Here is a 115343-nt window from a genome sequence, read left to right on the forward strand (position 1 = left end):
CTGGGGAAAGGACTCATATCGACTTATTCTTTATCGGGTTCAAATTTTACAAAATCTGACCAAATTAACGCAAGTCTAGGCGTCTTCCGCCCGACGAGATAGCCCCCCCTCTGAGGCTATCTCGCTCACATAATCAATGAATATTCACGCCATCGGCGCTATTGGCACTGCGTATTCCCTGTACGATGGTTAATTGCCCCATTCGCAATCAGCAATTTTTGCATGTCAATATGCCCACGTTCACACGCATAACTCAACGCACTTTGATTAAATGACCCCACCCGATTATCTTTTGCCGTCGTCACGGCATTTAAATCAACCTGCTGATCAATAAAATATTTCACGATGTCAATACGGTTATTACTGGCTGCAATCATGACAAGTGTCTCCCCATCATCTTCATAGGATGAGTCCTGAATGTCGAATGTCCCCTCTAACGCCTTTTGAAGCTTTTTAACCACATTCACATTTTTACCTAACGAGGCTGACTTAAGGGCATTATAGACATCCCCATTATCCGTCGCCCAAAGGTTCGCTTTTTGTGCTATCAGGTAGTCCACCATGTCCTCATAACCGATAAAAGCCGCCCAACCCAGTGCCGTTTGCCCTAAGCTTGCATTGTCTTTCACTTCTATATCTTGCCCTTACTCAACCAGCATTTTGACTACATCCAAATCCCCTTGTTTGACCGCATCAAACCATTTTGCATCAGGCCCTTCTGAAGGCGCTTCATAAAAAATACGATGAGGTAACTTGTTTTTGTTCGCAATATCGACCATCTCCACATAATCCAAACGAAACTGTTGATAACCGTCTGGATTTTTCTCATTCACTATTTTGGCATGACTCACTGATGCTAATAATACCAACGATAATGCCAACCCAAGTGTTTTAAAACGCATCATTAGCTCCTGATAATCTCTTAACCTAAATTGAATTGGGAGTTTACCCAACACCTCACCAAAGGGGTAGCCTAAAAATGTGAGATTTCATCCATGACGTCCAGTGCGGGTTCACGCACGCCCACATTCAACGATTTTTCAGCTATATATCACTCATACGAAATTAACTAATCAACTAATCAACTTAATATCAATGAGTTAAGTTGGACTTGTGACACACCTTGTCATTTACGCTTATTTTTACCGCGAAAAAAAGCCAAATAGCCGGACATAACCTGTCCAGTGAGGTTGTTATTGTGGTGCTCTCTTTTTCAAACAAGGGAATAACACCGATGGCAACTTACCGGTTAGATACCGATTTAGCGTTTTTACGTGAGTGCAGTCACGAAGAGTTAGGCTTGCTCGTGTCTGTATTGACACATGACAGTAAAGACGGACAAAAGCGTTGGACTGAAACCTTAACCCGTTCGCCTGAATATCAACGCTACCATCCAGAGCACCCGCAATACTGGATGTCGATTGCGGCAGAGTTGCAAGCCTTTGGCGCCAACAGCTTAAGGAGCCTTGTGCGAGGTAACAAAGGCGTGTTGTACCGTGAAATCTTACAGGATGTCTGTGACCACCTTGATGTCAATTATCCGAAGGCCGGAACTACCGAAACGTTGGAATTAAATTTGTTATTGAAAGTGTTAGAAAAAAGCTTAAATACGCTGACGACAGAAGAGTTGCAAGCCTTCTCCCGTGAGTTGCAACTTAACCTCACCAACCCGACACCCCAACTGATTTTGATTGCTGTTCAAGCCGCTATCCGTACCTCCGGCATTGCCGCACTGGAAGTGGCCACTCTCTCAGCCATTGGTGTAATTAATCCGTTAGGCGGGGTTGTCCCCCTCGGTACACTCTTTGCCACACACCGAGCACTTTCCTTGATTGCGGGTCCAATTGGTCTTGCCGTGAGCGCTGCATGGCTTGTCGCTGACTTAGCTGACCCCGCTTATCGTGTCACCGTTCCCGCCTGCATCATTGTGGCGTATTTACGACAAAAAGCTTTATCGCAATAAGGCTCACCACTCCCATTCTATCCGCTTGCCGGAGCTATTTTAATAAGGACAACATCATGTCGACATCTGTGTCTCGCCATGACCGGCTTGCGTCTCGGCTGGCGTTTATTATCAGTCAATTATTTCGAGGAGAAACCGTTTATTTGGCTGAGCTCTCAGAGGAACTCAATGTCTCAACTCGTACCCTACGGCGTGACTTTAATGAGCGCCTTCAATATCTGGACTTGGAGTATCACCAAGGTGGCTATCGACTGGCTGCATCACAGCGCCCCTTTCGTACGGATAAGGACATACTGCGCTTTGCTGCCATTACGCATATCACCTCACTGTTTCCGGCTTTAGACAGGAAGCTGCTGACCGTCTTACTCGACCCAACAATTGATTCACCGTTCATTGTCTACCATACGCCGCCAGAGCAGCGTCCTTCGCTGTTCGGGGGATTTTATGCCCTCACGCAAGCCATTGTAAAACGGCGTTTACTGCAATTTGCCCACCAAGGAAAAAACATCACAAACGTTGCCCCGTATAAGTTGATTTATTACCACGGCCATTGGTATCTCGCCGCCGATATTGCGCAGCACATTCATGTCTTTGATGTGATGGCGCTGCAGGATGTCATCATGACCGCACGGGGCTTTCGTTATCGTGAAACACTCAACCAGCAGTTATGTGAAGAGGCCTTTATTCAAGCCTTACCCCATTACCAATATATCCAATCACTCTTTAAATTATAAGGCATTTAGATGAAAACCCTTTTTTATACCGTTTGCATCAGCAGCGCATTCTTGCTGGGATGTGATAATGCAACGTCAACCCCGTCTAAAATCGTTTCCCAAGACATTTTGCGTGTTCAAGGATTGATTTATGACGATGACCGCAGTGTCACACTCAGCGGTGTGCTCAACCACCGTAAAGATTGTGTCTCGCCGACATGGGAGACCTTAACGGATGAACAAGAAAGACCCTTAGTGGTCTATCAATGTCAGTTAGCGGAAGGGGCATTGCACACCGCCATTAACCACGATTTAAATCGCGGGTACCTAACAGTCATAGACAACATGACTACGTTAATACCCCGTATTGCCAATGCGAAGTCCCCTAAAACAGAGTCAACCCTTGCAGAGCAGAGAGCCACGCAGGTTTTGCAGGTCATCACTACACTTTCTCAACATGACTGGTCACTGCTCCGGGGCAATGTTGAACAACCCTATGTGATGATGACCCCCATTGAATTTAACGCGAGTTATACCCCGTCAGAACACGCTGTAAAACAGCTCAACGCGTGGAATGCATTAACCGGATCCTTGAACAACCAAGCCCCTGATATCAGCCTGTATTTATTACCGTGGTTAAACCAAACGGAGAATGTTGAAGCCACTCTCAAGAAAAAGGTCTCCGAACTTCAGCAGCACAAGGCCAATGCGCTAACGCTATTTAAACACCGCCAAAATGAAGGAATTAAAATCACGGAGCAATACATCACAGACCTCAAACACGCACACCAAAATGCGCAAGATTGGTCCATCACCCAAGTTTTTATTTGGAGCCTTGCTAACCCCGAAAAGCCTATGTTAATCCATGTCCGGTATCGCCTCGAGAGTCAACAAGGTCGGGAAGATTTTACCCCCATGATGGAAAAAACATTGGGCCGTTCTGCGCGAACGCAGGCAATCGCATGGGCCTACCAAGGTAAACTTGAAACACCTCACGTTATCAACGGGATAGCGAAAGCATTATTTTTCTACCAAACACAATCCTTTCAAAAACCCGACTTCACCCAATATCAATACTGAATGTTCACTCACTATTCGGCGTTCACGAACAGTGAACGCACTGACTGAAGGTTAATCTATGTCCATTTTTAAACGTATCGCAACCTCTGTGAGCGTCGTGGCACTGGTGTCTATCACCTACTACGCCCAGAAAAACGTGAGTGAACAACTCGCACTAGAAGGAGAGTATTCTGACGCTGAAATTCAAGCGGCTCGACTTGGGGCAACACTGGCTTGCACCGCCTTATTGGGCAGCGCAATGGAAAAAATGCTTAACAGGCTATTTAGCAGCAATTAAAACTCAACAATTTCAAGAAAATAAAAATATACCGGCAGGCCAACAGGCCTGCCTTTTTTATTTCGTGATATCCACAAAAGGGCTTTACGATGACACAAGTTCCAATCACCGCAACACACGTTCCCAACCACCAACGCACGAGTTTCTGGCAAACTCACTTTGGCACAGTGAAAGGCTTCGCCACATTTGAAGTCGTGATTTTCACACTCATGGGCCAGTTTTGTTATGAATACACCGGCGGCTATTGGGAATACTGCACCTTACCCAACGGTGGCGCATTTATTTATCCTGATTTAGACCAAGAAGAATTAACGCTTTTTAATATGCACAATGGCAATGAAGGGAGACTCAGCCCTGAAGCGGCAGGTATCGCTGTCTGTTTGATGCTGTATAGCCAATGGTCATTTAGAACGGAAAGTGAGCGACTCGTCGAGCATTTCTATCAGCTTCGTGATTACGCCATACAGCACCCTGAAAGTTCAGCTATTTTCCATCTTATCGATTAGTACCCCTTTCTTCTTGCTCCATCCTTTCAGCTTTATCTCTCTTAATTTATTGTCAAGGAAATTCATGATAACTCGTTTAGCCTCTCGCTTTGGTGCGGCAAATAGTATCCGCCGCGACCGCCCGTTAACCATCGAAGAATTATTCCGTACGGTACCAAGTGTGTTCTCTGAAGAAAAACATGGTTCCAGAAGTGAGCGTTACACTTACATACCAACCATTACTTTATTGGATAGCTTACAAAAAGAAGGCTTCTACCCGTTCTTTGCTTGTCAGACTCGTGTGCGTGATGCGAGTCGTCGAGAGCACACCAAGCATATGTTAAGACTCCGACGCCATGACCAAATCACGGGTAGTCAAGTGCCTGAAATTATCTTACTTAACAGCCATGACGGCTCAAGCAGCTACCAGATGTTACCAGGTCTATTTAGAGCGGTATGCCAAAATGGTTTAGTCTGCGGAGATACCTTTGGTGAAGTGCGTGTACCACATAAAGGTGATGTTGTAGGCAAAGTAATTGAAGGGGCATATGAGGTCCTAGATACGTTTGATGCTATCGCTGAAAAGCGAGAACAAATGCAGTCCCTACGATTACCGCCACCAGCACAACAAGCCTTAGCCCATGCAGCTCTCACGTATCGTTATGGTGAAGCACATCAACCTATCACGGAGGAACAAATATTACAGCCTCGCCGTTGGGAGGACAAGAAAGATGACTTATGGACAGTGTATCAACGTCTGCAAGAGAATTTAATCAAGGGGGGATTATCGGGCCGAAATACCAAAGGTAAACGCACTCGTACACGTTCGGTGAATGGTATTGATGGCGATATTAAACTTAATAAAGCCTTGTGGGTACTGACAGAACAAATGCACACCCATTTCTCTGGACGAGAAAGACTGTAAAGCACGACAGTATCAATAGCTTGCGAAAATCATCACCTAATCCAGGCTTTGTCATCCGGGCAAAGCCTTCCTTCTGTCGTACTTAATGCTAACGCAATCACCTTCCTGACTCAATATGACTAGAGGATAAGAAAATAAAGTATGAAAATTAAGGTATTAAATGATGGCACTTATGCACAACTGATTGATCACTCTTTCCCTATTATTGTTGATTGCGCGTCAATAAATGAAAATAAACGAGCCTTTGTGAAAAGTCGAGAATTTGGGTTTGACAGCGATGCGTTCTTTGAATTCTTAAGTTGTGAATATGAGACTGTGAGCGAATAAAGACAATCAATGCACCTTTAACATTAAGTGAACATCATGAAATTATCAGAACGGCAAATAAAAACATTGGGCAATGTGAAACTCAATTACGGCCCACTTTGCAATAAATAAAAGGACAATCAACTCCCTGGCGAAAAAAGGCTTGATTCAATGGCACACATCAAACCGTTGGGTCTTAACTGAATTGGGTATTGAGGAATTAAGCAACAATCACGCAGTCGATCATCATTAAACAGACCTTATTAGGATATCCTGATCCATACGAGAAAAATTAATATGAATGTGACCCACTTAAAATATATACTTAAAGAGGATTAAATTTGTAATTCTCACTTCAGTCATAACCATAAAAACGCCCCCTATTTCTGGCCTCAAAACATCTCATTGGTGCTCGACAAAACCCACTAGACGGACTGAGGGCACAAAAGAGGGTATAAAATAAATCAAATCAGATTAATGATCTTAAATACAGAAAGTTATAATGAAAAGTCGATTCCGAGTCCGGCACCACTATTTAAAGAACCCGCTTAATTGCGGGTTTTTGCTTATCTAAACATTGATAATTCATCTCTCCCCCTCATCCTAGCTATCTAAACAATCCCGTATTTCTCTAATCATCCCATTGTCTCGAAAAATCCTAGCTGAAAACCTGCATAAAATATGGCTTTAACGTATAATCCAATCTCTTGGGCCTTTGCTCACTTCACACAGTGTCAACGTCATCATAAATACTATTTAGCCCCTTGTACTTTGATGGGATTTTGAAACTAAATTGATCGGGTGGGATATGCTGGATTTTCTAAAAAACTATGACAACCTAACTGTCAGTGAAAAAAAAGTATTAAAATATCTTACTGATAATATCGCGGATATTCCCTATTTAAATATTAATGAATTAGTTGCTAAAACCTTTGTGTCTAAAACGGTGATAATTAATTTATCCCAAAAATTAGGATTTAGTGGATTTAAAGAACTTAAATTCCAGATTAATAACCATATATTATCTCAAAATAAAGCAGAGAAAAAAAATCCTGCTTCTTATAAAAAACAGTTAGAAAATAATATCCATAAAACTTTTACACTGATTAATGAAGAGCAAATTCATGATTGTGCAAAAACCTTACGCCATTCACGCAATATCTTTATTGTTGCGCGAGGAACGAGTAAAGCTGTTGGCTACTACCTAGAGCACCTACTCTTCTCTCTTGGTTTACATTGCTTTTTTATCAATGATTACAATCTATCTGACTCTTTTACACGCCTAGTCAACAAGGATGACACCGTCATTTTCATCTCCCTTTCGGGGGGTACTAAAAAGATCATTGAAACTGCAAAAATCGTGCAACTCAAAGATGCCAATATTATTAGCATGACCGCATTCCATACCAATGAACTCACCGCCTACTCCACCAATAGCTTATTTTGTTTTGCTGATAGTTATGATACTAAGCGCGATGATTCAAAATCGAGAACGGGATTTTTTATCCTTGTCGACCTATTGATTAATGAACTGGAAAATATGTTGTTAAGTTCGAATTAAAACCACCTTTTTATTTTTTATTAAAATTAAATTCTATTTAACGATATTACTTTATTAATATCTACCTGTTCTTTTTCTCGTTATTTACCCAATCAAAATGACCTAGGTCATAAATAGTGACCTGAGATAATATTTAAAACCGCAATATCATTTCTTTTAAAAAACCCAGTGCTAGTATTCCCCTAATTTCAATATTCTTCGTCATAAGGAAAAAATATGGCTAAAAGAAAGTTTGGTGAGTCAATCCAACGCTTTGGTAGGACCCTACTCCTACCCATTGGCGTGTTGGCTCCAATAGGTATGATACTGGGGATCAGTGGTGCATTAGTTCAAACCTATATGATTGCGCGATTCCCATTCCTCGGCAATGAAACTGTTAACGCATTATTAATCAGTATCCGCTCTATTGCTGGCGTCATCTTCGATAATATTCCATTGCTATTCGCAATGGGTGTCGCTTATGGGATGAGCCAACGCGATAAAGGAATTGCCGTCTTTGCCTCCGTTGTCGGCTATCTCTCCTTGATTATCACTATGAACATCTGGCTGGTGCTCACAGGTAAACTCGCTGACCCAGCTATCATGGGACAAGTTGGGCAAATCAAGGTTCTCGGGATACAAACCCTGAATATCAGTGCTGCGGGGGGGATTATCACAGGCTTAATCGCCGCATGGGCAACAGATAAATACTATAATCTTGAACTCCCAACAGCCTTTGCTTTCTTCTCTGGTAAAAAATCCGTCTCCATCATCATGATCGGGTTGATGATCATGGTGGGCGCAACCTTACCATTTATCTGGGAAGTACTCGTTCAAGGCTTAATGAAACTCTCGGCTGTGTTCCTCAGCCCTGTAGGACCATTCTTTACTGCGGGTGGCGAACGACTGTTTATTCCATTTGGCTTACACCACGTTTGGAACGTGCTATTTAGATTTACAGAAGCCGGTGGTACTTATGTTATTGATGGACAAACATTTGTTGGCGTTGTTCCTGCACTGACTGAAGTCCTGTTTAAGCAAGGTCCTGACAGTGAATACTGGGCGATGATGCCAAGCCTGACGCGCTTTATGGCACAACAGCAAATGCTGGTGACGCTGTTCCTGTTCCCTGCCATTGCGTTAGCCATTTATAAAACGTCTAAGAAAGAGAACCGCGCTGAAGTTAAATCGATGCTGGTAACCATGGTATTGACCGCCATGCTCGGTAACGTGACGGAACCTCTCGAATTTACCTTCGTGTTTATCGCACCGCTGCTGTATTTAATTTACGCCATCATAGTGGGAATTGGGGCGGTGCTGCTCTCCTTCGCCGGTGTCGCCATTGGTTATATTCGAGGCACGGTATTTGACTTCACTATTTTCGGATTACTGTACGAACATACCAACTGGATATTCTTAGTGATTATTGGTGGCTGTTTAGCCGTCGCAACGTACTTTATTTTCTACTGGGCGATAGTGAAATTTGATATCAAAACACCAGGTCGTGAAGAATCTAGTAACTTGAAAAATACTTTAATTAAAGAAAAACGTTATGGGGAAATTGCTGAAATTCTGATTCAAGCCTTAGGTGGTAAACAAAATATTCGTAACGTTGATAACTGCATTACCCGTATGCGTATTGATGTTGGTGAAGTTAACCAGATCGATAAAGAGTTAATGTTGGAATCAGGATGTACCGCATTCTTCTTTCCATCGGCAAACCACGTCCACGTCGTTTATGGACCGAAAGTTGAATTTGTTCGCAACGCTGTTGATGAAGCAATGAAGAAATAAAAAGGATATATGATGAGAGCCTTATATGATTCTAAAAGTAAAACTATCGATGACCGTGGCATAAAAGCGCTGCTATCGAATGAAGCCAAATACAATACTTGGTTGATGTTTGAATCCATGTTAGCTCAAGCGCAAGCTGAACTGGGGTTCATTCCCCAGTCAGCTGCCGACGAAATTAAAGAAAAGGCAGTCATTGAGAATATTGATTTTGAAGAAATGAACCGTATTTATCAAAAAATCGGTCATGGATTCGTGCCTTTCTTAAAAGTGTTAGTGAACGCCTGTTCTGAGGAAAGTGGAAAATATATCCATTATGGGATTACCACTCAGAATATTCAGCAAAGTTCACAGCTGTACATGATGAAGACGGTGCATAATAAATTTATGCTGCTGTTAGGTGAGATCATCGAAAACTTATCAGGGCTGGCAGAAAAAACCAAACACATGGTCATGGCGGGTAGAACTCACGGACGCCATGCAATTCCAATTACTTATGGGTATAAAGTGTCTGTATGGATCAGCGATTTTATTGATTGCTACCAACGCATGCGTGAATGTGAAAAACGCGTATTTACCATCATGATGGGGGGCGCGGTTGGAGCCTTTAACTCAATGCCGGGCATTGGTTTAGAAGTGCAAAAACGGGTAGCTGAGTTAACCGGTATGCATGCAATGGAGGTTCCATCCAGAAACCTAAGTACCCATAAATTAGAATACATGGCGAACTTAGCCCTGATGGCGAATATCTGCCATAAAATTGGTGAAGAAGTTTATAGCACAACACTTGAAGAAATTGCTGAAGTCTCTGAAGGGTTTACCAAAGGCACGGTTGGCAGCAGCACCATGCCACACAAAATTAACCCTAAATTAGCCAAAGGGATCATTGCTAACTCCCAAAAATTATACTCTTTACCGAGTGTTGGGATGTATTCCGCCGTCAGACCGTATGAAGGTGATAGCAGCTCATACATGCTCTTTGACGGGCTAATTGAAGAAGCTTTAGAGCTGACAACTGAAATTCTATTACGAACCGAGGAGCTATCAAGAACCCTCGTTCCTCACGAAGATAGAATGTTGCATAACGTACTCAGAAATAAAGGGCTCGATAATACTGAATACGTAATGATGAAAATGGCGGAAAAACTCGGCAAAGATAAAGCCCACTCACTACTCTATGAAGAGGCAATTAAGACTGCCGCTGACGGTGAGGACTTCTATACCAATTTAATCAAAAACGAAACAATTACCGCAGCTTTTAGTAATGATGAAATCAAAGCAATGCTCGACCCTCGTTCTTATATTGGTTTGTCTGTTGAGATTGCAGAAAAAGAAGCGAAGCGTGGTTTAGCAACGGTGAAAGAAATTAACCAACTGTATAAATAAATGCGATTCTACTAATAAATAGAGTACCCTATTTAAAATTATGGGGTGCTCTTTTTTAATTGGCAATAAATCAGCAATTTCCTCTTCAATAAAATTATCAATAGTTTTTTATTTCTTTATTTTTCATCAAAAAATTAACACCTAAGTAAAATACACTATCTATTCCATTTAAATTTGTTACATAATCTAATGCTATTGTTATCACTTCTATTCTATTCTCAATAAATCTATTCAAAAATTAATAATTATATTTAAAAACAATAAACCCTTTAATTTTACTCATTTAATTATCATGCTATTTGTTCTAAACCCGTGCTATTAGCCTGTTTTATATGTGATTAACCAGTCAATAAATCTACTTTTTAGATGAAAAGGAAGTTTTTGAGATGCCGTTCAAACATTTATTTTTATAAAACACACATCATCGCTGCGATTCTATTTTTTGATTCTTAATTATCGTTATTAATTTATTTATAACAAAGGTATCAGAATGAACAAAGCACATGTGTCAATACCATATACTCATCATAAAAATAAAGTTTCCGTAAATAAAAAGCTTTTTCAGCTTTCAGTTATTACTTCTGCACTGCTATTTTCCGGTTATACCCTCGCATATTCAGAAGCGGGACAAATTGGTGACAAACAGAGTTGGGAAAGCCAAGAATATAAAAATGACTGGGGACTGGCGGCAATGAATGCCTCCAGTGCTTATGCTCTTGGTTATCATGGGCAAGGCGCTAAAATTGGTGTAATGGATTCTGGTGCACTGTTAACTCATGAGGAACTCAGCGGTTCCCGCTTCCATGCAGTAAAAGCCAAAGGTGAATATGGCTCAACAGGCATGCGCTATCCACAGGAAATGGGAGGAAACTATGAAAAAGATCAACCATTTGATGTCGATGGTAATTGGATAAAAGGCGTCAATGATACCCACGGAACCCATGTTACTGGTACTGTTGGGGCAAATCGTGATGGAAATGGTATGCACGGTGTTGCTTGGGGTTCTGATGTCTATGTCGGTAATACTGGCGCAACAGATAGCAATAACTATGGTCCTTATCAAGACTATCAATATTTCTATACTGGCTGGAAAGCAATGGTCGATGACGGTGCTCAGGTGATTAATAACAGCTGGGGTACCAATACACGGATTATAAATACAGTAAAAACAACCGGCCCTGACGGAGGTAATACCACCGTTCATTTACCCGCTGATACCACTCAGCAAACTGAATACGAATATTTCTATTTCAAAAAAGTGTATGGCGACAAACCTTCTTTTGTCGATGCAGCCTATGATGCGGTGAAAGGCACCAATGTGGTTCAAGTCTTTACCACCGGTAACCGTGATTTTGCTAACCCATACTATCGTCCTCTCTACCCTTACTTTAATCCACAAGCTGAAAAACATTGGATTGCAGTTGCAGGCATGAAACAAAATGCGGCTAAAACTGGCTATGAACTAGAAGGTATGTTCAACGAAGCGGGCAATGCAAAATGGTGGACTGTCGTTGCACCAAGCCGTGCTATCTACTCGACTGTTGTTGATGAAGAGGGTAATCCGGGTTGGGATACCTTTAGCGGAACATCTATGGCAGCCCCACATGTTACCGGCGCTATGGGTGTGTTGATGTCTCGTTATCAATCCATGAATGCCCTGCAAGTTCGCGATGTGATGTTTACCACTGCCAATCGTTACAATCCTGACGGCTCTCTGTATAAAAATTGGACTTCCGCAGATGGCGTACCCGATGAGCGCTACGGCTGGGGTACACCAGATTTAGAAAAAGGCATGTACGGTCCGGGTCAATTCCTAGGTAAATTCGAATATAACTTAGATTCCACCCCACTTGATGTTTGGACTAACGATATCTCCCAAGCAGCGCTCGATCAGCGTGAAGTCGAGGATCTTGCATGGCTAACCGACTATAAAAATAACGGTATCGATGCGGGAGGAAATTACGAATTAGGTGATAACTTCGTTGTTAACGATGGTAATCCAGACCCTGCGTCCCACATTGTCGATATCAATGATGCTAAAAAATGGCGTCAAGAGTATTACCAAAAACGTGCCGAAGCTATTCAAGCCAAAATCGATGCGGGTTTATATGACGGTGCATTAGTGAAAAAAGGTCAAGGCGCTTTGGTCATGACTGGCGACAACACTTATCGTGGCGGTACTACCGTTGAACAAGGCACGTTGTATGGCTTCACTGAATCTTTCGGTACTGCGGATGTGAATGTGAACGGCGGTGCAATCAGTGTGATCGACCGTTATAACGACACGTTCACTCAAAAAGGTCAGCTGACTTCTAATCAAAGTCATAAAGCCAACATCAATATCAATGATAAAGGCACCTATTTGGTCGCTGTGGGTCACAATGCGAATGTCGGTAATCTTACTTTAAATCAAGGTGCTCAACTCGATGTCGCCGCAAGTGATGTCGGCCAATTAAAAGATGTTTATCTGAATGGCAATACCGTTCAAGGTACGGTGAATGCAGATAATCTAGTGGATAGCCGTGCAAAAGCTAAAGCTTTAGCAGCAACGCCAAATAATGCGATATCGGATGATTACGCATTATTCCAAAAAGATGTTTCTGTAAAAAATAATACGATTACAGGCTCAATTAGCAAAAAAGGCGATACAACTTTAGCGACCTTTGCAAACAATGAAAATGGTCGTGCTATTGCAAATACATTAGACAGTAATGCAAAAGGCCAGCTGTTTGATGCTGTATTACCAATGAGCGCAAATGACCTGAGCAGCACCTATCAATCATTGGGCAACGACATGCTACTAAATGCGAACACAGCGAGTGTGGTGAACGTATTAGGCTTAACCCGTACCGTGAAAGATCAGGCTATTGGTGTCGGTCATGGTCGCTATGCTAACCTCGAAAACAGTAATGCTCGTATGTGGATGACTGGTGTAGGTCAATGGGGCAATCTGGACTACGGTTATAGCAATATGGACGTGGATTTCTACGCCGGCTTAGTCGGTGCAGAAATTGATGTCACTGAAAATACCAAAGCAGGTCTGTTCTTCGGGGCTGGTTCAACCCATTATAAAGCTCACGAATACGGAAAAATTGACAGTAATGACCTCCATGTCGGTCTGTATGGTGTTTCCAACATCAAAGATGTAGCCGCAGTAAACTATGGTATTACTCACACTAACCAAGATCGTGATGCTAAACGCACATTATGGGTCGGACAAACTTCAGGTTATAACTCCACCAGCTATGATGCAAAAATCACTCAGTTCTTCTTGGAAGGCGCTTATACCCAGTTGAATAATGATAAATACTCTATTGAACCGTATGCTGGATTTAACTGGCTACATGTTTCAACAGACAGTATCAATGAGCAAGTGGGCAATATGCAGTTCAGTACTAAAACTGACAATCAAGATATCCAAGTGGGTACCATTGGTTTACGTGGTGGTTATCCATTCACCGCAGGCAGCATCAACATGGCTCTGAAAGGCGATGTCTCTGCAAGCCACCTGTTTGGTGATAACCGTCCGGAAGCTCAACTGTATTTATCTAATTCCGGTGAAGCGACTTTACGTGGTGGAAAACTGGATAACCTATTCGGTGTAGGCTTAGGTGTTGATGCTCAGTTGAATAAATCAACTACCTTCGGAGTTTCTTACCAAGGTCAGTACAATAGTGATGTGAGTTCAAGTGGTATTAATGCAACACTGAAAGTGAATTTCTAATACAGTAACAAGTAAAGCGTATAAACGCCCTCTTCAAATGAGCAGAGGGCGTTTATATTCAAAGATTAAATAGCTAATAATAATAGAGTTCAATTTTTGAGGAGCCATCAAGATAAACAGGTGAACTCAGGTTCAAATTTTTTATATCTGTAATATACGTTTGTATAATAATTTTTGCTGTTAAGCTCGTAAAGGGTTGGGGAAAGTTTTTGCTTCTATCCGTTGAATAGCCAAAATAATAATCCCCACTAAATATACTCCCTCCAGTAATATCGTTTTCATAAGCCATTATCCAGGATATACCTTGTTTTGGCGCTTGTTTAGTATAGTAACGAGCGCTAACTTTAATACCGTCTAACAACATTTCTGAAGTTGGCATGACCATAAGATAACCACCAATTTTTTTACCTCCAGATATCCCTAAACCAGCGACATCTGGCTCATTAATATTAGATAGTCCGAAGGGTAAATTTTTACCTAAACCAGCAATAGTAACTGAGGGAGCAACTCTTGCTGCACCACTGGTATTTGTCGTTCCTTCTTTAATATCAATTAATGAATTTGGTCTATTACTCTGTGCTTTTATAGCAACATTTGTTGCTCCATCGCATTGAACCGAAAATATAATAGACTTTGCTGGGAGAACTGTTGGACCGCTTGAAGACAACTGATTTACTGTCATAACTCCATAATCAATCACTCCACCACTAGATATCATTGGTGTGCATGATGCAGAACTAAATGTAGATACTACAGAAAATGAATCAGATACTTTTTTATGAAAATCAAAACGAATATCATCAGCCTTGGGTGAATCATCTGGCTGAATAGACTCACCAATATGAATAAAAGGTTTTACAGTAAAAATTAAATCAATTTTTTTCCTTTAACCAATGCAGTGGGTTGAACTACATCATTTGGTTCTAATTGAGTCCCGCTATGACGTACATTATTTCTAATAATATCGGTAGAAATAGTTTCACCATCAACAATGAGACGCTCTAAATTCACTTCCAAATGACTTTTTTGCCCAAATAAAAAACCAGATTTAATTCCCTTTAAACCATTAATCGTCAAAATAGGCTCAATATCTTCAGAACAAATTAACCGCATTATCCCTGTTTTTTGGGGAAGTTCGCTTTCACCTGAAGATTGATATTTAATCAAACTTCTCGCTATACGCCCATAATCTATTACTTTCTGCTCAACAGTTAATTGGCACTGAGTGGGGTCCAGATCATCAGCCAGACCGGCGACAGGCCATGTAACTACACTTAGTATGATAAAAAATAAATACCCTAAACTATGATTAAAAATCAACATATCTAATTCATTCTCTCGCTAATACATTGTCCATCCACTGTCTCAAAAAGCACATCAACTTCTGGGTCATCGGGGAGTTTTAACGTTAATGAGCATTTAGCATTATCAGAAATTACTACATGTAGAACCATATTAGGTATTGCATCATTCAAGAATATTTCCCCAGTTTTTGTCGATAATGTCAGAAAATTTCCAGCTTCATCATTAATGATCGAATCTATCGGTAACGCCTTACCATGAATACTCGTTTTAATTAAAACTCTCCGGGCATTGATAACTGTGAATATTTCGGATACGACTGAGCCTTTTGCTGGAGTTACTGATTTATATGCATTGGCTATATCACTTTGTCGAGATAAAGATCGAGTATCAACTTTAATACTATTTTGATTGTATGCATTAAGACTAGGTATTACTGCATAACCATTTCCATTAGTCCAAGTTGGTCCCGAATTTGAATCAATACGAATAAACCGCCTGTCACTGACTTTAGCTATGCCAAAAGTATCTTTAACTTCATAAGGAGATAATATTAACCCTTCATCAACCCATACCGCACTACCTGACAATGATGCTCCCCAGTTAGTTTGACTATTATTATCTCGACGGACATTTCCACCAATTTGAGTATAAGGAGTCACTGTATTGAAATGACTGGAAATAGCCTGATAGTTTGAATTATCATTATGCTCATAGCTTATGCTCCAGTTTCTATCCTGACTTGCATAATTATTATACCTAACACCTGAATTATTATTACTAGAATGATTCAACCATGTTGATATATTTGCTCGTTCTAAAGGAATAGACAAACGAAAATAAAAAGCATCTTCAGATTTATTATTTATCGTATAATTTTTTTGAACTGTAGCACTAAATATATAATTATCAAAAAATGCTTTACTCCAAGTAAGACTAAAATAGTCTTGATATTGATCGTTAGATATATATGACCTTCCCATCGATGAACCTAAAGAACCTATGGAAGAATTAGACCAATTTAAATCCATACCAACCTGTTTTTGTTTATTTGAAAAATAGCCATCACTAGTTTCATATCTAACGCTATCACTTAAATACTCATACTTTTCACTTTGAATTAATGAACTGAATCCAATTGATAAACTATCAGACAGAGGATAACTCAATACTCCAAAAATCAAACCTCCCGTATTATCATTAGGGAAGTTGCGATTAAGTGGTCCGCAGCTCCCGATATGACGCCCCAAACCGTCCTTTATCGACGTCCTGTGGCTCAATTTTCCAATTTTCAGCCCAAAATCGTCTCTTCGTGGCTGATTTTGGCCCTGTTTCAGGCCAATTTCCTCATTTCAGGTAGATCTCGCCTGTGCCCGTATCAATTGGTCAACTCGAACCAGGTTCGCCAGGGTGAATAACATCGCCAGTTGACTGTCATTTTTAGCCAGCCCCTTGTACCTGGCTTTGACGAAACCAAACTGACATTTTACTATCCGAAATGGATGCTCAACCTTCGCTCGGATACTCGCTTTCAGGTATTCGTAACGGATGGCCAGCTTGTTCTTGCGCGGGTGTTGCTTCAATGCATTCACTTTGCCGGGACGCTTGGCGATAAGCCAGTCTGCGCTGACATCGCTGAGCTCATCGCGCTTTTCGGCCCCCTGATAACCAGCATCGGCTGAGATAAATTCCTCATCGCCATGCAGTAACTTGCCAACCTGATTGAGGTCGTGCTCGTTAGCCGCCGTGGTCACCAGACTGTGGGTCAGGCCACTTTTGGCGTCCACGCCAATGTGCGCTTTCATGCCGAAGTACCACTGGTTACCTTTCTTGGTCTGGTGCATGTCTTCATCACGGCTGTTGTGTTTGTTTTTGGTAGAGCTGGGGGCTTGAATGATGGTGGCATCCACCAAGGTGCCCTGGGTCATTAGAACGCCACACTCTGCTAGCCAGTGATTAACGGTACTGAAGATTTTGCGGGCCAGTTCATGCTGCTCCAGCAAATGCCGGAAATTCATGATGGTAGTGCGGTCTGGAATGGCTTTATCCAGTGACAGGCGAGCAAATTGGCGCATGGAGGCGATTTCATAGAGGGCATCTTCCATGGCCTCATCGCTCAGGTTGTACCATTGCTGCATGCAGTGAATACGCAGCATGGTTTCCAGCGGATAGGGCCTGCGACCATTACCGGCCTTGGGATACACAGGCTCGATAACGCCAAGTAATTTGTCCCAGGGAAGCAAGTCATCCATTCTGCCAAGGAAAACTTCTTTGCGGGTCTGGCGGCGTTTACTGGAAAACTCACTGTCGGCAAAAGTCAGTTGCTGGCTCATCCGGTTACTCATTCTGGGTTCAGGTTACAACACGATGATCTCACATCTCGGACTTATTCGCACCTTCCTTAGCATGATCATATGAAAAGCTATTATTAATACTTACAAAAATATTGTTTTCAAATAAAAAAGATAATTCCAACCCCATATTATAATAATATGACGAATTAATTAATCCATATTTCAAACCTAAATTTGGCAATAAACCAAAACCTTTTGAAAAAGATATAACCATTGGTTTTTTTTGTGAATTACTCTCATTGTAACGCCCAAAACCAAAAGTATAATCAGTATCACCATCTAGGGTATAACGCAAGAAGGTTGTGGCAGGAACAATAAAGTCCTGCTGGCTACCATTCACGCCTTTTAAATAAACGTGCAAATCGCTTAAGTTATTTAACAGTGTCAGTTTTGATAATTCAAATGGACCTTCAGAAACTGCTGTGTTATAGATTAACTGTCCTGATTGATATATTTCGACCATTGATGATTCTGACGCAATCCCTCTAACAATTGCTTTATCTCCAAATCGATTATTTTGTAATGAACTTTCAGGGTATATTTGAAAACCAATAATCTTAGACCCACTCAAAACTGTATTCCGTAAATTCACCTGACCAATTTGTATATTTTTACTCAATTTCTCAATAGTTGTTTGAGCATACAAAGATTGATGATTTATTTTTGTTTTTTCTAAATGATTCAAAGTTTGAAAACTACGAAAAATCCAATTATTAGCATTAAACCCAATCTCGCTGTTAATGAAGTACATATCATCATTTGAACGATTAGAGTCCCCCATATATTGAGAGGAATAATTTATTAACCCCCCAAAACCACCATATTTATAATCATAAACATCATTTTTCCTCATATCAATTGCACTCTCTGGTACAATAATATGAATTTCATTTTTGGAAGGTTTCAAAAGAATATCACTACGTTTCCATAGTGATGGTAAATTCAAACACTTTGAGACTTCTTTTATTGAGGGATAAATGATACCTATATCTTTCAAATTTTCTTTTGTTAGACAGGGTCTTCCTTCATTATTTATCGTTATATTTATCTCTTTTTTATACTGATTATTAACATATATCTTTACGTACTGTTCCCCAGCCATAAATGAAGCTGACACAGATAATTTTTTAGCTACTGAGGAATCAATACCAATTGATTTAAGCATCTCGTCATCAAAATCAATTGCATCACTCGAATATACAGACTTTGATACCAATAAAATCAATATTGTAGTTAGAACATAAACTTTCATTCTGAGTTTCATTCTTTTTATAATTAGAAGATATCTAAATACTAAAGTCAATTTTCATTTATTTTACAGGTGCATCATAAGCTTCACTTGTGGAAAAGCCCCATATTGTTGCAGGGTGAAAACGTATAGATACATTATTTAATTCACTATCTAATTTTGAAAAATTACTTGGTATTTCTAATGTAAAAGATTGATTAGGTAAAATATAGCTTTTAGGTAGCATTATCATTTGCCCCGTAGGTATAATACTAGCATTAAGAGAAGTAAATCGCACAACATAGGGTGATGGATTAATTACCACAATAGATTTACCATTAATACTCCATTTTAGTTCTTTCCACGGAGAATCATTTTTTTTCAATCCTATCGGACGAATAATTACAGGTATATTTTGTTTAAACGTAACATTAATTTCTTTTTCTAAAACTTTATTTTTAGGTGGAACACCTTCAAAACTAGCTCTCTTTAATCTCTCTGTTTTTATTGGTGTTTTGCTTGTTAGTAAAAAACGAACTGTTTGAGTGTCATTACCATCAACACGTGTAACTGGTGGAAAAACAGTAATTAAATCTTCAGTATCTTCAACAGTATTTTCAATTTTTGTCACTAATAAATTAGGGAAGTCATCAGAATTTTTATATCAATAACGCCTTCACCATCACTTCCCTCAATAATAACAATTGTATCTTGTGGAACCATACCGGCACTTAAACTCAAAGGAGAAAACATCATAAAAAATATTATTAAAATTGTTTTTTTTTCATATTTTATACCCTGTAAAAATTAGAGCGATTTAATTAACACTAACCGCTCAAATTAAATTAAATTAAATTAAATTAATTTAAATTAAAAATAATATAACTCAATCGTTGAAGAACCATCTAAGTTGATTGGTGAACTTAAATCCAATTTACTTTTGTCCGTAATATATGCTTGAACGAGTAAGGTTCCTGTCAATCTTGTGAATGCCGTAGGCGATTTTGCGTCATCTCCTGCTGAATAAGCATAATATGCAACATCTTTACTAAATAATGAATGCCCATTATTTGAGCCATAGCTCGCTGATTCTTTTACCCATTTAGCATCAGATGGCATCTCATAACTATAGTACTTATAGGTAGCTTCCTGATCATCTAAGCTTACTGATACTGGCGGCAATGTTAGCGTATAACCACCAATATTTTTTCCTTTTGACTGTCCCAGCCCTGCAGCCGTTGGACTTCCATAGCCAGAGTTTCCTATAGGCATATCTTTATTTAATCCTGCATTTTTAACATCTGAATTAACCACTCCAGTCCCTGCTATATTTTCAACACCAGCATCAGTTACTGTTCCTGGTCTATTACTATACGCTCTTAAAGCAACATTCATCGGACCACTACAATTAATTGAAAATGCCACTGTTTTTACTGGAAGAATTGTAGGTCCAGTTTCAGCTAGCGTATCTTGCTTAATAAAACCATAATCCACTACACCTCCACCACTCGATGCAGGTGTACAAGAGTTAGCACTAATAGTTCCTATAACCGAAATATCAACTGAGTCTGCGGAAAATGCAGAAAATGATGTAACAGCAAAAGCTGTAGTTAATAATAATTTTTTCATTCATCTATCTCTATATAATTAGATAAAAAATACGATTGGAAATTTAAATATTCACAACACGCCATAACAATAAAAATATTATTTAAATATAATATTTAACTATTGATACTCTATATAAATAACGCCAGTTTTTTTATATTCTCCTGGTGTTAATTTATCAACTGAATCTACAACAGCCCATAACCTAGTATTCTCAATACGACCTTTATTTATTAACCAGTTTTTTTTAGTATCAGAGTAATAGTTATCATCAAATATCATTTTTATATTCAAACCACCTAAATCCATATATTGAGGGGTTACAGTTAATTTGACGGAAGCATTTTCATTACATTCACCAGATAAGTTTGTAGAATCATATTTATCTTCAGCTGAATGTTGATCTACCGTACCAAGATCTAATTCATCATCAGTGAGCCAAAAGTTACATACAGTTTCCACTTCAATAGGAGGTAAAGGTGGTAAAGCCGAAGGTACGGGATCCCAGACTCCATCACCATCACACCTTGCACCGACATAAAGAGTGGGTACTGAACCTGCCGAAAATGCATAAACATCAATGTCTTTAGATAGAATCTTATATACCCCACTAGGCCCATCTACCTCATAGATAAATCCTGGTTCCGATGGATTTCCTCCTGGTGATGGTAAAAATACCGTAACAACTTCATTTTCTTTTTTGCTAATCCGAATATTCCGAGTAAATGTATAGCTACTATATATTGATAAATACATAGCTCCGTCCGTGTAATCTACCCAGTGTGATGCCCCATTTTTCAGCACTGTCCAGTTAATCCAACACTGATCATTTTTATCACTCGTCCAACTCAAAACAGGGTCACCTTTTAAAAAAACTTTTTGAACTTTTCTTTGACCAACGTCACCTTGAGCTAATAATATTTTCCCTTCAGGGTCCCACCAAAAACTACCACCAACTAGCGAAGGGGCAGCATAATCCCCAACCTTTGTTTTATTCGCAAACATCCCCCAGCCATCTTGGCTTTCAGTCCAGCACCTTGCTGGTTGGATCTGTAATAAAAAAACAAACCAAAACAAAATTATTTTTATTTTAAAATTCATATTTACCACGTTTGATTTGTTAAAAAATCTGGATAATTAATCTATTATGTATATTCATTACGTTTACTCATAATTAAGGGTATAAGTCATTAGTGCTGTAAAATCCCCAGGTACTAATTTTCTATTAACTAAGGCATTACGCTCACCTTGTACATACGCTTTAAAACGAATAACCATATCTCCATCCACTAATGGCACTATATAGCTAGCCTTTCCATCAATGAGAATAGAATTTCCATTCAAATACTCCAATCCTATTGCAGCACCTTTAGCTTCACTACTTGGTGTAAATTTCAATAATCCCTCATCATTAACAGTACCTGAAAATGAGGCAGAAATTGTTTTACCTAATGATGTATCACAATCTTTTAATTCAAAGGTAATAACTGTCCCTGATGTACGAGTGAAGCGATATAAGGATTTAGTGGGTATCACCCCCATATCATAATATGGATCTATTGTTCCAGGTTCTATCGTACAAGGAAGCGCTATCAGCGTACCCTCATAATAAATATCAGTAGATGAATCAGCTATTACAGATGATGATAATTGGCTAAAAAAAAATAAAATTATAATTTCAACATGCTTATTTTTCTTAATTTTCATTTCTAATTCCCTATGGGTAACGAATTTCAATAGTACCCATTGCTGTAAACGGCTTTTCGAATAAATCTACTGATAAATCTCGAACAGGTACGGCTGATAATGGAATTTTTTTCACACCACCACTCGACATTACTATTGGAATATTGTCATCATTCGGAGGAATAACATGCCCTTCATAATAAAGACGAATACCTAACCCAGAGAGACTAGTCTGCACCGCATTATTATCAAATGATGCAGCATTCATTCCTTTGTAAGCAATAAATAAGGCAACATTATTACCAAGTTCATTACTACAATTAATATTTAATATAAAATCTTTTAAATAGTTTGAACCATCAATCCGTGTAATACCAACTTCACCGAAATTAATTTGAATTGGATCATTTTCCCCTGATATATCACAAGGAGGATTCCCAATTAAGTTACCTTTGAATGTTACTAGTGTTGATGATTTTACTGAGAGCACTAATAAGATATTGATTAAAAAAACAATAAACACCCTATAAATTAACTTTTCAAAAATGAATTCTCTCATTACTCGTATTCCACGGTCAGTAATGCTGTAGCATCAAATTCACCCTCATTTAAACCACCAGATGAGTTAGTGATAGGAACAACTGTTAATAATGGTTTATTTTCATAATCAAATATAACCCAATCATTGATTGATAAATCTTGCCCATTTCTTTTAATTTTAAGCCCTAAATTAGGCTCACTTGTCTTTAGTAATTTAGAATTAAATTTTGCACCTGAATTATTCTCAAAACGCAATTTCAATTTTGTATTACTCTCAGCACCATCACATTTCAATGTGTAAGGAATAGTTTGCTCATAATTTAAGCCATCTATATTTTTAATAATCATATCGCCAAAATTAACTTCTATTTCTTTATTATCATTAACATCACATGTTTTTAATTCTATACGAACTTGTACGGAAAAACCTAAGTTAGTAGATTTAGACCAGCTAATACTTGAAAAAATAAACCCGTTAGAATAAAAACAATCCGAATAGAAAATAATATATTTTTGCTTAGTTTCCCCCTTTCCATTTCAACCCCTTTATTCATAAATCATCTGGAAAGAAATCACAGCAGAATATGCATTAGGTAATAATTTAGCAGCCGTACGCACTGGAGAAACATAATAAGTTAACGTAGTTTGACCTGGCGGTAATACAATAGGATTACTGGCTAAATTTAACGGTAATAATGCTCCATCCATACCTGTAATTGCTAAACCAAGACCTTCTGCACCAATAGCTTTTGCAAAATCAGGCATCCAAGATATTGTTGGTGCAATAAAACGAATTTTCACAGCCGGTTGGCTAAGACTCCATGCACTCATCCCTGTTCGTGAATTATTTAATACTGTATTTACCTCAATGCAATCTTGAAGCTCAATTTGAAATGCGGTCGGGCGCCCTATATCTCCGACCTTTTTTAAATTCGCTGTTTCAATATTTCCAAGATCAATGGATTGATATTCCGACGTCATTGCTAAGCGGCAAGGACTTTCTGTCAATGAACCTGAAACATACAAATTTCCATTGGTACCATCTACTTGCCAATTATCAATAGGATGATATAAATGACTGCTATTATTTTCAGCTTGACAGTTTAATGCATATAACGAGCAATATACCAGCAACGTTAAAAACGTATAGAGCTTAAAAAATTTGTATGTCATCGTCTATCCTTTAATAATTCAGTACTGAAAAAACAGTTATGCCAATTAAAATTTATTTTCACTGATTACTTGGCAATGAGTACTTTGGCACTGAAATGTCAGCGTTGGGCGTCCACCATAATCATTGATATAACTTAATACTGGATGAGCACCTAATATTCCAGCACTTATGCCCAAATCCTTCTCTCCAAAAGGAGGTATCATAATAGGTGTAAATTCTTGCTTACTTTGATTATCTAAAGCTTTTACACTCTCGGCTGCATTAATTAATGTGACATAATAAGGAGTTGGGTTTTTGACTATCATTTTTCCTCCTTGCTTCGTCATTGTTAATTTCTCTTGCCATGGCACTCCCATTTTTTCCGGAATAATACCTTTTGGGCGATAAAATAATTTAACTCTCGTCTGCAAAGCAATTTGTAATGTATTCGGCTTACCACTTTTAGGTGGGATCTCACGCAAATTAAAGTAGAAAAATGATTCTCGATCTTGAGGTAACCTATTAATATCATTTAATGATTCAATTTTAACTTGGCTTGCAGATGCTGGCTCAATACGTTGTACTGGAGGTAATACTACTAATGGTGACGTAATTTTTTTTCCGTTTTCATCATCAATCCATGCTTGAGCTAAATACGGTAGCTGTTTATTATTATTAGAAATATTAAGTGATATTGATTTTTGATCGCCATTAAAAATTACTCGTGTACGGTCTAATGAAATAGCAGCTTGAGCAATATGGCTCACTAGTATTGTTCCAATCACACTAATCGCTCTCAAGATTAAAACTTTTTCTTTCTTTAATTTCATTTTTTATTTTCCCCTCAATAACTGAACAGATCATCTCAATTATTTTTATATACTTAGTAATTACTAAAAATTTAATTTGAAGTAACTGAGTCAGCCATTTTTTTATATACTGGCATACACTGCATTAATAAAAATGAACTTTCATTATCAATTTTAGAGGGAAATGTAATATCACAGTGCTCATCATCTCCCCATAAAATATTCATAACTGAATTAGGTTCAATTCCACTAATGTATGCATTACCATTATCACTAACGAGTCCCATATTTTGCCCTTTAATATTTGTGATCTGAGCACCAAAAGGAGGATAACTACCATCAGGTAAACGTAATGCAGTCATCATTTTCAATCCAGAAATAACACCAAATTCACGATATCCAACAGCCCCCTCAGTGAGGGTCAATTGAACAACTGACTGTGGTACATCGACATCATCTGGTAGCTTATTTAAATCAACTTGAGCTTTATTACGATAGTAGCTATTCATATCTCCAATAACAGCCTTGCCAAATATATTACTTGTTATTGGAGCTCCAAATCCTTTAATTGGTATATTGGCAACTCCATCTGTATCTACCAGTAAACGAGTTCCCCCCGCAATTCCCATACGGTGAATCCCTCCACCTTGAGCGGTTAATGTTAATCCTCCCGTAGCGGATAGGCCCAAAGATGTATATTGATTATTAGCATGGCTTCCATTTACTGATAATCTAGCCATATCACCTTGATATGACATATACCCCGAACTATTTAATCCTTTACGACTTGAACCAATACCTAATTGGTAAGTCGCCCTCTCATTTATTCGGTCATAGTAGGTCATTCGATTAACAGTGTCATATTGGCTACTGTTTAATGAATATCCAATATTAGCACCACTACTAAGTGGAAATGAAGTTGATAAATAAATACTATCTTCATTTACACCTTTATATATATTTCGATTCAACGATAAATTCACACCCACATTTCTAAATGAACCAAAGTCAAAATATTTTGATAATGTTAAGCTATAGTAATTATTATCAGATCTATCCCAATAAGTTTGATGGTTATAGTTCAAAAATAGACTCAAGCCCAGATCATTAATATTTTTATTCAATGAAATTGTATATAACTCCTTACTTCCTCCAGACCGCTCCCCGGTTTGTTGGGATTGTAAAAAGTCGCTCATGCTCATGAACTCTCGCTCAGAAAATCGATATCCAGCAAATTGAACTTGGCTATCAATAGATTCAAATCGTTTTGCATAACTCACACGATAAGAACCACCACTCATCATTTTCTCTCCAGGCAATTGAGAAAAAGAGTTTGTTACATCAAAAGATAATGCACCGAATGCTAATAAGTCTCGCCCAATACCAACTGAAACAGCATGATAATTTAAACTATTAATCAGCCCACCAAAAAGAGACCAACCGTTATTTATCCCCCAGGAAAATTCCCCTGAGATAAATCCATCACCATCTTTACCATTTTCATAACTCTTTGGCTGGCCTAATGCTAATTTATATTGAAACTGCCCAGCCCGTGTTAAATAGGGTAAATTCGCAGTATCAAGCTGATATTCCTGTACAGTCCCATCTTGTTCTTCGACTCTAACATCCAATGTTCCACTAATTGAATCACTTAAGTTTTGAATTCGGAATGGCCCAGGAGCAACCTGCTCTGAATAAATAACACGCCCTTGTTGGCTAATAATGACGGTCGCATTAGATTGAGCAACCCCGGTAACTTCGGGAGCATACCCACGTAAACTAGGCGGTAACATATTCAAATCAGAATGTAAGCTAGCTCCAAGAAAACGAAATGAATCAAACATATTAGAAGCAAGATAGTCCTCCCCTAAAATCAGTTTTGCACCGATAGAAGGTAAAGCTCGATATGCATAAAAACGACTCCATGAAAAATCTCTATCCTCAGATTGAGTAGCGCTGGTTGAATGATTTAAACGCCCTTGCCAATCAGCCCGAAAACGCCACGCACCTAAATTAGCACCAACAACACCATTTCCATTGAGGTTATAAGAATCTCCATTGCCTTTATGGGACCGATAAGCATTACTATTTAATGTGTAATCCAAAATTATGGCTGCTATACCATTATCCCAACGAGAAGGAGGATCCCAGTTAGGTGCTGTATACTCTAAATATGCCTGTGGAATACTGACATATAAGGTTGATGTTGCTAAATCACCTCTAACCTGCACACCAGGTATACTATCGATATTCAAGCATTCTCCATCATGCCACCATGTTATTTTTTTCTTGGTCGCGTCAGTGAATCCTATTTGACTTGTCATTTCAGGTGATAGACATGCTACACTGCCATTAGGGTCACTTTCTGGTATATAAAACGGTACTTTTATTTCAGCTAATGTATCTTCATTGACTTTTAACGCCATAGTATATGTATTTGGCATGACATAACCTGCGCGTGAAAAGTGCTCTAAGTTGATATTTTTTTTGTCTTCAACATCTAATGCATCCGTATTAAATTCAATCGACTCAGATCGAGTTGATGCAAATGTCACCTGTATACAACAGCCCAATACCAAAGCAACAGACAGCGGTAATCGCACAAGGCGAAAATACTGAGCCTTTCGTAATGACATAAAAAATATCCCTAATGAATACTTAAAATTAAAAAGGTCACTCATTTAGATGGCGTTATAATTTTTAGTAATAATCCACTTTAAAACGAATAAAACTCTGATAATGCCCGGATCTTAGCGGTTGAAAGTTCGATGTTAAACGCAACGTATAAGATAAACGCATACTAGGTGGAATAATGTTTTTTTCTGATAATGATTCACCTGGTATAACTTGCTGCTGTCTGGCATCTTGCATAAATAAACCAACACCACGAGCCTCTCCAAAAACTTGAAATAATCCATTATCTTCGGCTCCTTCAAACGTCATTTTTAAAGCGTGCCATGTTTTTGTTGGATCGCTATGTTTGACTAAATCACAATTCACCAATTGAATTTCAAAATCTTTCACCGGACCAACTCCCTCTTGGCGAATAGTTCCAATCGGAAGTACTCCCATATCAATAATTTGATCCCGTGAATCCATAGAAATAGTACAGGCAGCATCTGTAATCTCACCCACCATAGTTACCCTGCCTGCACCATATTCAATCGCGTGAACCGAAAAAACGATAAAAGTATTTATGAAAAGAATTACACTACAAATTAATTTTGTAAAATTTCTCATTTCATTTCTCTTAATATATTTCACGCGATTAATGTAATTATGGATATTGCATAGTGAAGTTAGCAATAGCAGTAAATTCACCTGGTTTAATAACCGTTTTATCGCCTTGTAAATAAGCAGAGAATAGTAATGTATTATCACCATTTTGTAATGAAACTACACCAGCACCCTCTGAACCATCAATTTTAACTGGCAAACCATTAATACCAGTTATAACAACACCCGCACCAGAAGCTGTACCTTGAATAGCTAATGCATTATCTAAACTTGTATTTGGCCCTCCAGTAAATGTGGCCTCCGCACTTTTTTTAGTTGTTATATCGCAATCAACTAATTCAATTTTGAATGGAACTGGGCGAGAAGTCCCACCAGCCGATAATTGAGCTGAAGCGATTTGACCTAAATTAACACTTTGGTCTGTAGACTCAGGTGCAATACCACATGGAGCATCAATAATCGAACCAAAAAATGTCACTGTACCTTGACCAGCATTCACTGTAGCAGACATTGCAGATGAACTCATTGCACCGGAAATTAATACTGTTAAAATAATTTTTTTCATAATTAGCCTCTGTAATAAAAAATTGTAAATTTAAAAATAGATATAATAATAACAAAATATGACATATAGCCATTTATACCCGCTAATTAAAGCAGGTATTATCTTATAAAAATAAAATCATAAAAATTAAATCAAGAGATGTTTAAATCATCCCCAAAGATTAGATTGATTATATCGGTCAACCGCCTCTAATTGTTTCTTGACTTCTTTAGACTCATTAGCAGAAGCAAATACATTATGATATTGCACACATAACATTTTCTCCTTCTCTAATATACGTAAAAAAACTTGGTTGAAGAAATTAGAAAGAGAAACATCAAGAGCATTTAAAATAATAATTAGTGTATCAATAGTGAGATTACAAACACCACATTCATAACGAGATACTTGCTGTTGTGATAAATCAATTAAATCAGCTAACTCTCTTCCTGACATTGAACGCTCTCGGCGCAATTTGCTAATTTCTTGACCTACAGCCTCTGTAAAAATAGTCTTTGAATTACTATAACCTCTTTCTGACATATTCGATAAATTCATTCCGACTGTCATGCTCCATACAAAAAAACAAAGAACTAAACTCAAAAATAATTAGTTGAGACATAGCATCTAGCAAAGTTATCCTATAGAACAACCATCATAAGTAAAATTACTTAAATTCATGCTGATAGAATCAATAAATTTAAATTGATTCCATGCATTTAAAATACATCTTATTTAATAAAATATTAAATTTAGTATAAATCATAAAATTACAATAATGGATAAATCTATTCATACTATTGCTTCAATGTTTATTAATTTACTAGAGCATAATTTTAAAATCAAATTCTATAAGCGGAAGGATATATGATATACAGAATAATTAACAACAGATATGAGTACCGCGAGTATTGATAAATTGTGTAGATTAGCCAATTTAAATCAATCCATACTATAAAACTCCCAATCATAGCAAAATAAAAAACTAAAAATAATCATATTTAGAGTAAAGAATGAATTAAAAAGCTGCTTTTTACATAAATTCATAATTCAAGATAGTGTGAAAAACATCAATGCAAAAGAACTCAAAGAATAAATCTAACACACTGAATATAAAGTATTTTTATTGAATAAGATTACGTAATGAAATTTTACAATGCTATAAATATTAAGCATTTTAACTTAATCATAAAGTTAAATACTCTTGAGGTATCAACTGTAACTGAAATCGATATAAAAAATAATATGTCTTAATCTTGAAAAATAATGACAACACACAGAAATTGAAACCCAAAAATCCTTCTATTTCCTTCAATGACACCTTATCGAAATGATATTTATTATCAAATAAATCACTAAGTCAAACTTAATTTTCACATCCTGTAAAATACATATCAATAAAAATGCATACCATTTAAATTTCCAATAAAAAGCAGCCAAAAATTAAATTAATACGTGAAACTAAATTAGCGATGAATAATAAGTCATTTAAAATGACTAATTAACACGAAAAAGATATATTTACGTTAAAAATATTAATGAAAGAAACTACCATTATCTTCTGCTATTTTTTATAAAAACATAATAATGATTAATTTTTTGCAAATTATAATCTAGTTGAACAAATAGACTTCACTTTAATAATTCCGCCCCATCATTATTATCCACATTATTTATATGGTAAATTATCATTTTAATTTATAAATAAAAATAAAAAAGCAGATACATTATATTTGCATCTACTTTTTTATTTATGAAATTCATTTCATCTGATGGATTATTGAATAAGTTAATCTGGAAAATTTGGCCCAATCAAATCAATACGATCAGTACAAATAGAGTCCACGCCCCAATCTAATAACAATTTCGCTCGTGCGAGGTCATTCACCGTATACACGAGAATATGCAGTCCTGCGGCTTTTAACTGACGAACTCTATCTTCATCTAATAACAAATAATCTAAATGGATAGAGACACAGCCTAAACGTGTTGTCAGTTCACGCCAATCCTCTCGCCACTCCTCCAGCAATAAACCGCGTGGCAATTCAGGTGCTGCGGCTTGAGCAGCTTCAAGAGACTCAATGGAAAATGAAGAGAGTAACGGTGCTGTTTGACCTTGCCATAACTGACGAGCCGCCAGAGCAACCACGGTGCCAGTCTGGGTTTCTAAACCCGTAGTTGGTTTGATTTCAATGTTCGCCATCATGCCATGCTGTTGGCAACGCTCAGCAACTTGCGATAATAATGGCAGAGGCTCGTGAGCAAACTGTGGGCTATACCAGCTACCTGCATCAATTTTAACTAATTGTTCCCAATCAAACTCTCCCGCAATTCCAGCTCCGCTACTGGTGCGCTCAAGAGTGTCGTCATGGAGTAAAAAAATTTGGCCATCACGAGATAATTTGGCATCAAATTCAATCATGGTATGCCCGAAGCTCGCTCCCACATCAATGGCGGCAAGCGTATTTTCCGGTGCTAATTTTCCACCGCCTCGGTGGGCGACAATTTTTGGATAAGGCCAATGACTCATAAACGGTGTCCATATTGAGTATCAAAAAAATGCTGATGGGCTTGCGGAATATCAAGCCACAGCGTAGTACCGACTTGCGGTCGCTGTTCATGACCAAGACGAACAATCACTTTTTGTCCGCCCCATTGACCATGCACTAAGTTATCAGCACCAAGCATCTCCAGCGTTTCTACAATCAATGGAATACCCCCTTTAGACGCAGTGCTAAGCTGTAAATGTTCAGGTCGAATTCCTAACGTTAACCCATGCCCTACCCACTGTAAATATGACTTACCCAGCGGAAGAGATATTCCACCCACTAGCTCAAAACGAGTCCCATCAGAATTCAAAGTACCTTCCAATAAATTCATTGCAGGAGAGCCAATAAAGCTGGCAACAAAGCGACTCGCAGGACGCTCATAGACCTCCACTGGAGAACCAATTTGCTCGGCAATACCTTTGTTCATCACCATCACGCGCTGTGCAAGTGTCATGGCTTCAACTTGGTCATGAGTCACATACAAACTGGTGGTTTTTAAACGGCGATGAAGTTGTTGCAGTTCAAGACGCATTTGCACGCGTAGTTTGGCATCTAGGTTAGAAAGCGGTTCATCGAATAGAAAAACCGCAGGGTCACGGACAATTGCACGCCCCATCGCTACCCGCTGACGCTGTCCGCCTGATAGCTCACGAGGTTGACGTTTAAGCAGACCATCAAGTTCTAAAATACGCGCCGCTTCAGCCACCTTTTGGCGAATAATTTCCTTCCCCATACCGCGAATTTTCAGCCCCCACGCCATGTTTTCTTCCACACTCATATGGGGATAAAGTGCATAGTTTTGGAATACCATCGCGATACCACGCTCTTTTGGTTCAAGATCGGTAACACGTTTTCTATCAATCCAAATATCCCCACTGGTGACTTGCTCCAGCCCCGCGACCATACGCAATAACGTGGATTTTCCACAACCGGATGGTCCCACCATCACAATAAATTCACCGTCAGCAACATCCACCGTTAAGGGTTTAATCACTTGGGTTTTGCCATCCCAACTTTTGCTAACAGCCTGTAGTTTTAATTCTGCCATGGTTATTTCTCACTATCGACCAAGCCACGCACAAAGGCACGCTGCATCGCTAATACAACAACAACAGGAGGAATTAAGGTTAACAGCATTGCCGCCATCACCTGATTCCATTGAGTGGTTCCTTCTCCAGAGGCAATCATGCCTTTGATCCCTGCAACAGCAGTTCCTAAACTCGGATCAGCGACGATCAGGATTGGCCATAAATATTGATTCCAACCGTAGATAAAAGTGATCACAAAAAGCGCCGCTAAATTGGTTTTGGATAATGGCAAAACAATATCGAAGAAAAAACGCATCGGAGAAGCGCCATCAATACGTGCCGCTTCAATTAATTCATCGGGTAAAGTCATAAAAAATTGACGAAATAAAAACGTTGCTGTCGCAGACGCGATAAGTGGCAACGTGAGTCCCGCATAGCTGTCCACCATGTTTAAGTTGGAAATGACCTCGACCGTTGGAAAAATACGCACTTCCACTGGCAGCATTAATGTGATGAAAATCATCCAAAAAAATAAACTACGGCACGGGAAGCGGAACCAAACTATGGCAAATGCCGATAACATTGAAATAGTGATTTTTCCAAAGGCGATGACCAGCGCCATAATGGTACTGTTTACTAACATTAACCAGAATGGGGCACTGTTAGCCGCTACACCGTTATTCCATATGTTGCTGATATTTTCCCATAAATGAGAGCCTGGGATCAGAGTGATTGGTGTATCGAAGACCGCTTTGTCATCCAACGTTGCGGCAACGAATGCCACATACAGAGGGAACAAAATAATCAAGATACCTAACGTCAGCATACTGTGACTGAAAATAGCGAGCCCACGATTTTTTTCAATCATTGGTAACGTACCTTACGTTCGATAAAACGAAATTGAACGATAGTTAAGATGATCACTAAAAACATTAAGATCACGGATTGCGCAGCGGATGAAGAGAGGTCTAATCCCGAGAAACCTTCACGATAGATTTTATAAATCAGCGTCGTCGTCGCCTGTACAGGACCGCCTCCTGTGGCGGCATCAATCACGGGGAAAGTATCAAAAAAGGCATAGACCAGATTCACCACCAGCAAGAAAAAGCTCACGGGCGTAATGAGCGGTAATGAGATTTTAAAAAAGCGTCGAATAGGACCTGCACCGTCAATCGCCGCCGCTTCCATCAAAGAGCGCGGAATTGACTGCAATGCCGCAAAGAAAAATAAAAAGTTATAGCTGATTTGCTTCCAAACTGAGGCTAACACCACCAAAAACATGGCTTGACCACTATGTTGAGCGTGATTCCACGAATACCCTAAAGATTCTAATCCATAGGTGATCAACCCTCTCCCAGGACTGAATAAAAACATCCACAATACTGCGGCAACCGCAGGGGCAACCGCATAAGGTAGCAATATGAGGGTTTGATAAAAACGGCTTCCTCGAATCACATAGTCGACTAACGCAGCCAAAAAAAGGGAAATCAGTAGACCACTTCCCGCCACCCATGCGCTAAAAATCATCGTGGTATAAAAAGAATCTAAGTAATAGCTATCACTAAATAGCTGAGTGAAATTTTCCAATCCAACAAATTCACTTGATAACCCAAAGGGATCGATATTTTGTAGTGAATACCAAAGGGCTTGTCCTGCCGGCAAAATAAAGAAAATCACCGTGATAATGAGCTGCGGAAAAACTAAAGCATAAGGTAACCAGCGGGAACGAAAAACGGGACGAGATGATGACATAAATAACCCAATAAACTCTGATTCAGTGATACCAAGCCCCCCTTATTCCCAAGAGGGGCTTGAGAATTTACTGCTGAGTGGATTTTTCGAAACGACGCAGTAATTGATTACCACGTTCAACGGAAGCATCCATCGCTTGTTGTGGCGTTTTCTTACCCGACCAAACTGATTCAAGTTCCTCGTCAACAATGGTGCGGATCTGTGGCATATTGCCTAAGCGTAAGCCTTTGGTGTAAGACAGTGGTGCTTTGTTTAACATTTGGCGCGTGGCGATATCAGCGCCAGGGTTCTTATCATAAAAACCGGATTTCTGAGTCAGCTCATAAGCCGCCGTCGTAATAGGTAAATAGCCGGTATTTTGATGCCATTTAGCCGCATTCTCTGGCTCTGCAAGAAATTGCATAAATTGTGCAACACCTTTATAGGTGGCCGGATCTTTACCGTTCATCACCCATAAACTAGCGCCGCCAATAATTGCATTTTGTGGTGCCGTTGGAATTTCTGCATCGTATGGCATCATGCCAACACCGAAATCAAATTTGGCATGTTTACGGATATTTGCGAGGGAACCAGAAGAACCTGTAATAATTGCGCAATCACCGTTATAGAATTTTTCGGTTGGCTCGTCTTTACGTCCTAAATAGCTGAAAGTGCCATTTTTATTCATCTCTTGTAAACGGGCGATATGTTTAACATGGGCTGGAGTATTAAATTCCAGCACCGCATCAGCGCCATCAAAACCGTTATTTTTTGAGGCGACTGGTAGCCCATTCCAAGCGCTGAAGTTTTCGATTTGGATCCAACCTTGCCACCCACTGGCATAGCCACATTTCATTCCTGAATCACGTAATTTAGCGGTGTATTGCGCCAAGTCCTGCCATGTTTTAGGAGGCTCATATGGGTTTAATCCGGCTTTTTTAAACGCTTCTTTGTTGTAATACAGCACTGGCGTGGAACTATTGAATGGCTGGGAGAGTAAATGACCCGTTTTAGCATCACTGTAATAACCGGATACTGTCGGAACAAATTGGGATTCGTCGAAGTTGATTCCTGCATCTTGGAAAACCTCATACACCGGTTTAATGGCTTTCGATGACATCATTGTCGCCGTGCCCACTTCATAAACCTGCAAAATAGCGGGAGCGTTTCCAGAACGAAATGCAGCTATTCCTGCGGCGAGGCTCTGCTCGTAGTTCCCTTTATAGGTTGGAACAATTTTGTAATCTGGATGAGTTTCATTGAAGTGAGTCACAAGGGAATTCACTTCTTCACCGAGTTGACCTTCCATTGAGTGCCAAAAGGGAATCGTTGTGACGGCCATTCCCTGACTGGTGAAAGCAAAACCTAACATCATTGCTAGAGCAGAATGTTTTATCGATGCCATGCCATTTTCTCTCTTTATGATTACTGAGATTTACACCGCCGAAATTTACACAAAAATGTGCGAATTCACGCAGTGTATGTTCGAGAGAGAATTTATCACCGAGAAATGACAGAAATATAGCGATGATATGACGGAACCATGACAAACACATCGCTAGTAAATGACAATACCATGACAGATAGAGAATATTTTCAATATTTCCTATTATATAAATTGATGGCTTTATCTATGTGTCATTTTAATATTAGCTAAAAATGAGCATATAACAAAAAATTGGGAGCATAAATAAACCAGTAAAAATCGAAGCTAAAAATAATTTAGCTGACAGCGTCATTCTATCCACATTTTTCACCTTGAATTTATTTAGTATAGATAATAATTAAATAGATTTATTAGCGATGTACCACATTAAAATAAAGTCACTTACTCATATGAATTTAGGATAAAAAACAATATTTAACAAATAATTCAATTTCAAAAAAATATCATGTAACTAACTTTTAATTTTATGAATGATAACTAAAAATAAAACCTCAAAAAATAATCATCAAAATAAAATTGAAATATTCACTAAAATTAAATAAATAATTTTTCATATTCATTTATTGATGAAAAATCAATTTAGCGATGAGATAGCATCTGAATTCGATATTCTTGGGGTGTTTTGCCATAAAATCGTCGGAATGCTTGACCAAATGCGGAGTGCGAATCATACCCCACTAATGCTGCAATTTGCTCAATCGTCTGCTGGGTCAACAAGAGACTACCCGCTGCTTCCATTCTTTTTTGCAATAAAAATTGCATCACAGTCATTCCTGCTTCGACTTTTATCTTGCGCTGCAACGTACTGATAGACATAAAAAATGCTGAAGCAATATCCTCACAGCTAAGCGGTAAATGTAATCTCAATTCAATCCACTGACTGAACTGATCAATCCAACGATTCTCAGACTTTAATTGAGCCAATAATAAACGTGCGACAGAAAAATTTTGCTCAGGAGCTTGTGGGAAGTTTTTCAGCCAATTAAGCAATCCTATCGCAGCAGGGGTGAGCGAAAAGTGCGTCATTTTCTCATTCAATGCCCATTGCGCTGTCGCGGGCATTTCTAACACATAGTTTTGATTGCCGATTTCCCCACTAAAAGCATGACTTACACTTGGCGGGATCACGACACCTTGCCCTGCATTCAATAGCCAGTGTTGGCGGTGCATATTAATTTCCATGGAGCCTGATAACGCAAATACCACCTGCCACTGCCCATCATGTTGATGAGAAATAACTTCGTCAGAATATTGGCGAAAATGCAATTCAGGTAACAACAAAGGAAGCTCCTACTGAGAAAAATACAATAGGAGTATAGCTGCTTTAATCAATAAAATGCAGTATCACTGATTAAGCTAAGCGAGAACCATTAGGGACAGGTAAATTAAATTCGGCCAATACAATCGCCCCCGTTTCATCAGGAGCACCGGTAATTAGCACTTCAGATTTTATGCCTGCAATACGTTTAACTTCGAAATTACAAACACATAGGATACGTTTGTCAATTAAATCTTCTGGGGTGTAATGCACGGTGATTTGAGCGCTTGAACGCTTAATCCCCAATTCCCCTAAATCGACATCCATAACATAAGCTGGGTTTCTAGCTTTATTGTTTATTTCAGCACGAATAATAGTACCAACGCGTAATTCAACTTTCGTGAAATCATCCCACTCAATAACTTGCATCACTTAATTCCTAAATAAAACCACCAATAGGCAGTTAAATTATCATAGGAAAGAAAATTTATTTTAGCGCCAAACATTCATTTTATATCGTAAAACACGCATTGATTATTACCGGATTAGACAAGTAATAATCAATGCCTATATGAGTATTGTGCTGCTCACTACATATTTGAGAAGGTGTTCATAATAATACCACCAGAGATAATTAACCCCATCGCAAACACCGCTGGAACATCGGGTTTTTGTTTATATAAAATCATAGAAACTAATGTGACACCGACAATCCCAAAACCACACCATAATGAATATGCCACACCCACTGGGATATAACCCATCGCACGGGTTAACGCGAAATAACATAAGCAATAGGCAATAATCACGAGTATTGATGGGCCTAATTTACTAAAGCTATTGGTTTTTTTGATCATTGATGTGCCAGTGATTTCTGAACCAATCGACAGCGCCAGCCATAAAAATCCAGTAAACATTCTCTTTTCCTCTTTACTTATTAATGAGCGACTTTATTCGTTGAAGATATTGATGCCTCTGAATTTTCAGCTGGCTCTTCCTCATCGGCGCCCATTTTAGAAAACAGATTCATGATCACGATACCTGAAGCAATCACGCCCATACCAATCATTGCTGCCATATCAGGGTGCTGCCCATAAAAAATCATGCCTAATGTAGAAACCATTAAAATACCGGTACCTGACCAAGTCGCATAAGCTAGCCCAACGGGAATATATTTTACTGCGCGAGAAAGAGAGTAATAACAAATGACATAAAGAACGACGATTAAGCCTAATAATAATGATTTGGTTGTTCCTTCACTATTATCGAACATTTTTAATGTGGATGTTGCTGAGGTTTCAGAAATAATAACCGCCAGCATCCAAAGCCATGCTTTTGCTTTAGAGGACATAGATAATACTCCTACATAGATAGACGTTTAAAATATTAAATTGAAATGAAATTTATTTTTTTAGAGACTTTAAATAATCCATTGCCGAGTCTGTCAATTTATTTTTATTTAGGGAATATTCCTTTGGGTCATTCATTACTTCTCTCAAAGTAATATAGCGATTCTGGTCTATTTTATTTTCATTCGATATCTCATCATTTTTAATGAGTATTTTATTTTCAATATTATTAAATGTATCGAATTGAATACCTAATGAAATTGCTTTATTAATATTCTCTTTTATTAAATTTCCATATTGTTCATTTTTATTTAGGCCTAATATTTGGTTTAACTCACTATCAGGGCAACAATGGTATTTCAATGCCATTATTGGAATATTCTGTGATAGAGCGTGTAAAACAAACTGACTTTCTTCACTCACTGATAAGCCATGTACCACTTCATTTAATGTCTTAGTTTGGATGAAAGGTAAAAAAACACAGTGATACTCAGTGATTTTTTCAGCGTTAAAACTTGTTAAATCCAATAATTGCCCAAGTTCCTGCCATTGTTCGATATTCGATTTCGTTAACATCTCCTTGGTGGCATAGAAAGAAAAAGAAACTGCTGGTAATTGGACTAAACGCTGGTAGACCGCCTGTTGATACCCTTGGCTCGGAGACAATAAAACCAACACCCGCCGTTTCATCTGCTGCAGTACCCGTAATACGATCTGCTCAATTAATTTTTCATTCATATTGCCACCACTCGTTTATCGCTTAACTGACAATAAATACGCTGTCATTATTGCGTAACCCTGCTGCATTAGCCTCATCTGTATCAATATGAAATTCCAGAGAAAACCTTGCATCTACTCGAACAACAACTTCATCAAATACTAGGCTGCGCTCACCTTCAGTACGCACACACACTCGCTGCCCATTGGAGACATTTAGTGTTCTAGCATCCATGACATTCATATGAATATGGCGCTGTGCACAAATCACCTGTTCCAATAAATTAACGTGACCTGCTGGCCCAATTAATAAAGCGCTTCCCGATGTATTTAAATCGCCCGACTCACGCACGGGTGCTTTTATTCCCAATGCGAAACAATCTGCTTTTGAGACTTCGAGCTGACTTTTAGGACGAGTGGGTCCTAATACACGCACCTTACTAATGGAACCTTTAGGTCCCACCACCATCACACACTCTTTAGCCGCAAATTGTCCCGGCTGTTTTAATTCTTTGAATGGTGTGAGTTGATAACCTTTGCCAAATAAAACCTCGACATCTTCATCTGATAGGTGAACGTGACGATTAGAAACGCCAACAGGAATTGCAATGGGACTATCCATCATTGGAACCGCATTTGACACAGACAAACGCGATAGAATTTTCCCCATCAATTGCTGGTTTATCATGATTTTTTACCTTTGCGCTGCTCCACTTTTTCCTCAGTCATCACACTTTCAACCTGAGCAACAATCGGTGTAACAATCTCCGTTTTTTCGACGCGTTGCGCGTGCTCACTCGATTCATGGGTTACTGATAATAATTTGGCAATAACACTCTCATCAGGGCGAGCAATCACTAGTGTGCCTTTTAATAAGTCTTGATGGTTAATAACCGATGCACCATGGTCAACGGCGGTTCTTACTGCACTAATTTCCCCTTGAAAATAGACAGAAACCAGCCCAGAACCAATTTTTCGATAACCCGCAATCTCTACACTTGCCGCCTTACATGCTGCATCTGCGGCCTGTATTGCAGACGTCAGTCCATACGTTTCAATCACACCTAAACTTTTCATCTTTCTCTCCTACTTAGTGACGAACCAATCGAATATCAAAATCGAATTTTTTAAAGAAAGCCTCTAATTGGTCTAACTCTTCGGTACTGTAGGTAGGGTCTTTCTTGATGGGATAAATCATGTCGAGCTTGTCGTATTTTCCGCGACCAAGCTGGTGATAAGGTAAGATATCGATGCGATTTAAATTACCGCGTTTTGACAATTCCATGGCATATTCAATCGCCCCAGTAATGGCATCAAAAGAATCGTTACATCCACGAACCAACGGCATACGCATCACCACATTGGCCCCTAATTCCATTAACCGTTCGAAATTACGACGCACATTTTCATTACCAATACCGAATAAATTTTTATGTTGTACTGTGTCGATGTGCTTCAAATCAAACAGAAATAAATCGACAACTTCCGCTAATTTTTCATAATTTTCGACAGATGTGGTGCCTTGAGTTTCCACCGCCGTGTTGATCATCATTTTTTTGCATTCACGCAATAGCTCGACAGCAAAGTCGGTTTGTAAACTCATCTCGCCACCGCCAATCGTGACACCACCACCAGAAGAAATATAAAAATCATAATCTTGCATAATGATTTCCATCATTTCCGAGACAGTGACATCTTTTCCCATAATGTCTAACGCATCAGAGATACACACTTCTTCGCATTTGCGGCAGCCAATACAGTCGATGCTACGATTAACTCGATGAATTTTTTCTCCCTGTTCGTTGGTTGTCATGTAATGGATCCCCGCAGGACAGACATCCACACACTTACCACAACCTACACACTTGTCGTGGGAAAACATCACTTGAAACTGGCTACTTAACCCCTCAGGGTTCGCACACCAAGGGCAACGAATATTGCATCCTTTGAGGAAAATCAGCGTGCGGATACCATCACCGTCATAAATCGAGTATTTCTGGATATTAAATATCCGCCCCTTTATTTCTGTCGCTGCATTCATCATTGCATCTCCAAAACAATCTTAAACTTGTTGTTTTTATTATGTATTGGCAGGTATAACGCTATACCTGCCAATATTAGGCTTAGAATTTTTCAATCACTGTACGGCTGATGATTTCGTCCTGAACCTCTTTACATAATTCAACGAAGTAAGCGCTGTATCCCGCAACGCGAACGATTAAGTCGCGATATTTCTCTGGTTCTTGCTGGGCTTTTTTCAGCATTTCGTTATCAACATAACTAAATTGCATTTGACCATTACCCAAAATGGATGCGGTTCTTAATAGGGTAATTAACCCATTGCGACCTTCAGGCGTATCCAATAAGCCTTTCAAGAACTTAAAGTTATGCACCATACCGATGTTCATGGTTTCGACGTTCATCTTACTGATGGATTTAATGATTGCGGTTGGACCTTGTTTATCAGCACCTTGCGTTGGGCTGATCCCATCTGACAGAGGCATCCATGCTAAACGACCATTTGCCGTTGCCGCCGTCAATTCGCCAATTGGGGTATTGTTGGATATGGATAACGTTCCGTGACTTAATGTGGAATACAGCATGTCGTACTTGCGGCATTCGCGCTCAGTCCACTCCGTAATATCCAGTGCATATTGGTCAACATAATTGTCATCGTTACCGAATTTCGGCGCATTTAGGCAATCACGGCGTAACTCTTCGTAACCCTCAAAGTTTGCCAATAAACCATCACGCACTTGCTCTAAGGTATAGCGCCCCTCTTCATAAACCAATTTGCGGATCGCCGCCATGGAGTCAACGTAGGTCGCTAGACCAGAGAAAATCAGCCCTGGACCATGGTTAACCATCGCGCCACCAGCGGCGACATCTTTCCCTTTCTCCATACAGCCTTCCACCAACAAAGACATCAAGGGTTTTGGTGCAACATCACGGTGAACTCGCTGGCTAATTACGGTACCAATCGCAGAAAGACGAATAATGTGTGCTATCTGTGCTTTCACGGCATTATCGAAATCTTCGAATGTTTTTAAGTTACGTAAATCACCCGTATCCAAACCTTGGTGGCTATCGAACAGCACCATCCGGCCACGATTTAGAACAAATTCAATCGCTATAGGCCACTGGGTGTAACCCGTTGATGTCCACTGATAAATACGACCTGATTTTTGTGGTTCCACACAGCCCATTAAGCAATAGTCGCGCGCATCTTCAAAATCAAAGCCTTTACGCAGCATCATTTTGATATGGGAATCATCGAAGTGGCACGCAGGGAATCCCATACCGGCTTTCACTACATCGACGATTTTTTCCATGTATTTCTGAGGCGATTGGTTATGAATACGGCATGCTAATGAAGGTTGATAAACTTTAACGAAACGTACAGCGTCCATAATCAAGTACGTTAAATCGTTACAAGCATCGCCACCAGAACGTTTTTGACCACCGACGGTTAAGTTGATAAACGGCTGGTAACCTGCGAAATATTTTGCGCCTAACTCGCTGGACATCCACATCAATTCAGCACATTTGATGATAAATGCCTGAAGCAGCTCTAATGCTTGATCCTGAGTTAAATTGCCCGATTTGATATCGTTCTCATACATCGGGAAGCAATATTGGTCTAAGCGCCCCAGTGACAATCCTGTTTGGTTCTCTTCAATTTCAAACAACGATTCCACAGTCCAGACACTTTGCAGCGCTTCTTGTAATGTTTTCGGTGGGTTCGCTGGCACATTTTCATTGACTTGCGCGATGGTCAGTAACTCTTCACGACGTTTAGGGTCTTTCTCTTGAGAAGCCAGTTCGCGAGCATGTTCAGCGATGCGATGAGCATAAGCTACGACCCCTTCACAGGTTTCGATTGAAGCCTTGTAGAAATAAATACGGTCAATGTCATCAGGATTTTGCATATCTAATTCAGCGAGTTTCGCTTGAGCATCGGCTTTAATTCCGTTCATCCCTTTGGTGAACAGTAAAACGTCATAGCCCGGACAGGTATCCCCGCCACCATTGATTTGGTGATAAGACAAGTCACTGACAAAGGTTTCACCACTGAACTCCCAAACACCGGCTTCACGGTATTGCGCTTCACAGATTTCATCCAGAGAACGGCCTTCCCAGAATGGCGCGATTTCTTCACGAATGACTTTTTTATCTTCTTCAGAGATCACAAATGGATCTTGAGGGCGGGTACTCATGGTATCTAACTCATCCACAACCCAACGCCATGCGATATCTGGCGAGAATGCGCCAGCACGTGCTTTCCCGCATGGATGCCCCACGATCAACTCTTCAGGCTGGATAAGGATCGGCGCAGTTTCACAAGCGCGGCGGAATGCTTTCGCTCGCAATAAAATCGGTGGTAAGCCAGGGTTATTTTTCACCACCTCAGTGAATGCCAGTGCGCGATAAATGGAAACACTTGGACGCGCTTGTAAATAATGATTACGCAAACGCTGTAAGCGAGGTGTTAACCCTTCCATGACTTTAAATTCCGTCTCCTGCTGAGCAGACGGAGCAACATAGTTAGCAGATGGTGAAGAATATTGAGGCTGAGCGCTAGCTTGCCCACAATATAAACGCACTTTTAATCCACCGTTAATTCCACTGATATTTTCATGGGCGGACAGCAGCATTGCTGAGAGTTCATTGATACACACTTGCGGATCATTAAGATAAATACCGCCTTTTAATGCATCGAACATCGGATAACCATCAATGGCACGAGTCGCACGAACTTCAGAAAGCTCGGCCAATTTTAGCCATAAACTTTCAACAATTTCATACGCCTGAGTTGGTGTTAAACGGCCTTGCTCAATATCGCGCTGGTAGAATGGATAAACCGCTTTATCGAAGCCCATTGGATTCACTGCATAGCTACCATTTTCCAGATGTAAAATCAGTTGCAATAGGTAGAAAGCTTGGCAGGCTTCTTTGAAAGTTTGAGCTGGCTTAGCAGGCACATTACGTAAAATGTCGGCACTCTCTTGTAGCTCTGCGCGGCGATACGGATTCGCTTCAGCTGCCGCTAAGTTTTCAGCTCTGAGTGCTAATGATTGAGCAAAATGGATAGCCGCATCACAAGCATAAATCGCAGCTCTACAGTTGTTTGCTTCATCGATACTGTTGCGGCTCACGGCGCTACCAATGTTTCTGACACGATTTTCGAGCTGGTTTTTAATTTCCGCAAAACCTACATTCAGTACCACTAAATAATCCGGTGCAGCAATGGCACTATCACCCGCTAGAAACTCATAGATACTCTGGCTATGCACTTCATCTTCGGTATGAAAAATAGCTCCGCGAGGCGTTGAAGATTGGCTACCAATAATCAATTCATCTTGAGCAATAAAAGCGGGAAAACTGCGAATAAACTCATAAAAACGCTGAGCAGGTTTGATGGATTGCGGGGCGCCAGTTAATTGGTTTCTTACCGTTTCAAGGATATTCGCACGTTCGGTAATAATTGAGCAATTACGAGTACTTAAACGTTCAGCCAGTGTTTTTACACGTGGGGTCAAAGCATATTTGGCCATGTTAGCCTCTCCTGATGTTCTTTCTAGTTCGTTATTTTTCACATAAACAGCGTTAACTATTAAAAAGACTGTCTGTACAGTACTTCTAGCTGCTTTTCATTGACGTCCCGTGGATTCGTTGGAGTGCAACTATCACGCAATGCTTGTCCAACCATTTCTCTTAAACGGGTATTAAACTCAGTTTCATTGATGCCTGTAGCATGGATACCTTTCGGTATATTCATTTCATCTTTGAGTACGTTGATCGCGACAATTAAGCTTTCAACGCCTTCTCGAACTGTTGATGCGGGTAAATTTAATTTTTTTGCCAGTGAGGCGTAACGCTTCGCCGCATCCGTGTCACAACAACCGTCTAAATCTGAGTTAAAAGCAACGACTTGTGCCATTAATAAAGCATTTGCGCGACCGTGTGGAATATGGAAAACACCGCCTAATGCATGAGCTAAACTATGGGTGATCCCAAGTGAAGCATTGGTAAATGCCATTCCCGCAATACAGGATGCGTTATGCATTTTTTCGCGAGCAACTAAATGATTGCCATCTCGGTAACACTCAATCAGATGAGCAAAAACCAGCTGAACCGCTTTTTCTGCCAATGCATCAGAAAAATCAGACGCACTGCGTGAAACATAAGCTTCAAGGGCATGGCATAGCACATCCATTCCTGTATCGGCGGTAATTGCTGCTGGTACTGATTTCACTAATATCGGATCTAAAATCGCCACATCCGGCAGCATGAATTCGTCAACTAATACCAGTTTTTCTGAGTGTGATTTAATCACTGAAAAAGACGTGACTTCAGAGCCTGTTCCGCTAGTTGTCGGAATAGCCACAAAATGAGGTTTAGCTCTATGACTGTCTTGGCGGGTATGCCATAGGGAGTAAATAACCGCTTTTGCAGCATCAATCACCGAACCACCACCCAGCGCAATCACTAAATCAGGATATTGGCTATCCATGATTTTCATGCCCTTTACGATGGATGAAATTTCTGGATCGGGCACCACATCGTCATACAGAGAAAATGAGATACCCTGTTGGAATAATCGGCGAGTCACCTCGTCGGCTAACCCAAATTTCACCATCGCTTTATCGGTCACGATAAAGGCATGATGTGCGTTGATTTGTGATAAATAATCCAAAGCATTCGTACCGAATTGCACTTTTGGTTTAATCAAAAACTGGTTCATGCGTTATTTACTCCCTACCGTCTCGATACACTTTTTCAACAATGGCAACCACGGACATGGCTTTGTATTTGTCTTTATTCAAAGCAAGGTATTCTTCGACAAGAACAATGTCATTGATGCCCGCACCAACACTGTCCACTGCCACATACGTTCTGTCCTTCAACGGATTCAGGTCATCCCCAAGCGCCGTGACCATCAATAAATTACTGCCGCTCAGTTCTTGGCATTTCTGCGTTGCGACAACATGCCCGATTACCTTTGCCAAAATCATGATTTATCCCGCCTTATCTCAATGAATTACTTATTCAGGCGCCCGAGAACGGCCTTAATAATCTGCTCAACATTCTCTTCCGTGATATCCCCTTGCGCCGCAACCGTTTCAGCAACAGCCGCGTGGCTTCCGGTATTACCGAATCGATCATCCGCAGGATTATTGCTGATAGAACCCTGTTGAATGCCCGCAGCCTGCGGTTGACGGAAACGTTCATCATCCAGAATACTCACTTGAGTCGGGCTAGAATGCGCAGCTACCACGGGTTGTGCTGTGTAACATAGGGGATTCGTCGATGATGGTTGTCTTAAATCTTCAATTGAACGCACCCCATAACCGACTTTACGGATATTGAGTAAATTCATTGGACCGACGTTATCTGAGCTAGATCCGCCACCCACCGCGCCACAACCTAATGTCAGTGCAGGTGTAATGTTGGTGGTTGCACCAATCCCCCCTAAGGCTGCTGGGGTATTAATTAAGATGCGGTTAACCGGTTTTTCGAGGGCAAATTGACGAATAACATCTTCATTTTGCGTGTGGATCACCAAAGTATGTCCTAAACCTTCGTTGGTCAGTAGGTCGACCACACGATGGCATGCTGAACGCCAATCTTCTTCGATATACATCCCTAAGATTGGGCACAATTTTTCACGAGAATAGGGATTTTTAGGTGAAACGGTATCTTGCAGTGCAATCAATACGCGCGTATTCGCGGGTACGCTAAATCCAGCTCGCTGACTCAATGTAATCGCATCTTTACCCACGATTTCAGGGTTAATGGTGCCATTCGCTCTGAGTAACATTGATGCCATGCGCTTCGCTTCTTCTTCATTCATGAAGTAAGCACCCTGAGCCAGCAATTCACGGTGAACATCGTTATAGATACAGCGTTCAACAATAATGGACTGCTCAGAAGCACAAATCACACCGTTATCAAACGTCTTGCTGGTAATAATGTCACTGACGGCTTTTTTGATATCTGCACTACGTTCAATAAAAGCAGGACCATTGCCAGGACCGCCGCTGATAGTCGGTGTTCCGGATGCATAAGCTGCGCGTACCATGCCTTCTCCTCCGGTTGCCAGAATCAAAGAAACATCTTTGCTATGCATTAACTCTTTGGTTGCTTCCAATGTGAGCATAGTGACGCCATCGACAATACCCGCTGGCGCACCTGCTTCAAGTGCAGCTTTTTTAACGATATCGAGCGCTCTAAAACTACAGGCCTTTGCATTGGGATGAGGGGAGAAGACAATCGCATTACCCGCTTTCAGGGCAATCAATGTTTTATAGATAATGGTTGAGGTTGGGTTAGTGGAAGGCACTAATGCCGTGATCACGCCTAACGGAACACCCACATCCATGACTTTTTTGATCTTGTCATCATTGATGATGCCAATGGTTTTCAAATCTTTAATATGTTCATACACACGCACAGAAGCGAAGGTATTTTTCAGGACTTTATCTTGCCACTTCCCGAAACCCGTTTCTTCATGTGCCATTTTTGCCAACTCCTCTGCATGACGTGCAGATTCTGTCGCAATGTGTTGAACAATACTGTCGATTTTTTCCTGCGAAAAAGTCGCAAAGATTTTTTGTGCTTGTTTCGCATTTCTAACCAGCTCTCTAGCCAGTTGTCTGGATTGCAGATCTTTATCTAATGCAACCATGTCTTCCCCCGTACCGGAGTCAAAAGATTAAACTTATTAACTTGTTGTTTTATATTTAATTTATCAATGATTAGGCTTTATGCTGCTGTGCAATTTTGCCAATATCATTGTGTGGTCTTGCAATCACGCGTGAAGTCACTACTGTGCCAACACGTTTAGCCGCTTCAACACCGGATTCAACTGCTGCATTGACGGCCCCTACATCACCTTTCACCATGGCGGTCACCAATCCAGACCCCACATTTTCATAGCCAATTAACTCAACATTCGCGGCTTTGCACATCGCATCAGCAGCTTCAATACACGCTACCAATCCTTTCGTTTCGATTAGTCCAAGTGCTTCTTTCATAAGAATATTTCCTGTTTATTCTGAAACTTTATATTGAGATACGATTTTCTGGATGTCGCTATGAGGGCGAGCAATCACCAAAGATGTCACGACGGTGCCAATCCGAGAGGCAGATTCAACACCAGAATCCACGGCGGCTTTAACCGCGCCAACATCCCCTTTCACCATCGCAGTCACTAAACCGGATCCCACATTTTCATAGCCAATCAGCACTACATTGGCGGCTTTACACATTGAATCGGCAGCTTCAATACAAGCGACTAACCCTTGTGTTTCGATAAGACCTAATGCATCACCCATCTATTCCCCCGAAAAAGCTATGCTTTATGCTTAATCACGATTTTGTTGATATCGTTATGTGGACGGGCGATGACTAACGAAGTCACCACTTCACCAACACGCTGTGCCGATTCAACACCAGAATCTACTGCCGCTTTTACTGCGCCAACATCACCTTTCACCATCGCAGTCACGAGGCCTGAACCCACATTTTCATAACCGATGAGTTCAACGTTAGCGGCTTTACACATTGCATCAGCTGCTTCGATACAAGCCACCAAACCTTTAGTTTCAATAAGTCCTAATGCATCACCCATTGTTGTTTCCTCCAGGAAGACGTTGTTACATTTTTCTCTACCCTCAAAAATCAAGAGCCATATTTAAAAAGGTTTATGTCCCTTAAATGTGGGTAAACATTTGTGCCAATTGAGTCTGCGCGGTGATTAATTGAACGCAGCTTTTTGGCGTCAAAATCACTATATCCCTCAAAAAATAAAACAAAATATAAATCCGCAAAATGAAGATACTTAGAACATAAAACTTAAATTTATCAACATTTAGCCTTTGATTTATTTAATCATGCTAAAAAAATAAAAAATTCACGTATCTATATGGCATAAGAAAAAGAAAGAAAAATACACTGATGATTTATAGGGTTAATTGTTAATAAGATATGATTGGGCTGATGCTAGAAGGTAATTTGGTCAATAATAAGTGTGGCGTTGCTCACTTCCCATCCCGTCACTATGTTGCTGGAATATACGTAAAGCATGCTAATTAGATGAAATGCAACACGGATAAATATGGATAATGGTCACTCAGAGAATGGCGCCATTCGTTGGTTATTGATAGGTAGATAAGAAAGCCGGAGAGGTGAGCAGATGAGTGGCTAGCACATCACGTTGGGGCTATATCTGGTTATCCCAGATATTCAATCAAACTTACTCCCCAATTGAGGTGTGCAAATAAATAACGGTGAATTAATTGAACTGAGCAGTAGTGCTTTATCATTTAGCTTCTGGACATTGATAAACAAGCCATCGTGGCTATCTGACATTTCTCGCATAAAATAGTCGAAAATAACGTTGGGAGATTCGTCGATGGAAGATGCACTGGCTTCCCATTGACTAATATTATAGTGACGCTCCGTTGGTGAAATACGTTTACTTGTATACTTAAATTTGACGTAACGCTGTAAATAAAGCCATCCCGCTTTCGAGGTTGTATAGCCTTCCACAACAATAGATCCCTGACCATTTGCCCCAAAATTAAAATGAATGTTGCCATTCACATTTTCATCTTTCATATTTTCGAAGCGCATAATCCCTTTAGTGGAGCATGCCATAAGGCCTGAATTTTTATTTGATAACACGATAGATTGTGTATAAATAACCACGACCACAAGAATGGCTGCACTCAAGAAGCATAATAATTTTCCTGATATTTTCATCATGGTTTCCAAGAATAATAGAAATAATTATCACAATAACTAAATGGATTAGACTCATTTGCAGCGCAGTGCGCCAGAAATACACGCCCTAGACCGTTCTTTTGCAATTTATCGCCATAAAAGAAAACAAATCGTTCCTTGTCTTTGCAGTCAAGATTTAAGTTATTCCGCACCTTGTCAAAGTTTTGCTCATAATTCTCGGCAACGACACCATTAATCATTTTCTCTGTAGATAATGCATCACAACTGGCATGCTCCAATGTGGGTAAACTAATAGGTGCGGAAGGCTGAGATGAAAAATAATTCATAGTGGCAAGTAGGATTGAGCAACCTAACAATACGGCACTCGCAAGATACCAACAAATCTCTCTTTTTTGAGGATGAATAGGTTTAGGTGATTCTTGAGGTATTAATTCTGTAGGATCTGTTGCTGGGGTAAGAATAACTTCAGCCGTTTGTATCTCACTTAAGCTATTTAAAAGATGGGTTGTATTTAATGTTTCTTCATCAATTAATTCCAATAATATCTCAGAATTAAATTCTAAACGGCCTCGGGCAACAGTCACTATAATGTTTTCAATACCATACTGACGAAATGTTTTTCTCAATAAACTGAGATACTGATTTAAATTACTATTTGATGAAACTAAGCCATTATCATCCCAAACAGCTTTAAGCACTTCATCACGTGAAACAACGCCTTTTCTTTTAATCAAATAAAACAATAATGCATTGGCTGTAATGGACAATTGAGTATCAACCTCATCTTCTTTTAAAGATAAAGTGCCATCAACAGCATCATAAATAATGAAGGCATTGATCTTATATTTCATTATCGCCTCATTCTATTACTAGACGTAATATTGCTATTTGGAAACAAAAGGTATTTCTTCAAAAGAGATTTGCGTCAGCCGGTGGATAATCGCATCTCGTTCTTGCTCAGATAGTGTGGGTCCTTCTGTTAAGGCGGATAACCATAAACCGTCTGCCGCATAACGGACTAAAGCCCCTAAATAGCTATTATCAAACTCATCACCATCTTCTAAATGCTGTAGCATCCAGTCACGCCAACATTTACGTAAGACGGGTTCCATCGGCATCGCTAATGATAGAAATGCAAGTTGGAAGCTCTCATCAGACTCTTTTAGTTCTCCGATATAATGCAGATAAGCACGAGAAAAACGGCCATTTGTATTGATATCACTCGTCATAATCACCGCGATACGGGTGTCCATAATATCGAGTAACTCAATGAACAGCGCATGTATCAGCTCTTGCTTGCTCGGAAAATGATGTAATAGCCCACCCTTACTGACACCCGCTTCTTTTGCGACCGCATTAAGCGAAAGTGCGGCAATGCCTTCCCGACCAGCAATCACTCGAGCCGCCTTTAACAGCTCTTCTTGCCTTTTTATGGGATCTTTTTTTCTTTGGGGCGTAAGTATATTCATGCACGGATGATACCGACCAGTCGGTATGTTCTATTTTGACTCGTATCAATGAACACAATATTGAGGTGAATTAAATGCGAATAGTGTAATTTACTTCACAGTATCCCTGTCTAAAAACTAAGAAATATAATGTTATTTTTAAAATATAAAAAATATAACAATGAAATACCTCCTATTTTTTACTCTTGATAACTAAATTTAACTTAGTCTTGTTGCACCAAAGGTTATACTGTTTAATTATGTGAGAAATATCTATTTTCAAAGAAAGCATCTGAACTGTGTGTATTTACATAACATGAAAAGAGGTTTTGATTATGTCCAATCAGTATAATATCGGTGTGATTATTGGTAGTTTACGTGCCGACTCTTATAACTTAAAAGTCGCTAAAGCCATCACCAAATTATTCCCATCCAATTTCACTTTTAAATTTATAAAAATTGCAGATCTACCTCTCTATAACCAAGAAGCAGACCAGAGTGTACCTGCCGTAGTGGCTGATTTTAAAGCACAAATTAAAGCCTCAGATGGGATTATTTTCGCAACGCCTGAATATAACCGCTCCATGCCCGGTGTTTTGAAAAATGCGATTGACCAAGGTTCTCGTCCTTGGGGTGATAATTCCTGGGATAGTATTCCTGCGGGAATTCTCGGGGTTTCGATTGGTAATATAAGTACCGCTATTGCACAACAACATTTACGTAATAGCCTCGCATTCTTAAATATGCCAACGATGAATCAACCAGAATGTTATTTAAAATGGTATGAGGGTATGGTTGATGAGCAAGGTAATATATCCCCAAAAAGTAAAGATTTCTTACAACCTTGGGTCGATAGCTTCGTCAAGTTTGTGAACCACAATTCAGTAAATTAATCATAGATATAAAAAAAGGCATCACATGAAGTGATGCCTCTTAAATTTCATACAAACTGAATACGAATTAACGCCCAGCTTTTAATTTTTGGAAATATTCTTCATACAGAACATTGGCATTCCCAACATCACTTTGCCATTCACCTTTTTTCAACACCTCTTCACTTGGGTACAGTGATGGGTCATTAGCTATTTCCGCTGGCAGCAGTTTTTTTGCAGCTAAGTTTGGAGTTGGATAACCAATCGACTCAGCAACTTGTGCCGCTATTTCCGGACGTAATAGGAAGTTAATCAGCTTATGTGCTCCCTCGACATTCTTAGCATTCGCAGGAATAGCTAAGCTGTCCATCCAGAAAATACCGCCCTCTTTCGGCCAAACAACCTCAATAGGTAAGCCTGCTTGTCTCGCCACAAAAGCGGAGCCATTCCATAACATACCAACATCCACTTCACCTTCAATAAATGGCGTTGCAGGGTTATCAGAATTGAATGCAAGAATATTAGGACGTAATTTTTGTAGCTCGTTGTATGCTTCTTCAATCTGTTTTGGATCTGTGGTGTTACCAGAGTAACCTAGCTTCGCTAATGCCACTTGGAACACTTCGCGCCCGTCATCCATCATGAGCAAACTATTTTTATATTCTGGTTTCCAGAAGTCAGCCCATGAAGTCACCGTGCTAGGATCAACCGTATCCCCATTAATTCCAATTCCTGTTGCACCCCAAATATATGGCACAGAATAGTCATTATTTGGGTCAAATTCTTTATGGATGAGATTGGGGTCGAGGTTTTTAAAATTAGTAAGCTTTTGTTTATCGACCTTTTGCAGCATGCCTTCCTTGCTCATTTTTGCAATGAAATACGTGGATGGCACCACTAAATCATAAGCCCCTTCTTTATAGGTCTTCAATTTAGTGTACATGCTTTCATTCGATTCGTAGGTGGAGTAAATCACCTTGATCCCAGTTTCCTTGGTAAATTGCTCTAATAAACCGGGGGGAACATATTCTGTCCAGTTATAGAAATACAGTACATCTTTGTTATCGTCAGCGGCAGTTGCCGTGCCAATGCTTGCAGCCATTAACCCTGCGGCTAACAGATAGGACCATTTTTTCATCACTGATTTCCCTCAACAAAGTGCTTTTATCTATCTAATAGGCTCAATTGGAGCCCACCCTCTTGCCTGATGGCATTAAAAGATTGGGTGCCACAATGACACCCTCGATTTTATAAACTAATGCTTAGATGATTTAGTCGCGGCATTTTTGCCGTGTTTATCACGCATGACCCACTGACTTAAACAAACCAAGACCAATGACATCAGCAACAAGACTGTCGCCAATGCATTCACTTCAGGGGAAACCCCCACTTTAACCATTGAGTAAATTTTCAATGGTAAGATTTCATAGCTTGGACCCGTCACAAAGGAGGAGACCACCACATCATCCATGGATAACGTGAAACTTAAGAGCCAACCCGCAACAATGGCAGGCAGCGCTAAAGGCAAAATAATTTTACGTAAAATAGTAAATTCACCCGCACCAAGATCCCGTGCTGCTTCCAACATTTTTACATCAAAATCTTTCAATCTGGCGTATACGGTCACCACCACAAACGGCAGACAGAACGTAATATGGGAAAACAGCAGTGACCAAAACCCCAAGGAAACACCGAGGATCATAAACAGCACCAGCAACGATATCGCCATCACGATATCTGGAGACATCATCACCACAAATAACATACCGCCCACAAAAGGTTTCCCTCTAAAACGGTAACGAAATAATGCAACGGCGGTTAATGTGCCGATAACTGTTGCGAATGTCGCCGAAAGCACCGCCATTGTTAAGGAGTGCCCCGCTGCTTCTAATAAACTGTCATTATTACTGAGTAACTCATACCATTTGGTGGAAAAGCCCTGCCATTGAATACCAAAACGCGATTCGTTAAAGGAGTTCACAATCAGAATAATGATTGGAATATAAAGATACGCGTAAATAATGGTCATAAAACCACCACGGAATATGCGACCGATCATTCTTCATACGCCTTTTTATTCAGAAGTTTAGCAGCTCGGTAATACACATACAGCAATAGCCCCATCATCACGGTGAGGAAAATACTGGTTGCCGCCCCGAATGGCCAGTCACGAATATTTAAGAACTGGCTCTTTATTACGTTACCAATGAGAAGATTTTTCGCTCCTCCCATTAGGTCTGCCACATAGAACAGTCCCATAGCGGGTAACAGCACGAGCAGGCAACCTGCAATAATTCCCGGCATCGTCAGTGGAATGATAATTTTCACGAAGGTTTGCAATTTACTGGCACCTAAGTCCCTTGCAGCCTCCAAATAGGATTTATCGAGTTTCTCTATGCTGGAATAGAGCGGCATGACCATGAATGGTAGCAGGATATAAATTAAGCCGAGCACCACCGCTTCAGGGGTGTACATCAATTTAATCGGCTTATCAATAATGCCAATCCACAATAAAAAGTCGTTTAAATACCCTTTGGTACTTAAAAAAACCTTTAACCCATAAATGCGGATCAGGGAGTTTGTCCAAAATGGTACGATCAACAAAAACAGCATTAAAGGTTGGATGCGTTTAGGTAATTTCGCCAAGATATAGGCGAAGGGGTAGCCAATAACCAAACAGAAGAATGTGGCGATCAGCGCCATATTCAACGAATGTAGCATCACTTGGGCATACATCGGATCCGATAAACGGATATAGTTGTCCCAAGTAAAAATCAAATCTACTAGATTGTTATCACTGCGAGTCAGGAAACTGGTGCCAATAATCATGATATTTGGCAGAAATACAAATAGCAGCAACCATGCAACCACGCTGGTGATAATCACATTCTGTAAAATTTTATGCTTACGAATGATCATCCAGAACTACCTCCCAGCTTTCAACCCAAGTCACAGCAACTTTTTGGTTAAGGGAGTGGTCGACATCAGGATCATCTTCATTGAAGAATTCGCTGACCATAATAATTTTGCCATCTTCCATCTCAACCACGGAGTCTAAAGTCATCCCTTTATAGTTACGTTCACGCACATAACCAATAAGCCCAGGATGATTGTCCGCATCATTCACTTCTTCAACACGCAAATCTTCAGGGCGCAATAGCACGTTTAAATGCTGCCCTTCAGTCACAGGAAGATCAGTGAAAATATCACATTCATGGCCTTCAACATTGGCTCGAATGCGTTGTTCATCAATGCGATATAATACTTTTGCATCAAAAATATTAATTTCACCGATAAATTGAGCTACAAACAGGTTTTTAGGCTCTTCATAAATTTCACGAGGCGTCCCATCTTGCTCAATTTTTCCGTCACGCATGACGATAATGCGATCGGACATTGCCAGTGCTTCTTCTTGATCATGGGTGACAAAAATAAACGTGATCCCCAACTTGCGCTGTAAGGCTTTCAGCTCATTTTGCATCTGTTTACGCAGTTTATAATCCAGCGCAGACAAAGATTCATCCAATAACAGGACTTTTGGACGATTCACCACCGCACGTGCAATTGCCACGCGCTGCTGCTGACCACCTGAAAGTTGATTCGGCATACGCTCTGCAAAATCAGCCAATTGCACCATCTGCAAGGCTTGCTCCACCCGTTTTTGAATGTCATCTTTTGGCGTTTTTTGCATACGCAAACCAAACGCTACATTTTCAAATACGGTCATATGTGGAAATAATGCATAGCTTTGGAATACAGTATTCACGAAACGATGTTCCGCAGGAATATCTGTAATATCCTGACCATCAAGAATAATTTGACCATCATCAACATCTTCTAATCCAGCAATGAGACGTAAAACTGTCGTTTTGCCGCAACCAGAAGGCCCAAGAATAGTTAAAAACTCCCCATTCTGGATAGTTAGGTCAAGCTCAGAAATAATTTGTTTGCCATCAAAACCTTTATTTAAAGATTTTAATTCTACGAGTGGTGTGAGAGAGGTTGTCTCAGTCATTTATATTTCACTCTATCCCTAGGAATAATGCAGATAGAACCGCCACCGTTAAAGACTGTTAAGCCCCCAGGATAATTCCCAGCGAAGCCCAAAACCAGTAGCGCCATTTTAGAAAAACATTAAGCTCAGCATGATAAACACTGTTAATGAAAATTGAAAGCCATTTTCAACACTTTGTTAGCCTTTCATTATGAATTTACAACAAATAAACGCGATTTATAATAAAAATAAGTCCCGTAGACCCTTTTATCATGATGACGTGTTAATCTATCAAACTTCATTATAACTCAATCAATAAATAGCAATTAAATAATATTTAATTCAGTGGGTTATGAGATTTTTATTATTTACACTTTGATATTTTACTAAGCAATTATTTAAATCTATTTATACTTCGCGAAATCCACCATGAATTATATCCTAAATGCTAAAACTCAATTAAAGAATAATATCGCTGATAACCGACAATAATACTTTTAGATAAATTCAATGAATAATGACTAATTTAAGGCTTCGTAAATAACATTAATAACAAATGGTTAAACCTAATTTTTGAATTTATTTATGTGATTAACTTCAAGCTTTTCATTGGAATTTTTATATCTTCTTAAACCTTAACCAAAGTCATATTAATTTTCACATCCCTTTGAATATAATGGTTAAATTATTCTTATGAATTTTTGATTATTACGAATATAAATGATTATTCATACCCCTTTAAAGTGGGTTATCCAGAATAAAAAATCTAGAAAGAGATTATTTTTTATATTTTCCGCTAAAATTAAAATGTGAGTGAGTGATATGGCTAATAAAGAGTTTTTCTATCAACAACCTTATCCATTATCTGAGGATAAAACTGAATATTATCAATTAACCGATAAATATGTTTCTGTTGAACAGTTTGCAGGAAAAAACATCCTAAAAATTGAGCCAGAAGCCTTAACCGTGTTAGCCCAACAAGCAGTTTGTGACTCCCAATTCTTTTTAAGAGCGGCTCATCAAAAGCAAGTCGCTGCAATTTTGCATGATCCTGAAGCCAGTGAAAATGACAAATATGTTGCTCTACAGTTGCTACGTAACGCTGAGATTTCCGCAAAAGGAGTTTTACCAAACTGCCAAGATACGGGAACCACTACCATTGTGGCGAAAAAAGGTCAGCAGGTATGGACTGACTGCAATGATGAAGAGATGCTATCTCGCGGTATCTATAACGCATTCCAACAAGAAAACCTGCGTTTCTCGCAAAATGCCGCTTTAGATATGTATACCGAAGTGAATACAGGAACAAACTTACCGGCACAAATCGATATTTTTGCCACTGAGGGCGATGAATATCATTTCTTACTGGTCAATAAAGGTGCAGGTTCAGCCAATAAATCGGCACTATTTCAAGAAACTAAAACCATTTTAGAGCCTGCTCGATTGAAAGCCTTTTTAATCGAAAAAATGAAAAATCTAGGCACGACAGCTTGCCCGCCATACCATATTGCCTTTGTCATCGGTGGAACCTCGGCAGAAGCAACACTCAAAGCCACCAAACTGGCATCCACTAAGTATTATGATAATTTGCCGACTCACGGTAATGAATACGGTCAAGCCTTCCGCGATATCGAACTGGAAAATGAGTTACTCGAAGCAACTCGTCATTTTGGTTTTGGTGCTCAATTTGGTGGCAAATATTTTGCTCACGATGTACGTGTCATTCGCTTACCTCGCCATGGTGGCTCTTGCCCTATTGGGCTGGCAATCTCCTGTTCTTCAGACCGCAATATCAAAGCAAAAATTAACCAAGATGGGATTTGGATTGAGAAAATGGAACACAATCCAGCCCAATATATCCCAGAGTCAATGCGCCATAGTACCGAAGGGACTGTCGTCCATATCGATTTAAATCGTCCAATGAAAGACATTCTGGCTGAATTAAGTAAGCACCCAGTTTCTACGCGTGTTTCTCTCAGTGGTCCCCTGATTATTGGTCGCGATATTGCTCACGCAAAATGGAAAGAACGTTTAGATAATGGCGAAGAGTTACCGCAATATTTTAAAGATCATATGGTCTATTACGCGGGTCCTGCCAAAAAACCCGAAGAGATGGTTTCAGGTTCATTAGGTCCAACAACTGGTAACCGTATGGATCCTTATGTGGATCTGTTCCAATCTCACGGCGGCAGTATGCTGATGTTAGCAAAAGGAAATCGTACTCAAGCCGTAACAGATTCCTGTAAAAAACACGGAGGCTTTTATTTAGGTAGTATCGGCGGTTCCGCGGCTATTTTGGCACAAGAATTTGTGAAAAGTTTAAACTGCTTAGAGTATCCAGAATTAGGTATGGAAGCAGTATGGAAAATGGAAGTGGAAGGATTACCCGCCTTTATTCTTGTTGATGACAAAGGCAATAACTTCTTTGATATTGTCCAGAAAGAAGCCTGTAATAAATGCGTTAAGTAGTTATCTGATACGGTAAATTGCTTTATATCATCGCCTACTTTGTTCACATCAAAGTAGGCAATTTCTGTAATATAAATTTTTATATTCAAATAGCTTTAGCCGGTAATTGGTGAGTAACACAATGTATACCGCCACCACCTGCGGCTATTGCATCAATATTAAGCATAACAATATCTCGGTCTGGGTATAATTCCTCGAGTAACTGTTTTGCATCATGATCAGCCTGTGTATCGCCAAATTCAGGGGCAATAACGGCGCCATTAATCACAAAGTAATTAATGTAACCTGCCGCAAAATCAGGGTTATGTTGATTGAAACGCGTTTGGCGCGGCTCACTCGGTGGCGACATGGTATACACCTTTAATTTCCGCCCATCAGCATCAGTAGCGTTTTCTAAAATAGCCAAGTTTTCCCGTGTGACATCGTAATCAAAAGAGTCTGGGTCGTTATCCAAATTCATCACAACAACCCCAGGCTTCACAAAACGCGCGTAAAAATCAATATGCGCATCCGTAATATCTTCTCCTTTAATGCCCGGTAACCAAATAATTTTACGCAATCCCAAGGCTTTTTTTAGCTCTTCCTCTATTTGATCTCTGGTTAAATTAGGGTTGCGATTATCATTTACCCAACTACTTTCGGTCATCATCCCAGTACCATGACCATCAACCTCAATACCGCCTCCCTCACCCGTTAAGCTGCTGGTGAATGGGCTGCTCACACCAAAATTTTGTGCTTGGAATTTTGCCAGTTGGGCATCTTTATGGTGTTGCTGCTTATTGCCCCAACCATTGAAATTAAAATCAACGGCGCCGAATTCTCCTGTCGAATTAACCACAAAGTTGGCACCAATATCACGCATCCAAATATCATCAAGTTCTGTCGTAATGAAACGCGTGTTATGGCTTCCACACATTTCCTCCGCTAACTGGCGCTCATCTTTTCGACAAAAAATCACAACCGGCTGATAGTTAGCAATCGCTCTGGCAATATTGCCTAACGCCATTTGAACGCCAGCCGTCATATTTCCCCAAATCGCTTTTTGGGCGCCAAAAGCAATAAAAGCACACTGCTGTAATTCACCTTCATCTGGCATCATTCCGGTTTTTTCACTCCACGTTTTTCCTATTGCAATCGGTGACACGCCAAGGGATATCCCAATACCTAGGGCACTAATAACAGAGGCTTGCCGGATAAATTGACGACGAGTTGCCATGATGAATTCCTTAACGCTTATTAAGATAAGCAATATTATTCAGTTAGTTTTGATGGGAATATATTAACCGCCTTGATAGACAGAAAACTAACGATATAATTAGCGGACTACTGATTAGATGAGCTTATCAAGCATGCTGAAATATTGGCCACCATTAAATGCATTACGCGGGTTTGAGGCAGCTGCTCGTTTAGGGAGTTTCCATAAAGCAGCAGCGGAATTACATGTCACCCAATCAGCAATTAGCCAACAAATCCGTAGTTTAGAAAGCCATCTCGAACAACCTTTGTTTATTCGACAGGGGCGCAGTGTCACTCTTACGGATGCCGGACAGGATTTTTACAGTAGTACACAAGATACATTGAAACAATTAGCGGTAGGCATCCGCCGATTGGAGCAATATCGAAAATCAAACCAATTAATCGTGAACACAACACCGGCTTTTGCTCGTCATTGGCTATTACCTCGTTTAGGGCAATTTCATCAACAATATCCCGATATTGATATTTGGTTATTCACCACCTATGACGTGCCGGATATGGAAACGGAAACCATTGATATTGCCATCCGTGATGATCTCACGAGACAAAATGAATGTGTGTTTGAGGTGCTTTATCAAGATACTCTTTACCCCGCATGTCATCCTAACCTCATAAACACTGAGTCGCGTTTAACATTACACGGTGAACGGGAAATGGATTGGAGCAACTGGGTAATTGGTGGTGGGGAATCGGTTGGTCAGTCCTCAAAAGGGCTCAATTTTTCTGATCCAAGTTTACTCTTAGATGCAGTTTGCCAAGGTTTGGGGATCGGATTAGTTAGCCAATTACTTGCCGAACATGCTCGAAGCACAGGGCAATTATCCCCACTCACTGAGCAGCGCGTTGCGGGTGCTAAGTGGACATGGCTAATTCATAAAGACAGTGAAAACAGCCTGCTAACACAATATTTTTGCCAATGGCTAGTTGCCGAATTGGCAAAATGTTCTGCACAAAGCTAGAAAAACCTTGAGCCTTTTGCATATCACGCTCAAGGTTTTTAATACTTATTTATCAACCACCACGTTTTTATTCACGACGGTTTCTTCCCCATTCCCAACCATCAGGGCAAATTTACTGATCGGGTCGGTGCTATAAGCATACAAACGTTTTAATGCAAAAGGATTATCCCCAAGGCGAACTTTACCTTGAATTGTCGTCACCGCGAGATGCAAGCCTGCCTCTTTTCCTGCCTGAATTGCCGTTTGATTATAAGCGCCAAATGGATAAGCAAGAGCTCGTTGATTTGGTTCAAACTTAGCTAACTCTTTCATTGAACGTTTAAAATCCAACATTATCGTATGCTCTTTACGGCTAAAAATAATCGGGTTATTGCGATTATCTAAGCGATGCAAAAAGTGGGTATGCGATTGGATATTAAAAACATCTTGGCTATCTTTGATCTCCTGCTTGCACATAAATTGCAGGGAATCTGGGTTCCATTGTTGCGGTTTCGTTTTGACTCTTGAAGAGATCACAAATAACGTCGCTTGCTGCTGATTATTTCTTAATATTGGCAATGCATAACGGTAAACCGACTTCAACCCATCATCAAAGGTCAATGCGACGGCTTTACCCGGCAAATTCGCTTTTTTCTCCAAATAACCTTCAACATCATCTAAAGAAATAGTCTGGTATCCCTGCTCTTTCAGATAATCCATTTGTTCACGGAAAGCGGCCACAGATGTCGTCGTTGAAGTATGGCGGAAGTTTTTATTCTCGCTGTCTTCAAGAATATGATGATAGGTTAGAATTGGAATGCCTTTATCAATTGAGACATCATCTAAGCGAATATAGCCCAAGCGATCCCCTAATCGAATGGTTAGCCACGCAGTTTTTTCCCCATCATTATCGGTATTAATCATCCGTGCCAATACAGGGTAACGTAGGTCTTCCCATAAAGAAGCTATTTGAGGACTATTCTCTTTCATTCCCGCATACACAGGGGTTTTCTGTGTTGTGATGAGGTAATCATAAACTGGGTTTTGAAGATCATTTAATCGGTCATCACTAGGTAGATTACGGGGTTTTTTATTAGAAAGTTGAGCTGTTTTTATGTAAGCGTAATCATTACCAAACTGCAATGCATTGTAGCTCCCATTGGGATTATAGGCATAAAAGCCGTGGTCTGGATTTAGCTCTCCAACGACGCGCATTTTGCCAGCAATAGGGGCGAAGATAACCTCAGGTTGTTTTGTCTGAATCAATTTAGGCGGTAGGTCAACGACCTCCCAATTATCAATATTAATCGCTTTTGAGCCAATGATGACAACATTGTTATCATTGGTATCTTCCGCGTAAGAAATAGAAAGCGGACCTAATAATAGGAAAAAAAATAGCGTTAGTAATCGATTAGACATTGCCTTTCTACTCTGGGTTAGCAAATATGCTCGCCAAGTTTAAACCGACTTTCTATTTAACCCTATACCCTGTTAAAAATATTTTTATACGAAAAAACCACAAAAATAAATTTCGTGGTTTTGAATATAAACAAATAAGAAAAACTCTTTCAAACAAATGAAAACAATTTAATAATTCATTAACAATAAAAGATAATTAACTCAAAATTGTTTAGTCATAAAACAAATGAGATTTATTTTTGTCCGTAATAGGCATTTTTTCCATGCTTACGTAAATAATGTTTATCCAACAACTCTTGTTGCATATCCCCTATTTTAGGCGTCAGTTGACGAGTAAATAAGTTCATGTAGGCAATTTCTTCCAATACCACCGCATTGTGTACTGCATTATCAGCATCTTTACCCCAAGCAAAAGGTCCATGGCTATGAACCAGTACCGCTGGAATATCCTTTGCAGAAATTCCTAATTGCTTAAATGTTTCAATAATCACATTGCCAGTTTCTCTTTCATATTCACCCGCAATTTCACTTTCTGTCATTTGACGGGTGCAAGGGATCTCACCATAAAAGTAATCAGCATGGGTAGTGCCTAATGCACTAAGAGGTAAACCCGCTTGCGCCCAAATAGTGGCATGCCGTGAATGAGTGTGAACAATTCCACCGATCTCAGGAAATGCTTGGTATAACGCTAAGTGCGTATCAGTATCAGAAGACGGTTTATATTTACCTTCAATAACTTCACCAGTGGTCAATGAAACCACAACCATATCTTCCGCTTGCATGGTTTCATAATCCACGCCAGAAGGTTTGATCACCATCAGCCCTGCATCACGGTCAACCCCACTGACATTCCCCCAAGTAAACGTCACGAGGTTATGTTTGGGTAATTCCAAATTCGCGTTGAATACTTGCTGTTTTAATTTTTCCAGCATCGTTACCTCCCCAGGTGCGAATGTTTAATATCAATATCAAACAGATGGGAATTTTATATTCTCTTTTCTGTCGATAAATAATTTCTGCGTTGGTATTAAGGTAAACAGATTTGGATAATTTAAAAAGCTTGCATCTTTACATTTAATTAACAAACAGCCCAATATCAGCCACATTCGGTCATAATCGGGCTTAAACGGAAATAAATTCCCCACAAAGCAATGCCCGAATTTGAGCTTTTATTTTTATCGCCATGCCAAAATAAGGCTGTAAATCACTCAATTCAGTAATTCAGATCACATTATTAATGCAATTGAATTTATTTATTTCATTTATTTAGTGATCAGGTTAACTATAAAATTCTTTATTTATTTCTGACTGGGATTACATGAGTCGAATCACGACAAATAAAAATCAACACAGGCACAATGCATACCATGGAAAGAATAGGAGTTTTGAGATGCTACAAGCTGAACGCCATAAAATAATTTGTTCTCATGTTTCTCAGCATGGATCGGCGTTAGTGCGTGATTTAGCTCAATTATGTCAAGTTTCACAAGAGACTATTCGCCGAGATTTAACCACCCTTGAGCGAAAAAATAGAATTATTCGTAGCTTTGGTGGCGCAGTTTCAATTGAACAGGACGAAAGTCCAGTACTGAATGGGTTACCATCTTCAGTCAAACTCGGTCAAATGGTCGATGGTGCGGAGTCTTTCCGTAAAAGAACGGAAGAACACCCCGAGGCCAAAATGAAAATCGCTAAAGCCGCACTGAAGTTTATTCAACCTGGTGATTGCATCATGATGGATAACAGCAGTACTTGTTGGTTTTTAGCCCGACAAATACCGGATATTGATATCACGGTGGTCACTAACTCAGTAAAGATAATTCAAGCTCTCGCTTGCCGTGATCGTGTCAGAGTAATTGGTATTGGCGGAGAGTATTCGGAGCGCCACGACGATTTTCATGGCCCGATTTCAGAAAGTATTATTCGTAGCTTTCAAATCAAAACCTTATTTTTATCGTGCCAAGGATTTAATATCGAAAATGGTATTCGCGATGGTAGCGAAATAAACTCCAAGCTCAAAAATATTATGGTTCAGGTATCTGAAAACCGCGTGCTATTGGCTGACAATAGTAAATTAGATAAATATGCGTTTAGTCAAGTTTGTACCTTAAATGATATTAATGTATTAATCACCAATAAGCTTAATGATAAGAGATTTAATCAGCGATTCCCTAATTTAAATATTATTGAATGTGATAAATAATATTTATATAACTAAAAGTATTATTTTTAATTAACGTATTAAAACCCTATAAATTAATTGATGTTAAAACTGAAATATTAATAAGAATGACACCAGGCACTACAACATTTATTAATTAATTTAAAGATTAATCGATGTTGTTTATATAAATCCGATTAGACATAACATTAACCCTATGTTGATGGCGTGCTCTTATTTACGTTCATCATCTCGAAGGAATATAACTATGAATATGAAAAAGTTAGTTTTACCTTGCTTAATGGGCGCAGCACTGTTTTCCAATATTGCCATGGCTGAATCACAAAAAGCACAAAAGCCATTTACCATGGGCGTTGTAGTAAAAGTCGGTGGTATTCCTTGGTTTAATGTTATGGAGCAAGGGATCACAGAAGAAGGTCAAAAATTAGGTGTGAACGCATTTCAAGTCGGACCAACCACCGCGGATCCCGCTGAGCAAGTCCGTGCTATTGAAGATTTAATTGCCAAGAAAGTGGATGTTATCGGTGTCGTGCCTAATGATGCCAAAGTCCTTGAACCTGTCCTGAAGCGCGCACAAGAAGCGGGCATCAAAGTGATTACTCACGAATCGCCAAATCAGAAAAATGCAGATTGGGATTTTGAATTGCTCGATACCCAAAGCATGGGTGCCAACCATATGAAAGATATGGCGGCGTGCATGGGCGAAGAAGGTAAATATGCCATGTTTGTGGGCAGCCTGACAGTACCATTAGTTAATGAATGGGCCGATGCCGCAATTGCTTATCAAAAAGCTCACTATCCAAAAATGCAGATGGTTGATGACCGCTTTGGCGTTGCCGAGTCCGTTGATGATTCAATGCGCACCGCGAATGACCTGCTATCAAAACATAAAGACTTAAAAGGCATTATGTCATTTGGTTCTCAAGGTCCAATCGGTGCTGGTCGTGCTATCGATAAACGCCGTAAAAATGCTGAAACCTGTGTATTTGGTACATTCACTCCGGGTCAAGGTATCAAATTACTAGAAAAAGGCGCCATTGATGGTGGCTACATCTCTAACCCGAAAGTCGCAGGTCAGGTCTTTGTTCAAGTGGCTACCGCAATGATGAATGGACAAGAAATCAAAGACGGCGTGTCTATCGGTGATATGGGTGAAATTAAAGTCAGTGGCAACACGATTCTGAGCGACAAGCCGGTGAACTTAAATATCGAAAATACCAAAAAATTGGTGGAAGTCGGTCTGTAATCCAACGCAGTAAATAATAAAAAATACGCTAACAATTTTATTTTTGTTTAACGTAATTTGAGTTACCGCGAGCAGTCAATATGCCAATCCCTAGAAGCGTACCTTGTGCGTAACTAGGGGTTAGCAAGTAAAAATAATAATGCGGCAGCTCAATTCATGATGAAAAAGTCAACACCAGGACTCCACTATGACAGCCGAAAAATCAACCCCACTTATTACACTTCGGGATCTTTCCAAAAGCTTTGGCGGCCATCGTGCATTACGCAATATCGATTTAACTCTGAACAAAGGTGAAGTTCACTGTTTGGCTGGCACCAATGGCTGCGGAAAAAGTACCTTAATCAAAACCATCAGTGGTGTTTATGCGCCTGATGAAGGTAGCGAAATTGAAATCGATGGAAAACGCTATTCTCGGCTAACCCCGGATAAAGCCCGTGATCTTGGGGTGCAAGTTATCTACCAAGATTTATCGCTATTTCCTAACCTAACCGTTGCCGAAAATATTGCCTTTGAACTCAATTTAAACGGCTATTTTGGTTGGTTCAATCGTGGAAAACTGCGGGAAAAAGCGTTACAGATCCTTGATGAGTTATCTTTCACTATCGACCCAGATACCCCTGTTCAGTTCCTACCTATCGCTCAACGCCAACAAGTGGCTATCTGCCGCGCTCTGGTTGCCGATGCACGCCTTGTCATTATGGATGAACCAACTGCATCCCTGACTCGCACCGAAGTAAACCAATTACTCTCGACAGTGAATTACTTAAAAGACAAAGGTATTACCGTCGTTTTCGTCAGCCATCGACTGGAAGAAGTCAAAGAAATTTCAGATCGTATTACCGTGATCCGCGATGGGCAAAAAATTGGAACATGGCCCGCTGAAGGGCTAACAACCCGAAAAATTACTGAACTGATGACGGGCTTAGATATTGTTCATGAACGTAAAGTACCGAATAACGCAGAAGAAACCCATACCGTATTAGAGCTAAAAAATCTAAGCCGTGCAGGACAATATCAGAATATTTCTTTGTCCCTAAAACGTGGTGAAGTGCTCGGTTTGTGCGGATTGCTCGGCTCAGGGCGAACTGAACTCGCGCTATCATTGTTTGGTATCACTCGCCCAGATAGCGGCGAAATGATTGTTGAAGATAAACCAATCATATTCAAAAACAATGCCCAAGCCATCAAACACGGCATTGGCTACGTGTCAGAAGATCGCCTGACTCTCGGCGCAATTTTGCAACAATCTATCGCTGATAACATGGTGCTGTCGATTTTAGATCGTTTAAAAACCCCTCTGCATTTAATTGATGAGCAAAAATGCCAACAAATTGTGCAGGAGTGGATCGCCGATTTAGACATTAAAGTCACCGACCCCAATAATCCGCTATCCACCTTATCCGGCGGTAATCAGCAAAAAGTGGTGCTGGCTAAATGGATCCTGACTCGCCCCAAAGTGCTGATCCTCGATGCCCCAACCGTGGGGGTAGATATCGGCGCAAAGGACAGTATTTATAAGCTGATCCATCGACTGTCTGGTGTCGGGATCTCAATCCTGCTGATCACCGATGAAGCCTCCGAAGCTTTTTACAACTGCGATCGAATTTTACATATGAAGCAAGGATCTATCGTCAAAGAAATTGTGACAGATTCCATGACGGAGCAACAATTGGAGGAAATCATCAATGGCTAATTGGCAAAAACTACGTCCACAGTCTGTTGAAGGCTGGCTGACTTGGGTGATCCTCATTATGGTGGCATTTTTCACCTTGATGAGCCCGCAATTCTTAACCATCCAAAATTTGCTCGATCTCAGTGAAAGCTATGCCGTGACAGGAATTTTTGCTCTGGGGTTATTCGTGGTGCTGGTCACTGGCGGGATTGATATCTCGTTCGCTGCGGTTGCCTCCGTTGTGCAATACGTTATCGCCACCTTTTTGCTACAAGGTCTTCTCGAAAGCCCCACGCTCAGCATTATGCTCGCCATTATCATTGGTATTGCCTTTGGTTTGATTAATGCGATTTTGATTTACTCCCTCAATGTGGTGTCGATCATTATCACCATCAGCATGCAATCTTTGCTATTCGGTATGTTGATGTGGCTGACTAATGGCCACAGTATCTACGATCTCCCTGACTGGTGGGTCGATCCAGTCACCATCCTGCCTTTTGAAGTCGATGGCGAATACTATCAAATTGGCTTACCACTTATCGTTATGCTGGGTATCGCTTTTCTAACGTGGGTTCTGATGAATAAAACCCATATTGGACGCCAACTGTATGCGGTCGGCGGTAGCCAAGAATCGGCATCCCGAATTGGTATTCGTGTCTCTGTCATTTACCTGTTCGCTTATGGTTACCTCGGTGCCATGGCGGCGATCGGCGGAATGTTACAAACCTATCGAATGAGTGAAGTTGTTCCCAGTGCCTTAGTTGGGGGTGAGCTAGATGTTTTAGCCGCTGCCGTCCTTGGTGGCGCCAGCTTATCGGGCGGTCGCGGTAGTGTCATCGGCACATTAATGGGGGTTTTCCTGATCGGTATTTTGAAAAATGGTCTGAACCTCATCGGTGTCTCGAACTACTTCGTCAATATCGTTATCGGTATGGTTATCCTCATTGCAATTTGTATCACTCACTACAAAAAACGCAAAGAGACGGACGTAGGTTTTGTTTAACAGGAATATCACCATGAAAAAACAAGATTTTTTTAAAATTGATGGCTCTGTTATCGGACTGCTTTCAATCTTTTTCGCCGCGATTGCCGCATTCAGTATCGCCATGCCGGGGCATTTTTTTACTCAAAATACCTTTTTGAGTATTACCTTCCAGCTACCAGAACTTGGCTTATTAACCTTTGCTATGTTTGTTCCTATGCTTAGCGGTGGATTAAACCTTGCCATTATTAGTACGGCAAACCTGACTGGGCTATTTATGGCTTGGGTCTTCATCAACTATTTACCCGTGGACGCCAGTACGGCTACACAGTTGATGTGGCTAGGCTTTGCTCTGATTGGCGCTACCGTCATTGCGGTGATTATTGGTTGCTTAACAGGGTTAATGATCTCCCATATTGGGGCTCACCCGATCTTAGTAACATTAGGCACCATGACTATCATCAGCGGTATCGGTGTTTATCTCACCAAAGGGGCTGCTCTCAGTGGAATGCCGCCTGTCGTTAGAGCGATTGGTTCCGATACATTCTTGGGCATGCCAATTGCCATGATTATTTTCATTGTCACCGCCATTTTGTTAGCCCTGTTTTTAGGCCGCACACGTCTAGGTAAAAATATCTATATGAGTGGCAGCAACATTAACGCCACTTGGTTTAGTGGTGTGCGTACCGACCGCGTGATGATAGCCATCTATACCATTTCAAGTTTGCTGTGTGTCTTAGCAGGATTAATCATGATGGCGCGCTTTAACTCAGCACGTATGGGCTACGGCGATTCTTATTTACTGCTCACTATTCTGGCGATTGTGCTCGGCGGCACCAACCCATTCGGTGGTGTCGGTAAAGTGAGCCGCGTGTTCTGCGCGCTTCTGGTACTGCAAGTGATTGCTACTGGCTTAAGTCTGCTGGGCGTTAGTCTGCACTTCAATCTGGCGGTTTGGGGTATCACATTAATCCTTGCCCTAGCCTTTAAATTCTTCAAAGAGAAATGGAGCGCTAAACGTGCGATGAACCGCAATCAGCGTCTCAATAAAGCTTCCGCACAAAATTAATTAACAGGGGAAATAAAGATGAATACTTCACGCAAGAACCCAATCGGTATCTACGAAAAAGCCCTGCCTAAACAAAGTAGCTGGCTAGAAAAATTAGCCATTGCGAAAGCTGCTGGATTTGATTTTGTTGAGATGTCTGTGGATGAAACTGATGAACGTCTCGCTCGCTTAGATTGGACGATGGAACAACGCCTCGAAATCGTTGCCGCTATTCAGAAAACTGGCGTGCGTATTCCTACAATGTGTTTATCAGGGCACCGCCGTTTTCCGTTTGGCAGCCATGATGAACAGACCCGTCAAATGGCTCGTGAATTAATGCTCAAAGCCATTAAATTGGCACAAGATTTAGGGATTAGAACTATTCAGTTGGCGGGCTATGACGTCTATTATGAAGAACAAGATGCTCAAACTATCGCCCGCTTTGAAGAGGGCATGAAATGGATTTCTGAGATTGCTGCTGCATCCCAAGTGATGTGCGCGGTTGAAATCATGGATACGCCATTTATGAATTCGATCACTAAATGGCAAGCTCTCGCCGATAAAATTCGCTCTCCGTGGTTCCAAGTGTATCCCGATGTCGGCAATTTAACTGCATGGGGCAATGATGTTGAAAACGAGCTGACCAAAGGCATCGAAAACATTGTCGCTATACACCTCAAAGACACTTACGCCGTGACTGAAACCTGTAAAGGTCAGTTCCGTGATGTCCCATTCGGGGAAGGATGTGTAGATTTTGTCGAGTTATTCAAACTTCTTAAACGGTTAAATTATCGCGGTACGTTCTTAATTGAAATGTGGACCGAAAAAGCCGATGAGCCCCTCGTAGAAATTATCAATGCACGCCATTGGATTGAAGATAAGATGCGACAAGCAGGCTGGAATAACGCATAAGGAGCAAAAGATGAACACATTTTTTATGGGTGTTGATCTGGGTGGAACCGTCATTAAAGCGGGAATTTACAGCCCTGAAGGTCAAGAGCTTGTGGTCGCTGAATGTCCTTTTCCTACTGAAAGCCCTCAAGCAGGTTTCAGTGAGCGTAATATGGATATGTTATGGCAGGCAACCTGTGGCGTCATTCGTGACGCTATTCATAATAGCCGACTAAACCCGACCAAAATTACTGGCGTTAGCTTTTCATCTCATGGCAAAGGTTTGTATTTGCTGGATAAAAATGGAAAACCTGTACGCAATGGAATTGTTTCTTCCGATTCCCGTGCTCAAAATATTGTCGATGAATGGCATCAAAATGGTACGGCAAAGCACGCTTATCCGTTAAGTTTACAGCAACTTTGGGCATCTCATCCGGTTTCCTTATTACGCTGGCTAAAGCAACATGAGCCAGATAACTACCGCGATGGGCGCTATGTTTTGATGGTTCACGACTATATTCGCTACCGACTTACTGACCAAATTACCTGTGAAGAAACCAATATTTCAGGAAGTCAGTTATATAACCCCACAACCTCAAACTATGATCCAAAACTGTGCCAACTGTTTGGTATTGATGAAGTGAGTGAAAAACTCGCTCCTGTCATTAATTCTGCGGAGTTAGCTGGCTGTGTCACCCACCAAGCAGCCAAAGCATGCGGCTTAGTCGAAGGAACCCCTGTATTTGGCGGATTTTTCGATGTTGTAGGCGCCGCATTGGCATCTGGCGTTAGTCAGCAAGATAAGCTTAGTGCAGTCGCAGGAACCTGGACAATATCCACGCGTGTCTTTGATAAAATCATGCCTGCTGATTACCCTTATGTCTGGGGAAAATACTGCATTCCGGGAACCTATTTTGTTCATGAAGGCAGTCCCACTTCCGCCAGTAATTTAGCCTGGTTTACCCGGCACTTTTTCAATCAGCGCTTACAGGATTACAAAGTCTTAAATGAATGCGTTGCAGAGGGAGCTACACGGAAAAATGATATTCTGTTTTTCCCATGGCTATATGGCTCTAATTATCACAGCAACTTACACGGTGGATTGCTGGGGTTGAGTTCTCACCATACTGAGGCAGATATCGCTTACGCGATTTACCAAGGCATCGTATTTTCTCATTTATTACATCAAGACCGAATTGTGGGTATCGATAACCTAACTGAAGCCATCCGATTTACGGGAGGGCCAACCCAGTCAGCGCTGTGGATGCAAATGTTTTGTGATGCCAGTAATTTGCCAGTTGAAGTGGTGGATGTGAAACAATCTGGCTGCCAAGCGGCTGCATTGTGTGCTGCTGTCGGTACGGGATACTATTCTGGATTCGACACTGCGATTGCCTCTAGCACGCCGAAAATTACCGAATACCAACCCAATGAAATTGCTCACCAGCAACTCAGAGATAAATTTGCCCGTTTTAAAGCCGTTGCGGATGCATTGAGTTAATCACCTTTCTTAATAAAATCCTGTTCTATCCCTTATGAAAAAAGGACAGGGTTTTTCATCTCAATCAAAGCTCAAATTCACCTCAAATAATGAAGCTGAATGTAATTAACTTTTTCTATTAAGTTGAATCCTTACTATTTTCACATTTTATTAACCAACTCTCCTATTTATAAAATCCAAAAAATTAAGTAATTTGTGATATTCATCACTTTATTATATTTAAATATTTTTTTTGCAAAAATACTAACTGGATAATTAATTAGCTAATTCTACTTAATTAAAAGCGTAAATAGCCGATTATTTGGCATAAGGAACGCAATTTTTTATTTGATATTAATTTTATTTCATCATTCTTGGCGAATTAGCCATCAAATACCCTCACTGAGAGTACCTATTACATATTGTTATTTAAATTAGAATTTGTATTTATTGACTACATAATTAATCCATCGTGTTATCGTGAAAGAAAACCATTCATAACTCAATGTATTTATTAATATAATGAAAAATATTATCACATAAAAAAATAAGTGATTAATTTAAACCCCTACAGTTTCAATTGTTTTAATTAAATTAAATGCCATGGTTAATTTCTGGTCTTTTTGTTTATAAAATAGCTAAAAAATTTCAGTTAATTACTAAAAGCATCCAGCATGACTTAATTAAAATTTAGAATATTCTTCTGAGATTAATTATTCATCTTCAGATCAACGCTATTACTCGAACAATTAACTTATCCTAAATTAATCTATTTACACCTGTACACTTTTAATGACATTAACAATTAAAATCACTCATTTTGAATTTATTTCAAATAACCAAAATAGTGACAAACCCCCAACAGCACTGACCAGATCACGTTATCGAAGAAAACATTTCACTCAAATTTATTAACAAGTGCTACCGCAGCTTAACAATTTCAAAATATATGATAAGATCATTATCTCAATTTGAAATTATTTACTATATAAAAAACAAGATTGTTATTGAGGTTATAGATGAAAATCTCGAGAAGAAAGCTATTATTAGGGGTTGGTGCTGTTGGCGTATTAGCTGGGGGAGCTGCTGTTGTCCCAATGATCCGCAGAGAAGGAAGTTTTGAATCTACTAAGTCTCGCGTACCTGCTGTAGCAGGTACCGAAGGTGCATTACCTGCGTCTGCTGATGCAGTCGTTATTGGTGCCGGACTACAAGGGATTATGACTGCGATTAATTTGAAAGAACGCGGTTTAAACGTCATTATCTGTGAAAAAGGTGTTGTGGGCGGCGAGCAGTCTGGTCGTGCATATAGCCAAATCATCAGCTACAAAACATCTCCAGCAATTTTCCCATTACACCACTATGGAAAAATTCAATGGCTTGGTATGAACGAAAAAATCGGTGCTGATACTAGCTACCGCGTTCAGGGCCGTGTTGAAGTTCCTTCAAGCGAAGAAGATTTAGAAGTTTCAAGAGCGTGGATCAAAAGCGCATCTGAAAACCCAGGTTTCGACACTCCACTGAGAACCCGTATGATTGAAGGCCAAGAACTGGCTAATCGTCTGGTTGATGCACAAACTCCGTGGAAAATTGGTGGTTTTGAAGAAGACTCTGGTAGCCTTGACCCAGAAACAGTTACCCCAGCAATGGCTAACTATGCTAAATCGATTGGTATTCCAATCTATTTAAACTGTGCGGTCCGAGGTTTAGAAACTGCGGGCGGAAAAATTTCCGACGTCGTGACTGAAAAAGGTTCAATCAAAACTTCTAACGTCGTTCTAACGGGTGGTATCTGGTCACGTCTGTTTATGGGCAACTTAGGTGTTGACGTTCCTACACTGAACGTTTACCTGTCTCAACAACGTATTACTGGCGTTCCTGGCGCACCGAAAGGTAACGTTCACCTGCCAAACGGTATCCACTTCCGTGAACAAGCAGATGGAACTTATGCCGTTGCTCCACGTATTTTCACCAGTTCAATCGTGAAAGACAGCTTCTTGTTAGGCCCAAGATTCCTGCATGTATTAGGTGGCGGTGAATTACCATTAGAATTCTCTCTTGGTAAAGACCTGTTCAACTCATTCACAATGGCAACATCTTGGAAGTTAAACGAGAAAACACCATTCGAAGAGTTCCGTACAGCGACCAATACGCCAAACAATGAGCACTTAGATGGCGTTCTTGAGCGTCTGAGAAAAGAATTCCCAGTATTTAAAGAATCAAAAGTTGTTGAACGTTGGGGCGGCACTGTGTCACCAACTGATGACGAGATTCCTATTATTTCTAAAGTCGAACAATACCCAGGTCTGGTTATCAATACCGCGACAGGTTGGGGTATGACTGAAAGCCCGGCGGCTGGTCGATTAACTGCTGAGTTGTTAATGGACGAAAAAACATTTATCGATCCGACGCCATACAAGCTGTCTCGTTTTAGTTAATTAAAACGAAACACAATTAAATGGAACCTATTAAATACAATAAAGTCTTAATAGGTTCTTACTTAACTATATAATATATGGAGTTTATTATGCGCTATAAAAGTTTACTGCTTTCCTTACCTTTAGTTCTGGGTGTAGCAACGGCAAACGCAGCTGACGATGTGAAACGTGTTCCTGTTAAAGGTTTCCCTATCGCTGAATCAGTAGAAATCGGCGCTAACAACAGCATTATTTTCCTGAGCGGAAAAGTGCCATCTAAAATCTCTAAAGATGCTCCAGAAGGCGTTTTAGAGTCTTACGGTAATACCGAAGCGCAAACCATCAACGTTCTGAAACAAATTCAAGCGACTCTGGGTGAAATGGGTCTGACTATGAATGACGTTGTTAAAATGCAAGTATTCTTAGTTGGTGGTGATGAGACTAAAGGTACTATGGACTTCGCTGGCTTCATGGCTGGTTACAGTAAGTTCTATGAATCTGAGAAAGTAACTAACCTACCAGCTCGTTCTACTTTCCAAGTCGCTAAACTGGCTAACCCAGCTTGGAGAGTTGAAATCGAAGTGACAGCAGTTCGCTCAGCTAAAAAGTAATTTTTAACCGCTAACTGTTCCTAAAACGGTCGACTATTTATTTCCGCTTTGGCTTGGAAGTAAAATCTAGCGACCGTTTTTGTTTTTCTTCCCTTTGGTTCCCATCCCTATTGCTGTTATTCTTCTTTTATCAATCGTCAGATTGAATCTTCCGTACCGACAATCTTAATTTATAAACGCTTACTTTATAAAAAAGCATCATAAAATCGTCGGTAAATTAAATACTCTATAGGCAAAATATGATTAAAGAATCCCTGAAGATCCACGGAAGAAAACAGTTTGAAATCAAACAAAAAGTTTTTTTTCCACGTAAATCTAAAGAGATCCGCTATCAGGTTGAAACCTTTTTCTTTTTGCCATCCTCATTGCAAGTGAATCCAGATCTTTACACTGCGTCTAATTTTCAGCGTAGCCTAAAGAACTATATTCGCCTCCGAGCTCCAACCGTTAAGCTCTCTTCTATTCCAGCAGAAAATGGCATCTTAGATGATTTAAGCTGGTGGTTAAAACAGATAGACCCACAATTACCGCCAAGCTTAGATGAGTATGAAAACCGCTTAAAACGTTACGCTCTCACCTATAAACGCACCGTGCGCTTAACGGTCAAGATGGTGATTCAAAATCCACAACGTCAAACTGAGGAATATTTGCAGGCTCTATTGAACGATATCGAAAAATGTCTCACTCGCTACCGTGAATTAGTGACCTATACCGCCCCAGTCGAGAGCGAGATTCAGTCCAATGCATTTGCTTATTGTGACGAATTTATGTCTCACTACACCATGCTATACCTGCAAGATTTACTCAAAGAGAAGCAGCTGCCTTTGAGGGATGAAATTCGCCATCATTGGTACCAAGAAATGCGTTATTTGAAAAAGCTGTCACCCGATAGCTTTCCCCATGATGAAAATGATGCGGAAATGGTGACTTATCGCCGCAATTTGCTGAAGAAATATATTAATCGCTATCTCTATTTAGAGATCCGCCATAAGCGCGGGCTTCCCCTACTTTTACATTCTATTTATGGTATTGCGGCGGCAATTTCGATGGTTTTCGCCACTTTTATTGCTTTTATGTGGCAAGGAAAATATGGCGCATTAAGCGCTAATTTATTTTTGGCAATGGTTGTCGGCTATATCTTCAAAGATCGCCTAAAAGAGATCGGACGAGAGCAGCTGTATCGGCTATTTCAGCGTTGGATCCCCGATCGCCAACTGCGTATTTATCGGGAAGGCGTCAAAAACCCAGTTGGGGTCTGTAAAGAATCATTTCGCTTTTTGAAAGAAAATACCCTTTCTCCCGATATTCGAGAAATGCGCCAAAAATCGCACTGGGTCAATTTAATCAATGTGCAGCGCGTTGAAGATATTCTTTATTACCGTAAAGATGTCACGCTACATAACCATTCGGCCGCTTTTGAGCAGACACAATCATCAATCGTGGATATTACCCGCTTCAATATTGCAGATTTTTTGAAGTATATCGATATTAGCTATGAAGAGCTGATGGTCAATGATGATGAGCCTGTGATTATTGGCGAGAAGGTTTACCACATTTATCTGTGCCGTCGAGTGACCATGAATAAGAAAACTTACAATGAACTGGCACGTTTGGTGGTCAATGCGGATGGCATTAAGCGCCTTGAAATTCTACAACCTCTTGAAGTACTCAATACCAATGAAGATATTACGATCCCTCCCCAATAATCCATTACTGGGGAGTTATTTGAGCTAGTAATACAGAGCGATATGTCGCCCGTCTAGCTCTTTCACTTCTAAAGGCGTATCAAAGATATCCTCAAGAATTTCTGCCTTCATAATCTCTTCTGGTGCACCATGATAAGATAGACGACCATTTCTGAGCGCCACAATATAATCTGAATATACCGAAGCAAAGTTAATATCGTGGATCACAAGAATAATCGTTTTGCCTAGCTCATCTGCTGCACGACGCAGTAATTTCATCATGATCACTGCATGCTTCATATCCAAGTTATTTAGTGGCTCATCAAGCAGTACATATTCTGTATCTTGGCACAAAACCATGGCCACATACGCACGCTGACGCTGCCCACCAGATAACTCATCAAGATAGCGATGACGAAACTCTGATAAATTTAAAAAATCCAGAGACTCATCAATTTTCTTTTTATCATCAAGAGTTAAACGTCCCTTGGTATACGGATAACGCCCAAAACCAACCAATTCTTCTACCGTTAAACGGCTAGCAAATTGATTCTCTTGGCGTAAAACAGATAAACACGTCGCGAGCTGGTCACTGGGTGTCGTTGAAACATCCAAATCATTGACCTTCACATAGCCATGATCTGCCATTAACAAGCGACCAATAATCGATAATAACGTCGATTTACCTGCCCCATTAGGGCCGATGATTGAAGTCACACCGCTATTTTTAATACTGGTGGTGATGTTATCTAAGACCTTAGTATCCTGATAACTTTTCGATATCTGATGAATTTCAATCATACTAAAACCTTCTTAACACCATATAAATAAAGAATATTCCGCCAACAAATTCAAGTACAACAGACAGGGTTCCTGCTTTATTGAGTCCATATTCTAGGAGCAATTGTCCGCCAACTAAGGCAATAACGCCTAATAAGAAGGAAACTGGCAAAACGTAACGATGCTGGCTACTTCCCGCAATAAAATAAGCAAGGTTTGCGACCATTAACCCTAGGAAAGTTAAAGGACCCACGAGGGCGGTAGAAATTGCCACTAAGATAGAAATCAGTAATAGGATCACTGTAACTTGCTGACGATAGTTAATCCCTAAATTCACCGCGTTCGCTTGCCCAAGGGCTAACACATCGAAGCAGTAACGCATCCGCCATAGTAGTATTCCGACGATAACCGTAATGACCAGCGTAAATAGGATGAGCTCTGGCGTACCTTTAGTAAAGGTGGCAAACATACGGCTTTGTAAAATCGAGAACTCATTGGGATCCATCAAGCGCTGCAATAACGTAGCGACACTTCGAAATAATGTGCCGAGGATAATCCCGACCATCAACACCAAATTGATGTTCATTTTGACGGAGACAAACAGCCAACGATATAGCAGCACGGAGAAGACAACTAACAGTGATGATTCCAGCAAGAACTTGCCGATATTCAGCAACCATGATGCAGGAAAGCTATCGGTATAAAAAATAAAGATAGTTTGCAGCAGAACAAACAGTGCTTCTAACCCCATGATAGAAGGAGTCAGAATCTTGTTGTTCGCAATGGTCTGAAATAAAACCGTCGAGACCCCAGAACCGAAAGCGACAATAATCATCGTCAGCACGATATAGCCACGGTGCGGCAAGATATAGGCTAGGTTGCTGCCAAGATTAATGGTCATATACAAGATCACAGACAACACTGACAGCGCAGCCAAAATACCAATGCGCTGTATTGGCGTTATTGTCCTCTTAACGGGCAGACTGATTGAATTAACTTTTTCCATAACGCTGATGCTTTAACAAGAGATAAAGGAAAATAACGGCACCCACAACACCTAGAATCACACTCGCAGGAATTTCAAATGGGTAACGGATCACGCGACCAATAATGTCGCATAACAGTACCAAGCCACCGCCAGCAATGCAGATCCACGGGATAGTTTTACGAATATTATCCCCCATCACTAAACTCACAAGGTTCGGGACAATGAGCCCAAGGAATGGTAATGCACCAACCACCACGACCACAACACCACTAATCAGAGCAATAATGCTCAAACCTATTGTCATGACTTTTTGGTAATTCAAGCCCACGTTAATCGAGAATTCACGTCCCATTCCCGCCACGGTGAAGCTATCAGCAATCAAGCAGGCAGCTAATGTGAGTAAGCCCACCAGCCACAGCAGTTCATAGCGACCTTGAAGAATACTGGAGAAATCACCGCTCATCCAAGCCCCGAGGGATTGGAGTAAATCAAAATAATAAGCCGTGAAGATAGTTAATGCGCTAATCACCGCGCCTAACATAATCCCAACCAGTGGAACAATCAGGGCCGATTTTAAAATAATGCGGCGTAGGAGCACCATAAATAACATGGTACCTAATAACGCAAATCCACTCGCCACCACCATTTTGGTCATGATGCTAGCACTTGGATACACTATCATCACGAACAATAAACCGAGACTTGCCGATTGAGTGGTTCCCGCCAATGACGGTTCAACAAAGCGGTTTTGGGTAAGTAATTGCATGATCAGCCCAGCGACACTCATGGCGCTACCCGCAAGGATCAGAGCGGCAGTACGAGGAATTCGGCTGATAAAAAAGATATCTTGCATCTCGGGGTCAGTGAAAAGCGAAACGGGTGACACGTCACCCGCTCCAATAAACAAGCTTATTACCGCCAAAATCAATAACGCGATGATGCCTAAAAAGAGATAAAGCGTTTTCATTGATTAATTCGTTTTTTTCTTCTCTAAAGCTGCGTTAACTTCATCCATTAACTTGGAATAAGTTTGGATACCACCCGCAATATACACCGCTGATGAATCTAAATAAGTCACTTGACCTTTTTCCCATGCAGAGGTTTTTCTCACTAATGCATTATCTAGCACATCTGCGGCAGGTTGAGCATCTTTAGCACCGATCGCATTATCGCGGTCGATAACAAATAACCAGTCTGGGTTAAGTTTCAGCAATAATTCTGAACTGACGATATTACCGTGACGACCTGTATCTTCAGTAAATACATACGCAGGTTCGAAACCTAATACGTCAAAGATAAATCCAAAGCGAGAACCTGGACCATAAGCAGAAATTTTGCCACCACTCACTAAAATGACCATCGCTTTACCTGCGGTTGGTGCTTTAGCTTTAATGCCATCAATTTTGCCTTTGAAATCAGAAACTAATTTATCTGCTTCTGCTTGTTTACCGAATAAGTTACCCAGTAATACGGTACGTTCCATCAAGCTATCAATAAAACGTTTGTTATCGATATCTAAAGAAATCGTTGGAGCAACGCCACTTAATTTATCGTAAGCATCACGTGCACGGCTTCCGCCTAAAATCACATCTGGCTTAGCGCTGCTGATGGTTTCATACGCAGGCTCAAATAAACTACCGCCATTGATATATTCTGAAGTGCTATATTTTTCTAAAAACTTAGGGAAATGGGCATTAGTTTGTGGAACACCAATAATTGGAACACCTAACGCATCAATGATGTCAAGGGTTTCCATGTTCATCACAAACACACGTTGAGGATGGCTAGGAATTTCAGTTTTGCCTTGAGCATGCTCAACCACAACCGTTTGGCTTTCTGCTGTTTTATTCTCAGCTGCTTGTTTTTCTGCGACTGGGGCTGTGCTTTGTGTTTCTTTAGCGTTATCACAACCTGCTAAAGCGACTACGGACAACAATGCAATACCTGAAACTAATGATTTAGCGAACATTTAAAGCTCTCCCATCTTTCAATATGTTTATCGTTAGTCATGAAATTAACGACCCGAAGATGGCGGTTATCTTACATGAAACATAGCGCTAATGATATTAGTTTGCATTTGCATTTCGTTAAAAAATGACACAAAGCACAAAAACATCAATTCGCTATAGTTAATAGAGAAGAAAGCATCTTTTTATGTTAGAGAGGTCTTTATGAAGCAAGAATGGTGGAAATCCGCTGTCGTTTACCAAATTTATCCCAAAAGCTTTTATGACTATAATGACGATGGTATTGGAGACTTAGCAGGTATCACTGCAAAGCTCGATTATATTCACTCGTTAGGTGTCAATGTCATCTGGCTGTGCCCTATTTTCCAATCCCCAATGCAAGACAATGGTTATGATATTGCAGACTATGACCGTATCGACCCCATTTTTGGTACAAATGAAGATTTAGATACCTTAATCGAACAAGCTGCCCAACGCGGGATTAAAATTGTTCTCGACTTAGTACTCAACCACACTTCAAATCAGCATCCGTGGTTCCAAGCCGCTATTGCAGATCCCCATAGTCCCTACGCCGATTATTATCAATTTATCGAATGGGATTACCCAGCACCCCCCAATAATTTACGGACTTATTTTGATTGCCCAGTCTGGACTCGCATCCCCAATAGTTCTCGCTGGTATTTCAACTCTTTTGGGCCTGAACAACCCGATCTTAATTGGGAAAACCCACAATTGCGCCAAGAAATTATCCAGATGATTAACCGCTGGATAGCCAAAGGTGTTGCCGGTTTTCGCATTGATGCCATTGGGAATATTAAAAAATCACCAGAGGCACTTTCTGTACATCGATTTCCTGCCGATCGTGAAGATGGCTCTGCATCCTTAGTACCTTGGGTGGTCAATCAACCGGGAATTCTTGACTGGCTTAACGAACTTGCCGACCAAACATTTCGCCCCGCCAATGTCATGACCGTTGCTGAAATCGATGTGCCACCGCAAGATCTTGCCGCCTATGTTGGGAAAAATGGCGTATTTTCAATGGTCTTCGATTTCAGTATTGCCGACCTTGATATCACCAAACAGCCACCATTTACGATTTCACCGATCACTGGGGAACGACTCAAACCTCTCTTTATTAATAGCCAGCTCACAACTCAACAAGTCGGCTGGGGAGCGCCCTATTTAGAAAACCATGATCAGCCTCGTTCCCTGAGTAAATTTTTACCTGAAAATGCTCCCACACTCGCCGCCGCAAAAATGCTCGCCACATTTTTATTAACTCAGCGGGGAACGCCATTTATTTATCAAGGACAAGAGATTGGCATGACCAACTGCCCCATGACACTCGAAGAGCATGATGATCTTCACTTGTTCAAGCTGTATCAATGGGGAGCTCAGCAAGGCTATACCGAATCCCAAATGATGGATTATTTTGCTAAACGAAGCCGCGATAATGCTCGTACTCCGTTCCAATGGAATTGCCAGATAAATGCTGGATTCACAAATGGGAGACCATGGCTAAAAGTCAATCCTAACTATCTTGATATCAATGCCGAATCTCAGCAGCAACACGCTGGCTCCTTATTCACCTTTTACCAGCAATTAATTACCCTACGCCGCCATTCAGCTATCAGCGATATCCTTATTGAGGGGGAATTTCAAGAAATTGAAGCGCCAGAATCGGTTATTGCTTATCGCCGAAGGCTACAGAAACGGTCTATTGATATTTATTGTAACTTTAGTCAACAGCCTCAGCGTATTAACCAAACCTATTCCCATGTTTATTTCAATAATATGCAGGATGTTTTCATTCAATCCTCAAAAATTATCTTACAACCTTATCAATCAATAATTTTTGAAATCTAAAATAGTTTAAAATACAATTTAATACTCAAAATAAGTGTAATAAAGAAATTGGCAGTAATAAATAATATCACTTTAATAATAAGCCGCTTATTTCATCTTAATAAGTGCTTTATTTACATCAAATTCTTTTAATTGATAACCTAATAATATTATTTAAAAACAAAATAACATATTGTTATTTAAGACTTTTATTTTTAAATTCACTTGAATTTGTGAAGATCATCAAATATAAATTAAATAACTTAAGTAAAGTCTAAATAACGCATTAAATCTTTGAGGTTATTTATTTGCAAAATATTAATCAGAACGTTATTCAAAAAATAACTTCAGAGTGTTTGTCTATATCCAGTTCACATTCAGACACTCAACAAATCCATATTGGCTTTTTTAGCGTAGGCACTCTCATTCGAGATGTTGATGGCTGGCTCTTGGCAGAAGGCACCCACTTACGTCCCTATGAATGTCTTGGTGCCCACCCCGTCAACTGCGACGGTGTTGACGGGGTGATTTTTTCTTTATGGGCGCCGAATGCGCAAAAAGTTTCTGTGATTGGTGAATTTAATCAGTGGGATGGTCGTTACCATCCTATGGTACTACGCCAAGAAACGGGCATTTGGGAGCGTTTTATTCCTAGAGTAACCGTTGGACAAGCTTATAAATATGAATTGATAGATAACCAAGGGCACCTGCGCGTTAAAGCGGATCCCTATGCACTCAAAAGTCGTTTATTTCCCCATGTGGAATCGATAATCACTGAACTGCCTGCCAAACGAGCCCAAACATCACAGACAGCTCAATGCGAGCATTCTCAAGCACCGATATCAATCTATGAAGTTCACTTAGGATCATGGCGTCGCCACACCCATAATAATGGCTGGCTCAGTTATCGGCAACTCGCGGAACAGTTGATCCCCTATGTTGTCGATATGGGATTTACGCATATTGAATTATTACCCATTACCGAACATCCTTTCGATGGGTCATGGGGTTATCAACCTATTGGGCTCTATTCCCCTACGAGTCGCTTTGGTAGCCTCGACGATTTTATTTACCTGATTGAAACCGCCCACCAGCACCATATCAACGTGATCCTTGATTGGGTTCCTGCGCACTTTCCCAGTGATGAATATGGATTAGTGCAATTTGATGGCACTGCACTGTATGAGTATGCAGACCCTCGCGAAGGTTTTCATCAAAATTGGAATACGCTGATTTATAACTATAGCCGCTACGAAGTGGCCAATTTCCTCGCTGGCAATGCCCTCTACTGGCTAGAACGTTTTGGTGTTGATGGCCTACGAGTTGATGCCGTTAGCTCGATGATTTATCGAGATTACAGCCGTAATGAGGGGGAATGGCTACCCAATAAATTTGGCGGGAAAGAGAATCTCGAAGCTCTCGACTTTCTGCGTTATACCAACCAAATTATTAAAGAAAACTGCCCCAATTCCATCATGATTGCTGAAGAATCCACCGCATTTCCTCGGGTCACTGACAGTATCCAAAATCATGGATTAGGCTTTGATTTTAAATGGAATTTAGGCTGGATGAACGACACACTCAGCTACATGTCCCTCGACCCTATCTATCGCCAATATCATCATCATCAAATGACCTTTGGCATGTTTTACGCTCACAGTGAGCGTTATATTTTGCCACTTTCCCATGATGAAGTGGTGCATGGGAAAGGTTCACTTCTTGGGAAAATGCCCGGGGATACATGGCAAAAGTTCGCTAACTTACGCGCTTATTATGGGTTTATGTGGGCGCATCCAGGTAAAAAACTGCTATTTATGGGAGGCGAATTTGCACAGGGGCGCGAATGGGATCACGATCGTAGCCTCGATTGGCACCTTCTCGATCCACAGTTTGATGGTTGGCACTCTGGTGTACAAAACCTTGTACGGGATCTTAACCACTGTTACCGACAAAATTTGCCACTATACCAACACGATAATACGACTAATGGCTTTGAATGGCTGGTTGTGGATGACCATAAAAACTCTATTTTTGCCTTTTTACGCCGTGACAGTGAAGGAAATGAGATTCTTGTGGTCGCGAATTTCACACCGGAAATTCGTCACTCTTACCGCATCGGTATCCACCAGCAAGGGCGGTATCAAGAACTCATCAATACTGACTCCCACTATTATCGTGGCAGTAATACCGGAAATCTGGGCGTCATAGAAAGTGACCCCATTCAGGCTCATGGCAAAAACCATTCTCTCTGTTTAGTACTCCCTCCTTTAGCCACGTTATATCTAAAACGGGAGTCCAAATAATGAAAAAATTTGAACTACTCAAAGGAAAGCCACAGCCACTAGGTAGCCATTCTGACGGTCTTGGCACTAACTTTGCCCTCTACAGCAAGCATGCTAAAAAAATAGAGTTATGTCTGTTCGATGCCCAAGATATAGAAACCTGTTATTCACTATACCGAGGAAAAAACCATATTTGGCATGGTTATTTAGTGGGTGCTCACTCTGGCTTACATTATGGTTATCGCGCCTATGGTGAGTGGGAGCCGACCCAAGGTTTACGTTTTGATCCTAATAATCTGCTGATTGACCCCTGCTGTCGGGCAATTAGTGACAAACAAAATCCTCGCTCCATCGTGATGAATGAATCCTATGACTGGCAAGGTGACCTTGCACCAAAGACTCCATGGGCAGAAACGATTATGTATGAAGCTCATGTTCGAGGGTTAACTCAGTTACATCCCAATATTCCCTCAAAAATCCGAGGCAGCTACGCCGCCATTGCTCACCCCGCAATCATTCACCATCTCACTGATTTAGGCATCACGGCGCTTGAGCTACTCCCTGTTCAACTCCATTTGGATGAGCCCAACTTAATCCAACTCCAACTGACCAATTATTGGGGCTATAACCCCCTAGCCCCCTTTGCCATCGAACCTGATTATTGGTCAGGGCAATCTGGCACTACCCCGCTAAGTGAATTTCGCGATATGGTCAAAGCCCTACACCGTGCAGGAATTGAAGTTATTTTAGACATCGTATTTAACCACAGTGCCGAATTAGATAATGCAGCGCCGACGCTTTGTTTTCGCGGGTTAGATAACCCCACCTACTATTGGCTAACCGAGACAGGCGAAAACCAAAATTGGACGGGTTGCGGCAATACATTAAACCTGTCCCTGCCTCCCACCATTCAATGGGTTCTTGATTGTCTCCATTTTTGGGCATTAGAGTGCCATGTTGATGGCTTTCGTTTTGATCTTGCCACCGTACTGGGTAGAAAACCGATATTTACCCCGAGGTCTCCACTATTAACCGCCATTATTCACGACCCGATTCTGAGTAAACTCAAGTTAATTGCCGAACCTTGGGATCTCGGTAACGGCGGATACCAACTTGGTCAATTTCCAGCCCCGTTTGCCGAATGGAACGATCGATTTCGTGATGATATTCGCCAATTTGCCTTACACGGTACAATCCCAATCGGGATTTTTGCCAACCGCTTTGCTGGCTCAAGAGATCTCTTTTCCCAGACTCACCACCAAAGCTATGTTTCAGTCAATAAAATTACCGCCCACGACGGCTTTACCTTACGAGATTTGGTCAGTTTCAATCACAAACATAATCATGCCAATGGGGAAGATAATCGTGATGGTAATAATCAAAACTACAGCCATAACCACGGCTATGAAGGGCTTGATGCGCCGGATAAAATTCAGCAATGTCGTCAGCAAAGCCAGCGAAATTTACTGACTCTTTTATTATTGTCGTTAGGTACGCCAATGCTGCTGGCAGGAGATGAGTTAGGGCATAGCCAGCAAGGTAATAATAATGCCTATTGCCAAGATTCAGCCATTAGCTGGCTTAACTGGCGAAAACAGGACAAAAATTTATCTCAGTTTACTGCACAATTAATCTCACTGAGAAAACAGATTTTAGCCCTAAATTCTGGGAAATGGTGGGTATCCCAACCGCCAATCAACGATGTGGAATGGCTAGACGCACAAGGTGAGCCACTCACAATTGACCAGTGGCATCAATTTATTCCCCTACAAATTATTCTTTCTGGTCAATGGCTACTACAAATTAATTTAACGGAGCAGCCATATTCAATCATTTATCCTGATGGAAATTGGCATCCTGTCGCCCCTGTTATTCATCATGCTTGCAATACCGCCATACAAACTCTTCATCCAAAAACAATCAATCTGCTACAGAACATCCCCCTTTCTGACCCTGCATTATCAAGGAGATTATAATGTCTGAGAATCCGTCCTTTGCGCCTCATTCGGATATCCTACAGCGGCAGATGCTTGCCAAAATGTTACCGAATAAGACTGTGGCACTGGTTCTAGCTGGAGGAAAAGGAAGCCGCTTAAAAGCACTGACTCAGAAACAACCTAAACCATCCCTATTTTTTGGTGGTAAATTTCGCATTATCGATTTCACCTTATCCAACTGCGTCAATTCAGGCATTTATCGGGTCGGAGTATTAACCCAATATTATTCCCATTCCTTGATCCAGCATATTCAACACAGTTGGTCGTTTCTCAATGGAAAAAATAACGAATTTATTGAAATTTTACCGGCACAACAGAAACAAAATACCGATGGTTGGTACTTGGGTACTGCGGATGCCATTTTTCAAAATCTCGATATTATCCGTCGCTACCAAGCCCAATACATCATTGTGTTAGCCGGGGATCATATCTATAAAATGGATTACTCCCGCATGCTCGTCGACCATGTGGAAAAAGGCAGCCAATGCACCATCGCCTGTATTGAAGTTCCTTATTCTAGCGCCTCCGAGTTTGGCATTATGGCGATTAATGAAAATGAGCAGATTATTAATTTTATTGAAAAACCGGCGAAGCCTCCCACGCTCCCGGGGAATCCGATGGTTTCATTAGCCAGCATGGGGATCTATGTATTTAATGCCCAATACCTGTACCAACTCTTAGCTGAAGAGAATCAATTACCAGAAACCCAACATGATTTCGGTAAAGATTTGATCCCCAAAGCCGTCAAACAAGGAACGGCATGGGCGCACCCATTTAGCCGATCATGTGTATTTTCCCATTTTAATGCAGGATCAGCCCCCTACTGGCGAGATGTCGGCACTATCGATGCTTATTGGAGTGCCAATATTGATCTGGTTTCCGCCAAACCTGAATTGGATATGTATGATCCCAACTGGTCGATTCGTACGACTCACGCCCCCTTTGCCCCAGCGCGTTTTATTCAAGGGGAGCACCAGCATCCTCCCATGATAATTAATTCCCTGATTAATGCCGGTTCAATTATTGAAGATGCCATGGTCACCCATTCTGTGATTTTTCATGATGTTCGTGTCAATGCCCATAGTCATATCGATTCTTGCGTTCTATTACCTGAAGTCTCTGTGGGATTATCCTGCCGTTTAAGGCGCTGTATTGTGGATAATGGCTGTAATTTACCGAATGGACTCATTGTTGGAGAAGATCCCCTATTCGATACTCAGCGTTTTTATCGCTCAGAAGGTGGCGTGGTCCTCATTACCCAAGAAATGCTTACGCGTCTTGACCCTCAATGGAGAGAATAATGCGAATCTTGCACGCCTGTTCAGAACTGTTCCCTCTCTTAAAAACTGGCGGTTTGGCGGATGTGCTTGGAGCACTTCCTCAAGCACAAATTGCTGAAGGAGCTGATGTCCGTTTAGTGCTCCCCGGTTTTCCTGCTCTATTAGACGCGATCCAACATACATTAGTCGGGCAAGTCTTCGATACAATTGCAGGGCAAGTTGCTTTGCGTTTTGGTACCTGCGATGGTGTCGGAATTTATCTTATTGATGCACCACACCTCTATCAAAGAGCGGGCAGCCCCTATCATAATGATGAGCTTCACGATTATGCGGATAATTACCTGCGTTTTGCATTACTCGGGTGGATTGCCAGCGAACTAGCGTGTGGATTAGATCCTCAGTGGCGGGCTGAAATTGTGCATGCCCACGATTGGCATGCGGGGTTAACAGCAGCTTATCTTGCTGCACGTGGTTATCCCGCACCTTGCGTTTTTACTGTGCATAATCTCGCTTATCAAGGGTTATTTTCGCCTAAACATTTTTCAGTATTACAGTTGCCTCTAGCCTTTTTCTCCCCCGAAGGCTTAGAGTTTTATGGGCAAATTTCTTACCTCAAAGCAGGGCTGTTTTACGCCAACAAAATTACTTTTGTCAGTCCAACCTACGCGAAAGAAGTGACAACCCCTGAATATGGCAATGGGCTTGCTGACCTACTGAAACAGCGGCAATCCCAACATAGACTTGTCGGGATCCTCAATGGCGTAGATTATCAAATTTGGGCGCCACAAATTGACCCCCTGATCCCCCACAACTATGCTCGGCAAAATATGCTGGGCAAAGGGATCTGCAAAATGACCCACCAGCGTGAGAGCGGATTAAGTGTCACGGACAAAGTCCCGCTCTTTGTGGTTATTAGTCGCTTGAGTACCCAAAAAGGGCTAGATTTGCTACTGGAAGTGGTTCCCGAATTATTACGCCAAGGGGGACAACTTTCAGTACTTGGCAGCGGAGATCATGACTTACAAGCCGCCTTTGAGCAGTTAGCTCTGCATCATCCGAAGCAAGTCTCTGTAGTGATTGGTTACGATGAACCTCATGCCCATAAACTCATTGCAGCCGCCGATGTGATTGTGGTGCCTAGCCGTTATGAACCTTGCGGTTTGACACAGCTTTACGGCTTAAAATATGGTGCGCTCCCGCTAGTTCGTCATACCGGTGGTTTAGCCGATACTGTATGTGATTGTTCCCTCGAAAATCTTGCTGATCGCTCTGCCACCGGTTTCGTGTTCCATGACTACCATGGCTATCGCTCCCAACATGGAAAAACCACTGAACTCAATGATGCGGTACGCCGAGTATTTGCATTGTGGAACGAACCCACCCGCTGGAAACGGGTTCGTCGCCAAGGAATGAAAATGGATTTTAGCTGGCAAATATCCGCTAAAAAATACCTCGATCTATACCAAAATCTTCTCTAACCACCCATATTGGAGCCGATCATGAATCCCCCATTTCATATACAAAGCCAAGAGCAGCGCATCGATAATTTAGTGGATGCCATCCAAACTAAACTGAAGTTTATGGTTGGTAAAGATCCGATTATTGCGACCTCCCATGATTGGTTGAATGCCATTTCTTATGCGATCCGCGACTTAACTGTGGATCGCTGGTTACGAGGGATCCGCCGCTCCCTTTCTCAATCGGATCGCGCTATTGCGTATCTTTCGATGGAGTATCTGATCGGGCGCACCCTGTCGAATACGTTACTTAATTTAGGCATGTACGAAGATGTCTCCGCTGCATTGGAAAAAATGGGATTCAGCTTGGATGATGTGGTGCAGGAAGAGGACGATCCCGGCTTGGGAAATGGGGGATTAGGTCGACTTGCCGCCTGCTTTTTAGACTCGCTCGCGACATTAAAAATTCCTTCCGTCGGGTTCGGTATCCGCTATGAATATGGCATGTTTCAGCAAAATATTATTGATGGTCAACAGGTTGAATCTACCGATCGTTGGCTACAGTACGGCAATGCATGGGAGTTTCCGCGTTATAACCTGAGTTACAAGGTGCGCTTTGCAGGACGCATCCAACAAGAGGGAAAAATTGTTCGTTGGATAGAAACCGAAGAGGTACTAGCTCGCGCCTATGACCAAATTATCATGGGCTACGGCTGCGATGCGACAAACACCTTGAGGCTGTGGTCAGCACATGCGACCAACGAAATGAATATCAATAAATTTAACCAAGGGGAATATTCCGCGGCTGTTGAGGATAAAAATTTTTCAGAGAATGTTTCTCGCGTACTGTACCCCAATGACTCCACAGAATCTGGCAAGATCCTCCGTTTAGGTCAGGAATATTTTTTGGTTTCTGCCACACTACAAAATATTTTAGATGTGCATAGTCGCGTTCATGGCACTCTCACGAATCTCGCTGAAAAAGTGGCTATCCACCTCAACGATACTCACCCCGTTTTGGCTATTCCCGAATTAATGCGTTTACTGATTGATGAGCATGAATATGCATGGGAAGCTGCTTGGCAACTGTGCGAGAAAATTTTTTCTTACACCAACCATACGCTGATGAGCGAGGCATTAGAACGCTGGTCAGTAGACTTACTCGGCAGATTGCTTCCTCGGCATCTGCAAATTATTTTTGAAATCAACGAGCATTTCCTTAACCAAATCAAACAGCGTTATCCCAATAATCCTGAGCTGCTCACCCGGCTTTCCCTGATCGATGAATCTCACGGTCGATACGTCCGTATGGCATGGCTGGCGGTGGTAGGAAGCTACAAAGTGAATGGTGTTTCTCAACTCCACTCCGAGCTAATGATCCAAGAAATTTTTGCCGATTTTGCGAAAGTGCTGCCAGAGCGTTTTTGTAATATAACCAATGGGATCACGCCACGCCGCTGGCTAGCTCTGTGCAATAAACCTTTAGCTAGTTTGATCGACGAAACTATTGGTACGGGTTGGCGCGAAGATCTCACCCGGCTTTCTCAGTTGCAACAGCGTACGGATTTCCCCTTATTTATCGAGAGACTAAAAACCTGCAAACTCGAAAATAAAGTGGCTCTCGCCGATTATATTGCGCAAAACCTGAATATGATTGTCGATCCCCATGCGTTATTTGATGTGCAAATCAAACGTATCCACGAATATAAGCGCCAGTTACTCAATATTTTGCAAGTGATTGGTCGCTATAACCGAATGCTGCAATATCCAGAAAAAAACTGGGTTTCCCGCGTGGTGATTTTTTCCGGTAAGGCAGCATCGTCCTATGTGAATGCCAAGATGATTATCCGTTTGATCAATGACGTCGCGCAGGTTATTAACCATGATGCGCGCCTTAAAAATCGTCTCAAAGTGATTTTTATTCCTAACTACAGCGTCAGTTTGGCGCAATTGATCATCCCCGCGACGGATCTTTCCGAACAGATTTCTTTGGCTGGAACTGAGGCATCCGGCACTGGGAATATGAAATTCGCCTTAAATGGTGCGTTGACTATCGGCACATTGGATGGCGCAAATATTGAGATCCGTGAGCATGTGGGTAAAGAAAATATGTTTATATTTGGTCACACTGCCGAGGAAGTGGAGGCTTTGCGCTCCAAAGGCTATGATCCGCGTAAAATTTATGAGGAGCATGAAGATCTTCATCAAGTGCTTAATTCGTTAGTCTCCGGCGTTTTCAGCCCCGACGATCCCAATCGTTATTATCCGTTATATGATTCACTGATAAATTTCGGCGATTATTATCAACTACTCGCAGATTATCACGCTTATGTGCAAGCCCAAGATGCCGTCGATAAGTTGTATCAAGATCCCAATTTATGGGCTCAGAAAGCACTGTGTAATATTGCCAATATGGGATATTTCTCATCCGATAGAACGATTGGGGAATATATGGAGAAAATATGGGGAAAATTCTAAAAAGGTATTTTTACTAGAACCTGTATTTAAAATAAATGAGCGGTAATCATCCTCAACGTATTATCATTTTCCATTTGCTTGACAGTGATTAGAATATATTGTTAATATTGTGGCATCAACACCCGCGATGTCATCTTGATTAGTAGTTAAAGATGAAATCAGCGGGTTTTTTATTAATCACTATCATTAGATATGTTTAGTCACACTTTTCAAGATGCGAATTGAAATAATATGCCTGAATATTCAAAACCATACCTATCCCCTAACGATTTAGTAAACAATCATCTACCTGCTAAAGGAATTAACTACACTAAGACATTTGACCAACAAAAAGCTGAAGAACTTCTATCAAAAATTAATTGGTATCGATTTAAATCTTATTTGCATCCTTTTTTACAAAGTAATAGTAAGTTATATATTTCAGGAACAACCTTTGAACAAGGTGTTGATTTATATTATTTCGATTGTGAATTACGTGAATTATGTAATAAATATATATTACGAATTGAAGTTAAAGTTAGAACAATTATTGATCAAACGATTACCGCATTCACTAAAGATCCTTTCTGGTATTTAAATGATGATTTATTTTCAAATCCTGATGATTTATATAGTGAAAGAAAAAAAATAATAAATTCACTTAAATATTCAAAGCTTGAGTTTGCTGAGTATTATAAACTTAATTATACTAGCCCAAAAGAAGCTTGGCGTTCTGCTCCACCTTTTTGGCTAGCATCAGAACTGATATCATTTGATACACTGAATAAATTTATTCAGCAGCTTAATTCACAGAAATTTATGCGTAATGGTAATAACGAATTAGGGTTTGCAGCAAATAAATTAAATGCTATAAGTTTTAAAGAGTTAAAATCATGGCTTTCTGCGTTAAAAGAGCTTAGAAATAAAGCATCTCATAGTGCAAGAACATGGAACAGTAACTATCGTATACCGTCTGGATTTGTCAATAATGATAATAAATTACTTACCAATTCATATATAAAGTTACCACCTAGTAAAAAGAATAGAATATATACTATTCTCGTCACCTTAAAATTAATTACTAATAAATTAATACATCCAAAAAATGATTTTTCAACCGATTTAATGGCACTAATTAAACAATACAACCATTTAAATTATCTAGAAGATGGAATGGGATTTCCTGCCAATTGGCAGTCTGACCCAGTATGGAATTAAAAATTCATGTCCTTAATATCATTTATTCATTTCAAGAGATGAGAAATAATACTCATATTTTGGTGACCATTTCGGTCACCTTTAGTCTTATCAACAATTATTCATATTCACTGTAATCCACTTCTTCATCATTCAAATCAACCATCACATTGAATTGTTCCATAATTGACATAAATGGTTCGAAAATATCGGCAGGAATAAGAATTTCATGGTAAGCATCATTACCAGAATCTAAACCTAATAGGTAATAGCTTAAAGCTTGTAGCTGCTGATTGGCACGCACAAAAATTTGATCAGGTCTTAAGCTATTTTGAGGATTATCAACACCAAAATCTAACTGAATATCAATGTCTTCAATATCCAGTGCATTTTTCAGAAAGCCAATCGCGGATTCACTATCTTTCCAGTCGATCCAGAAACTATTTCCCATATTTGATCTTACGACCAAATCCGCCATGATAAACCCCAGATCCTCATTCTCGACGCTATCAACAAAACCCTCTTCATCCTCATCAATCAGTTCTTTTAACTCTTCCTCAAAAGAAGCGATATCCGTGGCGATATTTTCTTGAGAATTCGGGTTTAGTAACTTCGCCAATTCAGTGATGGCAGGCATTATTTCATTATAAAGTTCTGCGGTTTCTGGCTTCATACCCTGCATGGAAAATCCTTAAATTTATTATCGATGTCATCGCCACTATTTTGCTGAAGTTAAAATGAGTTGTATATGAAATAAATCCTAGATTATCCGTATGTTAAACGGATACTGGGCTACAGATCTCAATCAGGAAACCGTTAATATCATGCACATAAGCAGTGGTTTGTCCCCATGGCATTATTTCCGCTGACTGTACCAGCGTTGCGCCCGCTAATACGGCTTGATTCAGTGCCTTTTCAACCTCATCCGTTTCGAATGCTAGTTCAAAAACAGGGGCTTGCGGGTTTGGTGAAATAGCGCCTTTACCCAGCTGATTCATCAATGCTAAAGAGGAAAATGAAATCGTGGTGCTGCCAGTATCTAACTCGCCGTAATCCCCGCTTTCATGTAGAAAAGCACATTTCATACCAAACGCTTGATGATAAAAGTCGAGAGTTTTAGCAACATCATTGACGTACAGTATCGCGTATTTAAATTTCATTGTTTCCCCATTCGTTCGACAAAAATAGCAGCCTTGTGGGCCAAACTACTTAGCAACACCCTCGAGCCATTTATGGATCACTTTGTATTTCTCTTCACGTATTCCCGTTAATAATCTATTTTCCGTGAGTTGAACAGCGGCTTTACACTTCACCTAAAGGTCACATCCCAAATCTGTGGCTTCAATCACTTGAGTTAAGTTTTATCTCAATGATAAAACCCACGCATGAATATCGTGGGCTGAATTCACTTATTAAATATCTTGCTGGTTATCTTGATGATTATTTTCCAAATGTGCAGCAATATAGCGCTGATAACGATGGGGTTTTAAACGGCTCATATCCACCAGTACCAACCCATCGATACAATCATTAAACGCGGGGTCAGTACCAAAGTCGATAAACTGTACGCCACCAGGTTCACAGAGCTCGGTATACTGTTTATACAATGTTGGGATGGAGCAACCAATATTACTCAGCAAGCTTTTCAACTTCACTAAATCTTCTTGATAATTATCGCCATCAAACTGAGCTAAAACTTGTGGTAATGACGCTGGATATGGTTGACGAGAACGTGCCATCGAAAGCTCAGAAGAAAAATAAAGACGGTAGAACGCAATCAATAAATCTCGAGCAGCAACGGGCATACTTCCAGAAATAGATACAGGGCCAAATAAGTAACGATATTGAGGATATTTAGCAACGTAAGCACCAATGCCTTGCCATAAATATTCGAGACCCCGTTTTCCCCAATAGGCTGGCTGGATAAAACTGCGCCCCAATTCAATTCCTTGGGCTAAAATCGGCATCATATCTTGGTTATAGTGGAACAGGCTATTGCTGTAGATCCCATCTAACCCTTTTTTAGCAATTTGCTGTTCTGTTGGAATAAAACGGTAAGCACCGACAATTTCTAAGTCGTCTTCATCCCATAAAATTAAGTGGTAATAATCATCATCATAGCTGTCGAGGTCACGGCGTTTACCTGATCCCTCCCCAACTGCACGAAACGCAATTTCCCGTAGTCTTCCTAACTCTCGCAAAATCGGTGACCTAACTTCTTGCTGACGCTGATACAGAAAAATAGTTTTGCCGTCAGGCGTCACACCTAGTTTTTCACAGCCGACTAACGCTTTTTTCAGTTCCAATCTATCTTCCGGTAACGCAATGGGTGCTTCACTGGTAAATAGCCCGGTTTTTCCTTTCCCCAATAAATAGACATGGCGCCGAAAACGCTCCGCCAATTCATGGTCATTAGTTCGCCCATCATACCAATGGGAAAATGGAATACGCCCACCGATATGCAGCTTAATTCGCTTATTGCGCTGCTTAAACATCTCATTCACCAGCAATAATGCGGATAACGGCTTATAGACTATTGATGAGATATAAAACAGCAGGCTATTACGTGCTTGAACATGAATAGGGACAATCGAAGCACGAGATTTCGCCGCCAAACGTAAAAAACCCGTGCGCCAGTGACCATCACGAATGCCTTTCGCTCCCCAACGAGAAACTTCTCCCGCAGGGAAAACGATCAATGCCCCTTGATTATCCAGATGTGATTGCATACCAACGACTTGCTGGCGATTGGTTCGATTACCAACATTATCGACAGGAATAAATAAACTTTGCAAGGGTTCAAGATAGCTGAGCATTTGATTTGCCACGATCTTAACATCGGGTCTCACCGTTGCAACGGCGCGTAAAATTGCCAGCCCATCAAGGGAACCAATGGGATGATTCGCCACTAAAATGAGGGGACCATGGCTGGGAATATTTTCTAGATCCCCATCAGCTAGTTCACAGCGTACATTTAAATCATTGAAAACTTGCTCGATCAAATCCAAACCTTTTAAGTGCGGATAGTCTTTGGCAAGTTGTTGAAAATCTTTTTCGTGTAATAAACGTTTTAGTAAATTCCGTTTCCAAGCAGGCAGTGTTTGCTGGGGAAAAGCATGTTCCAGTAAAGCATCAACACTAAACATAATGGAGTCCTCTCACATATGCGTCATTGGCGAATTTAAGTCAAAATCATGACTAAAAAATATCCATTTGATGACAAATTTATGAAATACACTGTTTGAAATATAGACGACATTATCTGAAAAACGTTCGACACTTTTGACGAATCACTCTTGATTTAGTTTCTGTTGAATATTTATAAAAATAATATTTATTGATTATTCAACAAATTAGAAATTGCACTCCCCCTACAAAAAATTGGCATAAACCCTGCATTAGCTCTGATGAAAGGGCGGGAAACCGCTACATGAAAATATAGGAGCAATGTTGATGGAAAAAGTCATCACCGTCTGCCCGTATTGCGCCTCAGGCTGTAAAATTAACCTGAAGGTGGAGAACGGGAAGATCATAGGCGCAGAAGGCGCAAATGGTCACACCAATGAAGGAGAGCTCTGCCTGAAAGGCTATTATGGCTGGGACTTCATTCATGACACTAAAATTTTAACCCCGCGTTTAAAAAACCCGATGATCCGCCGTCAACGTGGTGGCAAGTTAGAAGTGGTTTCTTGGGAAGAAGCGATTGAATTCGCGAGCTCCCGCTTGTTGGCTATCAAAGAAAAATATGGTCCAAAAGCCATTATGACCACCGGTTCTTCCCGTGGGCCAGGTAATGAAGCCAACTTTGTGATGCAAAAATTTGTTCGTGCAGCGGTCGGTAGCAATAATATCGACTGCTGCGCTCGTGTCTGACACGGCCCTTCGGTTGCAGGTCTGCAGCGTTCGGTCGGTAATGGCGCAATGAGCAACTCAATTGTTGAAATTGAGGATACCCAATGTATTTTTGTCTTCGGCTACAATGCCGCAGACTCACACCCTATTGTCGCTCGCCGTATTTTAAAAGCGAAAGAAAAAGGGGCGCAAATTATTGTCTGCGACCCGCGTTATATTGAAACCGCGCGTATTGCAGATATTCACTTACCATTGAAAAACGGTTCTAACATCGCGTTATTGAACGCATTCGCCCACGTTATTATTGAAGAGAATCTGTATGATCAGGCCTTTATCGAGGCACATACCGACAAATTCGATGAATATCGTGGATTAGTCGCACCTTATACACCTGAATCTGTTGAAGAAATCACTGGCATAAAAGCAGCAGATATTCGTAAAACTGCGCGTATGTATGCCAAAGCTGAAACCGCAACCATTCTATGGGGTATGGGTGTTACTCAATTTTATCAAGGGGTTGAGACCGTTCAGTCACTCACCAGTTTGGCATTGTTGACGGGTAATCTCGGTAAAGCTCATGTGGGCGTCGGTCCTGTACGTGGTCAAAACAACGTACAAGGCGCGTGTGATATGGGTGCGCTGCCGAACACGCTACCGGGCTATCAATATGTGTCGGATAATGCGGCTCTGGAAAAATTTGCCAAATTCTGGGGCATTGAGAAAATGCCTGACGAAAATGGTATTCCACTGAGTGAAGTGCCTCACTTTATTGATGAAGGCGTGCTGAAAGCTCACTATGTGATGGGTGAAGATCCGCTACAAACTGAGCCTGACTTAGCAACCATTCGCCGTACCTTCGATAAATTGGAGCTGTTGATTGTCCAAGATATCTTTATGACTAAAACCGCGTCGATTGCTGACGTGATTTTCCCAGCCACTTCATGGGGGGAACATGAAGGTGTGTACACTGCCGCAGACCGTGGTTTCCAGCGTTTTTATAAAGCGGTTGAACCTGTCGGTGATGTGAAAACAGACTGGGAAATTATCAGTCTGATGTCTACGGCGATGGGCTATCCAATGCATTACAACAATACCAAAGAAATTTGGGATGAGCTGCGTGAGCTGTGCCCAATTTATTTTGGAGCAACCTACGAAAAAATGGCGGGATTGGCATATATTCAATGGCCATGCCGTACATTAGAAAGCGAAGGTACTGAGTATCTGTATGACGGTGGTAATTTTGATACGCCAAACGGTCGTGGTCAGTTCTTTACTTGCGACTGGCGCCCGCCAATCGACCAAGTCAGTGAAGAGTATCCAATGGTACTGGCTACCGTGCGTGAAGTCGGCCATTACTCTTGCCGCTCTATGACGGGTAACTGTAAAGCGCTTGCTGCGCTTGCGGATGAGCCGGGCTTTGTACAAATCAATACTGCGGATGCGAAAGCACTCGGTATCAAAGATCAGGAATTGGTCTGGGTTTGCTCACGCCAAGGTAAAGTCATCACGCGTGCCAATATTAGCGATCGCCCAAATAAGGGTGCCGTGTATATGACGTATCAGTGGTGGATTGGAGCTTGTAATGAGTTGGTTGCGGAAAACTTAAGTCCGATAACCAAAACACCTGAGTATAAATATTGTGCAGTACGTGTTGAGCCAATCGCGGATCAACCCAAAGCTGAGCATTATGTAGTTCAGGAATACACAGCGATTAAGCGCCGCTTACGTGAGGCTGCTGAAGGAGTTTAATTTCCTTCATTCTTTGCACTGTAGGGGCTAGCAACCTACAGTGCAATTTATATTGAAAACTATTCAAAAATAATAAAATCCATCATCCAATAAAATTAGGTAAATAAAATATTAATCTCAGTTAAAAACTATTTAATATAAAAATAACCTTCCCTCAAAATAATCAACATCCTCTTCAATGCATAAATTCTTATTTGATTTTTTCTTTTTTCTGTTCTTTTAATACCTATCAATCTCTAAATAATTCGCGTTGTGGCTAGGCGGCAGACGCAGCTAAGCCCTAGGAGCATACACAAGTATGTGACTAGGGTTAGTAAGGATAGCCAACAACGCCACGGCGTGAAGTATGACGAGATTAAGTATGTGACTCGGGTTAGCGAGGCCAGCCAACAACGCCACAGCGTGAAGTATGACGAGATTAAGTATGATGAGATTACTGGAATAAATCTTGAACACTAATGCCAAGTCTCTGCATCCTCGACAATAGCGTTGTTCTCTTTAACCCCAGCCTCATGGCAGCCCCTCTCGCTCCCGCAACCACTCCATTAGTGGCTTTCAGCGCTTCAATGATCCGATTCCGCTCTTCATCGTCACTCTCTGGGGCGTCGGTTTGCATTTTCCTCTCCAGAGAGCTTGGCTTTTTTAAGGCTTCTTTTATACGTGATGGTTTGGGAATATTCAGCTCATGCAACTGAATATTCAGTGTATTTCCTCGAGTTAAAATCACCGCACGCTCAATCACATTTTCTAACTCTCGTACATTTCCTGGCCACGGATACAGCGATAACTGTGCCAATGCATCTCGGGGAATACAATCAATTTTACGGTTCATCCTCTGTGCCATTTTCTTGGTAAAGTAAGTCGCTAACAGCGGGATATCTTCAGGTCTGTCACGTAATGGCGGGATCACAATCGGGAATACATTCAAACGGTAATAAAGATCTTCACGAAACTCCCTATCTTCCGTCATTTCTTTGAGATTTCGATTGGTTGCCGCAACTAAACGAACATCCACTGGAATCACTTTATTGCCACCAATGCGCTCAATTTCACGCTCTTGCAATACGCGCAATAGTTTTGGTTGTAGATCCAATGGCATATCACCGATTTCATCCAAAAATAACGTGCTTTTATTCGCCATTTCAAAACGGCCAATATGGGTGGTTGTCGCGCCGGTAAATGCCCCTTTATCGTGGCCGAATAAATCGCTTTCTAATAATCCTGAGGGAATTGCCGCACAATTCATTTTAATCAGGGTATGCTGATGCCGTTCACTGAGCTGGTGAACCGCACGGGCAATAAGCTCTTTCCCCGTTCCCGTTTCCCCTAAAATTAATACTGTGCTGTCACTGCGAGCCACCAAATCCACTTGCTCCAAAACTTCACGCATGGCTTGGCTTTGGAAGATAATTTCGCTAAAACTGTTGGTGCTTTGGATCTGCTCATTCAGCCATAGATTTTCATTTTTTAGGCTATCTTTAAGGCGAGTAATTTCACCGTAAGCCGCGGCATTATCCACTGCGATTGCAAAACGCGCGGCAATTTGCTTGAGTAAGTTACAATTATCCTCGGTAAAAATATGATCATCTTCATGGGATAATACCAATACCCCCAAAGGCTTATGGTTAAATGCCAATGGTAATAACAGCGTTTCAGCCATTCCTTCAGCACATAAATGTTGATACAGCGGATCTTGGGTTTTGGGGTCGAGAGTCAACCGCAGTGGTTTATTATCATCTAGCACAGTGGCTAAATCAGAATGCAGCTCATTCAGGTGATATTGGCTTTTCTTAACGGGCTTTGAACGCTGATAGTGACTTGAATAACAGAGATAAACTGCGGAGCTGTAATTGTCACACAGCGCAACACTGATTTGGCTAATGCCAAAAAATCGGTAGATCTCTCTGGAAACTTCAGCGACTAATCCATCCATCTCTAAGTGAGAAAGTACAGAATTAGTAATATCCACAAGGATCCTAAACTGGTCACGTTCATGGCGAATGTGTTCGGTGGTTTCGGGTTTACTCACAAAATCTCCAATCTCATCTTAATTCGCTGCATTGTTAAGTCAAAATAGGCTAACAATAATGAGAATTAGTTAGAGTTTAAAATTTTCATTTAATAAACTTCTTATCTATAAATAAGAGAGAAATAAAAAAGTTTTATACTGTGATTAGTGCGATTGCTATTTTTTATTTAATGCTAATATTGTAATCGGAATTAGAAAAATTAATATCTCAGTCTGATTTAAATTTGATCCATCCACCTATTTTGTATAATTCATTAATTCATCTATATACCAAAAGATACTTAAAAACAGTTCGACAATAATGTCGATAAACGTGTCGAATATTAAAATTTTGCGAATTATCATCCCTTAATAATAATTAATATTTTGATTTTACTGAGTTATTTTATTTCGCCAATTTGGCACGATCCATGCTTATAGATAAGTATTGTCAGCAGAAGGCGAGGCGGCCGGAAAATACCGGATAGGATGCCCGTCATGGATCATTCAGGAGAAGTTGATGAACCGTTTCATCATTGCAGACCCAAAGAAGTGCATCGGCTGTCACACCTGTGAAGTCGCCTGCGTGGTTTCCCACCAAGAGCAGGAAACGGGTATTGCCACCGTAGTAAAAGATGAGTTTTTCCCACGTATTCATGTATTAAAAGGCTATACCGTCAGCACCGCTGTAATTTGCCGCCAGTGTGAAGATGCCCCATGTGCCAATGTGTGCCCAAATGGTGCCATCAGCCGCAAAGATGACTTTGTGTATGTTGATCAAGCTAAATGTATTGGTTGTAAAACCTGTGTCATTGCTTGCCCTTACGGCACCATGGAAGTGATCAGCCGCCCTGTTGCCCAGCAAGCAACCGCATTAAATACAATCCCACAATACCGAGCAGAGGCCCATAAATGCGACCTTTGCCATACCCGCGAAGGAGGCCCCGCTTGTGTGGAAGTGTGCCCAACAGAAGCCTTAATCGTTGTCGACAGAAATAAAATGGATGAAATCATCAAAGAGCGTCGTCGTCGCGCCGCCTTTGAAATGCCTGCTGATATTTTGTCTTAAGGGATAGCCCATGCATGAAGTTGCCTTATGCCAAAGCGCATTTGAGATCATTGAACAGCACGCTAAACGCAACCATGCTCGGCGAGTCACTGGCGTATGGCTAGAGCTCAGTGCTGTTTCTTGTGTGGAAGAGTCCGCGGTACATTTTTGTTTCGATATCATTTGCCGCGATACCCTCGCCCAAGGCGCTGCATTGCATATTCTTATTGCCCCTGCACAAGCGCAATGTCGGAATTGCCAACATCAGGTAAAAATAACTCAGTTTGGTGCTGGTTGCCCGCATTGTGGCAGTCAAAATTTAATTGTGGATAGCAGCAGTACCATGCAAGTGAAGCAAATTGAAATTGAATAATTTATTCAGGAGTCAACTATGTGTTTAGGTATTCCCGGCAAAGTAATTACCGTTGGTAAAACCCCAATGGACAATGCCCAAGTTGATGTTTGTGGCGTAAAGCGGGATGTAAATATAGCCCTTGTTTGTGAGGGAGATACTGAAAGCATGGTGGGCAAATGGGTGCTAGTCCATGTTGGTTTTGCCATGAGTATCCTCGATGAAGAAGAAGCCCGTGATACCCTAGAAGCATTAATGGCAATGGAAGAAGTCGAGGAAGATGTGGGGTATTTTTTAAGGGGAAATGCGTGATGACAATATATTTTTAAATTAGTAACTTAGAATATATTCTGGGTACATAACTCTTATCTGGAGGAGCGATGTACCCATATCAATAGCCACCAGTTATTAGGCTATTTATCAAAACGGTAATTGCAATTATTCCGCTGAACAACCCGTTTTGAATGGCGTTTTTGTGGTGAGTGCAGCAATAGCTTCACGATAACACAGTTCAAGTTTTGCACGACTATCGGCTGTAATATCGAGATCAATTAAATACCCATCGGTGATCCCGTAAATCCAACCATGAACCATAATATCTTGTCCACGTTTCCATGCAGATTGCAGAACAGTGGAATGCCCTAAATTATAAACTTGCTCAACAACATTTAATTCGCATAAGCGATTAATACGTTCTGTTGGTTTAAGCTCCCCTAGCATCCGGCTATGTTTAAACCAAATATCACGGATATGCAGCAGCCAATTATCAATTAAGCCTAGCTCATCATTTTCAATAGCCGCCTCAATGCCGCCACAACCATAATGGCCACAGATAATAATGTGCTCAACTTTTAGAACATCAATGGCATATTGAATCGCAGACAAGCAGTTTAAATCGGTATGAATAACCAAATTAGCAATATTGCGATGTACAAAAAGCTCTCCTGGACCCACTTTCATTAATTTTTCAGAAGGTACTCGGCTGTCAGAACACCCAATCCATAAAAATTTAGGTTGTTGATCTTTCGATAAAGCCTTAAAGAAATCAGGGTCTTGCTCTTTAATTGAAGTCGCCCATTCCCTATTATTTACAAATAATTCTTTAATTCTATCCATCGCCATTTGGCACGCTCACTTACAGATATGACATTTTGAAGTTCATTATACAGACCATCTTAATTTAATCAGTGTAATAGGCTTTAATACCAGTAGATTATTCTCAATATTTTGATTCAAAAAGAAAAAAACCGCGCTACAATCCCTATAGCGCGGCACACTTCATTCCCTTGAATAACTTTCCTTAAATTAAACGTTATTCACCATCAAATAGTTTAAACCCACCCAGCCCATTCCACGCTGGTAAAGCTTGATAAACCTGCTCAACGGCGGCGATCACTTTGTCATTCATCGGCATATAAAAACCGACTAAATCGGGCTGAATACCTAAGAAAATAATCTCCCCGACATCTTCTTTGAGCTGATCGATCAGAAAGTTCAGCGGCAGATTATGAGTGCTCATAATGAACATTTCGGCGATATCATCAGGGTCGATAATGCGAATTTCCCCCGGCGCTAAACCGATATCTGCGGCATCAACAATCAATAATCTTTGGGGCTTTAAGGCTCGAACTTGGTGAGAAACACTTTCAGGGCTGCTCCCCCCATTAATTGCCATCCAACCATCGATCGGATTTTGCTGCATCAATTCAAACAGCATGGGGCCTGCACCATCATCCCCCATCATGCTATTACCCACCGCCAGCATCAGATTTTGTACTGGCGCTTGGTTTTCTGAAGATAGTAATTTTTCTGACGGCAAGTTTTCAGCTAAGTACTCAGACTCCATTGAAAAAGAAGGTTGCGTTTGTCTTACGACATCGCTCATCGGTTGCCTTTTCACGATCAAATAAATCGCCGGTTCGCGCTCAATTTCCCCGAGCAATCGAATCAGCGTGGCGCTCCAGGCTTGATACGGCGAATCACTGTCTTTAGCAAAACCATCTAACGCCAACGCCAGCATATTGGTGTGCGTGGCGTCGATATTAATTTCACCAAATGTAATGAGTCCCTGTAATTTGCGGCGCGCCTCCCCTTCAGGAAGCGCATTCACCCATGCTTGGTAGCCATCCAGTGGACATTCTAGTTCTGTTTTTAAGCAGTCAATCATCCCAACATGGTGACCAATTGCCAGCGAGTAATACATGACTTGCTGGGCTTCTTCGGGAATATCATCGTCACTGTCGACAAATTTTTGGCGCAGTGACCAGAAAATCACTTTGCCGGATTCTGTGGATGACTTACTCATTAATGCCCCCTTGCTGCAATACGGTCACCAAGCGGTTTACAATGTCACGCAAGCGCGGATCTTGCTCTTGATCCATCCATTGCTGCATGCGACTTTGTACTTGGCTTGGTGTTGCACCATCGAGCAGAGACAAAAATTGGTCGCTGATTTCTCGACCTTGGAAATAGCCCGCTTGGCGACGCGCTTCCCGCTCAATCATTACTCGAGTTGCTAATGGAATCGAGGGCAGTAATAACTCAACCCGCTCATCATCAGCTTCACGGTGATCTTGCCCGACTAATTTCTGTTGCAGTAACCCTAATGCCACGGCAAAACCGTAGATAGTGGCCGCTGGAGTTGGAGGGCAACCGGGGATCCACACATCGATCGGCACAATATGTTCGCTACCGCCCCATACACAGTACAAATCATGGAAGATCCCGCCGCCACAGCCACACGCCCCGTATGAGATACAGATTTTTGGATCCGGTGCAGACTCATAAGCCCGCAGTGCAGGCATGCGCATTGCACGAGTTACCGCTCCCGTGAACAGCAAAATATCCGCATGCCGCGGAGAAGCTACCACTTTGATCCCAAAACGTTCCGCATCGAACACGGGAGTGATCGCCGAGAAAATTTCGATTTCACATCCGTTACAACCGCCACAGTCAACACGGTAAACATACGCCGAACGTTTGATATCTTTCAGTAGCGTACTTTTGAGTTTTGCCACCTGTTCGTCGAGAACAATAGGCTGGCTAACATGGTGATTGACGGGGATATTTGGCAGACTCATGATTTATCTCCCTGAATATGCAAACGGAAGTTCTGGCGATCATTATTGGATAAATTATTCTTTTGCTTACAGGATGGGCACGTTTCATACATAGGACGCAGGGCTTCGATGCCGCTCGCTTCAACACCTGAAGCCACCATTAGAGCCATGGCATATTCCACCGATTTTTTCGGTGCAAATGCTTCGCCACACTGGCGACAATGTTGTAAGCGGAATGTCCCTTTCATGTACAAGTCCGCTTTATTCATTACCGCAGTTTCAAACTCTTCCGTCAGATGGATAGCGCGGGTCGGGCAAACCTCTTCGCAGCGAGCGCAATAAATGCAGCGCCCTAAAAATAACTGCCAGCGACGTTCCCCGCTTTCTAAATCCGTTTCCATGGTTAATGCATTGGCAGGACACGCAGAAATACAGGCACCACACGCGATACATTGTTGTGGATCGTATTCAGGTTTACCCCGAAAACCGTGTGCCACTTCCAATGGTTTAAACGGATATTTCACCGTTGCTGTTCCCGCATTACGAAGGGTTTTAAATAGCTTAAACATTTTATTCCCCTTATTTCATAATGGATTGTTTGCGCTCGATGCTGTATTGCTCAAGCTCTTTATATGCCACAGTTTTCGCTTTGCGTTTTTTTACATCCACCAGCGTCACGCGGTCAGTACAGGAATAACAAGGATCGAGACTACCGATAATCAATGGCGCATCAGAAACCGTATTGCCTTGCAACATATAGCGCAGCACTGGCCAGTTGGCGTAAGTCGCTGCACGGCAACGCCAGCGGTACAGTTTTTGGTTATCCCCTAGCATGCTCCAGTGAACATCCTCACCCCGTGGCGCTTCGGTGTAACCCAGTGCGAATTTATGCGGCTGATAGGTGAAACCTTCAGTGAGGATTGGACCATCAGGCATATTGTCGAGGGCATATTCAATCATCGACAGGGAATCGAGTGTCTCTTTGATGCGCACCATGACACGAGAATAGACATCGCAGCCATCTAAGGTAAATAAGGTTTTTGGTAAGTTGCCATAGTCAGCAAATGGATGGTCGAAACGCACGTCACGTTTAAAGCCGCTGGCACGGATCATCGGCCCTACTGGGCTATAATCACGAGCCACTTTCGGGTCTAAGCGACCCACCCCAACGGTACGCTGCTCCATATTTGGGGTACTCAACAGCATATCCACCAGCTGGGTCACATCTTGGCGCATCTCTTTGACCAGTTGGATGGTTTTGACTCGCTGCTCTTTTAAGAAGTCACGGCGTACACCACCAATTAAGTTGGTACCATACGTTTTACGCGCCCCAGTGAGTAATTCTGCCATGGTCATGGATTTTTCACGCACACGGAAAAACTGCATAAAACCGGTATCAAAGCCCGTAAAGTGGCTGGCTAAACCAATATTAAGTAAGTGGCTATGTAAGCGCTCAACTTCTAACAGTACACTGCGAATAGTGTGAGCACGCGGTGGAACATAAATACCGAGCGCATTTTCAACGGAAGAGGTGTACGCCACGCTGTGGGTAAAACCGCAAATTCCGCAGACACGGTCAGATAAGAAAGTGACTTCGTTATAACCCATGCGGGTTTCAGCCAGCTTTTCCATACCACGGTGAACATAAAACATCCGGTAATCCGCATCGACAATCCGCTCGCCATCAACGAATAAACGGAAGTGTCCCGGTTCATCGGAAGTGATATGCAGCGGACCAATAGGTACGACGCGGCTTTGGGTTTTGCTGTCGTTGATAAATTCGTAAGTTTCGGTATCTGTGGTTGGCTCTGGACGTTGACGGTAATCCATGGTGTCTTTGCGCAGCGGATACAGGTCTTCAGGCCAATCATCCGGCAGCACTAAACGGCGTTCATCCGGTAAGCCCACTGGGCGTAAACCGTACATATCACGGATTTCACGTTCGCCCCATACGGCTGCTGGTACACGCGGAGTCACCGATGGAAATTCTTGAGTGATTGGGCTGACATAGGCTTTCACCGTTACCCAGCATTTTTCTCCCTCTTCCATCGACAGCGCATAATACACCGCAAACTGACCGTTAAGTGGACGTTCATCGTTGCCCCACAGTACTGGTAACCAGCCGCCACAACCGTAATAAAGAAACTCGACGACTTCTGGCAGCATGTCAGTTTTGACGGTGATGGTGACTTGGTTGGCGGTTTGCCACTCCTCTTCCAACATGGCATGAGGAAATTTCTCGCGCACTTTTGCCAGATAGCCAGCGCCTTTACGAACGCCCTGAAGGGTATCTGCATAATTCTGATAGCTCACGTTATTTCTCCTGCGATGAAGGTTCGGAGGTGCTTACACCCCACGGCCATGGGTAATTTAAAGTGGTCAATTGCTCTGTAGCAGTGGCACTGTCTTTTAAGACAATGGTTGCCGCATTTTCGAGTAAACGGCTCACTGGCTGAGGAATATGCGTTCCCATCACCAGCATCAGCACAATCAAAATGGCCATCGGCAAGGTGGTTAAAATACCCAGTTCCCCACGAGAGACACATTCAGGTTGCTCACCAAATAATGTTTTGGAGATCATGCGGATCAAACCGCCCAGCACGACAGTTATCAGGATTAATACCAACAGAGTTAACCAGAAATGATCCATGGCAATACCCGCCACGACGATCATAAATTCACTTAAGAACACGTTGAAAGGCGGCATTCCGCCTAGTGCTAATGCGCCACCCGCAAACATTACCGCGGTAAATGGCATAGTACGTAATAGCCCTTTGACCACAGTGATATCACGGGTACCATATTTGAGTAGAACGTTACCCGAACCACAGAACAGCAAGGTTTTGCCCAAGCTGTGGTTTAAGGTATGTAGCAGTGCCGCCAGCACACCTAATGGTCCGCCAATGCCTAATGCCACCGCAATCAGCCCCATATTTTCCACACTGGAGTAAGCCAGCAGACGCTTCATATCTTTTTGAACCAAGATAAAGAACGCCGCCACCGCCACAGACATTAACCCGAATACCAGTAATAAAGTTTGAGTAAACTCGCCGCCAATCGATGAAGTGACGATGATGTAGTAACGGATGATAATCAGTAGCGCGCAGTTCAGTAGTACCGCCGACAATAATGCCGATGTTGGGCTTGGTGCTTCACTGTGCGCATCCGGTAACCATGCGTGCATTGGGAATAGACCCGTTTTGGTACCAAAACCGATTAATACAAACACAAAGGCAAGGTGCATCAGAGTTGGATCCAGTAAATCGGTGTATTTCAGGACTTCCGTCCAGAAGATAGCCATTTCAGGATCCGGCATCACGTTCACCGCATTGGCATACACTAAAATGGTACCGAATAGACCAAACGCCACGCCGACGCTACAGATAATGATGTATTTCCATGCGGCTTCCAGCGAAGAACGTTGCCCATAAATGCCCACCAAAAATGCCGAGCTTAATGTAGTGGCTTCTACCGCAGCCCACATCAGGATCAGGTTATTGCTGGTGATCACCAACAACATGGTGAACAGGAATAAATGGAAGAAACCGTAGTAATTACATAACGTTCCTACGCTGATTTCGCCATCATGCACTTCATGGTTCATATAACCGATGGAGTACAACCCTGTCAGGAAGCCAACAATCCCGAGAATGGCGAGGAATAAACCCGCAAGGCTATCGAGGTGGATCCAGCGACCAGCCATCAGCAAATCGCCAACCTGATCAATGGTGCCGACCATCCATAACGATAAAACCAGTAATACGGTAATTCCCACTGTATGAATCAAGGTGACGGGAATTTTTGCGCCATTACCCAGCAAGCGGCAAGCAAAAGCCAGTAGCGAAATCACTAGCGGTGTTGCCATTAATAACGTCAATAACATAGTTTGACTCATCTCATCACCCCTTCAGCGCGGTCAGTTGATCCACGTTCAGTGTGTTGAGCGTGCGATAAATTTTACGCGCCAATACCGCCATGATGATCACAGCAAAAATAGCGTCCGTCGCGATACCAATTTCCACTAGCTCCGGCGCTTTATACGCCAGTAATGCTAAGGTTAGATGGGAACCGTTTTCCATTAAGCAGTAACCAAATGCCTGCTTCAGGATATTGCGCTGAGTCACGATGCACAGCAGCCCCAACATAAAGTGACCCAATGAAACGGCTAATGCGGGTTTTAAATCCGTCGCCATCGGTAATTTGATGGGCTCCACCACAAACCAGCACAGCACCACAATCACCGCCGCCGCCAGCATCAACCACGCGGGGCTGATCACCCCGCCGTTAGCTGTCGGGTCAGAAAGTTTGCGAAACGCATAACCCATAATCAGCGGGACTAAAACTACTTTGGTGGCAAACGCACTAACTGCCCACATGGCCAATTCTGGGGCATTGAGGGTGTACGATAGCGTGCCAAAAATCGCCACTAATACCAGCGACTGCAAGGCATAGAACCAGCAAGAAGCCACCGGCTTTTTGGCGCCGATAACCAGCAGTGACGTGATCATCATCAGTCCTGCCAAATTATTCACAATCATTGAACCTGTCATGCTTTCTCTCCCTTAACCGAGCCAGATGATGGCAATCACACTAGAGCAGAAGGACATCACGATCAGTAAGCCGATAACCCACTGCATCGCCCATGGAACTGCACTGCCGTTTGCCACTTCTTCACTAGGTTCACCGGGAACCACTTTGCCGAACCAGTACAGTAACCACGCAAAACTGGCCACTGACTCAATCAACACCAGCACCATAATTGGCGTTAAGATCCAGAACTTCTCTGATAACGCAAAACCGGCGGCGAAGATTGGGAATTTACTGAAGAAACCGTTGAGTGGTGGCACACCGGCGATAGCCAGAGCCGCAACACAGAAACCGACGCCCAATAATGGATAACGTTTTGCCAGACCACGCAAGCGCGGCAGCATACGCGTTCCACAGCTGTAGCTCAGTGCGCCCGCCACTAAGAAGAACAGGCTTTTGGCGAATGCGTGGTTGAAGATATACGCGATACCGCCATCGAAGGCTTCTTTAGAACCGAAAACGGACAGGGATAAAGCAAGGAAGATATACGCCAGTTGGGTAATGGTTGACCATGCCAGCAGACGTTTCATATCTTTCTGCGGCAGGTACATCATAAAACCATACACCAAGGTAATCACCGCCATCACAACGCCCACCCAGCCGATGATTTCCGGCACATGGGTCGAAGACATCAAGCTGCGAGCAAAAATGTAAACGCCCACTTTCACCATAGAAGCGGCGTGTAAGTAAGCACTAACTGGGGTAGGCGCTTCCATGGCATCAGGTAACCACGCTTGCAGCGGTAACTGAGCAGACTTGCCCCATGCGGCAAACAGAATGCCACCAAATACCATCAAACTTTGGGTTTCATTCAGTTGCTCGATAGCGCTTAACGCGAACGTTCCGGTACTAATAAATAAGGTTGCCGCTGCCATGTATAAGCCTAATGAGCCCACATGGGTGATCAGCAATGCTTTCATCGCCGAACGTTGGGATTTTTCAGTTTGGTAATAACCGATCAGCGCCCAAGAGCATCCTCCGGTGATTTCGAAGAACACCAACTGCCCTAGAATGGTTGAGGAAAGCACCACGCCGGCCATCGCACCAATAAAAATCAACAAGAATGCGTAGTAACGACGAGTGGGTCCGTGAGCGTGCTCGCGGTTTCCTTCAGTGAGGTAGCCCGTGGAATAGAGACAAATCAAGAAGCCGAGGAACACTACGGCAAAGGCAATTAAGGTACTGACGCCATCGACAGTAAAACCAAATAGCGCCACGTTCCCTGATTGGATTAATTCGACTGTAGTAGCAACCTTGCCACCATCTAAATAGAGCCATCCCAGTGCCGCAGTGCCCAGTGACGCTAGCAGCGCGACTAAAGTACTTAGCCACGGTGCGAGTCGAGTTGGCAGCACACTGACCAGCAATGCCCCAATAAAGGGGATCATCAGGGTCGCTAGTGCAATATTTTCTAACATGCTTCGTCGCTCCTTATAGACCGGTGAGGTAGAAGACGAATCCGAGTGCCGCAACACCGAATCCTAACCAAGTCACATGGTGCGTTAATAAGAAACGACCACGAGCCAGACTGTTTTCGACTATCGACGCCAGTACGAAAATCACCAGTAATTTCACTAGCAGTAATCCCATCGCTAACAGCAGGCTACCGACGGTAAAGTCACTGGCATTGCCGAACGGGAAAAAAATCGACAGAAACAGGATGGCAACCACCACTTGTTTCAGACCAATTCCCCATTTCACCAGCGCCAGCCCTGAGCCGGAATATTCCGTTAACGGACCTTCTTGTAACTCTTGTTCAGCTTCTGCCACATCAAATGGGATTTTGCCCATCTCAATAAACGTGGCGAATCCGCAAGCTAGCAGTGCTAATAAGGTGGCAGTCGGAGAGATCCATCCCTCACTCATCGTCGCGCTGATAGTGCCAATGTTGGTGGAACCTGCGATCAAAGCCACTACCAATAAGCCGAGGAATAATGTGGGTTCTACAAGTACCCCAAGGGTCAATTCACGGCTAGCACCGATACCGGCGAATGGACTGCCCGTATCGAGACCAGAAAGTGAAAAGAAGAAACGAAATAACGCAAAGATGTACAGCACAATAATGATGTCGGCTGCGCCACTAAACAGTGAGGTGTTGGTGACAACGGGCAATGCCATCGCCAACAGCAACATACTTCCTAGCAGCACATACGGCATGATGCGAAAAATGATGCCTGAGTCACGCGGTGCAACAGATTGGCGAGTCATCAACTTGATGATGTCGCGATAATCTTGCCAGATCCCAGGGCCTTGGCGAGAGTGCATTTTGGCGCGAATTTGGCGAGATATCCCCGTAAATAGCGGCGTTAGCAGCAATAGGGTCACGGCTTGAATAAGGGCGAAGATCCCGCTCATCAATGTTGGAGTTTCTTGAATCGACATGGTTTCTCTCCTTACGCCGCAATCACAACAAGCAAGACGACCAATGCTGCGACCACATACAGGCAGTAGAGTCTAAAATCCCCACCTTGCAGACATTGCATTCGTTTTGCTATTCGGTTAATCACGCGAACCAGTGGATAGATAATTTTCTCATCCCAGAACGGTTCAACCTTCCCTGCGCCCTCTTTCGTTATTTCTAAGGTTTGCGCTAAACGCGCTGATGGGTCGAGTTGAGTACGCAGGCGATACAGTGGCGCGAACATAGAACGCAGCGGCTGAGTAAATCCACCCGCTGACACGGACATCTCTTTTTCCCATGCATAACCACACGCCCATGCATCCCCTTTACGGCGAGCGTCGAGCTGTTTGCCTTTAAATACCATGTAGATAATCAGCGGAATGATTGGCAGAGCCAGTAATAAAATCAGGGTCATGGCTGGGGAGATCATCGCTTGAGACGCGCTATTTGGTACCAGCATAACGCCTTGTGCGACGGTGATATCCGTAGCATGCGTTAATGACATCGCCACTTTTGCCAAAACTGGTGCGATATACGTTGCTCCAACCCCTAAGATCACACAGATAGCGGCGAGAATTAACATCGCCGCAGTCATTGTCCATGGCACTTCACGAGCATGGGTGGCTTGTTCGCTGCGAGCGCCACCACAAAAGCTGACGCCGTACACTTTCACAAAACACATCGCCGCCAATGCCCCAGTAATAGCCAACATCACAATGGCGATTGGGCCGCTAATGCGCATAATAAAAGTGCCTTCGTGGCTCATGGAGAACAACGATTGGTAGGTGTACCACTCACTGACAAAACCATTGAGTGGAGGAAGTGCTGAAATCGCCATACAACCGATTAAAAACGCGGTGGCAGTGAGTGGCATCAATTTTGCCAATCCGCCCATTTTTTCCATATCGCGGGTATGCACACGGTAAATGACTGCACCGGCGCCAAGGAATAATAAGCCTTTGAAAACCGCGTGGTTAAGTAAGTGGTAAATCGCACCGAGCAAACCAATGGTCGCCAACACAGGCATGTCGTTTGCCATACCGACCATCGCCACACCGACACCCATCAGGATGATCCCGATATTTTCGACGGTGTGCCATGCCAGTAAACGTTTGATATCGTGCTCAGCCAACGCATACATCACCCCAAGAACCGAGGAAACTGCGCCGAATGCCAGCACCACGATCCCCCACCAGCCTTGGGTCGCACCGAGTAAGTCGATACCCACTTTGATGATCCCGAAGATACCGATTTTCACCATCACGCCGGACATTAATGCCGAAGCATGGGACGGTGCTGCGGGGTGAGCTTGTGGTAACCAGCTGTGAAGTGGGAGCATCCCTGCTTTGGCACCAAAGCCAAAAAATCCCAATAAGAAAACCACCGATGCCATCGCTGGTGAAAGTGAGAGCTGGCGGAATGAGTCAAAATCTAAGCTGCCGCTTTGACGCCACATTAAGAAGAAGGCGATCATAATTAAAATCGAGCCGGCGTGAGCAATAAAGAAGTACAGCAGACCCGCACGGATAGATTTTTCATCTTGGTCGGCAATCACTAAGAACCAAGATGCTAGCGACATCATTTCAAATAGAATAATGAAGTAAAAGGCATTATCCATCACCACCAAGCCAACCATGGAAGCGATAAATACGTTGAGGAAAAACCCCATGCTCCATGCGCCGCGACCGCAATATTCCTGAACATAATTCAGGGAATACAGTGCGCTGACGGTCACCAGCAGGGAAATCACCATCACCATAAAAGCGGCGAGGCTATCGAGACGAACGACAAAATTGGCGAAGGGGAATGGTCCCTGTGACATATAGGTCAGGACTTCCCCACTCATTAAGACCGGAATGGCGCTGAATAATCCCAGCACGCCACCGATAATCGCAGCAATCCCGGCAACATAAATGGCGATTTTTTCTTGGCGTTTAAATAGCAGAGAAACGAAGCCACCGACGGTGTAAAAGATTACGGACCACAAGAGTAACTGAAGTGCTGTCATGTTATGAGTTCTCCCGTTTAGCAACAAAAATGTCGAACTCTGGCGGCATGGCATCGACGGATGCGCTGCGGCGTTTGGCACTTTCGTTTTCGAGTTGGCTCTCTTCTACCAGATGAAGGGCATCGGTCGGGCAGACTTTGACGCAAGCTGGTCCTTCGTCACTAAAGTCACAAAGGTCACATTTCACGGCAATGTTGCGAATTCCCGCGTTCCACGCCAAGAAAGGGTTCATGGTTGGGAGGCTATCAGGCACATCTAACAGCATCTCTTTCGGAACATATTGTTCAAAGAAATCAGGCATATCCACTGGTTTGCTACCTGATGGTGTGATTGCCCCAAACGGGCATACCAGTCCACATAGCTTGCAGCCAATACATAAGCTTTCGTTCAAGACAATCATGTCATTTTCGTGAGTGATGGCATTGACCGGACACACACGAGCGCACGGGGCATCGTCACATTGACGACAGAGCATCGGTGCGGTTAGCTCGCCAACTTTTACCACCGTCAGTCTCGGATATGTCTGTAAACCTTGGGCTTTATGCGTTTCTGAGCACGCCGCCATGCAAGTATTACATCCGATACACAGTTGTGGGTCTGCAATTACAAAGCGATTCATTCGCTTTCCCCTCCAATAAAATCAGTCGGATCTTAAGTTTGTTGCAGACACCTAAGCATTTTTTGTGCCAGAAATAATATTGTTGATTATCAGTTGGTTGGGGTTTTAAGATTGGGAGTTCGACAGTAATGACGAAGGGGGGTGATGAAGTAAAACGATGGATTTTCATCTAACAAGCAGCAAGGTAGATTCGTTGATTGTCCTCATGATTACGGTGATTTTGTCCAAAAACATCATAATCGCCTTATTGAGCCACGAGCTTATAACTCAGTTAATAAGGCGGTTTTTATGAAAATTACCCAAATTCGCAATGCCACACAAATCATCGACTATGCGGACAAAAGATTTCTTATCGACCCCATGTTAGGGGAAAAAGAAAGCTATCCCGGTTTTGATGGCACAGCCAACACACACATTCAAATGCCTATGGTTGACCTACCCTACGACATTAATAGCCTATTGAATATCAATGCGATTATTGTCACGCACACCCATTTAGACCATTGGGCTGATGCCGCTGTACAAGCCATTCCTACAGATAAGTCGCCGCACCCTTACTCGTCATTTTCAAAAAGCGACAAGCATTAGCATTGATGAATGGTTAACCGTTGCCCGCTTGAATCGCAGCCAAGAACTTCTGGAAAGCTCAGCCTTCTCTATTAAACGCGTGGCTGAATTAGCAGGCTTTCAATCCTCCGTGACATTTAGGCAGGTATTTAAGGATAAGTTTGGAGCTATCCCTATGCAGTGGCGAAAAATATTTTGGAGCGATGAAAATATTTTATAAATCATAAAAGAATTTAATTTTCATATAAAAATCATAATCAAGAAATTATTTTTCATATCTTTTTATTAAGATTTAAACCTATCAAAAAAACCTTATAAAAAAAGAAAGAATATATTTTAATTATTGTTAAAAAATAAAACTGGTAATACCAGTATGGATGAAAACAAATTACTTAATTAAAAAATCACGTATGTAAAATAAATTCCAATTAAGAATTATCTTAATAAAAATCAATGATAAAGAATCATTCTCACTCTTAACATTAGGATTGAAAAATTGTTTTAATTCCAATTTCAAAATTAAAAACCATTTATTTTATTAATTTAGATAAAAGGATCACGAGTGCTAATCCTTGAATAAAACACTTGAAAAATAATAACCATCTTTATTATAGTTCTGGAAAATATAGTTTTAATACAAAATAGGTATTTTTTATACCTATTATAGTTATTCGAATTATAGATTAGACACACAGATCCAAACGATAACATTGTCATGAGCTTTTCCACTTAATTAGTCAAATTTAGACAACT

103 protein-coding genes and 3 pseudogenes are annotated in these 115343 nt (G+C 41.4%); 37 read left to right on the forward strand and 69 right to left on the reverse strand.

The window, feature by feature from the left end; all coding sequences use genetic code 11:
* Positions 1 to 158: 158 nt before the first annotated feature.
* Positions 159 to 629, reverse strand: a complete 471-nt coding sequence (locus EL244_RS18090; protein ID WP_232004556.1) for an ankyrin repeat domain-containing protein — start codon at positions 627 to 629, stop codon at positions 159 to 161.
* A 15-nt stretch (positions 630 to 644) separates the two neighbouring features.
* Complete coding sequence (locus EL244_RS18095) at positions 645 to 902, reverse strand: hypothetical protein (protein WP_230084881.1); 258 nt, start codon at positions 900 to 902, stop codon at positions 645 to 647.
* Between the two features lie 332 nt (positions 903 to 1234).
* Between EL244_RS18095 and EL244_RS15410 the strand changes: the two genes are divergently transcribed.
* The 11 genes from EL244_RS15410 (at position 1235) to pta (ending at position 14190) form a co-directional block, all read left to right on the forward strand.
* A complete protein-coding gene (locus tag EL244_RS15410; RefSeq protein ID WP_126462885.1) occupies positions 1235 to 1963 on the forward strand; it encodes a DUF3944 domain-containing protein in 729 nt (242 codons plus the stop codon).
* 56 nt (positions 1964 to 2019) lie between these two features.
* Positions 2020 to 2697 carry a helix-turn-helix transcriptional regulator gene (locus EL244_RS15415; RefSeq protein ID WP_126462053.1) on the forward strand — a complete coding sequence of 226 codons (678 nt, stop codon included), beginning with the start codon at positions 2020 to 2022 and terminating at the stop codon, positions 2695 to 2697.
* Positions 2698 to 2706: 9 nt separating this feature from the next.
* Positions 2707 to 3756, forward strand: a complete 1050-nt coding sequence (locus EL244_RS15420; RefSeq protein ID WP_126462056.1) for a hypothetical protein — start codon at positions 2707 to 2709, stop codon at positions 3754 to 3756.
* Positions 3757 to 3814: 58 nt separating this feature from the next.
* On the forward strand, positions 3815 to 4033 hold the full coding sequence (locus tag EL244_RS15425) for a hypothetical protein (RefSeq protein ID WP_126462060.1): 219 nt from the start codon (positions 3815 to 3817) through the stop codon (positions 4031 to 4033).
* An 89-nt stretch (positions 4034 to 4122) separates the two neighbouring features.
* Complete coding sequence (locus tag EL244_RS15430) at positions 4123 to 4539, forward strand: antirestriction protein (protein WP_126462063.1); 417 nt, start codon at positions 4123 to 4125, stop codon at positions 4537 to 4539.
* A gap of 67 nt (positions 4540 to 4606) precedes the next feature.
* Complete coding sequence (locus EL244_RS15435) at positions 4607 to 5443, forward strand: DUF932 domain-containing protein (RefSeq protein ID WP_126462888.1); 837 nt, start codon at positions 4607 to 4609, stop codon at positions 5441 to 5443.
* Between the two features lie 141 nt (positions 5444 to 5584).
* The gene (locus EL244_RS15440; protein WP_126462066.1) at positions 5585 to 5770 is read left to right on the forward strand and encodes a hypothetical protein; all 186 of its coding nucleotides are present in this window, start codon (positions 5585 to 5587) and stop codon (positions 5768 to 5770) included.
* Positions 5771 to 6557: 787 nt separating this feature from the next.
* Entirely contained in the window at positions 6558 to 7310 is a 753-nt protein-coding gene (locus EL244_RS15450) for a MurR/RpiR family transcriptional regulator (protein WP_006814353.1), read from the forward strand.
* A 216-nt stretch (positions 7311 to 7526) separates the two neighbouring features.
* Positions 7527 to 9083, forward strand: coding sequence for a PTS transporter subunit EIIC (locus EL244_RS15455; RefSeq protein ID WP_126462069.1), 1557 nt, complete (start codon positions 7527 to 7529; stop codon positions 9081 to 9083).
* A gap of 12 nt (positions 9084 to 9095) precedes the next feature.
* Positions 9096 to 10466, forward strand: coding sequence for a class-II fumarase/aspartase family protein (locus tag EL244_RS15460; RefSeq protein WP_039854793.1), 1371 nt, complete (start codon positions 9096 to 9098; stop codon positions 10464 to 10466).
* Between the two features lie 490 nt (positions 10467 to 10956).
* Positions 10957 to 14190, forward strand: a complete 3234-nt coding sequence (gene pta / locus EL244_RS15465; protein WP_126462071.1) for an autotransporter Pta — start codon at positions 10957 to 10959, stop codon at positions 14188 to 14190.
* A 73-nt stretch (positions 14191 to 14263) separates the two neighbouring features.
* On the opposite strand, the gene EL244_RS15470 is transcribed toward pta, so the two are convergent.
* The 40 genes from EL244_RS15470 to EL244_RS15665 form a co-directional block, all read right to left on the reverse strand.
* Positions 14264 to 14908, reverse strand: coding sequence for a DUF1120 domain-containing protein (locus EL244_RS15470; protein WP_126462074.1), 645 nt, complete (start codon positions 14906 to 14908; stop codon positions 14264 to 14266).
* 149 nt (positions 14909 to 15057) lie between these two features.
* Positions 15058 to 15513, reverse strand: a complete 456-nt coding sequence (locus tag EL244_RS15475) for a DUF1120 domain-containing protein (RefSeq protein ID WP_126462077.1) — start codon at positions 15511 to 15513, stop codon at positions 15058 to 15060.
* A gap of 2 nt (positions 15514 to 15515) precedes the next feature.
* Positions 15516 to 16742 (reverse strand): fimbria/pilus outer membrane usher protein, encoded by a 1227-nt coding sequence (locus EL244_RS15480; protein WP_172597529.1) that lies wholly within the window; start codon positions 16740 to 16742, stop codon positions 15516 to 15518.
* A gap of 102 nt (positions 16743 to 16844) precedes the next feature.
* The gene (locus EL244_RS15485) at positions 16845 to 17825 is read right to left on the reverse strand and encodes an IS5-like element ISEc68 family transposase (RefSeq protein ID WP_000082736.1); all 981 of its coding nucleotides are present in this window, start codon (positions 17823 to 17825) and stop codon (positions 16845 to 16847) included.
* 40 nt (positions 17826 to 17865) lie between these two features.
* Positions 17866 to 19098 carry a fimbria/pilus outer membrane usher protein gene (locus EL244_RS15490; RefSeq protein WP_172597530.1) on the reverse strand — a complete coding sequence of 411 codons (1233 nt, stop codon included), beginning with the start codon at positions 19096 to 19098 and terminating at the stop codon, positions 17866 to 17868.
* A gap of 58 nt (positions 19099 to 19156) precedes the next feature.
* Positions 19157 to 19705 carry a fimbria/pilus periplasmic chaperone gene (locus tag EL244_RS15495; protein ID WP_126462086.1) on the reverse strand — a complete coding sequence of 183 codons (549 nt, stop codon included), beginning with the start codon at positions 19703 to 19705 and terminating at the stop codon, positions 19157 to 19159.
* A 239-nt stretch (positions 19706 to 19944) separates the two neighbouring features.
* Entirely contained in the window at positions 19945 to 20703 is a 759-nt protein-coding gene (locus EL244_RS15500) for a DUF1120 domain-containing protein (protein WP_126462088.1), read from the reverse strand.
* A 99-nt stretch (positions 20704 to 20802) separates the two neighbouring features.
* On the reverse strand, positions 20803 to 21783 hold the full coding sequence (locus tag EL244_RS15505; protein WP_126462091.1) for a hypothetical protein: 981 nt from the start codon (positions 21781 to 21783) through the stop codon (positions 20803 to 20805).
* A gap of 63 nt (positions 21784 to 21846) precedes the next feature.
* Complete coding sequence (locus tag EL244_RS15510; RefSeq protein WP_126462094.1) at positions 21847 to 22389, reverse strand: fimbrial protein; 543 nt, start codon at positions 22387 to 22389, stop codon at positions 21847 to 21849.
* A gap of 10 nt (positions 22390 to 22399) precedes the next feature.
* The gene (locus tag EL244_RS15515; RefSeq protein ID WP_126462097.1) at positions 22400 to 22927 is read right to left on the reverse strand and encodes a fimbrial protein; all 528 of its coding nucleotides are present in this window, start codon (positions 22925 to 22927) and stop codon (positions 22400 to 22402) included.
* On the reverse strand, positions 22927 to 23415 hold the full coding sequence (locus tag EL244_RS15520) for a fimbrial protein (protein ID WP_126462100.1): 489 nt from the start codon (positions 23413 to 23415) through the stop codon (positions 22927 to 22929). The genes EL244_RS15515 and EL244_RS15520 overlap by 1 nt, the downstream gene beginning before the upstream one ends.
* A gap of 39 nt (positions 23416 to 23454) precedes the next feature.
* Positions 23455 to 24081, reverse strand: coding sequence for a fimbrial protein (locus tag EL244_RS15525; protein ID WP_126462103.1), 627 nt, complete (start codon positions 24079 to 24081; stop codon positions 23455 to 23457).
* Positions 24082 to 24126: 45 nt separating this feature from the next.
* On the reverse strand, positions 24127 to 24891 hold the full coding sequence (locus EL244_RS15530; protein ID WP_126462106.1) for a fimbria/pilus periplasmic chaperone: 765 nt from the start codon (positions 24889 to 24891) through the stop codon (positions 24127 to 24129).
* A gap of 71 nt (positions 24892 to 24962) precedes the next feature.
* Positions 24963 to 27506, reverse strand: coding sequence for an outer membrane usher protein (locus tag EL244_RS15535; RefSeq protein WP_126462109.1), 2544 nt, complete (start codon positions 27504 to 27506; stop codon positions 24963 to 24965).
* 64 nt (positions 27507 to 27570) lie between these two features.
* On the reverse strand, positions 27571 to 28110 hold the full coding sequence (locus EL244_RS15540; protein WP_126462112.1) for a fimbrial protein: 540 nt from the start codon (positions 28108 to 28110) through the stop codon (positions 27571 to 27573).
* A gap of 37 nt (positions 28111 to 28147) precedes the next feature.
* The gene (locus EL244_RS15545) at positions 28148 to 28672 is read right to left on the reverse strand and encodes a fimbrial protein (protein WP_126462115.1); all 525 of its coding nucleotides are present in this window, start codon (positions 28670 to 28672) and stop codon (positions 28148 to 28150) included.
* A 147-nt stretch (positions 28673 to 28819) separates the two neighbouring features.
* Complete coding sequence (locus EL244_RS15550; protein ID WP_126462118.1) at positions 28820 to 29209, reverse strand: helix-turn-helix domain-containing protein; 390 nt, start codon at positions 29207 to 29209, stop codon at positions 28820 to 28822.
* A 1231-nt stretch (positions 29210 to 30440) separates the two neighbouring features.
* Entirely contained in the window at positions 30441 to 31181 is a 741-nt protein-coding gene (gene ugpQ / locus EL244_RS15555; protein WP_126462121.1) for a glycerophosphodiester phosphodiesterase, read from the reverse strand.
* Positions 31178 to 32248 carry a sn-glycerol-3-phosphate import ATP-binding protein UgpC gene (locus EL244_RS15560; RefSeq protein WP_126462124.1) on the reverse strand — a complete coding sequence of 357 codons (1071 nt, stop codon included), beginning with the start codon at positions 32246 to 32248 and terminating at the stop codon, positions 31178 to 31180. Before EL244_RS15560 ends, ugpQ begins: the two co-directional genes overlap by 4 nt.
* A gap of 2 nt (positions 32249 to 32250) precedes the next feature.
* Entirely contained in the window at positions 32251 to 33096 is an 846-nt protein-coding gene (gene ugpE / locus EL244_RS15565; RefSeq protein ID WP_126462127.1) for a sn-glycerol-3-phosphate ABC transporter permease UgpE, read from the reverse strand.
* A complete protein-coding gene (gene ugpA, locus EL244_RS15570; RefSeq protein ID WP_039854797.1) occupies positions 33093 to 33980 on the reverse strand; it encodes a sn-glycerol-3-phosphate ABC transporter permease UgpA in 888 nt (295 codons plus the stop codon). Before ugpA ends, ugpE begins: the two co-directional genes overlap by 4 nt.
* A gap of 67 nt (positions 33981 to 34047) precedes the next feature.
* The gene (ugpB, locus tag EL244_RS15575; protein WP_126462130.1) at positions 34048 to 35364 is read right to left on the reverse strand and encodes a sn-glycerol-3-phosphate ABC transporter substrate-binding protein UgpB; all 1317 of its coding nucleotides are present in this window, start codon (positions 35362 to 35364) and stop codon (positions 34048 to 34050) included.
* A 621-nt stretch (positions 35365 to 35985) separates the two neighbouring features.
* Positions 35986 to 36687 carry a helix-turn-helix transcriptional regulator gene (locus EL244_RS15580; protein ID WP_126462133.1) on the reverse strand — a complete coding sequence of 234 codons (702 nt, stop codon included), beginning with the start codon at positions 36685 to 36687 and terminating at the stop codon, positions 35986 to 35988.
* Between the two features lie 70 nt (positions 36688 to 36757).
* Positions 36758 to 37093: a tRNA-binding protein gene (locus EL244_RS15585; RefSeq protein ID WP_126462136.1), complete on the reverse strand. Its 336-nt coding sequence runs from the start codon at positions 37091 to 37093 to the stop codon at positions 36758 to 36760.
* A 161-nt stretch (positions 37094 to 37254) separates the two neighbouring features.
* Positions 37255 to 37581: a DMT family transporter gene (locus tag EL244_RS15590; RefSeq protein WP_006814367.1), complete on the reverse strand. Its 327-nt coding sequence runs from the start codon at positions 37579 to 37581 to the stop codon at positions 37255 to 37257.
* Between the two features lie 20 nt (positions 37582 to 37601).
* Positions 37602 to 38015 (reverse strand): DMT family transporter, encoded by a 414-nt coding sequence (locus tag EL244_RS15595; RefSeq protein WP_006814368.1) that lies wholly within the window; start codon positions 38013 to 38015, stop codon positions 37602 to 37604.
* Positions 38016 to 38067: 52 nt separating this feature from the next.
* Positions 38068 to 38751: a hypothetical protein gene (locus EL244_RS15600; RefSeq protein WP_126462139.1), complete on the reverse strand. Its 684-nt coding sequence runs from the start codon at positions 38749 to 38751 to the stop codon at positions 38068 to 38070.
* 22 nt (positions 38752 to 38773) lie between these two features.
* On the reverse strand, positions 38774 to 39418 hold the full coding sequence (locus EL244_RS15605; RefSeq protein ID WP_126462142.1) for a phosphate propanoyltransferase: 645 nt from the start codon (positions 39416 to 39418) through the stop codon (positions 38774 to 38776).
* Positions 39415 to 39807: a BMC domain-containing protein gene (locus EL244_RS15610; RefSeq protein ID WP_126462145.1), complete on the reverse strand. Its 393-nt coding sequence runs from the start codon at positions 39805 to 39807 to the stop codon at positions 39415 to 39417. Before EL244_RS15610 ends, EL244_RS15605 begins: the two co-directional genes overlap by 4 nt.
* Before the next feature lie 13 nt (positions 39808 to 39820).
* Positions 39821 to 40771 carry a choline TMA-lyase-activating enzyme gene (gene cutD / locus EL244_RS15615; protein ID WP_112837581.1) on the reverse strand — a complete coding sequence of 317 codons (951 nt, stop codon included), beginning with the start codon at positions 40769 to 40771 and terminating at the stop codon, positions 39821 to 39823.
* An 82-nt stretch (positions 40772 to 40853) separates the two neighbouring features.
* Positions 40854 to 44285, reverse strand: coding sequence for a choline trimethylamine-lyase (cutC, locus tag EL244_RS15620; protein WP_126462148.1), 3432 nt, complete (start codon positions 44283 to 44285; stop codon positions 40854 to 40856).
* 59 nt (positions 44286 to 44344) lie between these two features.
* The gene (locus tag EL244_RS15625; protein ID WP_126462151.1) at positions 44345 to 45475 is read right to left on the reverse strand and encodes a 1-propanol dehydrogenase PduQ; all 1131 of its coding nucleotides are present in this window, start codon (positions 45473 to 45475) and stop codon (positions 44345 to 44347) included.
* 7 nt (positions 45476 to 45482) lie between these two features.
* A complete protein-coding gene (locus EL244_RS15630; protein ID WP_006814375.1) occupies positions 45483 to 45746 on the reverse strand; it encodes a EutN/CcmL family microcompartment protein in 264 nt (87 codons plus the stop codon).
* Positions 45747 to 45772: 26 nt separating this feature from the next.
* On the reverse strand, positions 45773 to 47419 hold the full coding sequence (locus EL244_RS15635; RefSeq protein WP_126462154.1) for an acetaldehyde dehydrogenase (acetylating): 1647 nt from the start codon (positions 47417 to 47419) through the stop codon (positions 45773 to 45775).
* A 70-nt stretch (positions 47420 to 47489) separates the two neighbouring features.
* Positions 47490 to 47768: a BMC domain-containing protein gene (locus tag EL244_RS15640; RefSeq protein ID WP_006658501.1), complete on the reverse strand. Its 279-nt coding sequence runs from the start codon at positions 47766 to 47768 to the stop codon at positions 47490 to 47492.
* Positions 47769 to 47783: 15 nt separating this feature from the next.
* Positions 47784 to 48068 carry a BMC domain-containing protein gene (locus EL244_RS15645; protein ID WP_006814377.1) on the reverse strand — a complete coding sequence of 95 codons (285 nt, stop codon included), beginning with the start codon at positions 48066 to 48068 and terminating at the stop codon, positions 47784 to 47786.
* A 17-nt stretch (positions 48069 to 48085) separates the two neighbouring features.
* Positions 48086 to 48364: a BMC domain-containing protein gene (locus EL244_RS15650; RefSeq protein ID WP_004249182.1), complete on the reverse strand. Its 279-nt coding sequence runs from the start codon at positions 48362 to 48364 to the stop codon at positions 48086 to 48088.
* Between the two features lie 614 nt (positions 48365 to 48978).
* The gene (locus tag EL244_RS15655) at positions 48979 to 49497 is read right to left on the reverse strand and encodes a FidL-like protein (RefSeq protein WP_112837417.1); all 519 of its coding nucleotides are present in this window, start codon (positions 49495 to 49497) and stop codon (positions 48979 to 48981) included.
* Positions 49497 to 50330: a transcriptional regulator gene (locus EL244_RS15660; protein WP_126462157.1), complete on the reverse strand. Its 834-nt coding sequence runs from the start codon at positions 50328 to 50330 to the stop codon at positions 49497 to 49499. Before EL244_RS15660 ends, EL244_RS15655 begins: the two co-directional genes overlap by 1 nt.
* A gap of 33 nt (positions 50331 to 50363) precedes the next feature.
* Entirely contained in the window at positions 50364 to 50948 is a 585-nt protein-coding gene (locus EL244_RS15665; RefSeq protein ID WP_006814381.1) for a TetR/AcrR family transcriptional regulator, read from the reverse strand.
* 314 nt (positions 50949 to 51262) lie between these two features.
* On the opposite strand from EL244_RS15665, the gene EL244_RS15670 reads away from it, so the two are divergent.
* The gene (locus EL244_RS15670; RefSeq protein WP_126462160.1) at positions 51263 to 51820 is read left to right on the forward strand and encodes an NADPH-dependent FMN reductase; all 558 of its coding nucleotides are present in this window, start codon (positions 51263 to 51265) and stop codon (positions 51818 to 51820) included.
* A gap of 67 nt (positions 51821 to 51887) precedes the next feature.
* On the opposite strand, the gene potD is transcribed toward EL244_RS15670, so the two are convergent.
* The 4 genes from potD to potA all read right to left on the reverse strand — a co-directional run bounded on the left by potD (position 51888) and on the right by potA (position 55814).
* Positions 51888 to 52937 carry a spermidine/putrescine ABC transporter substrate-binding protein PotD gene (gene potD / locus EL244_RS15675; RefSeq protein WP_126462163.1) on the reverse strand — a complete coding sequence of 350 codons (1050 nt, stop codon included), beginning with the start codon at positions 52935 to 52937 and terminating at the stop codon, positions 51888 to 51890.
* 117 nt (positions 52938 to 53054) lie between these two features.
* Entirely contained in the window at positions 53055 to 53858 is an 804-nt protein-coding gene (gene potC, locus EL244_RS15680) for a spermidine/putrescine ABC transporter permease PotC (protein ID WP_126462166.1), read from the reverse strand.
* A complete protein-coding gene (potB, locus tag EL244_RS15685) occupies positions 53855 to 54718 on the reverse strand; it encodes a spermidine/putrescine ABC transporter permease PotB (RefSeq protein WP_006814385.1) in 864 nt (287 codons plus the stop codon). Before potB ends, potC begins: the two co-directional genes overlap by 4 nt.
* Positions 54705 to 55814 carry a spermidine/putrescine ABC transporter ATP-binding protein PotA gene (potA, locus tag EL244_RS15690; protein WP_126462169.1) on the reverse strand — a complete coding sequence of 370 codons (1110 nt, stop codon included), beginning with the start codon at positions 55812 to 55814 and terminating at the stop codon, positions 54705 to 54707. The genes potB and potA overlap by 14 nt, the downstream gene beginning before the upstream one ends.
* 801 nt (positions 55815 to 56615) lie before the next feature.
* Between potA and EL244_RS15695 the strand changes: the two genes are divergently transcribed.
* Entirely contained in the window at positions 56616 to 58262 is a 1647-nt protein-coding gene (locus EL244_RS15695; protein WP_126462172.1) for a fumarate hydratase, read from the forward strand.
* A gap of 85 nt (positions 58263 to 58347) precedes the next feature.
* Here EL244_RS15695 and EL244_RS15700 read toward each other — a convergent pair whose 3' ends face one another.
* On the reverse strand, positions 58348 to 59478 hold the full coding sequence (locus EL244_RS15700) for an agmatine deiminase family protein (RefSeq protein WP_126462175.1): 1131 nt from the start codon (positions 59476 to 59478) through the stop codon (positions 58348 to 58350).
* 133 nt (positions 59479 to 59611) lie between these two features.
* Here EL244_RS15700 and EL244_RS15705 point away from each other — a divergent pair, with 133 nt between their 5' ends.
* Positions 59612 to 60478: a LysR family transcriptional regulator gene (locus tag EL244_RS15705; protein WP_126462891.1), complete on the forward strand. Its 867-nt coding sequence runs from the start codon at positions 59612 to 59614 to the stop codon at positions 60476 to 60478.
* A 45-nt stretch (positions 60479 to 60523) separates the two neighbouring features.
* On the opposite strand, the gene EL244_RS15710 is transcribed toward EL244_RS15705, so the two are convergent.
* Together EL244_RS15710 and araD are read right to left on the reverse strand one after the other, a co-directional pair.
* Positions 60524 to 61876: a polysaccharide deacetylase family protein gene (locus tag EL244_RS15710; RefSeq protein ID WP_126462178.1), complete on the reverse strand. Its 1353-nt coding sequence runs from the start codon at positions 61874 to 61876 to the stop codon at positions 60524 to 60526.
* A gap of 233 nt (positions 61877 to 62109) precedes the next feature.
* A complete protein-coding gene (gene araD / locus EL244_RS15715; protein ID WP_006814390.1) occupies positions 62110 to 62808 on the reverse strand; it encodes an L-ribulose-5-phosphate 4-epimerase in 699 nt (232 codons plus the stop codon).
* A 458-nt stretch (positions 62809 to 63266) separates the two neighbouring features.
* Here araD and EL244_RS15720 point away from each other — a divergent pair, with 458 nt between their 5' ends.
* From EL244_RS15720 to EL244_RS15765, 10 genes are all read left to right on the forward strand, one after another.
* Positions 63267 to 64079: a DeoR/GlpR family DNA-binding transcription regulator gene (locus EL244_RS15720; RefSeq protein WP_039854815.1), complete on the forward strand. Its 813-nt coding sequence runs from the start codon at positions 63267 to 63269 to the stop codon at positions 64077 to 64079.
* 232 nt (positions 64080 to 64311) lie between these two features.
* Entirely contained in the window at positions 64312 to 65304 is a 993-nt protein-coding gene (locus EL244_RS15725; RefSeq protein ID WP_039854971.1) for a substrate-binding domain-containing protein, read from the forward strand.
* Between the two features lie 187 nt (positions 65305 to 65491).
* Positions 65492 to 66997 (forward strand): sugar ABC transporter ATP-binding protein, encoded by a 1506-nt coding sequence (locus tag EL244_RS15730; RefSeq protein ID WP_006814393.1) that lies wholly within the window; start codon positions 65492 to 65494, stop codon positions 66995 to 66997.
* On the forward strand, positions 66990 to 67979 hold the full coding sequence (locus EL244_RS15735; RefSeq protein ID WP_006814394.1) for an ABC transporter permease: 990 nt from the start codon (positions 66990 to 66992) through the stop codon (positions 67977 to 67979). The genes EL244_RS15730 and EL244_RS15735 overlap by 8 nt, the downstream gene beginning before the upstream one ends.
* Before the next feature lie 13 nt (positions 67980 to 67992).
* Positions 67993 to 69027, forward strand: a complete 1035-nt coding sequence (locus EL244_RS15740) for an ABC transporter permease (RefSeq protein WP_006814395.1) — start codon at positions 67993 to 67995, stop codon at positions 69025 to 69027.
* Between the two features lie 18 nt (positions 69028 to 69045).
* The gene (locus tag EL244_RS15745; RefSeq protein ID WP_126462179.1) at positions 69046 to 69918 is read left to right on the forward strand and encodes an L-ribulose-5-phosphate 3-epimerase; all 873 of its coding nucleotides are present in this window, start codon (positions 69046 to 69048) and stop codon (positions 69916 to 69918) included.
* A gap of 10 nt (positions 69919 to 69928) precedes the next feature.
* A complete protein-coding gene (locus tag EL244_RS15750) occupies positions 69929 to 71398 on the forward strand; it encodes an FGGY-family carbohydrate kinase (RefSeq protein ID WP_126462182.1) in 1470 nt (489 codons plus the stop codon).
* A 998-nt stretch (positions 71399 to 72396) separates the two neighbouring features.
* Positions 72397 to 73815 carry an NAD(P)/FAD-dependent oxidoreductase gene (locus EL244_RS15755; protein ID WP_006814399.1) on the forward strand — a complete coding sequence of 473 codons (1419 nt, stop codon included), beginning with the start codon at positions 72397 to 72399 and terminating at the stop codon, positions 73813 to 73815.
* Positions 73816 to 73904: 89 nt separating this feature from the next.
* Positions 73905 to 74405: a RidA family protein gene (locus EL244_RS15760; RefSeq protein WP_126462185.1), complete on the forward strand. Its 501-nt coding sequence runs from the start codon at positions 73905 to 73907 to the stop codon at positions 74403 to 74405.
* Positions 74406 to 74644: 239 nt separating this feature from the next.
* Positions 74645 to 76111 carry a hypothetical protein gene (locus EL244_RS15765; RefSeq protein WP_126462188.1) on the forward strand — a complete coding sequence of 489 codons (1467 nt, stop codon included), beginning with the start codon at positions 74645 to 74647 and terminating at the stop codon, positions 76109 to 76111.
* Between the two features lie 24 nt (positions 76112 to 76135).
* Here the strand turns inward: EL244_RS15765 and EL244_RS15770 are convergent, their stop codons facing one another.
* The 4 genes from EL244_RS15770 to EL244_RS15785 are packed head-to-tail and all read right to left on the reverse strand — an operon-like array spanning position 76136 to position 79827.
* On the reverse strand, positions 76136 to 76891 hold the full coding sequence (locus tag EL244_RS15770; protein ID WP_006814402.1) for an iron ABC transporter ATP-binding protein: 756 nt from the start codon (positions 76889 to 76891) through the stop codon (positions 76136 to 76138).
* A 1-nt stretch (position 76892) separates the two neighbouring features.
* Entirely contained in the window at positions 76893 to 77876 is a 984-nt protein-coding gene (locus EL244_RS15775; protein WP_006814403.1) for an iron chelate uptake ABC transporter family permease subunit, read from the reverse strand.
* Positions 77863 to 78825: an ABC transporter permease gene (locus EL244_RS15780; protein WP_126462191.1), complete on the reverse strand. Its 963-nt coding sequence runs from the start codon at positions 78823 to 78825 to the stop codon at positions 77863 to 77865. Before EL244_RS15780 ends, EL244_RS15775 begins: the two co-directional genes overlap by 14 nt.
* Positions 78826 to 78828: 3 nt before the next feature.
* A complete protein-coding gene (locus tag EL244_RS15785; protein ID WP_126462194.1) occupies positions 78829 to 79827 on the reverse strand; it encodes a siderophore ABC transporter substrate-binding protein in 999 nt (332 codons plus the stop codon).
* Between the two features lie 202 nt (positions 79828 to 80029).
* Here EL244_RS15785 and EL244_RS15790 point away from each other — a divergent pair, with 202 nt between their 5' ends.
* The 7 genes and pseudogenes from EL244_RS15790 (at position 80030) to EL244_RS15820 (ending at position 92361) form a co-directional block, all read left to right on the forward strand.
* Positions 80030 to 81691, forward strand: coding sequence for an alpha-glucosidase (locus EL244_RS15790; RefSeq protein ID WP_126462197.1), 1662 nt, complete (start codon positions 80030 to 80032; stop codon positions 81689 to 81691).
* Positions 81692 to 82050: 359 nt separating this feature from the next.
* Positions 82051 to 83973, forward strand: a pseudogene (glgB, locus tag EL244_RS15795) (1,4-alpha-glucan branching protein GlgB); the annotation flags it as partial.
* Positions 83973 to 85928, forward strand: a complete 1956-nt coding sequence (gene glgX / locus EL244_RS15800) for a glycogen debranching protein GlgX (protein ID WP_126462203.1) — start codon at positions 83973 to 83975, stop codon at positions 85926 to 85928. The pseudogene glgB and the gene glgX, both read left to right, overlap by 1 nt.
* Complete coding sequence (gene glgC, locus EL244_RS15805; RefSeq protein ID WP_126462206.1) at positions 85928 to 87250, forward strand: glucose-1-phosphate adenylyltransferase; 1323 nt, start codon at positions 85928 to 85930, stop codon at positions 87248 to 87250. Before glgX ends, glgC begins: the two co-directional genes overlap by 1 nt.
* Positions 87250 to 88707 (forward strand): glycogen synthase GlgA, encoded by a 1458-nt coding sequence (glgA, locus tag EL244_RS15810; protein WP_172597531.1) that lies wholly within the window; start codon positions 87250 to 87252, stop codon positions 88705 to 88707. The genes glgC and glgA overlap by 1 nt, the downstream gene beginning before the upstream one ends.
* 21 nt (positions 88708 to 88728) lie before the next feature.
* Entirely contained in the window at positions 88729 to 91164 is a 2436-nt protein-coding gene (gene glgP, locus EL244_RS15815; RefSeq protein WP_126462211.1) for a glycogen/starch/alpha-glucan family phosphorylase, read from the forward strand.
* A 231-nt stretch (positions 91165 to 91395) separates the two neighbouring features.
* On the forward strand, positions 91396 to 92361 hold the full coding sequence (locus tag EL244_RS15820; RefSeq protein WP_126462214.1) for an Abi family protein: 966 nt from the start codon (positions 91396 to 91398) through the stop codon (positions 92359 to 92361).
* A gap of 97 nt (positions 92362 to 92458) precedes the next feature.
* On the opposite strand, the gene EL244_RS15825 is transcribed toward EL244_RS15820, so the two are convergent.
* The 3 genes from EL244_RS15825 to olsF all read right to left on the reverse strand — a co-directional run bounded on the left by EL244_RS15825 (position 92459) and on the right by olsF (position 95486).
* Positions 92459 to 93022, reverse strand: coding sequence for a DUF6630 family protein (locus tag EL244_RS15825; RefSeq protein ID WP_126462216.1), 564 nt, complete (start codon positions 93020 to 93022; stop codon positions 92459 to 92461).
* 94 nt (positions 93023 to 93116) lie between these two features.
* Complete coding sequence (locus EL244_RS15830) at positions 93117 to 93500, reverse strand: VOC family protein (protein ID WP_126462219.1); 384 nt, start codon at positions 93498 to 93500, stop codon at positions 93117 to 93119.
* A gap of 252 nt (positions 93501 to 93752) precedes the next feature.
* Positions 93753 to 95486, reverse strand: a complete 1734-nt coding sequence (gene olsF, locus EL244_RS15835; protein WP_126462222.1) for a bifunctional ornithine lipid synthase OlsF — start codon at positions 95484 to 95486, stop codon at positions 93753 to 93755.
* 307 nt (positions 95487 to 95793) lie between these two features.
* Here olsF and fdhF point away from each other — a divergent pair, with 307 nt between their 5' ends.
* The gene (gene fdhF / locus EL244_RS15840) at positions 95794 to 97941 is read left to right on the forward strand and encodes a formate dehydrogenase subunit alpha (protein WP_126462225.1); all 2148 of its coding nucleotides are present in this window, start codon (positions 95794 to 95796) and stop codon (positions 97939 to 97941) included.
* Positions 97942 to 98374: 433 nt separating this feature from the next.
* Here fdhF and EL244_RS15845 read toward each other — a convergent pair whose 3' ends face one another.
* Entirely contained in the window at positions 98375 to 99970 is a 1596-nt protein-coding gene (locus EL244_RS15845) for a sigma 54-interacting transcriptional regulator (protein WP_115164736.1), read from the reverse strand.
* A gap of 499 nt (positions 99971 to 100469) precedes the next feature.
* Here EL244_RS15845 and hydN point away from each other — a divergent pair, with 499 nt between their 5' ends.
* The 3 genes from hydN to hybG are packed head-to-tail and all read left to right on the forward strand — an operon-like array spanning position 100470 to position 101661.
* Entirely contained in the window at positions 100470 to 101018 is a 549-nt protein-coding gene (hydN, locus tag EL244_RS15850) for an electron transport protein HydN (protein WP_126462228.1), read from the forward strand.
* A 10-nt stretch (positions 101019 to 101028) separates the two neighbouring features.
* A complete protein-coding gene (gene hypA, locus EL244_RS15855; protein WP_126462231.1) occupies positions 101029 to 101370 on the forward strand; it encodes a hydrogenase maturation nickel metallochaperone HypA in 342 nt (113 codons plus the stop codon).
* 18 nt (positions 101371 to 101388) lie between these two features.
* A complete protein-coding gene (hybG, locus tag EL244_RS15860) occupies positions 101389 to 101661 on the forward strand; it encodes a hydrogenase maturation factor HybG (RefSeq protein WP_006814421.1) in 273 nt (90 codons plus the stop codon).
* 126 nt (positions 101662 to 101787) lie between these two features.
* On the opposite strand, the gene can is transcribed toward hybG, so the two are convergent.
* From can to EL244_RS15915, 12 genes and pseudogenes are all read right to left on the reverse strand, one after another.
* Positions 101788 to 102471 carry a carbonate dehydratase gene (gene can, locus EL244_RS15865; protein WP_006814422.1) on the reverse strand — a complete coding sequence of 228 codons (684 nt, stop codon included), beginning with the start codon at positions 102469 to 102471 and terminating at the stop codon, positions 101788 to 101790.
* Between the two features lie 190 nt (positions 102472 to 102661).
* On the reverse strand, positions 102662 to 103114 hold the full coding sequence (hycI, locus tag EL244_RS18100; protein ID WP_230084883.1) for a hydrogenase maturation peptidase HycI: 453 nt from the start codon (positions 103112 to 103114) through the stop codon (positions 102662 to 102664).
* Between the two features lie 183 nt (positions 103115 to 103297).
* Positions 103298 to 103654: pseudogene (locus EL244_RS18105) on the reverse strand (formate hydrogenlyase maturation HycH family protein); the annotation flags it as partial.
* Positions 103647 to 104429 (reverse strand): NADH-quinone oxidoreductase subunit B family protein, encoded by a 783-nt coding sequence (locus tag EL244_RS15875; protein ID WP_006814424.1) that lies wholly within the window; start codon positions 104427 to 104429, stop codon positions 103647 to 103649. The gene EL244_RS15875 and the pseudogene EL244_RS18105, both read right to left, overlap by 8 nt.
* Complete coding sequence (gene hyfH, locus EL244_RS15880; protein WP_006814425.1) at positions 104426 to 104977, reverse strand: hydrogenase 4 subunit H; 552 nt, start codon at positions 104975 to 104977, stop codon at positions 104426 to 104428. The genes EL244_RS15875 and hyfH overlap by 4 nt, the downstream gene beginning before the upstream one ends.
* Positions 104978 to 104987: 10 nt before the next feature.
* The gene (locus tag EL244_RS15885) at positions 104988 to 106721 is read right to left on the reverse strand and encodes a hydrogenase large subunit (RefSeq protein WP_006814426.1); all 1734 of its coding nucleotides are present in this window, start codon (positions 106719 to 106721) and stop codon (positions 104988 to 104990) included.
* A gap of 1 nt (position 106722) precedes the next feature.
* Positions 106723 to 108303 carry a hydrogenase 4 subunit F gene (locus EL244_RS15890; RefSeq protein ID WP_006814427.1) on the reverse strand — a complete coding sequence of 527 codons (1581 nt, stop codon included), beginning with the start codon at positions 108301 to 108303 and terminating at the stop codon, positions 106723 to 106725.
* A gap of 4 nt (positions 108304 to 108307) precedes the next feature.
* Positions 108308 to 108958, reverse strand: coding sequence for a hydrogenase 4 membrane subunit (hyfE, locus tag EL244_RS15895; RefSeq protein ID WP_006814428.1), 651 nt, complete (start codon positions 108956 to 108958; stop codon positions 108308 to 108310).
* Positions 108959 to 108970: 12 nt separating this feature from the next.
* Positions 108971 to 110413, reverse strand: coding sequence for a hydrogenase 4 subunit D (locus EL244_RS15900; protein WP_126462238.1), 1443 nt, complete (start codon positions 110411 to 110413; stop codon positions 108971 to 108973).
* Between the two features lie 13 nt (positions 110414 to 110426).
* Positions 110427 to 111377, reverse strand: coding sequence for a respiratory chain complex I subunit 1 family protein (locus EL244_RS15905; protein ID WP_112837402.1), 951 nt, complete (start codon positions 111375 to 111377; stop codon positions 110427 to 110429).
* Positions 111378 to 111388: 11 nt separating this feature from the next.
* Positions 111389 to 113404, reverse strand: a complete 2016-nt coding sequence (gene hyfB, locus EL244_RS15910; RefSeq protein ID WP_126462241.1) for a hydrogenase 4 subunit B — start codon at positions 113402 to 113404, stop codon at positions 111389 to 111391.
* A 1-nt stretch (position 113405) separates the two neighbouring features.
* A complete protein-coding gene (locus EL244_RS15915; protein ID WP_126462244.1) occupies positions 113406 to 114023 on the reverse strand; it encodes a 4Fe-4S dicluster domain-containing protein in 618 nt (205 codons plus the stop codon).
* A gap of 288 nt (positions 114024 to 114311) precedes the next feature.
* On the opposite strand from EL244_RS15915, the pseudogene EL244_RS15920 reads away from it, so the two are divergent.
* Together EL244_RS15920 and EL244_RS15925 are read left to right on the forward strand one after the other, a co-directional pair.
* A pseudogene (locus tag EL244_RS15920) lies at positions 114312 to 114566 on the forward strand (MBL fold metallo-hydrolase); the annotation flags it as partial.
* Complete coding sequence (locus EL244_RS15925; RefSeq protein ID WP_126462250.1) at positions 114535 to 114810, forward strand: helix-turn-helix domain-containing protein; 276 nt, start codon at positions 114535 to 114537, stop codon at positions 114808 to 114810. The pseudogene EL244_RS15920 and the gene EL244_RS15925, both read left to right, overlap by 32 nt.
* Positions 114811 to 115343: the final 533 nt, after the last annotated feature.

Source organism: Providencia rustigianii, from assembly GCF_900637755.1.
In the GTDB taxonomy this organism is placed as follows: domain Bacteria; phylum Pseudomonadota; class Gammaproteobacteria; order Enterobacterales; family Enterobacteriaceae; genus Providencia; species Providencia rustigianii.

What these genes read in the sequence shown, in the direction of transcription:
- EL244_RS15560 (WP_126462124.1), bottom strand. Translation starts at nt 32,248, where the DNA reads ATGGCAGAATTAAAACTACAGGCTGTTAGCAAAAGTTGGGATGGCAAA.
- EL244_RS15820 (WP_126462214.1), top strand. Translation starts at nt 91,396, where the DNA reads ATGCCTGAATATTCAAAACCATACCTATCCCCTAACGATTTAGTAAAC.
- EL244_RS15915 (WP_126462244.1), bottom strand. Translation starts at nt 114,023, where the DNA reads ATGAATCGCTTTGTAATTGCAGACCCACAACTGTGTATCGGATGTAAT.
- hypA (WP_126462231.1), top strand. Translation starts at nt 101,029, where the DNA reads ATGCATGAAGTTGCCTTATGCCAAAGCGCATTTGAGATCATTGAACAG.
- EL244_RS15745 (WP_126462179.1), top strand. Translation starts at nt 69,046, where the DNA reads ATGAATACTTCACGCAAGAACCCAATCGGTATCTACGAAAAAGCCCTG.
- EL244_RS15590 (WP_006814367.1), bottom strand. Translation starts at nt 37,581, where the DNA reads ATGTTTACTGGATTTTTATGGCTGGCGCTGTCGATTGGTTCAGAAATC.
- EL244_RS15500 (WP_126462088.1), bottom strand. Translation starts at nt 20,703, where the DNA reads ATGAAAAAATTATTATTAACTACAGCTTTTGCTGTTACATCATTTTCT.
- EL244_RS15730 (WP_006814393.1), top strand. Translation starts at nt 65,492, where the DNA reads ATGACAGCCGAAAAATCAACCCCACTTATTACACTTCGGGATCTTTCC.
- glgX (WP_126462203.1), top strand. Translation starts at nt 83,973, where the DNA reads ATGAAAAAATTTGAACTACTCAAAGGAAAGCCACAGCCACTAGGTAGC.
- EL244_RS15545 (WP_126462115.1), bottom strand. Translation starts at nt 28,672, where the DNA reads ATGAAAAAAATTATTTTAACAGTATTAATTTCCGGTGCAATGAGTTCA.
- EL244_RS15640 (WP_006658501.1), bottom strand. Translation starts at nt 47,768, where the DNA reads ATGAAAGAAGCACTTGGACTAATCGAAACGAAAGGATTGGTAGCGTGT.
- EL244_RS15610 (WP_126462145.1), bottom strand. Translation starts at nt 39,807, where the DNA reads ATGAAAAGTTTAGGTGTGATTGAAACGTATGGACTGACGTCTGCAATA.
- EL244_RS15720 (WP_039854815.1), top strand. Translation starts at nt 63,267, where the DNA reads ATGCTACAAGCTGAACGCCATAAAATAATTTGTTCTCATGTTTCTCAG.
- hyfH (WP_006814425.1), bottom strand. Translation starts at nt 104,977, where the DNA reads ATGTTTAAGCTATTTAAAACCCTTCGTAATGCGGGAACAGCAACGGTG.
- EL244_RS15710 (WP_126462178.1), bottom strand. Translation starts at nt 61,876, where the DNA reads ATGTCTAATCGATTACTAACGCTATTTTTTTTCCTATTATTAGGTCCG.
- glgP (WP_126462211.1), top strand. Translation starts at nt 88,729, where the DNA reads ATGAATCCCCCATTTCATATACAAAGCCAAGAGCAGCGCATCGATAAT.
- EL244_RS15510 (WP_126462094.1), bottom strand. Translation starts at nt 22,389, where the DNA reads ATGAAAATTAAGAAAAATAAGCATGTTGAAATTATAATTTTATTTTTT.
- EL244_RS15585 (WP_126462136.1), bottom strand. Translation starts at nt 37,093, where the DNA reads ATGCAAGTTATTGAGTGGGATGATTTCACGAAAGTTGAATTACGCGTT.
- EL244_RS15645 (WP_006814377.1), bottom strand. Translation starts at nt 48,068, where the DNA reads ATGGGTGATGCATTAGGTCTTATCGAAACACAAGGGTTAGTCGCTTGT.
- EL244_RS15670 (WP_126462160.1), top strand. Translation starts at nt 51,263, where the DNA reads ATGTCCAATCAGTATAATATCGGTGTGATTATTGGTAGTTTACGTGCC.
- araD (WP_006814390.1), bottom strand. Translation starts at nt 62,808, where the DNA reads ATGCTGGAAAAATTAAAACAGCAAGTATTCAACGCGAATTTGGAATTA.
- EL244_RS15625 (WP_126462151.1), bottom strand. Translation starts at nt 45,475, where the DNA reads ATGAACCAGTTTTTGATTAAACCAAAAGTGCAATTCGGTACGAATGCT.
- hyfE (WP_006814428.1), bottom strand. Translation starts at nt 108,958, where the DNA reads ATGACAGGTTCAATGATTGTGAATAATTTGGCAGGACTGATGATGATC.
- potA (WP_126462169.1), bottom strand. Translation starts at nt 55,814, where the DNA reads ATGACTGAGACAACCTCTCTCACACCACTCGTAGAATTAAAATCTTTA.
- EL244_RS15775 (WP_006814403.1), bottom strand. Translation starts at nt 77,876, where the DNA reads ATGGAAAAAGTTAATTCAATCAGTCTGCCCGTTAAGAGGACAATAACG.
- EL244_RS15660 (WP_126462157.1), bottom strand. Translation starts at nt 50,330, where the DNA reads ATGAAATATAAGATCAATGCCTTCATTATTTATGATGCTGTTGATGGC.
- ugpB (WP_126462130.1), bottom strand. Translation starts at nt 35,364, where the DNA reads ATGGCATCGATAAAACATTCTGCTCTAGCAATGATGTTAGGTTTTGCT.
- EL244_RS15755 (WP_006814399.1), top strand. Translation starts at nt 72,397, where the DNA reads ATGAAAATCTCGAGAAGAAAGCTATTATTAGGGGTTGGTGCTGTTGGC.
- EL244_RS15725 (WP_039854971.1), top strand. Translation starts at nt 64,312, where the DNA reads ATGAAAAAGTTAGTTTTACCTTGCTTAATGGGCGCAGCACTGTTTTCC.
- cutC (WP_126462148.1), bottom strand. Translation starts at nt 44,285, where the DNA reads ATGGCCAAATATGCTTTGACCCCACGTGTAAAAACACTGGCTGAACGT.
- EL244_RS15925 (WP_126462250.1), top strand. Translation starts at nt 114,535, where the DNA reads ATGCCGCTGTACAAGCCATTCCTACAGATAAGTCGCCGCACCCTTACT.
- hyfB (WP_126462241.1), bottom strand. Translation starts at nt 113,404, where the DNA reads ATGACAGCACTTCAGTTACTCTTGTGGTCCGTAATCTTTTACACCGTC.
- EL244_RS15830 (WP_126462219.1), bottom strand. Translation starts at nt 93,500, where the DNA reads ATGAAATTTAAATACGCGATACTGTACGTCAATGATGTTGCTAAAACT.
- EL244_RS15595 (WP_006814368.1), bottom strand. Translation starts at nt 38,015, where the DNA reads ATGTCCTCTAAAGCAAAAGCATGGCTTTGGATGCTGGCGGTTATTATT.
- hydN (WP_126462228.1), top strand. Translation starts at nt 100,470, where the DNA reads ATGAACCGTTTCATCATTGCAGACCCAAAGAAGTGCATCGGCTGTCAC.
- EL244_RS15605 (WP_126462142.1), bottom strand. Translation starts at nt 39,418, where the DNA reads ATGATAAACCAGCAATTGATGGGGAAAATTCTATCGCGTTTGTCTGTG.
- EL244_RS15655 (WP_112837417.1), bottom strand. Translation starts at nt 49,497, where the DNA reads ATGAAAATATCAGGAAAATTATTATGCTTCTTGAGTGCAGCCATTCTT.
- EL244_RS15770 (WP_006814402.1), bottom strand. Translation starts at nt 76,891, where the DNA reads ATGATTGAAATTCATCAGATATCGAAAAGTTATCAGGATACTAAGGTC.
- EL244_RS15735 (WP_006814394.1), top strand. Translation starts at nt 66,990, where the DNA reads ATGGCTAATTGGCAAAAACTACGTCCACAGTCTGTTGAAGGCTGGCTG.
- EL244_RS15440 (WP_126462066.1), top strand. Translation starts at nt 5,585, where the DNA reads ATGAAAATTAAGGTATTAAATGATGGCACTTATGCACAACTGATTGAT.
- EL244_RS15535 (WP_126462109.1), bottom strand. Translation starts at nt 27,506, where the DNA reads ATGTCATTACGAAAGGCTCAGTATTTTCGCCTTGTGCGATTACCGCTG.
- EL244_RS15785 (WP_126462194.1), bottom strand. Translation starts at nt 79,827, where the DNA reads ATGTTCGCTAAATCATTAGTTTCAGGTATTGCATTGTTGTCCGTAGTC.
- olsF (WP_126462222.1), bottom strand. Translation starts at nt 95,486, where the DNA reads ATGTTTAGTGTTGATGCTTTACTGGAACATGCTTTTCCCCAGCAAACA.
- EL244_RS15470 (WP_126462074.1), bottom strand. Translation starts at nt 14,908, where the DNA reads ATGATATCTAGTGGTGGAGTGATTGATTATGGAGTTATGACAGTAAAT.
- EL244_RS15450 (WP_006814353.1), top strand. Translation starts at nt 6,558, where the DNA reads ATGCTGGATTTTCTAAAAAACTATGACAACCTAACTGTCAGTGAAAAA.
- EL244_RS15430 (WP_126462063.1), top strand. Translation starts at nt 4,123, where the DNA reads ATGACACAAGTTCCAATCACCGCAACACACGTTCCCAACCACCAACGC.
- EL244_RS15705 (WP_126462891.1), top strand. Translation starts at nt 59,612, where the DNA reads ATGCTGAAATATTGGCCACCATTAAATGCATTACGCGGGTTTGAGGCA.
- EL244_RS15530 (WP_126462106.1), bottom strand. Translation starts at nt 24,891, where the DNA reads ATGAAATTAAAGAAAGAAAAAGTTTTAATCTTGAGAGCGATTAGTGTG.
- EL244_RS15415 (WP_126462053.1), top strand. Translation starts at nt 2,020, where the DNA reads ATGTCGACATCTGTGTCTCGCCATGACCGGCTTGCGTCTCGGCTGGCG.
- EL244_RS15750 (WP_126462182.1), top strand. Translation starts at nt 69,929, where the DNA reads ATGAACACATTTTTTATGGGTGTTGATCTGGGTGGAACCGTCATTAAA.
- EL244_RS15485 (WP_000082736.1), bottom strand. Translation starts at nt 17,825, where the DNA reads ATGAGCCAGCAACTGACTTTTGCCGACAGTGAGTTTTCCAGTAAACGC.
- glgC (WP_126462206.1), top strand. Translation starts at nt 85,928, where the DNA reads ATGTCTGAGAATCCGTCCTTTGCGCCTCATTCGGATATCCTACAGCGG.
- EL244_RS15525 (WP_126462103.1), bottom strand. Translation starts at nt 24,081, where the DNA reads ATGACATACAAATTTTTTAAGCTCTATACGTTTTTAACGTTGCTGGTA.
- EL244_RS15540 (WP_126462112.1), bottom strand. Translation starts at nt 28,110, where the DNA reads ATGAGAAATTTTACAAAATTAATTTGTAGTGTAATTCTTTTCATAAAT.
- hybG (WP_006814421.1), top strand. Translation starts at nt 101,389, where the DNA reads ATGTGTTTAGGTATTCCCGGCAAAGTAATTACCGTTGGTAAAACCCCA.
- EL244_RS15875 (WP_006814424.1), bottom strand. Translation starts at nt 104,429, where the DNA reads ATGAGTCTGCCAAATATCCCCGTCAATCACCATGTTAGCCAGCCTATT.
- ugpQ (WP_126462121.1), bottom strand. Translation starts at nt 31,181, where the DNA reads ATGAGTCATTGGCCTTATCCAAAAATTGTCGCCCACCGAGGCGGTGGA.
- cutD (WP_112837581.1), bottom strand. Translation starts at nt 40,771, where the DNA reads ATGAATGCAGCGACAGAAATAAAGGGGCGGATATTTAATATCCAGAAA.
- EL244_RS15460 (WP_039854793.1), top strand. Translation starts at nt 9,096, where the DNA reads ATGAGAGCCTTATATGATTCTAAAAGTAAAACTATCGATGACCGTGGC.
- EL244_RS15600 (WP_126462139.1), bottom strand. Translation starts at nt 38,751, where the DNA reads ATGAATGAAAAATTAATTGAGCAGATCGTATTACGGGTACTGCAGCAG.
- EL244_RS15475 (WP_126462077.1), bottom strand. Translation starts at nt 15,513, where the DNA reads ATGTTGATTTTTAATCATAGTTTAGGGTATTTATTTTTTATCATACTA.
- EL244_RS15695 (WP_126462172.1), top strand. Translation starts at nt 56,616, where the DNA reads ATGGCTAATAAAGAGTTTTTCTATCAACAACCTTATCCATTATCTGAG.
- pta (WP_126462071.1), top strand. Translation starts at nt 10,957, where the DNA reads ATGAACAAAGCACATGTGTCAATACCATATACTCATCATAAAAATAAA.
- EL244_RS15760 (WP_126462185.1), top strand. Translation starts at nt 73,905, where the DNA reads ATGCGCTATAAAAGTTTACTGCTTTCCTTACCTTTAGTTCTGGGTGTA.
- EL244_RS15505 (WP_126462091.1), bottom strand. Translation starts at nt 21,783, where the DNA reads ATGAATTTTAAAATAAAAATAATTTTGTTTTGGTTTGTTTTTTTATTA.
- EL244_RS15890 (WP_006814427.1), bottom strand. Translation starts at nt 108,303, where the DNA reads ATGAGTCAAACTATGTTATTGACGTTATTAATGGCAACACCGCTAGTG.
- glgA (WP_172597531.1), top strand. Translation starts at nt 87,250, where the DNA reads ATGCGAATCTTGCACGCCTGTTCAGAACTGTTCCCTCTCTTAAAAACT.
- EL244_RS15825 (WP_126462216.1), bottom strand. Translation starts at nt 93,022, where the DNA reads ATGCAGGGTATGAAGCCAGAAACCGCAGAACTTTATAATGAAATAATG.
- potD (WP_126462163.1), bottom strand. Translation starts at nt 52,937, where the DNA reads ATGAAAAAATGGTCCTATCTGTTAGCCGCAGGGTTAATGGCTGCAAGC.
- EL244_RS15630 (WP_006814375.1), bottom strand. Translation starts at nt 45,746, where the DNA reads ATGATTTTGGCAAAGGTAATCGGGCATGTTGTCGCAACGCAGAAATGC.
- EL244_RS15425 (WP_126462060.1), top strand. Translation starts at nt 3,815, where the DNA reads ATGTCCATTTTTAAACGTATCGCAACCTCTGTGAGCGTCGTGGCACTG.
- EL244_RS15790 (WP_126462197.1), top strand. Translation starts at nt 80,030, where the DNA reads ATGAAGCAAGAATGGTGGAAATCCGCTGTCGTTTACCAAATTTATCCC.
- EL244_RS15765 (WP_126462188.1), top strand. Translation starts at nt 74,645, where the DNA reads ATGATTAAAGAATCCCTGAAGATCCACGGAAGAAAACAGTTTGAAATC.
- potB (WP_006814385.1), bottom strand. Translation starts at nt 54,718, where the DNA reads ATGATCATTCGTAAGCATAAAATTTTACAGAATGTGATTATCACCAGC.
- EL244_RS15635 (WP_126462154.1), bottom strand. Translation starts at nt 47,419, where the DNA reads ATGGTTGCATTAGATAAAGATCTGCAATCCAGACAACTGGCTAGAGAG.
- EL244_RS15700 (WP_126462175.1), bottom strand. Translation starts at nt 59,478, where the DNA reads ATGGCAACTCGTCGTCAATTTATCCGGCAAGCCTCTGTTATTAGTGCC.
- EL244_RS15410 (WP_126462885.1), top strand. Translation starts at nt 1,235, where the DNA reads ATGGCAACTTACCGGTTAGATACCGATTTAGCGTTTTTACGTGAGTGC.
- EL244_RS15900 (WP_126462238.1), bottom strand. Translation starts at nt 110,413, where the DNA reads ATGTTAGAAAATATTGCACTAGCGACCCTGATGATCCCCTTTATTGGG.
- EL244_RS15490 (WP_172597530.1), bottom strand. Translation starts at nt 19,098, where the DNA reads ATGAAAGTTTATGTTCTAACTACAATATTGATTTTATTGGTATCAAAG.
- hycI (WP_230084883.1), bottom strand. Translation starts at nt 103,114, where the DNA reads ATGCTGGCGGTGGGTAATAGCATGATGGGGGATGATGGTGCAGGCCCC.
- EL244_RS15455 (WP_126462069.1), top strand. Translation starts at nt 7,527, where the DNA reads ATGGCTAAAAGAAAGTTTGGTGAGTCAATCCAACGCTTTGGTAGGACC.
- ugpA (WP_039854797.1), bottom strand. Translation starts at nt 33,980, where the DNA reads ATGTCATCATCTCGTCCCGTTTTTCGTTCCCGCTGGTTACCTTATGCT.
- EL244_RS15905 (WP_112837402.1), bottom strand. Translation starts at nt 111,377, where the DNA reads ATGTCGATTCAAGAAACTCCAACATTGATGAGCGGGATCTTCGCCCTT.
- EL244_RS15515 (WP_126462097.1), bottom strand. Translation starts at nt 22,927, where the DNA reads ATGAGAGAATTCATTTTTGAAAAGTTAATTTATAGGGTGTTTATTGTT.
- EL244_RS18095 (WP_230084881.1), bottom strand. Translation starts at nt 902, where the DNA reads ATGCGTTTTAAAACACTTGGGTTGGCATTATCGTTGGTATTATTAGCA.
- EL244_RS15665 (WP_006814381.1), bottom strand. Translation starts at nt 50,948, where the DNA reads ATGAATATACTTACGCCCCAAAGAAAAAAAGATCCCATAAAAAGGCAA.
- EL244_RS15740 (WP_006814395.1), top strand. Translation starts at nt 67,993, where the DNA reads ATGAAAAAACAAGATTTTTTTAAAATTGATGGCTCTGTTATCGGACTG.
- EL244_RS15780 (WP_126462191.1), bottom strand. Translation starts at nt 78,825, where the DNA reads ATGAAAACGCTTTATCTCTTTTTAGGCATCATCGCGTTATTGATTTTG.
- can (WP_006814422.1), bottom strand. Translation starts at nt 102,471, where the DNA reads ATGGCGATGGATAGAATTAAAGAATTATTTGTAAATAATAGGGAATGG.
- EL244_RS15420 (WP_126462056.1), top strand. Translation starts at nt 2,707, where the DNA reads ATGAAAACCCTTTTTTATACCGTTTGCATCAGCAGCGCATTCTTGCTG.
- potC (WP_126462166.1), bottom strand. Translation starts at nt 53,858, where the DNA reads ATGATCGGTCGCATATTCCGTGGTGGTTTTATGACCATTATTTACGCG.
- EL244_RS15550 (WP_126462118.1), bottom strand. Translation starts at nt 29,209, where the DNA reads ATGAATTTATCGAATATGTCAGAAAGAGGTTATAGTAATTCAAAGACT.
- ugpE (WP_126462127.1), bottom strand. Translation starts at nt 33,096, where the DNA reads ATGATTGAAAAAAATCGTGGGCTCGCTATTTTCAGTCACAGTATGCTG.
- EL244_RS15650 (WP_004249182.1), bottom strand. Translation starts at nt 48,364, where the DNA reads ATGGGTGATGCATTAGGACTTATTGAAACTAAAGGTTTGGTGGCTTGT.